This window comes from Vibrio sp. JZG120, from assembly GCF_053890955.1.
The window spans coordinates 1-115,343 of the sequence record NZ_JBSRRK010000004.1; the positions used below are offsets into that span (position 1 = coordinate 1).

Here is a 115,343-nt window from a genome sequence, read left to right on the forward strand (position 1 = left end):
AAGATTTCAGTGTTACGGTAACGGGCATTGGTGCGGTGCAAGGCAGCGATACGGGCACGGCAACGATTGTGGATGACGGCAGTGGCCCTGGAGCTGATCCCGATGATGACCGCCCAAGTGTGACTATTACCGATGCTGGCATTATTAATGAAGGTGATACGGCGAACTTCAAAGTGACGCTGTCGAATGCCTCCGAGTCCACTGTTCAAGTCGAGCTAGGCCTCAACTTGAGTAATACCGAAGTCGGTGACTTGGGCACCTTAGAATACAACACGGGAAGTGGTTGGGTTGCAGTGCCAAATGATGGCGTGGTGACGGTGCCTGCCGGGCAGAGTGAGTTTGATGTGCGTATCGCTTCCATTGATGATGCGGTGTACGAAGGTCCGGAAGATTTCAGTGTTACGGTAACGGGCATTGGCGCAGTACAAGGCAGTGATACGGGCACGGCGACGATTGTGGATGACGGCAGTGGTCCAGGTCCCGATCCAGATGATGACCGTCCGAATGTCTACATCGTTGAAGATAGCGTGGGTGTTAACGAAGGTACCGATGCTGTGTATACCGTTAGATTGTCGGCGGCGGCCGATATCGATGTGACCGTCAGGTTGAACACCTCAACCGACGGCAGCAACACGGCGGAAGCGGACGATATAGGTAGCTTTGTGGTGACCCTTGCTGATGGTGTGACAGTGGTGAATGCCAACAGTGACGGTACGTATACCATTCCCGCCGGTGAGAACGAGCTGAAAGTCACTGTGCCAACCACAGATGATGGCGTCTACGAAGGGGATGAAACCTTCACTGTGGCGGTACAAGGTGACACGGGCGTCCTAGGCAGTGACAGTGCGCTGGGCATTATTTACGACGGTGGTAACGGCCCTGGTCCCGATCCAGACGATGACCGTCCAAGTGTCTATATTGTCGAAGATAGCGTGGGTGTTAACGAAGGTACCGATGCTGTGTATACCGTTAGATTGTCGGCGGCAGCCGATATCGATGTGACCGTCAGGTTGAACACCTCAACCGACGGCAGCAACACGGCGGAAGCGGACGATATAGGTAGCTTTGTGGTGACCCTTGCTGATGGTGTGACAGTGGTGAATGCCAACAGTGACGGTACGTATACCATTCCCGCCGGTGAGAACGAGCTGAAAGTCACTGTGCCAACCACAGATGATGGCGTCTACGAAGGGGATGAAACCTTTACTGTGGCGGTACAAGGTGACACGGGCGTCCTAGGCAGTGACAGTGCGCTGGGCATTATTTACGACGGTGGTAACGGCCCTGGTCCTGACCCGGATGATGATCGCCCGACCGTATCTATCTCAGATGCGGGTATCGTAGATGAGGGTGATATCGCGACGTTTACCGTGTCATTGAGTAATGCTTCGGAAGGTACAGTCCAGGTGCAGTTGACCTTAAACCCAGACGAAACAGAAGTGGATGATCTTGGCTCGCTAGAATATAACACCGGAGCAGGTTGGGTTGCTGTGCCTGTCGATGGCATCGTAACAGTTCCAGCAATGCTTACCGAATTTGATGTGCGCATTGCGACCATTGATGATGAAGTTTATGAAGGTCCGGAAGACTTCAGCGTGACCGTGACGGGTTTGGGCGCAGTTCAGGGCACCGATACTGGTTTGGCGACCATTGTGGATGATGGCACTAAAACGGACGACGATCGACCAACGGTGTCTATCTCGGATGCGGGTACCATTGATGAAGGTAGTTTCGCTACATTTACCGTGTCATTGAGTAATGCCTCAGAAGCAGCGGTCGAGGTTCAATTAACGCTTAATCTGGATGAAACAGAAGTAGGTGACCTTGGCACTCTAGAGTACAACACCGGTTCAGGTTGGGTAAGTGTACCTGTAAGTGGCATTGTGACGGTGCCGGCAGGTATGACGGAATTTGATCTACGCATCGAATCAATTGATGACGGTGTGTACGAAGGCCCTGAAGATTTCAGCGTTACAGTAACTGGCTTGGGAGCAGTGCAAGGCAGCGATACTGGTCTGGCGACCATCGTGGATAACTCACCACCTACAGCCCGTGATTTCATCATTTCGCTCGATGTTCAAAATGGTATTTTCCCGGTTCAGGATGTTGAGTTTGATGGATTAACGACGTCTGGGGAACAGCGTGTTGAAGATCTCGAAGATGACGCAGTTACTGCAAATGATGATGATATTTTAATTCAGGTCGTTAGCCTTCCTGAACACGGTGAACTGTATTATGTGGATGGAAATGGACAGGAAGTCATTATAGACGAAACCACACAGTTCCCTGAAAACACAGAGGTTAAGTATCGTCTGACTGAAGATTTCTTTGAGGAGCAGAGCTTTGACTCAGCCGACCTTCTTGAAGAACAAGGGAAAGATATTTTGGTTGGTTCTTACACTCCTCCTAACTCGAACTTAACGTTCACTGGAGGCCAGATCATCACCATTGGCAACAGCATCATCTTTGATTCCGACGCTCAGATTTCAGTCGATTTTGCGAATCAACAGGTCGGATTGGTTGTCGTTTCGCCAAATGAAACGGGTCAGGGTGATGAAATCAGTACTGGTGAATATATTACGTTAGAACTGGATGAGGATTTATCAGCTAACGAAGCGAAACTGAACTTAGCCAGTCTGAATGACCGCTTCAACAGTGGTGGTGCATGGTTAACGGCATACATCTTCCTAAATGGTGCACTTGTTGATGTTCAGCAGTTTTACTCAACGGATATTACTTATACCAGCAACCACGAAGGTTCTATTACCGTTGCGTTAGCAAATGGTAGCTTTGATGAAATTCGACTTACTCCAGAAACCGATAGCGCGAGTGATAAAGCAGGCTTTACCTTGGTGGGAACTGAAATCACCAGTTTTACTGATGTGAACGATGACTTTACTTATCAGGCAATCGACACTGATGGTGCGGTAAGTAACGAAGCTACGGTAGCGGTTGATTTCGAGAACGTCACGGTAGAGGCTGTTACGGCGCTTGGTTATCAAACCATGGCCTTAAATTCGGATCTGAATCTGGTTATGGGGACAGATGGCGATGATATTCTGGTTGGTACTGAAGGCAATGACCTGATCATCGGTGGTTTAGGTAATGATATCTTGACTGGCGGTGAAGGTGATGACGTATTCAAATGGACAGAAATGCAATCCGCAACTGATACCGTGACAGATTTCAGTGACGGGGATCAGCTTGATTTTACCGATGTATTTGACGATATGAGTGGTACGGATATCTCCGCCTTGCTTGATGATCTTGGTTCGGGTGACTATCGCGGCAGTGTGGATGACATTTCCGTTGAAGTGACTGAAAGTGGAGGTAACTCGACGTTGACCATCAACAAAGATGGACAACAGCTAGAGGTTAACTTTGATGGTGCCTCTGCAGCCGATATTGCCAATAGTCTGATTTCTAATCTCGAGCAATTACGAGAATAGATGGCCAAAAATAAAAAACGGAGCGTTTTTTCGCTCCGTTTTTTATTTAATAATACGGTAAACTAACACTGTGATTACAGAACTTTACATGCAAAACCTTTCAGGTAGAAACCTTCCGGGTATGCTGTATCGGTTGGGTGGTCAGCAGCTTGTTCAAAGCGCTCCACAAACTTTACTTGGCGGTTAGCATCTAAGGCTGCGTCAGCAATGATTTTTTGGAACAAAACTTGATCCATTAAGCCAGAGCACGAATAGGTCAGTAGCGTACCGCCAGGTTTTAGGATTTGCATTGCTAGCATGTTGATGTCTTTGTAACCACGACATGCGCCGTTTAGTTGGGCTTTACTGTCTGCAAACTTAGGTGGATCCATGATAACTACATCGAACTGAGTTCCTTGGTCACGATACTCACGAAGCAGTTTAAACACGTCTGCGTTTAGGAACACGGCGCGCTTCTTCGAGATATCAAATTCATTCAGTTCTGCGTTGAACTTCGCAGTGTCTAGAGCAGGTTGTGATACGTCAGCGTTTATCACACGCTTTGCATCACCTTTCAGAGCGTAAAGTCCGAAGCCACCTGTGTAAGAGAAGCAGTTAAGAACTTCCTTGCCTTTCACATATTTCATCGCTTGCTGGCGACTATCACGTTGATCTAGGTAGAAACCTGTTTTATGACCGCCAACGATATCTACACTAATCTTTACGCCATTTTCTTCGATGACGACCGATTTAGGTGGCTCTTCGCCGTGCAAGACGCCCGTGGTTTCTTTCAAACCCTCTTTCTTACGTACCGCGACGTCAGAACGCTCGTACACATTACAATCAGGGAAGCACTCAACTAGAGCATCAACAATGGCCTGTTTATTGTGTTCTGCGCCAGCACTGAGAAGTTGACACACAAAGAAGTTTTGGTAACGGTCAATCGTAACGCCTGGCATGCCATCAGACTCTGCCGCGATAAGGCGGTAACCCGTAAGGCCATCACGTTCGATAATGTCTTCACGAAGAAGTTGTGCGTCTTTTAATCGTTTTACGAAAAACGCGGTGTCGATTTCTTCTTTATCAAAACTCCAAATACGAGCACGAATTTGTGAAGCTGGCGAATATGCCGCTTTAGCTAGCCATTTACCGTCGTGAGTGAATACATCAACCGTTTCGCCAAGAGCGGGTTCGCCCTCAACTTTGTTGATGCCTCGAGAGAAGATCCAAGGGTGCTTGCGCTTGACCGATTTCTCACGACCTTTTACCAAATAGATAGCAGCTGTCATTTCATTAGCTCTTGTTGAATTTTGAAAGGGGCGTATTGTCCGGGATGTGAATGGTAAAAGCAATATCCCTCGGCAATCCAGTACATTGTAGTGACTTTTAAATACAAAAAAGGGTCACTAAAGTAACCCTTTTATTTGAACTGGTCGTAACAGATTACGTTGCTACGCTTTAAGTCCAGTAAGGAGCGACTCCATGGTGTCGCTTTGCTTACGCAGTTGATCCACGTTTTGTGAAGTCGTGCTGATCATATTGCACACGTTATCTGCTTGAACTCGAATCTCTTCAACGCTTGAAGCGATATTGTCCGCGACTACACCTTGTTCTTCAGCCGCTGTTGCAATTTGAATGCTACTGTCGGAGATAGTTTGATTTTTATCTGCCAAAGAGCCGATTTCGTGATTCACTTCCGTCATGAGGTTTTGTCCCTCATTTGCATTGTTGACAGTCACTTCCATCAGTTTAGTAAGTGATTGACTGTTACGCTGTAATGATTCGATCATCGCTTGGATTTCAACGGTCGCTTGCTGAGTGCGTCCCGCAAGAGCGCGAACCTCATCCGCAACGACCGCAAATCCACGACCTTGCTCACCAGCACGTGCTGCTTCAATGGCTGCGTTCAATGCAAGTAGGTTAGTTTGCTCGGAAATCCCATTAATGGTTGTCACGACTTCATCAATTTGTGCGGCATTGGCATCTAACTCCGCTACTGCCTGAGACGCAGATTGAATCTCATTAGAGAGGTTCGAAATCGAGTGAAGCGTATTCTCTACTTTTACTTGTCCAGACTGAGCCACGCTGCGCGCATCATCGGTTTGCGCGCTTGAATCGTGAGCTAATGTCGCGACTTCTCGAATCGTTGATGCCATCTGTTCCGTTGCACTCGCAAGAGAGTTGAGGTGCTCTTGTTGCGTCGCAGAAATATCTGAACTGTGATGAATTGATTGATTCAGGTCTGAGCTAATTTGTTGCATTAACGCCACAGACTCTTGAATCGACAGCACCATTTGTTGCTCTCGTTCTGCAACTTTGTCTATAGTAATAGCAATTTCACTAAACTCGTCGCGAACTGGGAAGAAGTTCATTCTCGCGGTTAGGTCACCATCCGCTAGGGTGTTTAATGCTTTATTCATCGTGAACATTGCGCCGCCGATAAACGTCATGATGTAGTAAACGCCAAGCGCGAGAATAAACAAGCTCATACAGATGATGCTCACTTGAGTCGTTGATAGGGCAGTCCATAGAGAAAGTTCATGGTTTGCAACCAAGCTGTACGCACCATTTAGAACAGACACGGATTGCGGACCAGAGCCAAGAGAAACGGTTTCTGAACCAGCTATGAGGTTTGCTACTTGCGATTGAGAAAGGTTGCCTGCCTCTATCAGACCTTTCATAAGCATGAGCTCTTCTTGGTACATACTTGAGATCAACGTATTAGCCGCGCTATTAAGGACGAGAGTGAGAATGACTAAAGCAAGAAGAGGGAGAACGAAGAGCAAATAGAACTTTTCTTGAATCTTTAAGTGAATGAGATACTTATCAATCCAGCGGAATGGAATTTCTTTCATAATTATAATAACCGTGCAAAAACCCACTATCCTTAGTGGGGTGAATAGACGAAAAGAATATATCACTCAGTAAAAAGAAGCGGTACAAAGATGAACGTAAAGTGTGAGAGATTTATAGTAAAAGGTCACGTTCAAGGCGTCGGCTTTCGTTACCATACTTCCCATCAAGGATTGAAACTGGGTTTGACGGGTTACGCGAAGAACCTAAACGATGGTGATGTTGAAGTTATGGCGTGTGGAACAGATGCACAAATAGCTGCGTTTTCCGAGTGGTTGAAAGAAGGCCCGCGAACGGCAATAGTAGAGAGTGTGATACAGGAGTCTGCGTCATATAAGCCGTTGCGCGGTTTTAAGATTTTGTAAATTCTACAAGCATTTAGCTGGCTTTGGTAGGCCGGCTAATTTAGTCGCTTGTTTGGCTGGCCCCTTTTTAAACAGCTTGAATAGATACTTACTGTTACCTTTTTCTGGGCCGTGCGCTTTTTCCATTGCTTTGACAAGCATACGCACAGCAGGGGAAGTATTAAACTCTTCATAAAAATCTCGCACAAAGTGCACAACTTCCAAATGAGCATCCGTAAGCTCGATGTCTTCTTCTTTTGCTAAAAGCTCAATCATACCTTCTTCCCATTGAGTATGATCCAGTAAGTAGCCTTGAGCATCAGTTTCAATTTCTTTGCCGTTGTAAACGAACATAACGTTTCATCCGCTAAGTGAACATGGATGTTTATAGATTAGCGACAGGTGAGGATGTTCTCAACAAAAGAATCTCGAAGTAGTGCCGAGCGAAGCAAAAGCGTACAAAATGATGAGTGCTTTTTGACTGAGCCAGGTGCTTTGATACAAATGCTCTTTTATTCAAATATATAGGAAACTATTCAGTTTGTTAGAAATTTTTCGGGGTGAGTACTCGGGAGTTTGCATAGATATACACAAACGTCTCAATTTATGATTGGTTTGTCAGTTAAATTGGCCGTTTTAGATAGGTCAATCACAACGAGCGTAAACAAGGTTAAAATCAAGAGAATAAATTTTAAAGAATCGTTATGTTTTTGAGGGTTTAATAATGACTGGGAGCTATTAAACTGGATATGGAATGGTCGGATCTTTTAGTTTCAATTGGATGGGCGTTGTTGCAAGCCAGCTTTACGATATTCTCTTTTCTCTGTTTGATGGGAGCTGTACAACATAAACCTTTAAAAAAGAAATATGCTTGGCTGCGTTACTTTTACGGACCACTCCTTTTTGTGAGTTGGGGAGCCATGCTACTGACGCCAGCAATATCAGCATATAGGCTATTTAGTGTCGCTGAGGAATCACTCGTCTGGTTACCTGCGCTCAAGATGTTCAGTTACTGGTGGGTTGCGTTTGGAGTATTTTGCATTTTGTTATCAGTTGATGAGCGACTACGAGCTTAAGATCAGTATTCCTTAAATAAAACACCTAAATACAAAATTGCCAGTTGGGCTTACTAACTGGATATAAATGGCAGAGCAGTACGGTTTTATCGAAGAATTTGTTTGAATTAGATGTCTAATAAGTGCAATTTTATATGCGAGTGAATAGCTTACGACGTTGTGTTTGTTCTTATAGACCGATATTCTCTTGGTTGATAAGCAACCTACATTCTGGTTGTAAACAATAACGATGACAAGGAGTTAGTCATGTCGAAACAACGTTACATTGAAATAAATGACAACGTCAAATCCATTTGGTCTATTGAGCGTATTTGGGAGCTCGCGGAGTCCCTACCTGTAGAGGAAATTGCTATTGATGATATCAAAGGCCCTAATGAAGTGACCTGGTTTAGTGATGATGGACCACAGCCAACCTGTCGTGAGATCGCGAAGCATTGCCAACGCATCAACAATGCCGATTTGTCGTATCCCGTAATTTTAACCAATGATTACCGCGTTTTTGATGGTATGCATCGAATCGCCAAGCAAATCATGTTGGGTGAAGATACGATTAAAGTGAGACGTTTTAGAGAAAACCCTGAGGCTGATGAAGTTATCGAGTTAGCAGTCGAACAGGCGTAATATACGTAACCACTGACAAAGAAAAAGCCCGAAGGAATTACCTTCGGGCTTTTAGTATTCACCTTAGAGCGAACGATTAATCGTCGTTCATAATACCTAGAATGCTTAGTAGGCTAGTGAACAAGTTAAGGATGTTTAGGTACATCGAAATTGTCGCACTAATGTAGTTAGTTTCTTCGCCGCGAACGATACGGCTTGTATCAAACAAGATGAAACCAGAGAACACTAGTGCAGAGACGCTGCTTATTACTAGTTGGGCCATTGTTGAACCAACGAAAATGTTAATCAGCATCGCCACGATAACAATGATCAAACCTGCCATCAGGAAGTTACGCATGAAAGAGAAATCTTTCTTGCTCGAAATGGTGTAAGCCGATAGGCCTAGAAACACCATGCCAGTCAACCCTAGAGCTTGAGCAATGATCGTTGGACCGTTTGGAATCGATGCGTAGTAGTTAAGCATTGGACCTAAAGCACCACCCATTAGAGTTGTGAAAACAAATGTCCAAACGATACCAGATGATGAGTTGATTGCTTTTGGCATGACAAAGAACAAAATACCAATCGCTGCAATTTGCATCACGATCGCCATGATTGGTGAAATTTGCATTGCCATTGTTGCCACTGCTGCGATCGCACTGGTCATCAGTGTCATCGACAGTAGGAAGTAAGTGTTTTTCAGTACTTTGTTAGTTTCAAGTGTGTTGGGAACACTTGTTGAACGAGTAAACATTGGACTGTTCATAATTATCCTCAGTAAGGGAGTTTACTATTGGTACATTTATGGGATTGAAAGTTCAAAAAATCAAGCCCTAACCATGCATAACTTAGATAAAATAATAATAGAAATAAGATGTTATGTATTTGACAACTTGTAACACAATATTACTGCAGAGCAAAGTCATAGTGATTGTCACACAGAATTTTGAATTTAGTAACAAAAAGCACCGACTTCATTGAAATCAGTGCTTTTATTATGCCAGTTGGAAAAGATCTTAGTGATGTAAGATTTGCGCTAGGAAATTTTGAGTTCGATCTGATTGAGGGTTTTCAAAGAAATCAACAGGGTTGTTCTCTTCGATGATCTCTCCTGCGTCCATAAATATCACGCGATCGGCAACCTCTTTCGCAAACCCCATTTCATGTGTCACACAGAGCATGGTCATGCCTTCCTCTGCTAGTTCGACCATTACATCCAACACTTCGCGAACCATCTCCGGATCAAGTGCTGATGTTGGTTCATCAAAAAGCATGACTTTAGGGTTCATACACAAAGAGCGAGCAATCGCCACGCGTTGTTGCTGACCACCAGACAACTGGCCAGGATATTTCTCTGCTTGGTCCGGAATTTTAACGCGTTCCAGATATTTCATCGCGACCGCTTCTGCCTCATCTTTAGGCATCTTCTTCACCCAAATAGGCGCGAGCGTACAGTTTTCCAGTACGGTTAAATGAGGGAAGAGATTAAAGTGCTGAAAGCACATGCCCACTTCACGGCGCACAGCTTCAATATTTTTCAAATCTTCAGTTAATTCCGTACCGGAAACATAGATGCTACCAGCTTGGTGCTCTTCGAGGCGGTTAATACAGCGAATCATCGTTGATTTTCCTGACCCTGATGGGCCACAGATTACGATCTTTTCTCCGCGCTTAACATCGAGGTTAATATTCTTTAGTACGTGAAACTCACCATACCATTTATTCATGTCCTTCAATTGGATCATATAGTCTTGTTGTTGCGTCATAATACGTCCTTGAGCTTGATGAGTTATCGTTTGTGACCGGTATGAAGTTTGTTTTCAAGCCATATCGAATAACGCGACATGCCAAAACAAAATACCCAAAACACTAACGCGACAAATACATAACTTTCAGTAGCAAAGCCTAGCCAGTCAGGGTCGGTGTTTGCTGCTTGTCCTATACCTAGTACGTCAAACATACCAATGATAAGAACCAAACTGGTGTCTTTAAACAATCCGATAAACGTGTTCACGATAGAAGGGATCGTAATCTTCAGCGCTTGTGGCAAGATAATAAGCCCTGTTTTTTTCCAGTAACTTAACCCAAGTGCGTCGGCAGCCTCATATTGGCCTTTTGGAATCGCTTGCAAGCCGCCCCGTACCACTTCTGCCATATAAGCCGAGGCAAACATCACCACACCAATAAGCGCGCGAATAAGTTTGTCTGTCTCTGACCCTTCGGACATAAACAAAGGCAGCATAACGGAAGCCATGAACAGAACGGTAATCAGTGGCACACCACGCCAAACTTCAATATAGACGGTACAAATACTGCGAATGATGGGCATCTCTGAACGTCTACCGAGCGCGAGTACCACACCAATAGGTAATGAAACGACAATACCGACTAGCGCAATGATGAGCGTAACGAGTAATCCGCCCCATTTGTGTGTATCGACCACTTCTAGCCCAAATATCCCACCGTATAACAGCCCAGCGATAATGAATGGGTAGATGTTTACGAAGAAAAGCCAAATCCAAATCCGTTTCGGTGTCTTTTCATACGCTAGCAACACAGTAAATATAGCCAATGTGATGTAGAAAAGGCGAGGGCGCCACAGTTCAGACTCAGGATAGAAACCGTACATGAACTGCTCCCAGCGCACGCTGATAAATACCCAGCAAGCACCTTCTCGGCTGCAGTCGTCACGCGTCGAACCAATCCAGTCTGCGTTGATAAACGCCCAATCAACGATATGCCAAACTGCACTAAAGACAAGATAAGCAAGAATTACGGTAACAATGGAGTTGACAGGTCCATTAAATAGGTTTTTCCGCATCCAACCAACGAAGCCGACGGTATTGGCTGGTGGCGGGAGATCCGGTTGAAATTGATGAGTACTCATATTATCTCTCCACCAGCGCGACTTTACGGTTATACAAGTTCATTAATGCAGACGTAATCAAACTTAAGGTTAAGTACACGCCCATCGTCATCGCAATGATCTCAATCGCTTGCCCAGTTTGGTTCAGGGTAGTACCAGCAAAGACAGAGACAAGATCTGGGTAACCAATCGCCATCGCTAACGATGAGTTTTTGGTGAGGTTGAGATATTGACTGGTTAAAGGTGGAATAATAATTCGTAACGCTTGCGGAATGACAACAAGCTTTAAAGTTTTCGCGCGTGGTAAGCCCAGCGACATCGCCGCTTCCGTTTGACCATGGCTAACCGCATTAATACCAGAACGTACAATTTCGGCAATGAAGGAGGCGGTATAAACGCTCAGTGCCAAAAGTAGTGCAGCAAGTTCAGGAATAATGCTAATACCACCTTGGAAGTTAAACCCTTTCAGTTCAGGATAATTTAGTGAAATTGGCATACCAGCAAGGAAGTAGACAATCAGCGGAAGGCCAACGACTAAGCCTAAAGCTATTCTTCCCATTGGCGTTTGTTGCCCAGTTAGGCGTTGCTTGTTATTCGCCCATACATTGATCAGCAAGCTGGCGATCACCCCGAAGATTAATGCAGCAATAACAAAGCCACTGCCTGGCTCCATTTCTGGTGCTGGAAAATATAAACCACGAACATTCAAGAAGATGGCTTCGCCAAGGCTCAAGCTTTGACGAGGTGAGGGTAATGCTTGAAGAACAGCGAAATACCAGAAAAATATTTGTAGAAGAAGTGGGATATTTCGGAACGTTTCGATATAAACAGCAGCCAAGCGACTCACTAACCAGTTAGAAGAAAGGCGAGCGACCCCCATGGTAAAACCAATCACGGTAGCCAGAATAATACCTAATACGGAGACCAGCGCCGTATTTAGAAGGCCAATAATAAACGTTCTGCCGTAAGAGTACGTTTCATCGTATTCAATTAGCGTCAGCCCGATACCAAACCCGGCTTCTTGATTTAAAAAACCGAAACCCGTAGCGATCCCACGAGCATCTAAGTTGTTCAGTGCGTTATTTATAATCGTGTAAAAGAAAAATACCAGTGCAGCTATGGCAATGATCTGGAAAATAGCAGAACGAAAGGCGGGATTATAAATCAAGCTCTTGCTTCCGCTCGGTTTGGACATCGTACTTGGCGATGCATCTTTTGTCGGTTTCATACAGCGATAACCTCAAACCTTAGTTATAGATATCTGCCTGTATAAATAGTCACGTCCTTGCTGGTCGAAGCATGTTTTCACCAGAGCTAAACGGCGATATTCGAGTTGAAATAGCCTATCTAAGCGAATACTTCTTGCCATTCAATGAGCGGTCCTTACTCATACAGATGGATAAAATCAAGAAAAAGGGCGGCATGAACCGCCCTGATTAACTCGTTCTATCGGATTGGTGGCGCGTACATAAAGCCGCCTGCATTCCATAGCGCATTAACGCCACGAGAAATTTCTAACGGCGAACCAGTACCGACTGTGCGTTCGAAGCTTTCACCATAGTTACCGACTTGCTTGATAACTTGGTAGCCCCAATCATCACGAATACCCAAACCTTTGCCTTTCGGACCGTCAACACCAAGAATACGTTTGATGTTTGGATCTTTCGATTTCAGCATTTCATCCGCATTTTTCGAACTAATACCATACTCTTCGGCGTTAATCATTGCTGATAATGTCCACTTCGCAATGTTGAACCATTGGTCATCACCTTGACGAACGACGGGACCTAGTGGTTCTTTAGAAATGATTTCCGGAAGAACGGCTGCAGAAGAGGGATCTTTCAGGTTCAGGCGCAATGCATAAAGACCAGATTGGTCAGTCGTTAACACATCACAACGTCCTGCATCGAAACCTTTTGACGTTTGGGCTGCCGTATCAAATACGACCGGCTTGTATGACATACCGCTGTTACGGAAGTAGTCAGCAAGGTTCAGCTCAGTTGTTGTACCGGACTGTACGCAAACTGATGCACCATCAAGCTCTTTTGCGCTTGAGATGCCAAGATCTTTCTTCACCATGAAGCCTTGACCATCGTAGTAGTTTACCCCTACGAAGTTGAGGCCAAGTGCAGTATCACGATGCAGTGTCCAGGTGGTGTTACGAGAAAGCACATCAATCTCACCTGATTGAAGCGCAGTGAAACGTTCTTTCGCGGTTAGGGGTACATATTTAACTTTCGTTTTATCCCCAAGAACGGCTGCAGCCAGTGCTTGGCAATATTCTACGTCGATACCTTCCCATTCACCTTTTGAGTTAGGGTTAGAGAAACCAGGTAGACCGGTACTTACGCCACAAGTAAGAAAACCTTGTTTTGTGACTTTGTCCAGAGTAGTGTCTGCTGCTTGAGCTGATGTTGCCATCATCGCAGTAGAAGCCGCTACGACGGAAGCAAGAACTGTGAGTTTATTTGCCATTTGTATCCTTCCTGTATGATCCATGTTTAATCAGGAGTGACCTGAAATAACGTGTCCAATTCGTTAGAGTTATCGTCCTACGTGATTGATTTTCGAAGAAACGGTATTCGATAGATCAACCAGTTATAAGCGTAGGAAAGGATCTGTTAATTCTCAAATATATAATTTAAATGAAGTTTTGAGAGAACTTACAAAGCGCCTTGAGATTTAGAATGACGAAATGTTAATTGTTTGTAAATAGTGCAAATCATGGACAATTTGGTGCATCAGAACAATCAATAGAAGAGTGAACAATACAAGAGAATAAAAAGTTGTTATTAAAACTGTCATTAGCTGAGCTTGGTGAAGTTCAGTAAAAATTCGAACAAAAATTATTTGTGATACCGAAACAGGGTGATGAGCTTGCCCCATTTTTGGTAGCATGGTCTGCAACAGCTAATTAGAGTAATCATGGATTGAAATGCGATATTTTCCTCTGTTCTTAGATTTAATCAATAAACCCGTTCTTGTCGTGGGCGGCGGTGAAGTGGCAAGCAGAAAGGTGGAAGCTTTGCTAAAAGCAGGGGCGGATGTCACTATCGTTTCTCCAACGTTGGTCGATTTTCTGTCTAAGCTTGCTGCAGAGCATCAAGTGCGCTGGGTGCAACGTTTCTATTCAAGTGACATTGTCACTAAAAGCTTTGTTCAAGTGTGGGCCACGACAGATAATCCAGAGCTAAATCACCAAGTGTATAAAGATGCGAAAGAATTAGGCATCCTAGTGAACGTTGTGGATGATAAGCCTTATTGTGACTTCATTACGCCCTCTATGATCAATCGTGGCCGCATACAAATTGCTATTTCTAGTGGCGGTGCCTCACCAGTTTTAATTCGAAACATCCGTGAAAAGCTTGAATCGATACTGCCACAAAACATGGGGTTGATGGCGGACTTTGCTAACTCAAAGCGTAATTCGATTAAAGAAGCACTACCTAGCGTCGATTTACGTCGTAAGTTTTGGGAGCAATTCTTCTCGAATCCTGAGGTTGAAAACGCGCGGGATAATAGAGAGTTAGAAACGATTTACCAAGCGATCATGGCAACACCTTTGGATGAAAAAGGAAGTTGTACTTGGATACAGGTAGGGAAAGACGTTGAGATGTTGCCAATTAAGGCTGTGCGCTACATGCAACAAGCCGAGCTAGCACTTTACTCAACTCGATGCGAAGCGAACGTGTTAGAGCTAATACGAAGAGATGCAGAGCGAGAAGCTTTCTCCAGCGCAGCTGAACTCTCTGATATGTTGACCAAGGCTAAATCTGAAAAGCTTCGAGTTTGCGTGTTTATCCCTAAAGGGACGAGCGAGTTCTTATTGCTGCAAGGGCAGGGCTTAGTGATATAACCACGTTAAAAAGTGGGCACTTGGCTTCTCGATTAAAAGGCCAACAAAAACGCCAGCGAACTATGCGCTGGCGTTTTTAAACTAAGTTACTTCTCAGACTGATTAATCACGGAAGTTGTTAAACTGGAATGGTATGCCCATCTCTGCTTCACGAATCGCTGCCATTGTCGCTTGCAGGTCATCACGTTTCTTACCAGTAACACGTACCTTGTCGCCTTGAATAGAGGCTTGTACTTTTAACTTTGCGTCTTTGATAAGTTTCACTACTTTTTTGGCTGTTGGTGTATCGATACCTTGACGAAAAAGCAGAGTTTGGTGCCAGTTCTTACCAGTTACATCTGGGGCCTGTGCATCCATTGCGTTTGCATCAATATTACGCTTTGCCAAATGGCCACGTAAAATATCGCGCATTTGCTTAAGTTGGAAGTCACCTTCCGCAGACATTTTTACGTTTTCTTCTACTAGCTCAAAGCTCGCATTAACGTTGCGGAAATCGAAACGAGTAGACAATTCACGGTTAGCATTATCAACGGCGTTACGTAGTTCAACCGTATCGATTTCAGAAACAATATCAAACGATGGCATGAAGATTCCTTGATTATTTTGTTATAGGGACTTTCGGGATTTAACGGCGTTTGCCAGCATATCTAGCATTGTAGCAGTATCTTCCCAGCCTAGGCATGGGTCTGTAATAGATTGACCATACGTTAGGTTGTTGATGTCAGTCATTGGCTGATTGCCTTCAAGAATAAAGCTTTCAGCCATGATACCCGCAATACGAGTACTGCCTGACTTAATTTGATTACAAATGTCTTGAGCAACGTCGATTTGTTTTCTGTGCTGCTTCTGACAGTTTGCGTGGCTGAAATCCACAACCAAACGTTGTGGCAAGCCAAACTCGGCTAGAGCATCACACGCTTGTTTTACTGACGCTTCATCAAAGTTAGGGCCTTTCTCTCCGCCGCGTAAAATAATATGACCATATGGGTTACCACTTGTACGGTAAACCGTCATGCGGCCATTCTTATCTGGAGAGTAGAAGTAATGCGAGGCTTTCGATGCGCGAATTGCATCAATTGCAATTTTTACGTTGCCATTTGTGCCATTTTTGAAACCAACTGGGCAAGACAGCGCCGATGCCATTTCACGGTGAATTTGCGATTCTGTTGTACGAGCACCGATCGCGCCCCACGTGATCAAATCCGCGATGTATTGACCCGTAATCATATCAAGAAACTCAGTAGCAGTCGCAAGACCAAGCTTGTTGATATCCAGTAGTAGTTTACGTGCTTTATGGAGACCAGCTTCAAGCGCGTAAGAGCCATCTAGGTTAGGGTCGGTAATTAAACCTTTCCAACCAACTACTGTACGAGGCTTTTCAAAGTAAGTACGCATCACGATAAACAGTTCGTCTTTGTACTTGTCTTGGATTTCACTCAGGCGAGTGGCGTAATCAATGGCAGCTTCAGTGTCGTGAACAGAACACGGACCTACAATCGCAAGAAGGCGATCGTCTTCACCCGATAAAATGTTTTCAATCTGACGACGAGATTGAGCGATACGGTCTGCAACGTCATCCGTAATAGGATGTACACTACCTAGCTCTGCTGGGGTAGGCATTGGACCCAAAGGTTGGGTTCTCAATTCATCTGTTTTTATAGGCATGTTATAGCTTTATTCTCTATTGCGAAGGGGTAAAGATAACGGAATTACAGGCAGGAATAAACCGTTTCACGGGAATCTTCGCCAGGAAATACCGAATTGTATACAAAGGTGTAGGTATTCATTTAAATGACTTATGTATAAATGACAAAACTTGATCATTAAATCAATATATATACATTTGAATTTATAACCATTTCATCTATCTCACCGTTAGGCAATCAAGATAACTGCGGCAAACCTCATGTTTATCTGTGTGACAATGTCACTAAATTAGTGGCTAAATAACTCGTGAGATCGAGCTTTTGTTAACATTTCTTTGACATCTATTTCTTTCGTTGATTAACTGGTCTGACTAGATTGGTAAGGAGACCAAAATGTTATCAGCTGTACGTCGTGCAAATTTGTACCTAAATCTATTTGGCTTTTCTAAAGTGCCTCTGATTTGGCTTTGTCATCCTAAGATCATTGCGATAGATAGCGAGCACGTTGAGGTTCGAATCCCTTTGCGAAGAAGAACAAAGAACCATTTGAATAGCATGTATTTCGGCGCTTTAGCGGTTGGGGCGGATGTAGCTGGTGGTTTTCTTGCTATGAGCAAGGCGCAAGAAAAAGGAGAAGCGATCTCTTTAGCATTTAAAGGCGTCAAAGCCGAGTTTTTAAAACGTCCGGAAGCGGATGTACACTTTGTGTGTAACGATGGTCATGTCATTGATGAGATGCTCGATCATACGTTGGCAACGGGTGAACGAGTGAATCGCGATGTAAAAATCGTCGCGTTGTGTCCTAGCTTACATGGTGACGAACCTATGGCTGAATTCTCGTTGACTCTTTCGATAAAAAAAGCAGCCCAACAAAGAAAAGAGGCTGCTTAGTGGTTTGCTGTTTTTAAAGAATATCGCTTTAATTGAGTTCAATCTGCTCAATCGAGACGATTTTGGAGCGGTTTAAGACCACTTTCCAACGATAATAAACAGGCTCATCGGTGTGGTTGTCCTCTTTGACAATCACATTGAGCAAATGACGTTTCTCTACTGACTCTTTGGTCACTTGCCCTTCATTTAAACGATAAACTCGGTTTGAGCTTTTATCCATCAAGCGGATGATAGGGCGCAAACTGATGTTCAGTGTTTCTCTTGTTTGCTCATAACCACTCAAGAATAGAGAGGTCGCCATTTCGGTTTTCTCGTGATAATGAAGTATCTGCTCTTCGCGCTGCACGACGCGCTTCTTACGTATTCTTTGAATCTTATCTGGCAAGCTACTTAACGTACGATAATCGAGCCACTCTAATTTTCTGCCGACCACTTTTTTCGTTGTTGGATCAACATACTTCTTACGCCACTTTGGCTTGCCTTTACGGATCCATCGCCACATCGCGTCGCGCAAATCATCTTTAAAGATTTCTCGTAGAGCATAAATAAATGACATCGCGATAATGAAGGACGCGGAAATTTCCCCAAGATAATCGCGAGCGAGAATCACGGTTGAGGTCACGACAACCATCACCAAGCCAGTAGCAATACCTTTGATAGCACGCTTGATGTTGTTACCCATTGATATGGTTTCTTCACGAAGCACGATAGGGTGTTCAATCAAGCGTCTTAGCAAGCGCATTTTGTTAGATAGGCGAGTCACGTCTTCAACGACTCTTGGAGAGTTGTACTTGTTGAGTTTTCGATGGGCTTGCTCTTTTTCACAGAGCGTGATCAAGCGTTTCTTAATCGTGCCATAATCGCCTTCACGCGGGAGATGAGCCACTAGAGATAAAAACTTTTGCTCGGTATACCAAGACAGATAGTTATCGATGTTAATGTAGTACCGTTTTAAGTTCTCTTCATAAGGAATAGAACGTCGCAAGCGCTTTAAGATCTCAAGCGTGAGCTCGATAACTTCGTCAACTTCATCTTCCGTTACGGAGTTGTTCTGATGCTTGTTTAAACTTGCCACCGCTTTGTCTAGCGCGATAACGTATTGGTAAGCGAACAAGCTCAAACTTACTCGGTATTGCTGATTCGACAGGCGTCCACGCTTGGCAAGTCGACTGTGTACTAGCGGTAGAAGGATTTCAGTACTGTAATAAGAGCGTTGCTGTGTGATTGAAGTGTAATAAAATTCGGATTCACTGATGATATCGGCGTTTAAACCAAGCTCACCAGGTATAAAAAAGTAAATATCTAGGTCGACACTTTTGCTCTTTGCGAGTGCATGACTGATTTTTAATGTTATTGAGTCTTGTTTATCGACGGTGACCAAAGAAAGCTCCTGACTTTGTTAAAGCATTCTTAACTTATGCGTACTGTTGAGCAGGTAAGCATAAAAGTGCTAAAAGAGTGACTGGGGCATATAGCTGAACGACAACAGCATAACAGAGCACTATGCTTTTCTCTCTGATTTTCTTGTTAGTTTAGGTATAATTCCACGTAAATTTAAAAAGAGACAAAATCAATGATTAAAATTGGTCAAATTAACAGCTTAGAAGTCATTAAAAAGGCTGATTTTGGCGTATTTCTGGATGGTGATGATTACGGTTCTGTTCTACTGCCTAATAAGTATGTACCAGAGGGTACTGAAATTGGTGATCATGTAGACGTATTTTTGTACTTCGATTCAGAAAGCCAGCTTGCTGCGACCATTGAAAGACCTATTGCCCAAGTGGGTGAATGGGGCTTAATGAAGATTGAGGGCGTCAACGCGACAGGTGCTTTTGTAAATTGGGGCATCAAAGAAAAGGATCTACTTATTCCTTTTAGTGAGCAACGCACTCGCTTCTCTGCGGGACAAACTATTCTTGTCTATGTTTACACTGACAAAGCGTCAGGCCGCATTGTTGGTACGACTAAGTTCAACAAATGGTTAGACAAAACTCCTGCGAATTATGAAGTTAACGAACAAGTTGATTTGATCATCGCAGAGCGTAGTCAACTTGGTTATAAAGCTATCGTTAACGGTAAGCATTGGGGCATGATTTTCCCATCAGATGTGTTTGGTAAGCTTTACATCGGTAAGAAACTGAAAGGCTTTATTAAGCAAATTCGTGAAGATGGTAAAATCGATCTCGCGCTACAAAAAGTCGGCGTGGCAAAAATGGACGATCTTTCTAGCAAGATTCTTGATTTGTTAGAGAAGAAAGGAGGCTTTTTACCTTTGAACGATAAGTCTTCTCCTGAAGCGATTTTTGACGCTTTCCGTACAAGTAAAGGTACTTACAAAAAGACCATTGGTGGATTGTACAAGCAGGGCAAGATTGTTATCGAGAAAGACGGCATTCGTCTGGCGTAGCCCAAGCTCACGTATAGCGGATCTGCAGCCAAAAAAACGGCCCAAACTTTTCCTTTTTTTGGGCCTAGGGGAAACGGCTCCGCAGAGCCTGCGCTAAACTTTTCCAACAATAATTTTGTTGGTGAACATAGAGAGAAATGCCATATCAAAGCATTACTTTGATACAACTAGTTTAGTACAGCGTATCCGGATCGCTAGCGAGCCCAGTTGCTTTCATACTTACGAATTAAAAAGCCATCGCAAATACGATGGCTTTTCATTTATTTATGATTCGTTACTTCTTTAAAATAAGTTCTTATCTCGTACTAATTCGCGAGGAAGACCATTCTTTATTCTGTTGCTTACCCACTTTCCAAGGCCAATGACTGCGCCTTGATAGGTGACAAGTACTTCGCCTTTACCTGTTTTCATTCCCTCAGGAATCGTTTGTGGGCGAACATCACGCCCCATGTACCATTCGCGCGCTTCTTCAATGGTTAGCTCGATGGCGTTTGCCTCAGAGCCCGTCGCTAATGCCGTTGCCACCTGATGCTGCCAACGGTAGCCATTTTTATGGGCTTCCGCGATCTTTATACCCATCCGGGAGAAGCGTAATTCGCCGATCATTGGCTCTAAAGCATTAGGGAACAACCAGACATCTTTATCGCGAAGCCATACAGAACTGTCATTCGGAAGTTCAATACCTAACGCACTTTGCAGCTGTTGGGCAATTTCAACCGATTCTTTTTTCGATGCTTTGGTAAACGGGAACTTGCCCATGCGCTTTTTGACCTTTGGTGGTTCAACAGCTGCCAGTTTACGAATTCTTGCGACAAAGAATCCTTCGCAGTCGTAGACCTGTGGAAATATATGCAAAAAACCTTCTTCAGTTAGAGCAGCATTTGCGTTTTCAAACAAGGTCTCAAGGCTTTCAAACTCAACGGCATCACCAAAGGTTTCTTTCAAGTGATGACAAACTTGTTGGTTTTCTTCGGTACTGAGTGTGCACGTTGAGTAAACTATCACACCACCGGGCTTTAGTGCATGGAAGGCACTTTCAATAAGATCTTTCTGTGTGTCAGCTATGTCGAGCACGGAAGCTTGCGTCCAGTTTTTCATTGCATCTTCGTCTTTGCGAACGGTGCCTTCGCCGGAGCAGGGCGCGTCGAGCAGAACCGCATCAAATTGTTCTGGTAGCCAACCGCCAAAAACGCGCCCATCGAAGTTACTTAGTGCGGCGTTACGTACACCACAACGTTCCACGTTGGCATGCAGCACTTTTACACGACTTGCGGCGTATTCATTGGCCACGAGAACGCCTTCATTGTTCATTAAAGCCGCGATTTGAGTGGTCTTTGATCCTGGTGCAGCTGCTGTATCTAACACGGCATCGTAAGATTCGTCATTCATAAACAGCGCAGATACTGGCATCATTGAACTGGCTTCTTGAATGTAGAGTAAGCCTGACATGTGCTCTGCAGTGTTGCCTAATGGTACAACTGACTCGTCCGCTTCAATCCAAAACCCTGTGTCACACCAAGGCACAGGAGAAAGCTTCCAGCCTTTTGCGTCTGCACGTTCTAGAAACGCTTCAACACTGATCTTCAACGTATTAACACGAATACTTTTGCGCAGTGGCTTTTGGCACGATGCGATAAAGTCTTCCATGTTGAGGTGAGCAGGAAGGATAGTTTGGATTTTTTCCAGAAACGCGTCTGGGATGTAAACATTAGGATGCAATGTGGGATCTCGTTTGCAGAATTTGTGGCAAATAATATACGAAAGCGAAGCAGAAACGAATAGTGACAAGGGCCGAGCAATAAAAAAGAGCAGCGATTGCTGCTCTTTTAAGGTACTCAAACTTCAATTGTATGTGAATTGAGCTTTATTCTACGGCTTAGGAATCGCAGTACGCCATTGAGTCCAACCTTCTTCAGCTTGTGGATACAAAAAGAAAGATTGCCCACTTTTTGCTGCTGGTGGAATAGTCGATTGCTCTGGCGTTGAAAACGCAATTCCTCCGCGAACTAAACTATCAAATGTGCCCGCTTTGATGTTCGCACCAGTAATTCCGATGGAGACATCTACTCCTGAAACATTCCAAAATACACTGTTTTGACGAACGAGGTAAGCATATTCAGGCTGTATCTTGATGGTCGTGACGACGCGATCGGCAAATTCTCCTAGGCTCACGTCGGTTACTTGGCCGACTTCCATCTGGCGGTAAAGAATAGGCGTTCCGACTTGTACTGAGCCTCGTTGTTCACTTTGTAAAGTAAACATCATGCCCTGAACACGTTCTGAACCGTTTTCCAACTGAAAATCAAATTTAGCTTTACCTTTACCTGGCTCAACACTGATGGATTTCGACACCAATGCGCCAAGGTTTTTCACGCCCCCTAAGCCAATCTCTGGCTCAGTTAGCCAAAAATGTGAGCCTTCCACCGCAATATTTTCTACGTATTCAGGTAGAACTCTTGCGGTAATTTCAACCATATTGCGACGAAAATTCGGTACAACCAGTGTGACTTCACCAACTTTGACGCCTTGATACTCAATCGGCATTCCTTTAGCAATCTCTTGCGAACCGTCGGTTTCTAAAGCAATGACGCGTCCAAACTTGCGAGCGGTTTTTTGATCTGTATATAACTTCCAGTTGTCTCCAATTTTGTTTTCAACGCCAGGAACAGAGTCAAAAGCGATGCCACCTTCGATTAATGATTTTAAAGGGTGAGCTTTCACACTCACGCCAGCTAACGATGCATCTATCTCGATCCCTGAACGGTTCCAAAAGACGGTTTGCGGTGTTACGAGGTAAGCAAAGCGGTTTTCGATGGTTGCTTTAATTAACACACCGCCATCAACCAATTGGAAATCGGAGACGTTACCAACAGGAAGATTACGATAGAGTAGAGGGCTGCCTTTGGAAATCGGCGGCAATTCAGAAGCAAACAGTGTGAGTGCTCTAGAGCCACTTTGGTTGTACTGTGCTAGTTCTGCCAATGATTCGTTTTGGAATAGTTGATACTCTTTTTGAATATCTTGCTTGCCTTCGCTTACAAAGCTAATGGACCCAGTTAACAACTGTTTTGCCGGAGGAACGGTAACGCTGAGGCCCGATTCCGTTAACTCTGCAGAGGCACTTCCGGTTACATAAAAACGGTTGTTTGATTTGATCAGGTGTTTGTATTCATGATCAATCAATACGTCCATAAATACTGCATGTTGCGATTTTTTACCTTCTTCAACTAAGCCTACGTTGATAATTGAACCGACAACGATGCCTTTGTAAAGCACGTTGGCACCGCTATCTAGGCCAAACGAGTTGTCAGACACTAAACGAATAGCGATGGACTTTTCTTGCTGTTGGTTAAAAACGTTTTTACGAATGGCAGTAAAGCGGCGAGAGCGATCACCGGCACCTGGCACAATGGTTAAGAAGTTTCCTCTCACGAGATTGGCAATGTTTTCAACACCAGAGAGGGACACTTTTGCTTCTTCTAAGACGAATCGGGTACCTGTCGTCAGCATGTCACTGAAAGCTGGTTGAATTGCCGCTGACGCTAATATCACTTCTCGCCCTTCGGATAGGTTTAAGTCTGTAACTTGGCCAATCTCGATTCCGCGATACATAATGGGTGCGCCTTCGCCACTGATTTTACTGTCATCAGGGAGGACGATTTTAACAGCGATACCTCGACCTGCAGTTTTCAAATCTTTATACAGACGGAATTCAGTATTCTCTTCTACAGGCTCACCGTCATCCGGAGAATCGACGGCGATCGCGCCTCCGAGTAGAGCACTCATGCTTTCTAGCCTTACATCGACGCCTTCAAAACCTATGCTGGCACCGATTCCACTTACGTTCCAGAACCGACTGCGGTTGTTAATGATATGTCGGTATTGATCCTGGATGTTGGCTTGAATCGTTATAGATTTTGCGTCTTCATCCAGCTGGTAGCTGTAGACTTCACCGATTGGAATTTTCTTATAAACAATTTGAGATCCAATCGACACACCACCTAAATCGCGGCTTTTGAGTTTAATGTTCAAACCTTGTGAAACGCGCAAATCTGTTGGTGCAGAGTCTAACGCATGGAACGTTGTTTCAAACTCTTGACCATCTCCAGGTTGAATCGAAATGTAATTACCCGACACGAGCGCATCGAGCCCAGAAACTCCTGTTAGGCTTGCTGTTGGTTTTACCAGCCAAAAGCGAGTTTTATCGTTCAGCAATTTTGCCGCTTCAGGGTAGATATCGGCATCAACATAAATACTGCCGAGATCTTCAGTGAGGTTAATGTCTCTCACCATACCGACTTCTAGCCCTTGGTAACGGATAGTGGTTCGCCCGGCAACCAAGCCAGCAGCGTCAGAAAAATAGATTTGCACCCGTTGTCCTGCATCGTGTATCGACTTCACCACAAGCCAGCCAGCTAAGACCATGGTCAAAATTGGCAAAAGCCAAAGAGGAGATATGCCTTTGCTCCGCTTTACATCTGGTACGTATGACGTTTGAGAACTGTTCTGATCACTCATTCATTGACTCTTTTTCTGATTGTGTTGGGCCTGTTTGGTCCCAGATTAGCCTTGGATCAATACTTTCCGCTGCAAGCATGGTCAATACCACGACAACACCAAAGGCCACGGCGCCATATCCTGGTGTGAAATCAAGTATCTGACCACGATCGACTAAGGTCATCATGATAGAAATAACAAACAAGTCCATCACAGACCATTTGCCGATCCATTTAACAACAAAGTAAACCATCATTCGTTGTCTCTTAAACACCGAACGTTTGAATTGAATGCAAAGCATGATGTAGGCAAGACCAAGTATTTTTACAACTGGCACAACAATACTGGCCACAAAAATGATCACTGCGATGCCATACATACCGCTTTTTACCAACCCAGCTACGCCTGAGAAAATAGTATCTTCCAAACGTTTGCCATTGGTCAGCAAGATGGAAATAGGAATCAAGTTGGCTGGGAAAATTGCTATCGTTGCCGCAATGAGGTAAGCCCACGTCTTTTGAATGGAGTTGGGCTTGCGATGATATAACTCGTGGTGACAACGCCGACAATGGTCACCTTCAGGTTGAGACAGGTGGCACTCATGGCAATGCACGTCTTTGTGTTCAAAGGAATAAAGGCTTTCTGGTTTCCAGGCTTCCCAGTAACGACGCACACTGATTCGAGAAACTAACAAAACGGTAAATATCTGCAAAAGAACCAGACCAATTAGCCCTGGGCCTACAAAAATGTCGGAATAATCTTGGAGTTTGAAGCAGGAAATGGCGATGCTAACTAAGAACACATCCAGCATTACCCAATGTTTCAAATGTTGAATTAGCCACAGTGAAACACGAAGCCCTCGAAACCACCGTTGATGCAGCGAGATATGTGCCGTAACCACTGAAACACAAACCGTCAGCGGCGCTAGAGAGCTACAAAATAGAATAAGCAGTGAAAGAAGAACAAAGCCTTCTTCCATCAATGTGATCATCCCTGAAGGTAGGGTTGCCGGAATCATCACACCAAAGAGTCGGATACTAATAAAGTTAAAAAAGTGTGATGGAATAAATAGCAGGATACAGGTTATCGCGACGGCTAGATTACCTGAGAGGCTAGGGCTACCGCCTCGATACAACTGTGTGCCACAACGAGGACAGTGTGCATTTTTTCCATTGGGTAAGTCGACGATATCGACAGGCAATTCGCAACCTTGGCACAAGCGCACATTATTTGGCTGCATGGCGTGCTTAGACAGAGAGGTCATAACGACCTCTCTAACTTGAACGATTTAAGCGTGGGACTGTATGCCCCCATATAAGGTTTGATATAAGCCTTCTTGCTCAACTAACTCACCATGAGTACCTGTTTGCGTCACTTTTCCATCTTCAAGCACGTAGATCAAATCGGCTTGTTTTACGGCTGATAGACGGTGCGCAACGATTAATGTTGTTCTACCACGTAAGAATTCAGTCAATGCTTTGTGCAATGCCGCTTCAGTAGCGGTATCAAGCGCAGACGTGGCTTCATCTAAAATAACAAATTGAGGATCACTCAGCACCATTCTTGCGATGGCAAGGCGTTGTCGTTGACCACCTGACAAACGAATGCCGTTACGGCCAACTTGAGTATCCAAACCGTGGTTCAGTTGAGAAATAACATCTTGCAGCTGAGCAACTTCGAGTGCTCGCCAAAGTGACATTTCGTCAAAATTCCCACCGAGCGTTAGATTATGCCTCAAGGTGTCGTTAAATAGTATAGGTTGCTGTAATACCACGGCAATTTTGTCGCGAATTACTTCAAAACCAATATCTTCTGTTAATTCATCATTAAAGCGAATGCTACCGGAGTTTTGACGATAAACCCCAATAAGTAGTTGTATTAAGGTCGACTTACCGCCTCCGCTCGCACCAACTAGCGCCACTTTCTTTCCTGCCGGTATATGTAAAGAAAGGTTATCTAGAACTTTGTTTTCATTATTATAAGAGAAGTCTACGTTTTCTACTTTAACATCGACTTCTCTGTCTTCTTTGAAAGGATTTACCTTAGGTACTGGTCTTTGTTCTTCTTCTAATACTAATAAGTCGTTGATGCGTTTTAACGCAGCTTTCGCGCTGTACCAAGAAAACTGAATGCCGAGCAGCTCTTGAACAGGAGACAACATAAACCATAGGTAACCAAAAACAGCAAAGATTTGACCAATAGTGAGGTCACTAAACATGACCATCAGCATGGCGACGGCTCTGAATAACTCAAAACCGATTAAGAAGAGTAGGAAAGAGACGCGACCTGCCGCCTCTGATTGCCACGCATACTTGTCTGCATCCACACGAACTTGGTTCGCACTGTCTTTGAGTTGTTGGAGAAATTCTCGCTCTTTATTGGCTGCGCGCAGCTGGTAAATGCCATCTAATGTTTCAACTAAACGGTTTTGGAAAATTTCAAAAGAATGATTTTCCTTCCGTTTCAGATGTTTAACCATACTTCCTAGTTTACGTGAGAAGTAAATGACAATAGGGTTAACTAGCAGAATAAATAGACCAAGTCGCCAGTCGAGCCAAAGCAGAACGATGGCAGTACCAATGACCGTTAAAAAACTGATAACGAATTTTGCTAACGTAGAACCAATAAATTTATCGATGGTTTCAATGTCAGTGATAAGGTGGGCGTTGATGCCTCCGCTGCCTTTGGTTTCGTATTGGCGGATGCTGATACGACCAAGCTTGTCGATCATTTTACTGCGCATCTCAAACGTGATCGTTTTAGAAACAAGTGTAAATTGTCGGCTTTGAAGGATATTTAACCCCTGACTTGCAGCTCGCATCAGGACGACCAAGAAAAGAGTGAAAAATATATAACCCGTCGGAGTGTGCCACGCTTCAGGGAGAATGGCATTCATAGCAGCTAAGCCTTTTGCTGGTTGGTCCAATAAAACCTCATCAACCATCAACGGCATGAGAAGGGGGATTGGAACACTAATCAAGGTTGCAAGCACCGCTATCAAGTTCGCTATGATAAGCTTGGACTTGTGCTTTTTTACTTGTGTTATCAACCAAGAACGGCTAATAGTGTCATTTTTCAGAAGCATTGTAATTGAGAATAAGTCCTATTATAAAGTAGGGCTGCATTTTAGCGCCATACAGTGAGAATGGAAGCTTTTATAGTAAGTAGGAAGTTAATATGAACATAGAACAATACCATAGACTAACCAAACAAGCCGTTGCTCTAATTGAGTCTGAGCCAGACTTTATTGCTAACCTAGCAAACTTGAGCTCACTGCTTTTCATGGAATTGGACGATCTTAACTGGGCTGGCTTTTACCTAGCAAAAGGTGAAGAGCTCGTTCTTGGTCCGTTCCAAGGAAAACCAGCTTGTGTCCGCATTCCTATGGGTCGCGGTGTCTGTGGTACTGCTGCAAAAACTAACACCATACAAAGAGTATACGACGTTCATGAATTTGAGGGACATATAGCATGCGATGCAGCGAGCAATTCAGAAATTGTGATTCCATTTTCTATTAATGGAAAGGTGGTTGGTGTCCTTGATATTGACAGCCCAAGTATTGGTCGATTCAATGAAACAGACGAAGAAGGTCTCACTCATTTCATGGCTGAAGTAGAAAAGCTGCTTAATTCACACGCGAACGACGCATAAATTAGCCTTCGAGTGTGGTTTTTCCTTGGCATGTCACTATAATACGAGAATATTTTTTCTTAATGCTCGCGGAAATCCGCTCAAATCAGGACCCCTCATGACTGAAAAGTTAAAAAACAGCAAAGAAGTTATTGCATATATTGCTGAATGTTTCCCTAAGTGCTTTACTTTAGAAGGTGAAGCAAAACCTCTGAAAATTGGTATTTTTCAAGATCTTGCGGAACGTCTAAGTGAAGACGAAAAAGTAAGCAAAACACAGCTTCGTGCAGCGTTAAGACAGTACACTTCATCATGGCGTTACCTACATGGTGTAAAACCAGGTGCAGTACGTGTAGACCTAGACGGCAACCCTTGTGGTGAGCTAGAAGAAGAGCACGTTGAACACGCGAAAGCGACACTTGCAGAAAGCAAGGCAAAAGTTCAAGCTCGTCGTAAAGAACAAGCACAAAAAGCTCGTGAAGAGGGTAAGGCGAAAGCGAAACCAGCGGCTAAAAAGCCTCAACAGCCTCGTCGTACTAACAAACCAAAAGTACAAAAAACAACTAAGCCTGTAGAAACGCGCGCTCTAAATGCTGACGAAATCACAGTAGGTAACGCAGTTAACGTGAACATGGGCAAAGGAAACATGGCAGCGACCATTGTTGAGATCAATAAGGATGATGTACGTGTTCAACTTGCTAACGGCCTACAAATGGTTGTGAAAGCGGAGCACTTGCGCGCATAAAGGAGATACTCCTACGCATGAATTGCCGTTCAAAAGTGACACTGATTGCTGCTAGCTTATGGCTAGCAGCATCAGCTCAGGCTCTCGAAGCCAAACTACATAAAGATGACTTGCCGGTTCTCGCTCCTGAAGTTCAGCACGAAACAGCTAGCAAACGAGTCACCTCTCGATTTACCCGCTCTCATTATAAGCATTTCAGCCTCAATGATGATTTCTCCAAAGCGATCTTTGAACGCTATGTAGAATTGCTTGATTATAATAGAAATATTTTTACTCAAGCGGACATCGACTCTTTTAAAGACTGGTCAATTGAGCTTGATGATCAGCTAAAAGCTGGTAACAACCAAATTGCTTTTGATGTTTATAACCTCTCAATGCAAAAGCGTTTCGAGCGCTTTGCTTATGCGTTAACGCTACTCGACGAAGAGATCAAGTTTGATACTGATGACGAGATAGAGTTAGACCGTTCTGAAGCTGCATGGCCAAAAGACGAAGTGGAGCTCAACGAGTTATGGCGTAAGCGCGTGAAATATGACGCGTTAAATCTGAAACTGACTGGCAAAGAATGGCCAGAGATTAAAGAAGTTTTAGAGAAGCGTTATAACAACGCGATGAAGCGGATCACACAGACTAATAACGAAGATGCATTCCAGTTATATATGAATGCCTTCGCCCGACAAGTCGACCCTCATACTAGCTACCTTTCTCCACGTAATGCTGAGCAATTCCAATCGGAAATGAACCTATCTCTGGAAGGCATTGGTGCTGTTTTACAAATGACTGACGATTACACAGTAATTCGTTCACTTGTTGTTGGTGGCCCTGCGTCGAAGAGCAAGCAGCTTGGCGAAGGGGATCGAATCATCGGTGTTGGACAAGACGGTGAAGAGATTGTCGACGTGATCGGTTGGCGTCTGGATGATGTAGTTCAATTAATCAAAGGCCCAAAAGGCACAAAGGTTAATCTACAGATCTTGCCAGAAGGTAACGATGCGAAGAGTTACATTGTCACAATTGTTCGTGACAAAGTTCGCCTAGAAGATCGCGCAGTTAAGTCGGAGATCATCGAAAAAGATGGTAAGAAGATTGGTATTTTAGAAGTGCCAAGTTTCTACGTCGGTTTGTCGAAAGATACCGATAAACTGCTTGCTGAGTTAAAAACCAAAAACGTTGACGGCGTAATCGTTGATCTACGTAACAACGGTGGTGGTGCATTAACGGAAGCGACAGCATTAACAGGATTATTCATTAAAGAAGGTCCTGTTGTTCAAGTTCGTGACAGCTATGGTCGTATTAAGGTGAACGCCGATACTGACGGAAAAGTGAGCTACGATGGTCCACTGACGGTGTTGATTAACCGCTACAGTGCTTCGGCGTCTGAAATTTTCGCCGCAGCGATGCAAGATTATAATCGTGCCATTATTTTAGGTGAAAATTCTTTCGGCAAAGGTACGGTTCAACAGCATCGTTCACTGAATCATATCTACGATCTTTTCGATAAAGAGCTAGGCTACGTTCAGTACACGATTCAGAAGTTCTACCGTATTGACGGTGGAAGTACGCAAAATCGTGGTGTTGCACCCGATATTTCGTACCCAACACCAATTGAAGCTTCTGAAACGGGTGAAAGTGTAGAAGACAATGCACTACCTTGGGATCAGATTGATAAAGCAAAATATCAAACCTTCCCAAGCAACGAAGCACTAGTTGAAAAACTCACCGCTCTTCATAACAAGCGTATTTCTGATGAGATGGAATTCCGTTTCATCAATGAAGACATAGAGAAGTATCGTAAAGAAAAAGACGATAATATGTTGTCTTTGAACGAGAAAGTTCGTAAGGCTGAATCGGATAAAGCGGAAGCACTTCGTTTGCAACGCATCAATGAGCGTCAAGCTGCTTTAGGTAAGGAAGCATTCAAAACATTGGATGATATACCTAAAGATTATGAAGCGCCTGATGTTTATTTAGATGAGTCTGTCGCGATTATGGTTGATCTGCTCAAGCAGAAAAATCAGTCATAATAACTGGCAATTCAAAGTAAAAAGAGTGAGTCTTTCAGGCTCACTCTTTTTTTATGTCTTTTCATCTTTGTTTGTATTGAGTATCAAGTAAGATATTCGCTTATTTTTTCCCAATAATTTACGTGATCTACATCTAAAATTTCGCGAAAGTGAGGACTACTGCCTAAGCTAAAAGAAAACGATAAGGATGCCGATATGAAATGGTTCTTTATTTTACTTAGCTTTTGCTGCTTTAGTGTGTTTAGCGGAGAAAACACCAGAGAAGATGAATTAAGTCACTTTGACACGCCGTTTCTCATCGGAGACTGGTATTTAATGAACCCAAACCCCGAAGAGTCGGCTGAAAATTTTCGTGCGATAAAACTGTCACTGGGTTCCGACTACAGCTTTTCTATTGATATTCAAAAGAAAGATTATTCTGTCGATCATTGGGAAGGATTGTATAACGCCAATGAAGACACCATCGTTCTTGGCTTAAACACAGATGAGCCGCAAATTTATGCCTATCGCAATAATCACAATACACTTGATCTTAATGGTGTGACTTTTACTAAAGGGTTGTCTAACTCGCTAGCGGGCATATGGTCTAGCTCTTATGTATCCGGAGATGGCCTTGTGGCAAACAACATCAACCATATGGATTTGATACTTCAACCTGACTTCGTGTTTATGTTTCGGGTATCCAACGAAGAAGGGGATGAATCAATCAAGCAAGGTGTTTTCTACACAGAAGATGAATATTTAGTCTTGCTCTATGAAAATGGCGAGCACGGGACCACCTATAAGCTCAACAAAAATGAATTAACGATTGAAGATTCAAATGGCGATATGTACGCGGTACTTAATCGGGTAACGCCTTGATAGCTTATCTTGCTACGACAAATTACGCGAGCATACGGTAAATTGTCAATGTTGTTTAAATGTTAATCAAAAAACGGAGCTAGAGCACTAAAAGCTCCGTTTTTTGATGGAAAGACTTGTATTCTGATACCACAACCCCTACAAATAGCTTATATAGTGATACCAGAACTGCATTTTTGATCATGCAGTCTGGTATTTTTGTTGTTCGACATACAAGGATTTATGCTCATGTCCCAAGCTCCCCAGGCCAAATATCGTAAAGATTATCAAGAGCCATCTCACGCGATTACCGATATCGATCTTACGTTTGATCTTTATGACAATGACACCATCGTTACGGCGATATCAAAGGTTGTTCAAAAAGGCGATATAACAACGCTAGAACTCGATGGCGAAGGGCTTGAGCTACGCGCTGTAAAAGTAAATGGTGAGGATTGGGCTCATCACGAAGTGAAAGAATCATCGCTTGTACTGACCGATCTTCCATCCGAGTTTGAACTTGAAATCGTCACCAAAATTGATCCTGAAGCGAATACAGCACTCGAAGGTTTGTACAAATCAGGCGGCGCATTTTGTACTCAGTGTGAGGCCGAGGGCTTCCGTCGTATTACTTATTATTTAGATCGTCCTGATGTTCTGGCAAAGTACACGACAAAAGTGATCGCAGATAAAGCCGCTTATCCATATTTGCTGAGCAATGGTAACCGAATTGCAGAAGGCGATGCAGAGAACGGTCGTCATTGGGTTCAATGGCAGGACCCGCATCCAAAGCCAGCTTACTTGTTTGCTCTTGTCGCAGGGGACTTTGACGTACTGCGTGACAAATACATAACGATGTCAGGTCGCAGTGTTAATTTAGAAATCTTTGTTGATAAAGGTAACTTAGATCGTGCAGGCCATGCGATGACATCGCTGATCAACTCGATGAAGTGGGATGAAGAACGCTTTGGCCTTGAATATGATCTGGATATTTACATGATCGTTGCCGTTGATTTCTTCAATATGGGCGCAATGGAAAACAAAGGCCTAAACATCTTTAACTCAAAGTATGTTCTGGCGAATAACCAAACGGCGACGGATCGTGACTACTTAGGTATCGAAGCTGTAATCGGTCATGAGTACTTCCACAACTGGACTGGCAACCGTGTCACTTGCCGTGACTGGTTCCAACTAAGTCTAAAAGAAGGCTTAACCGTATTCCGTGACCAAGAATTCTCTTCTGACTTAGGCTCTCGCGCAGATAATCGCATCGATAACGTACGTATCATCCGTGGCCCTCAGTTTGCAGAAGATGCAAGCCCAATGTCTCACCCGATTCGTCCTGACAAAGTCATTGAGATGAATAACTTCTACACGCTAACAGTGTATGAAAAGGGCAGCGAAGTTATTCGCATGTACCATACACTCCTTGGCGAAGAGGGCTTCCAAAAAGGGATGAAACTTTACTTTGAGCGTCACGATGGTACTGCTGCCACATGTGAAGACTTTGTTTCTGCAATGGAAGATGCCACCGGTGTCGATTTAAAACAATTCCGTCTATGGTACAGCCAGTCTGGTACACCGACGCTGCGCGTAAATAGCGAATACAATGCCAATGCAAAAACTTACGCACTAACGGTAGAGCAATTTACGGAGCCAACGCAAGACCAGGCTGAGAAGCAAGCGCTGCACATTCCGTTTGATATCGAGCTGTACGATTCGAAAGGTCACGTTATCCCGTTGCTGATTAACGGTGAATCTGTTCATAACGTATTAGATATTAAACAAGATAAGCAAACGTTCGTATTCGAGAATGTTGAAGAACAACCAGTGCCATCTTTGTTGCGTGAATTTTCGGCACCAGTAAAACTAGAGTACGACTACAGTGATGATGAATTAGTCTTCTTGATGAAACACGCGACGAATGACTTTGCTCGTTGGGATGCAAGCCAAATGCTATTGGCTAAGTACATTCGTCAGAACGTGAAAAACGTTCAAGCCGGACAAGAAGTATCGCTTTCTGAAGGCGTGATAGATGCGTTTCGTGGTGTGCTATTGGATGAGACGCTTGAGCCAGCTTTCATTGCTCAAGTTTTCTCTTTGCCTTCAATTAATGAGATTACTGGCTGGTACCAGCAAATTGACATCGATGCCGTAGACAAAGTTCTAAACAGCATTACAGTGTCACTTTCTCAAGAGTTAGAAGATGAGCTAAGTGCAACTTATCATACACTGAAGCAAACAGAGTACACGATCGATCATGCTGCGATTGGCAAGCGTGCATTGCGAAACCGTTGTCTGCAATACCTAGCACATACGGAAAAAGGTAATGATATAGTGAAAGCACAATACGCATCTGCAAATAACATGACAGATACGATTGCAGCGATGAGTGCGGCAAATAGTGCACAGCTTGAGTGTCGTGAAGTTCTAATGGCAGATTATAGCGATAAATGGAAGCACGATGGTTTGGTTATGGACAAGTGGTTTGCACTTCAAGGTAGCAATCCTGCAGAGGATGCACTTGAAAAAGTGAAAGCTACCATGAACCACGAAGCATTTAGTTTGAAGAACCCGAACCGTACGCGCAGTTTGATTGGCTCGTTCTTAAGTGCTAACCCTGTGCGTTTCCATGATAAATCCGGTGCAGGTTACCAATTTGCAGGAGAAATCCTTCGCCAACTTAATGATTCGAACCCACAAGTCGCATCTAGAATGATTGATCCTTTGCTTAAGTTCCGTAAATACGATGAAGGTCGCCAAGCTTTGATCAAAGCAGAACTTGAAAAGCTTAAAGCAATGGATAATCTTGCTAAAGACTTATTCGAAAAAGTGACTAAAGCACTAGACGAATAGTAAACAACACAATAGGGTGGTCATTAAGGCCACCTTATTGTTTATGTCACTTAGTTTTTACTTCATGAACTATTACTACTTCAACCTCAACATTTCATATCAAACGTTTTTATCCCATTATTCTGGCGCGGCAAGTGTTGTTCAAGTCGTCACACATAACGGTTTACGTTTGCAGTTACCCGCCGCACGATTCAGACCATTTCTTAGTCAATTAGGCATTAAAGGCCAGTTTAGACTAACAACTGACCAAAATAATAAGTTTCTTAAGTTAGAAACTCTGTGATGCATTGTATTTGCAGAGAGTTAAATAGGAATCTTAGTCACAGAATCGGACATTTCACCTCTTACCACCACGATTAGTTGTTAAACATTTGTAATTATGCTTTTACAATGGGCACATGCATTACCTATGCTTAGTTTCTAAGGTAACAACCTAGCTACTAAGTCCCCCTACAAAACAACAATTCTAATGTGGAGTGTGAATATGACCGCGCGTGAAAATGTAGTGCCGGTTCTGCTTGAAAAAGTTTACCAACTGATTCAAGACAAACTCGAGCTTTCTCACCAAACGCTTGTAACTAAACTTGCTCAACACTTATTCAGTAACATTGCTGATGATGACCTGATTCAGCGAAACGAATCCGATCTTTATGGTGCTGTCGTCAGCCTTTGGCACCATATCAATGAAAAAAAACCAGAAGAGATTTCGGTACGAGTATTTAACCCGACCGTAAGTCGTCAAGGCTGGCAATCCACACACACAATCGTAGAAATTGTTGTTCCAGATAGTCCATTCTTAGTGGACTCAGTCAAAATGGCTTTAGCGCGTTTGGACCTTGTTTGCCACCTAATGTTAAACAACCCAACACAGATACAGCGTGATAAAAAAGGCCAAGTTACCGACGTAAACGGTGAGGGTGGTGTTCTTCAATCACTGTTCCATATCGAGGTAGACCGCCTTACTAGTAAAGAAGAGATGCAAGCGCTTAAAGAAGAGCTGTTAAAAATTCTATCTGACACTCGTTTAGTCGTTGATGACTGGAAGCAAATGGTTGATAAGCTTAAGCTTGTGACTGATGAACTTGAGAAAAATAAAGATCGTGTTTCTATCCAAACGGATCGTATGGACGAAACGATCGCATTTCTTCGTTGGCTAGAAGATCATAATTTTACCTTTATGGGTTACAAAGATTATGACTTAGAAGAAGTCAATGGTGATACCGAGCTTGTTCCTGCTAAAGAAAAAGGACTTGGTCTATTTGCTGATGACAAGCGTGTGCGTAGCGTCAAGCTATCTGAGCTTTCAGATTCAGCGCGGTTAGAAGCGAAAAAGCCATACGCTCTGATCATCACAAAAGGTAACAAAGCATCTCGTATTCACCGTCCAGCTTATACTGATTACATCGGTATTAAGAAGTTTGATGAAAACGGTAAAGTAATAGGTGAGCATCGCTTTACTGGTCTATATACCTCTGCCGTGTATAACCAAGCGGTACAAAGCATCCCTCTGATCCGTGAAAAAGTGGACCGTATCCTTGAAGCGAGCGGATATCGTCACGGATCGTATTCATACAAAGCATTGCACAATATCTTAGAAAACTACCCACGCGATGAACTACTTCAAGCAAATGAAGAAGAGCTGCTTGAGGTGGGTATGGGTGTTGTACAAATGCAAGATCGTGACCTACTGCGTTTATTTGTTCGTAAGGACCCATTTGGTCGTTTCTTTAGCTGCATGGTTTATGTCACTAAAGATCGTTACAACACAGAGTTACGTCGTCAAACTCAACGCATTCTTAAGCAGTACTTTGGTTGCGAGCAAGAGGTTGAATTTACAACGTTCTTCTCAGAAAGCCCACTAGCGAGAACACATTACATTGTTCGTGTAGACAATAACAACATTGACGTAGACGTGAAAAAGATCGAGCAAAACCTAATGGAAGTTTCTACCTCTTGGGATGACAGACTAAAAGAATCCATCATTGCTAACTTTGGTGAAAGCAAAGGCCTTCCTCTTTCAAAAGAATACATGAGTGCGTTCCCTCGCTCATATAAAGAGGACATGATGCCAGGTTCTGCGGTTGCAGATATTGAACGCTTAGAAGCGTTAAGTGATGATAATAAACTTGGCATGTTGTTCTACCGACCTCAAGAAGAGGGGGCGGATTCAAAAGCTGTTCGCTTGAAGTTATACCACCGCGATGAGCCAATCCATCTTTCTGACGTAATGCCAATGCTTGAAAACCTTGGCTTACGAGTGATCGGTGAATCACCGTATGAGATCGAGAAAAATAACGGACAGACATTCTGGATCCTTGATTTCTCTATGCTGCATAAGAGCGAGAAAACGGTTGATCTTCGTGAGGCTCGTGATCGTTTCCAACAAGCATTTGCCGCAATTTGGGCGGGCAACCTTGAAAGTGATGGTTTTAACCGATTGGTACTAGGTGCGTCGCTATCTGGGCGTGAGATTTCCATTCTTCGTGCTTATGCTCGATACATGCGCCAAGTCGGTTTCCCATTCAGTCAACAATACATCGAAGACACGCTAAGCCACTACCCAGACTTAGCAACAGGTCTAGTCAAGCTGTTCACCAAGCGATTCGATCCGAAACACAAAGGCAGTGAAAAAGGCCAAAACGATCTGATTAAAAAGCTAACAGAGCAGTTGGATCGTGTAGAGAGCTTGGATGATGATCGTATTATTCGTCGTTACATCGACATGATCATGGCGACACTTCGTACTAACTACTATCAATTAGACGAAAGCAAGCAACCTAAGCCTTGGTTATCTTTGAAAATGAAACCGAGCGATATTCCAGAGATTCCGCAGCCTGTACCCGCGTTCGAGATCTTTGTGTACGCACCAGATATTGAGGGTGTTCACCTTCGTGGCGGAAAAGTGGCTCGTGGTGGTTTACGTTGGTCAGATCGTCAAGAAGATTTCCGTACAGAGATTCTTGGTCTCGTAAAAGCTCAGCAAGTTAAGAACACCGTTATCGTACCTGTGGGTGCAAAAGGCGGCTTTGTTTGTAAACGCCAGCCATCTCTCACAACCCGTGATGAGATCTTTGCTGAAGGCCAACGTTGTTACAAACGATTTATTCGTGCGCTACTTGATGTTTCAGATAACATCATTGAAGGTGAAGTCGTGCCACCACAAAACGTTGTGCGCCATGACGAAGATGACCCATACCTAGTAGTGGCTGCAGATAAAGGCACAGCAACATTCTCAGATCTAGCGAACTCTGTTTCTGCAGAGTACAACTTCTGGTTAGGTGACGCATTTGCTTCAGGTGGTTCAAATGGTTACGACCACAAAGCGATGGGTATCACTGCAAAAGGTGGTTGGGAATCTGTTAAGCGTCACTTCCGTGAAATGGGCATCAACTGCCAGACCACTGACTTTACCGCAATCGGTGTAGGTGATATGGCAGGTGACGTGTTCGGTAACGGTATGCTGTTATCGAAGCACATTCGATTGCAAGCTGCCTTTAACCACATGCACATCTTTATTGATCCAAATCCAGATTCAGCCACCAGCTGGGAAGAGCGTAACCGCTTGTTTAATCTGCCAAGATCAAGCTGGGAAGATTACAATAAAGATTTGATCTCTCAAGGTGGTGGCATCTTCTCTCGTCGATCAAAATCGATCCAGTTGACACCAGAAATTCAGAAAATGTTAGGTACTAAGAAAGCATCTTTAGCGCCTAATGATCTGATTAAGATGATCTTGAAAATGAAAGTCGATCTGCTTTGGAATGGTGGTATCGGCACTTACGTTAAAGCCTCGACAGAAACTCATACGGATGTTGGTGACCGCGCTAACGACATGCTGCGCATTGACGGCCGTGACTTAAGAGCAAAAGTAGTTGGCGAAGGCGGTAACTTGGGTATGACTCAGCTTGGTCGTATTGAATACGCACTGACTGGCGGCCGAGTGAACACAGACTTCGTTGATAACGTGGGTGGCGTTGACTGTTCGGATAATGAAGTCAACATCAAGATCTTCCTTAATGGACTGGTTTCAAATGGCGATCTTACGGTTAAGCAACGTAACCAAATTCTAGAGTCTATGGAAGACGAAGTGGGTGAAATTGTATTAGATGATGCTTACCGTCAGTCGGAGTCGATCTCCGTGACTGAACAGCAAGGTGTTGGCATTGTTAAGGAACAAATTCGATTCATCCATACCATGGAAAAAGCAGGGTACTTGGATCGTGCTCTCGAATACATCCCTGATGATGAAACGCTAATCGAGCGTGAAAAACAGGGACTAGGTCTGACTCGCCCTGAGCTATCAGTGTTAGTTGCCTACGGTAAAATGGTACTTAAACAGCAACTTGTTACGGATGAAATCGCGAATGATGAATTCCATGCGAAACAGCTTGTTGAATATTTCCCAAGTGCGTTACGACGTAACTATAAAGATCAAATGGTTAATCACCCACTGCGAGCTGAAATTATCGCTACAGCATTGGCTAACCAGATGGTTAATGAAATGGGCTGTAATTTCGTCACTCGTTTGCAAGAAGAAACCGGTGCAAGTGTTGTCGATGTTGCTAACGCATACAGTGCGGCTCGTGAAATTTTCGATCTAGAAGCAATTCTTAAGCAGACTCGTGAACTCGATAATATCGCCACAGCTCAAGCTCAGTACGAAATCATGTTTTATGTTCGTCGAGCACTACGTCGAATTGCACGTTGGTTGCTTCGCAACCGCAGTGGTAAATGCACAGTTGGTGAGCTGATTGCTATCTACAAGCAAGATGTCAATGTTATCACTGAAACCTTAGACACTATGCTGGTTGAGTCTGAAGTAGAAGAACACAATGAACTTGCTCAAGGGTGGATTGAGAAAGGGGTAGAAGAGAAACTTGCACATCAAGTCGCTCGTTTATCCAGCTTACAATCTGCACTGGATATCTCATCAGTGGCGAGTGAAACAGGTAAAACGGTTGAGCAAGCATCGAAGCTCTACTTTAACTTAGGTGACCGTTTGTCGTTACACTGGTTCTTGAAGCAAATTAACAGCCAAGCCGTTGATAATAACTGGCAGGCACTGGCAAGAGCTGCATTCCGAGAAGATCTGGACTGGCAACAACGTCAACTTACGGCTCAGGTATTAAATTGCGGCTGTGCAACGGAAGAGCTAGACGTGATGAAAGCGTTAGAAGATTGGATGGAAACTAACGAGCAATCACTGCACCGTTGGGAAAGCATCTTGAATGAGTTCAAAGTTGGCTCTGTCCACGAATTTGCTAAGTTTTCTGTAGCACTTCGAGAATTAGTACTCTTGAATCTCAACTGTTCGTCGAAAGAGTAGATGAGTTAGTCAAATTGTAAGTAAAAGCCTCGTTATTTAGCGAGGCTTTTTTGTTGCTCATCTTTTCTATTATAGCGCCGAGTGAGTTACAGCGTAACGGAGCGGGGAAGTTAAAATAGGCTGAAATCGATTGCTTTAGGGTGGTTAGTTATAAATTTTATTGTTGAAATCTTACTCTAATTGTTTGTTTTATATTTGAAAATATTAGAAAGATATAGGTTTTTACTTAATACATTCATTTTCATTGAATTACGATGAAAAACAGTAAATAATATTGTCCCGTTTATACGGGGCTTTTTTCTTTCGGAGGCACAATGCTTTACCGTCTAGCCAGAACTGGCTTTTTCCAACTCGATGCCGAGAAGGCACACGATCTTGCAATCAAGAACTTCCAACGCTTTAACGGCACACCACTTGATCTCTTCTACCGCCAACAATTACCAACTCGTCCAGTTGAGTGTATGGGACTAACATTCCGTAACCCAGTAGGTCTTGCGGCTGGCTTAGATAAAAACGGTGAATGCATTGAAGCATTTGATGCCATGGGCTTTGGCTTTGTCGAAGTTGGCACAGTAACACCTCGTCCGCAACCAGGGAATGATAAACCACGCTTATTTCGCTTAGTCGAAGCTGAAGGTATCATCAATCGCATGGGCTTTAACAACCTAGGCGTTGATAATTTGGTCGAGAATGTAAAGCAAGCAAAGTTCAACTGTGTTCTCGGAATTAATATTGGTAAAAACAAAGACACACCAATTGAGAAAGGGGCAGAGGACTACCTGATTTGTATGGAGAAAGTGTATGAGTACGCAGGCTACATTGCGGTTAATATCTCATCACCAAACACTCCGGGTCTTCGTTCACTTCAATATGGTGAAGCGCTTGATGAACTACTTTCTGAATTAAAAGCGAAACAAGCGGAACTTTCAGAGAAATACAACAAATACGTCCCGCTAGCATTAAAAATTGCGCCTGATTTGAGTGACGAAGAAATCTGCCAAATCTGCGATTCTTTATTGAAAAACAATATAGATGGTGTGATCGCGACTAACACAACTCTGGATCGCACGATCGTAGAAGGAATGAAACACGCCAATGAGGCAGGTGGTTTAAGTGGTCGCCCTGTGCAATCACGCTCTACGGAAGTCGTACGTAAGCTTCATGAAGAGCTAGGAGACAAACTTCCAATTATCGGTGTTGGTGGTGTGGATTCCTATGTTGCAGCCAAAGAAAAGCTGATGGCAGGCGCTAAACTTGTTCAAGTCTACACCGGCTTTATTTACCACGGCCCAGGCCTAGTACGTGATATTGTTAAGAATCTTTAACATACACATCAAAAACCACTGAAAAATCAGTAGCTATTACATAAAAAAGAGGACTTTGTTTCCTCTTTTTTTTTATCCGTTCGTTTGTAAAATTTAAAAATCACGAGTAGGTAATTAAGCGTCTTACCTCTTTACCACTGATTTAACTAGTCAAGAGAGAACGGAATAATGCTTAAACCCAGCGACAAATGGAATTGGTATTTTGACGAGCAAAAAGCTTGCTTAATGCTGGATCTGGGGGAGGAAATGATTTTCCAAACCAATTTATCCCGAAAATTGTTGGTTAACTGTGCCTTCTCAAACAATGAATTTACCGTTGATGACGCCAGTGCATTCCAAACGTTTAATGAACGTATTCGATGCCTCGACATCAGTGAATACCGCCAAGCTGAGTTAACACTGTATTGTGTTGCGGCAAAGCGCTTTCATAAACCTGTACAGCCTAAAAGCTGGTTCTTTGACGCACAGTCCTCAGGTTACGAGCCTGAAGAAGGGGACATGGTCTTTCTAACAAACCAATATTCTGATGGCATGTTCATCGTGTTAGAACCAGGCGAGACGTCGAGCTTATGTGCTTATGTTAACCAAGAAGCGTTTGTGCTTGATGGCAATAAGGCGCTTCAGTTTGGGCAGCCGATTAAAGTAATGCATGACCGCATGGCTTGTGCAAATCACCTCTTTGCAATAACCCCTATGGCAATGGTGGGGTAAACCTGTTTAATTTTTTCTTTATTTCGTTCCTTTGTTTGCATTAGTCGACCTCGTTAGGTCGATTTTTTTTGTCCTTTCCTTTGATACTAGATCCCCATCAGCCATGAAACTGTATGTTTTCTATGCATGCAAACATGAAGCTGGTCACTTTTATTTTACTTATTTCAATCTGATGACTCCCTTAACTAGGCAACCTAGCGCTTAAAATGACCCCATTTATTCCCCTATAAGGCAAAAATGTAAGTAACTTACATCAATAATCATTGCCTGGTATATACCAAAGTTTATGTAAATAAGTATTCACTTCTTTCCAAGGGAACAAAATTTCGATCGTGAATAAAAAATACTCAAATTGAAGATGTTGAAAGTTTCAGATCATTTTGTTGGTGATGATTTGAACTAACAGGTGGGGAAATTCCTTTAAAAACGAGGCATTGATCGTAAAGTCAGGTATAATTGAAGCCATTTTTTATCAGCGAAAGAACACTATGAATCAATATCTCGCGGTAACTTCAAATGGCATGGAAAATTTGCTTGTTGAAGAACTGACTAAACTAGGCATTGAAAATGCGAAACCAGTACAGGCAGGCGTAAAATTTAAAGCGACAAACGAACAGGTTTATCGCTGTTGTTTGTGGAGCCGTTTAGCGTCTCGATTTGTACGTGTTTTATCTGAGTTCACGTGTAACAACGACATGGACTTGTATTTATCTACATCTGCTATTAACTGGGTTAACCAATTTCATAGCTCTAAACGTTTTGTTGTGGACTTTAACGGCACAAACCGTGAGATCAGAAATAGCCAATACGGTGCGATGAAAGTCAAAGATGGCATCGTAGATTGCTTTGAAAATAAAGGTTTGCCGCGTCCCAACATCAGTAAAGAACGCCCAGATGTTCGTATTCACGTTCGTTTGCATAAAGATAAAGCGTTGCTTGGGATCGATATGGTAGGCAGTGGTTTGCATCAACGTGGCTACCGACCAGAATCGGGTCGTGCCCCGTTACGTGAAACGCTTGCTTCTGCGATTATCATGCGTTGTGGCTGGGATGGGCATCAACCATTACTCGATCCAATGTGCGGTTCTGGTACTTTGCTTATTGAAGCTGCGATGATGGCTGCCAACATGGCTCCTGGCGTTAAGCGAAAGCAATGGGGTTTCGAAGTGTTGGAAGACTTTGAACCAGAGACTTGGGCAGAGATTAAATCAGAGGCTAATGTTCAAGCTAGACGAGGTGTCAAGAAAGTTGACGCTAAGTTTTTTGGCTTCGATAACGACCCTAAAGTATTAAAAGTTGCTCAAGAAAACGCGCGCAGAGCAGGCGTTGAAGAATTGATTGAGTTCGCACAAGGTGATGCTGCAACCATTACTCGTCCTGCAGGATTCGAACACGGTGTTATCGTTTCAAACCCACCTTACGGTGAACGTCTAGGAACTGAGCCGGGGCTAATTGCGCTCTACACCGCATTTGGTGGACAGCTAAAATCTGAGTTTGGTGGATGTAAAGCCTCTATCTTCTCGAGTTCAGACGAGCTGCTGAGCTGTCTTCGTATGCGTGCTGATAAACAATTTAAATTGAATAATGGTGCGTTACCTTGTCACCAAAAGAACTACAGTATTGCAGAGCGCAGTGCTGATGAAGTGAAGGGTGCTGATACTAATGTTCAAATCGCACCAGACTTTTCAAATCGTTTAAAGAAAAACATTGGCAAGATTGGCAAGTGGGCCCGTAAAGAGAAGCTTGATTGCTACCGAATCTATGACGCTGATCTTCCTGAATACAATGTGGCGATAGACGTATACGGCGATCAAATCGTAATTCAAGAGTATGCTGCGCCAAAAAACATTCCAGAAGAAAAAGCAAAACGTCGCCTAACGGATATCATTCGTGCAACGATTCAGGTGACAGGTGTAGAGGCGAACAAAGTAGTACTTAAAGTTCGTGAAAAGCAGAAGGGTCGCAGCCAATACCAAAAATTAGGTCAGGTATCAGAGACGCTTGAAGTAAACGAGTACGGTGTGAAGCTGATCGTAAACCTTCATGACTATCTAGACACTGGCTTGTTCTTGGATCATAAGATCACTCGTCGTCGCTTAGGTGAAATGGCGCAAGGTAAAGATTTCTTAAACTTGTTTGCATATACTGGGAGTGCGACGGTTCACGCAGCGGTTGGTGGCGCTCGTTCCACAACGACTATTGATATGTCAAATACCTACTTGAACTGGGCGAAAGACAATATGGAGCTTAACGGCTGTGTAGGACGTCAGCATCGCTATGAACAAGCAGACTGCTTGCAATGGCTAGAAAACGCGAAAGGTGAGTACGACTTGATCTTTATTGATCCACCTACGTTCTCTAACTCTAAGCGTATGGAAACATCATTCGATGTACAACGTGATCACATTAAACTGATGAAGAATCTTAAACGTTTACTAAGAAGTGAAGGCACTATCGTATTCTCGAATAACAAGCGCCACTTCAAGATGGATGAAGAGTCGCTGGCTGAACTTGGTTTGAAGGCTCAGAATATTTCTTCTCAAACGTTACCATTAGATTTTGCGCGTAATAAACAGATTCATAACTGTTGGCTAGTAACGCATGCGTAGTATAAACAAAAGGATTAATACGTGCTGATATTGTATAGCACGGAGGGATGCCATCTTTGTGAGATGGCATTTGCTCTAGTAGACCAAATTGGTTTGGCCGAGCAAACAGATATCATTGATATTGCGTTCGATGATGTACTGTTCTCTCGTTACGGCGTCACAATACCCGTATTAAAGTATCAAGATTCTGAGTTGAACTGGCCGTTTGACTTAGAACAACTCACACATTGGTTGGATAATAATGGCATTACTTACCATTCATAACGCACAACTTGCATTTGGTGACCACCCATTACTGGACAAAGCGGAGTTCGCTCTTCAAGAAAACGAACGCGTATGTTTAGTGGGTCGCAACGGAGCAGGTAAGTCCACGTTAATGAAAGTGCTTGCCGGCGACATTTTGTTGGACGACGGCAAGATTCAAATCACTCAAGACGTCGTTGTTTCTCGACTTGAACAAGATCCACCGCGTAATCAAGAGGGTACGGTTTACGAATACGTATCTGGCGGTTTGGCTGAAATCGGCGAACAACTGAAGATCTATCACGATCTTCTCGATCTTGTTGCTCAAGACCCGAGTGAGAAAAACATCCACCGTTTAGCCAAGGTTCAAGAGCAGCTTGACCATTCTAATGCTTGGCGTTTTGATGACCGTGTTAAGAACGTACTTGGTGCTTTAAAACTAAGTCGAGAAACTAAACTGACCGATTTATCCGGTGGTTGGCAACGTAAAGCCGCTTTAGCTCGCGCGCTGGTTTGTGACCCTGATGTATTACTTCTTGATGAGCCAACAAACCATCTTGATGTAACAACTATCGAATGGTTAGAGAACTTCTTAAAAGACTTCAAAGGCTCGATCATCTTTATTTCTCACGACCGTGCGTTCATCAAATCAATGGCAACACGCATTGTTGATTTAGATCGCGGGCAATTAGCTTCTTTCCCTGGTGATTACGACAACTACCTAGAAGAAAAAGAAGAGATGCTCCGCGTTGAAGAAATGCAGAATGCTGAATTCGACAAAAAACTTGCTCAAGAGGAAGTTTGGATTCGGCAGGGCATTAAAGCACGCCGAACTCGAAATGAAGGTCGTGTACGCGCATTGAAGAAACTGCGTGAAGAGCGTCGCGATCGCCGGGATGTCCAAGGCAAAGTTAACCTTAATATCGATGATGCTTCACGTTCAGGGAAAATTGTATTTGAAGCAGAAAACATATCTTTTGCTTACGAAGGCAAGACAATCGTCGACAACTTTAGCTTTAACATTATGCGCGGTGACCGTATTGCACTTATCGGACCAAATGGCTGCGGTAAGAGTACGGTACTTAAATTGCTATTAGGGCAATTGGAATCGCAGTCTGGTCGTTTACACTGCGGAACAAAATTAGAAGTCGCGTACTTTGATCAGTACCGAGAGATTTTGGATCCAGAAAAGACAGTGATCGATAACTTAGCGGATGGGAAACAAGAAGTAATGGTTGGGGGACGTCAGCGTCATGCGCTGAGTTATCTTCAAGACTTCTTATTTGCACCTAAGCGCGCAAGAACTCCGGTTAAGGCGCTCTCTGGTGGTGAGAAAAACCGATTACTGCTAGCTCGTATCTTGTTGAAACCAAACAACTTACTTATTCTTGATGAACCAACCAACGATTTGGATATCGAAACGTTGGAACTTTTAGAAGAAATGCTTGCCAACTATCAGGGCACGTTGCTTTTAGTTAGCCACGACCGAGAGTTTGTTGATAATACCGTTACCACAAGCTGGATCTTCGAAGGGAACGGAGTGATTGAAGAGTTTGTTGGTGGTTATCACGATGCAAGACAGCAGCGTGAACAGGTATTGGCGGTTCGTCAAGCGGTTGAAAAGCCAGCGAAAAGAGAAAAAGTGGTTGAAGAAACTCCCAAAACAACTCAACCTAAGAACAACTCGAAGAAGTTATCGTATAAGCTGCAAAGAGAATTAGAAGCTCTACCAGCTAAACTAGAACAATTAGAGTCGGATATCGAGGGCCTTCAGGAGCAAGTGAACGATCCAGAGTTCTTTGCTAAACCTGTAGAGCAAACTCAGCCGGTATTGGAACAGCTTGCTGCGCTAGAGCAGGAGTTGGAAAACGCATTCGAGAGATGGGAAGAACTCGAAGCAATGCAACAGGATAGTTAAGAATTCAATGAATTGTAGTAATAAATTCAAATTGACCGCCATTGCGATGATGGTTGGTACCACAATGAACGCACAGGCGGCATTGTATCAAGTGGTTGAGGTTTCACCTCAGGATCATGGTTCAAACGGTGACTACCAAACGGCTTACGGTGTTGCAATTCAGCAAGGTGATGCGGGTACAGATCCTTCAACAGGTTCCCCTTTCGCTTTGGGCTGTTTTGATGCGGCAGCAAACTGTACACCAGACCAATTTAAGCTTGCGATGGAAACTCGCACAACACCTATTTCAGCAACACAAGCCGTGGATGGAAATAGCTATCGTGAGGAAATTCCATTTGGATTGGACGCGGGCTTTTATTACATCCAAGAACTCAAAGATTTTGAACGTTACTGTTATAACCAGCTTCGCTATTCTACTTGTGACTCTTGGGCTTCTGTAAACTGGACCCCATGGAACAAAGAGCGTAGTAAAGACTTTACTTCTAATGCGTTAGCATTTGTAGAAGGCGATTCTGCTGCTTATAAAAATGAATATAACAATGTTATCAATCAGCTTACCGAAGATGGTGCCGCTGTCGGTAATCAAAGTAAAGTCAACAGTGAAAACAAGTCGACACTGGAAACAAGAAATACCGTCGTAGCACCTGTTGAACCAAATTTTGTTACAGGTGATAACGACGCAAGCGTTGTGCAAAGCCACGCTTGGAAAACCGATGGCACTTTTACCGTTGGTAGTGTATCTCGAACAGCAAGTAATACCAATGGCGCTCACCACACATCGAAAGCAGCTATTTGGGATCAAAGTGGAACCGTCAGTGAATTGGCTTGGCCAAGTGGCACATCTAAAGATGGAGAAAGACTGGCTCAAGGAAGCATGCGTGACCTTGTCACAGATGGAACAACGGTTTACGGCGTGGGTTACAACACATACAGTGATGATAACTATCTGAATGCTACTGTTTTTGTCGGAACACTAGAGGCAGAAGGTAGCGTTGAAAACGCAACTTGGAAAAACAAAGTTGTTGTAGGAGCTAGACAGCGTGAAGGTGATGATACGGTTCATACAAACTCACGATTAACCGATGTTAACTCAAATTTTGTTGCTATTGGTGAAGCAAAACGTTCCGGCGGATATCTAATGCCAACGGGCTCTGCTCCAAATCGTCTCTTTATCGTAAATGATGTTCGTAAGGATTCTATTAACGCTTTTTACCCAAGTACCGGAATTTTCTTCAGCGGTGCGGGCGGTAAGATGGGCGGGATCAACTCTTACAATGAAATTGTCGGACAACTTGATGCGGAAACGACTCGTGAAGACGATGGTAAGCCACGTCGTAAGCGCGGTTTTATCTACCCATATAGCCTAGGTGGCGAGACTAGTGAACGTGCTTCAACACTATTTAATGGAAAAGCTTGGTTCCTAGATAGTTTGACTAATGGCGGTGACTACTCTGAACAAAACAACCAGTTCCGTATCATTGACGCAACCGATATCAACGATGCAGGTGTGATTTCTGGTACCGCGATGAAATGTGCTGGCGGTTACAGTACAACAGCAAACAATGCGACATGTAGTTCTGATGAGCAAATCGTAGCAGTAAAATTGGTGCCTATTGCAGGTGCGACTGAGAAGGACATTGTGTCTCGAAGCGTTGACTCAACGACAACAGAGCGTCAAGGTGCAGGCCTTGGTTGGTTAGCTTTGACCATGCTTGGATTGTTTGGGTTCCGTAGAAAATAGTCAAAAATCGTCAGTAATTTTTAAATCAAGCAGAGGCTCACACATTTGAGCCTCTGCTTTTTTTATGCCTTGAGAAATCACTCAACTTGATCGATTCTTATAAGTGGAGTCATAAAAACTCCATCAAAGTTTCACAATAACAGCTGTACGTTAGTAAATGGACCTGTATGAGGAATTAACTATGAAGAGACAAAAGCGTGATCGCCTAGAACGAGCTCAATCTCAAGGCTATAAAGCTGGGTTGAATGGAAGGTCTCAAGAGGCTTGCCCATATCAACAAGTTGATGCTCGGTCGTATTGGTTAGGTGGTTGGCGTGATGCCAGAGATGAAAGACAATCTGGTCTCTACAAATAAACTCTCCACATACAAAAAGAAGGATTCGAAAGGGCTCTACGGAGCCTTTTCTACATTTATAGACTAGGCAAACAAAAAGGCCCCTAAATAGGAGCCTTTATAAATCGATTAAAGTCGTGATTAGAAGTTTGAAGTGTCTTGGAACAAACCAACTTTCAAATCTTTCGCAACGTAGATTTCTTTGCCATCTACGCATACACGACCGTCAGCCAAACCCATTACTAGTTTACGATTTACGACGCGTTTCATATGGATTTCGTAGGTTACTTTTTTCGCCGTCGGTAGGATTTGGCCTGTAAACTTCACTTCACCAACACCTAGAGCGCGACCTTTACCTTTACCGCCAACCCAGCCAAGGAAGAAGCCAACAAGTTGCCACATCGCGTCAAGGCCAAGGCAGCCAGGCATTACTGGATCACCAGGGAAGTGGCAATCAAAGAACCACAAATCTGGAGTAATATCCAATTCCGCCAAGATCAAACCTTTACCAAAATCGCCCTCTGTCTCAGACATTTTAGTAATACGATCCATCATTAGCATGTTTGGCGCAGGAAGCTGAGGGTAACCAGGCCCAAACAGTTCCCCTTGGCTAGAAGCAAGTAGATCGTCACGGTTATAAGAATCACGTTTGTTTTGCATTATCAATTACTCCAATTTTTGATAGCTGCATCTTAGTGAACACGTGTACGCTAAACAACTCCGATCAGTACTAGACAAACCAGTTTTTGATGCGCTGCACAATTCCTTCTGGATGCTCATGTCTTTCAAAGTTTTCAATACGTTCCGCTATTTTGCCAATAATGCTCTCGTCTTCGCCTCTAAAAGGTTTATTCATAACAATCGGAATAGCTTCATCTACCGTAGAGACGGACCAAATATGGAACTCACCATTTTTAATGCTTTCTATTACATCTTTATGTAATGCAAGGTGTTTAAGGTTTGATTTCGGCATGACAACGCCTTGATTTCCCGTAAAACCCTGATGTTTACAAACCTGATAAAAACCTTCAATTTTCTCGTTCAAGCCACCGACTGCTTGCACTCGACCAAACTGATCGACGGCTCCTGTAACCGCAATTTGTTGATTAATTGGAGATTCAGATAACGCACTCACCAAACAACAAAGTTCTGCGAGAGATGCGCTGTCACCGTCAACTTCACTATAAGACTGTTCAAATACAATCGAGGCAGAGTAAGGCAGAGGTTCATCCAGTTTTAGAGCAGAGCTTAAGAAAGCTTGCATAATCATCATGCCTTTCGCATGTAGATTGCCGCCAAGTTCAGCTTTGCGCTCAACATCGGAAACATCGCCATCACCAAAGTGAATTACACACGATATTCTAGCAGGCTCACCATAGCTGACAGGGTGTCCAGCCATATCGATGACGGTTAGGCCATTGATTTGACCAACTTGCTTCCCAGTTGTCTCAATGATGACTTGGCCATCTAAAATATCGTACACGGCACGCTGAGGAAGATAGGATTCGCGGTAATACTTGTCGTCAATCGCTTTATCTAATGACTCGTAATCTAATGTTTGGCCATCACTGAACTGGCTGGCAAGTGTTAGAAGTTGAGAATGCCACATTACACCTAACGGCAAATAATGTTGATCTTCAGTAAATCTCATACCAGCTAGCAATAGTCTTCTAAAGCCACATTCCGTTAAGTGAGGCAGCTGATATTGAGAACATATCCAGTTCACCAAACCAAAGTAATCTGTCAAATTCTGCTCTGACAAATGAATATCTTCTTCAACTTCGGTATACATGGCAAAGCCTGAACAAAAGTCCTCGTCGATATATTCTAGCTCTGCTAACTGACTTCTTTCCCCAGTTACAATCAGTTTTACATCATAAGCTTTAGATGACGGTACTGAAGTAGGTAAGCGAGTAGGGCTTAGGTTCAGTGGCTCGATAAGGTTTTGTTGAATTGCAGACTTTATATTTGGCCAAAGTCCCGGGTTAGCCAGAATGAGATTAGCAGGTACAATCAAATAACCGTCGTCAGCTTGTGAAATCAAGCCAGGTTGGAAGGCAATATCACCACTTACATCAACACTGTAACGGTCAAATAAACGTTTGGCATCAAGTGATTCCGACAAAACAATCGCAGCGTTAGAATGACTCTGAAGAGCTTTACTGATGAACTCTCTATAGACAGAATTATCGACGCAGTTAATGAGTAGCACGCGTGTCAATCCCGACATTTTGGAAAAGCGAGATATCGTTGCCGACATCCTCGGTTGAAGATCAGTAAAAGACTTCTTTGGTAACGAAGGTGCAGACTTTAAAAGTGCTTCGTACTGCTCAAGTGAAGGTGTTACGTCTTGCCAATTAAGTTGGTTCATTAAAATTCATCGTAATTCAATCTTGCCGACATTATAACGAAATGGACTATAACACCCTAGCACCAATTTGGTTCGCTCAAGGCATTCAACACTCAATGAACAATACTTAGACAAATGAGTGATCAACATCGATACTTCTAAGAGTTTTATTTGCCCAAGTAAATTATCTGGGTTACGCTGTCACTAGGTTATGTTTATGGGTCGGAATAAATGAAATATCAGCAGCTTGAGAATCTAGAGTGTGGGTGGAAATGGAAGTATCTCATCAAGAAATGGAAAGATGGTGAAGCGATTACCCGACATATTGATACAAGTGAAGCAGATGCCGCGGTTGCAGAGCTAAAACGGCTTGAACACGAACCTACGCTTGTATTAGCTTGGATAGAAAACCACATGTCAGAAGAGTTGGACAACAAACTCAAGCAGGCTATCCGAGCGAAAAGGAAGCGTCATTTCAATGCAGAGCAAGTCCATACAAAGAAAAAGTCCATTGATTTAGATTATCGAGTTTGGGAAAAGCTTTCTAGCAGAGCAAACGAGCTCGGTTGTACGTTATCTGACGCAATTGAATATCTACTTTCTGAAGCATCGAGAAGTGAAAAAGCGAGTCAAAAAGTTACCTCAATCAAAGAGGATTTGAGTAAATTGCTATCTAGCTAGGATAGGGAGTGCCAAATGTTATATGTAATCTTAATTGCTGCCATCGTGATCTTTTGGTTGATCGCAGTTGATAGACCAGTGCTAAAAGTAAAGTTTGATAACGGCCATATCAGTAACGTAAAAGGGCATCTACCACCTTCTTTCAAACATAACTTACAAGATATTAGTGAACACAATCCGTTTAGTGGTGAAATGAAGGTATATAGCCAACGAACCGGCATGCGTTTGAGCTTCTCCAAGGACGTTCCCAAAAAAATCCAACAGCGGATTCGCAACGTTTTTCCGCATCAAGGTTTCAAAGCGAGCAAAGGCAAGAAGCGAGCTTAATTACATATCAGTTACTTAATCGTGTTAAATGGGACGCAATATAGCGTCCCATTTTCGTATCTATAGAAAAATTATTTATCATTGATTAATCAATAAGATAAACGGACTTAAACTATGCGATACGTTGTAACTTTAATGATCTTTCTCTTTGTAAGTGCTTCAGCTTTGTCTGACGACTCGGAAACGAATCCATTGGCTAAAAAGATTAAAACTAAGATTCAAAGGAAAGCAGACAATAAATTTGATGACTACCAAGGTTATTGTGATGTCATGATAGAGATGGAACACAAAGGTAAAAAAGCAGTAATAAAAAGAGTAACCAGTAGTGGTGACAAAAAAGTTTGTCGGTATGTGAAATCCAACTTGAGGAAAGGAAAACGCTATCGTTATAAATATCCAGAAAAGTATATTCGGCTTCATATAGCCACAGGTTCGTGATTGCAATGTTGATTAGAAGCATCGGGCAGCAAGAGCGCAAAGCTTTCAGACCCGATGAACTAAATGAAAATGAAGTGGCTCTCGTGTAATTGGTTGGGAATGCAGGCTAGGTGAGATAAACCAATCAACTCGAAATGATAATCTGCAGATAAAAGCAGTATGGGAAGGAATTGCAAAAAAGTTTAATGGGCTTGGATTGTCAGGAATCTCAATGGCTTGCACTGGATTAGCCTTAGTGATTGCAAGTCCACAGGAACCCCTATATCAGTGCGCATTATATGTGTTATGTTAAATTGAATGTGCTCGTACGCCAAATGTTGCCAATGAGCACTCCTATTCCCCTGTGAATTTGAAATTTAAAGACTTTAATGTGAGTATTAAACATAATGGCTATTTACCATAAAATACTTAATATAGATCTTAATAATCTATCGATTGTTAAGATCTATATTAATGCTTTTTCTACTTACAGAAATGGCTGTATAGCTTCAAAGATATCTTGTCTTCGAACTGGTTTGGAAATGAATCCATCCATACCTGCGTCAAGGCATTTATCTCTATCACTTTCTAGCGCATGAGCGGTTAATGCGATGATTGGAGTCTTGAAGCCTTTATCTCGGAGAAGCCTTGTTGCAGTAATCCCATCCATCACTGGCATCGAGACATCCATAAGAATCAGGTCGATTAAATCCTCATTTTCCTCTAAGAACGTTAATGCTTCTGCTCCATGACTTGCGATATGAACATTATGACCAAGCTTATTTAAAATAAGCTTTATTACAAACTGATTCGACTCGGTATCTTCGACTACGAGAAGATCCATCGCTTTTATTGGTTGGTTGTTTTCTATTTTAACTGGACGATTTTGATTGCACCGAGTTAAAACGGGAATCTTAATAGTAAATGTTGAGCCGACATGCTCGTCACTTTTAACGATAATCTTGCCGCGCATCATTTCAACTAAATGCTTGGTTATTGCTAGCCCTAGTCCTGTACCACCAAAGCGTCTCGTGATGGAACGATCACCTTGATGAAATGCCGTAAATAGATGTTCTTGCTTGGCTTTAGATATACCAATTCCGGTGTCTGATATTGAAATTACAAGCTCGGAGTCTTGCTCAGATACTGAAACTTTTACTTCTCCTTCATCAGTAAACTTTATTGCATTCCCAATAAGATTAAACAGGATTTGAGATAATCGCGTAGAGTCAATCCAAAACTGTTTGTCGGTAGTTACCATGCAATTGAGTTTAAATTGAAGGCTCTTCTTCTTAGCTATTTGTTTTTGTTGAGAAATAACAAAAGTGACAGTGTCTCTTAAATTAACCCACTGCTCATTGAGTTGAAAGCGACCTGATTCAATTTTTGAGAGGTCAAGGATGTCGCTGATAATCGCGAGAAGCAACTCCGCTGAGCATTCCATTTGGCTCAGGGCATCGATTTGCTCTTCTGATAAGGTGGATTGTTTCAGAATATCGAGCATTCCAAGGACGGAATTTAGAGGGGTTCTAATTTCATGACTCATCATCGCTAAGAATTCTGACTTTGAGCGATTTGCAAGCTCTGCTTCTTCTCTTGCTTTAGCAAGCTGAGTTGTTCGCACTTCAACAATACGTTGTAACTTCTCTTTGGTCTCAATATCGATGACAGCCCTCTCAATTAAAGGCCGAAAGCGTCTTAAGGTTTCCTTATTTTCTATGCTAAAGTGCCCTTTCTTAGCACCAATAAGTAAGATGACCGTTTGTGTTACTTCTGAACGTATGCCCGTTAGGACTACCGAGTTTACATGGCTTTTTATAAAGCTGTTCAGGTTAATAAACTCCGCAAGCCTATCTGGTTCGAACAGCAGAATACATTCGCCATTCAGCGCCCTCTCAGATGCGTTACCGTGTAACCAAGATATGTTATCAAATACACTATTTGTCGATATCAACGTTTTGAAGGGGTACCTCTCATCATCACGAGTTAGAACGATAAAATCATCAAAGTTGATGTACTTCTTAAGGACATTATTTAATCCCGTAAATATCTCGTGCCGGTTTTTTGCTTCACTCATCGCGGATATCGCTGAAAGAATAGCTTTATTCTCATCGGCGAGCAGTCGCTCTCTTTGCCTAGCCTGTTTTAGTTCGACTAACGCTTCTTGCAGCGCTTCCTGTTGGTATATGTCTAAGTATTTATCTTTCATAAGGTTTATGGAATATCGCTGATGAAATCATCAGGTTTCCATGTCCATTCTCACCACCAATAAATCTACCTTGCTCACCAAAAGTAAAAGGGCAAATAAAAGGTAACTGTTCTAGTTCTTGGTTAATTTGTTCACAAACGCTATTCATGTCTTGCATTAAGTGCAACATAGGACCTGCGCAAAAGATGTTTATCACCCCAATTTTTCGAGATTCTTCTAATTTTTGATTAAAGGCTGCATTTACAACTTTAGCGGCGCGTGCAACGAGGTGTTCTCTGCTTCCTTTCATTAAAGTGAGTTCATCACCCTCTTCTATTCGTGTAAATAGCTCAATTCCTCCATCTCGCGTCTCACGAATTGGATGGGACAATTTGTAATATGGACGCTCATAGAGGTGGCCAGCGACACGCCCTAGTGGATAAGCACTCGAGTTTGTAAATAGCAGGTTGTTTTTACCTACTTGGTTATCTTGATGGTTTGTCCACTTTCTATAAACATTGAGGGCCGGTTCGTCATCAATTTCTAGCAAGCACCTATCGTTAGTTTTGGTTGCAACCCCTTTGATATTGGTTGGAGTGTGCCCAGCACTAAAAGCAATATCAACAGGCTGTGAGGAGTAAAATAGTGTCAGACTTAAACCTGCAGTTTGAGATCCTTGGGTGGTAATGACAGACCATTTTCCCGCGATATGATTATCAGCGGCTGAACCACCAATAATTGGGATCAGCGTACCAAACCTTTCATCTATAGATGCAATGATTGATTCCTCTTGCCCTGGAGTTGCATGAAGCAGTATTAAGTTTGGCACTTCTCCTACGCGGTTAGCGTTCTCAAGAGCCATATCTAAGGCTCTAGTTACACTGTCACCTGAATCATAGTTAGAAATACCAGTGCCATAAGCATGAGGGCCTGAGTCATAAATTGCGAGCGCCGCAATCACTGGGCCCGTATGAAACCCCTGGTCTGTCATTACTGCTTGGCATGAACTGGCGCCATGAAAAGGCACTCCAGGAAAATGTTCAAGAAAAGCTTCTCGAATTAACTCGAAGTCGTACTCTTCCGTGTAGTAGCACATCACGTAAGACAAGTTCTGTTGTGTCAGCTCGGACCTAAGCGTTTCTATCGCTGAGTCTTCATCTTTAATATGAGTAAAAACTGATTGGCAATGCATACGATTTTATAATTGGGTATCACTCTGCTGTTATACCATTCCAACCAATTTTCTCTAGGTAAGAAGGTGAAAATTTCATTAAGAAGTTGCGATTATCTCGTGACAGATCGTATTTATAATTGAACTACAACAATGTTTTCGCCTTTTTTAAAGGTAATTTTTCTTGATTCAGGCATGGTGTCCCATTCCATGTTCTTATGTTCCCGATCGAGATTGATAAATTCGCCAGATTGATTTAGATCAATTTTTAGAGTGCTACTTTTCATCGTTTCGAGCGAAATTCCCGCCGAGTCACGATTAATTGTGATTATTTCACCTTCAATTGTTACATCACATCGTTCTTTTTGTGAACAGTCAATGCTGGTAACGCTCTCGTGTGTAAAGGTACGCCAGAAAAATGCGCCTATTAACACACTGAGCATGATTAAGATTTGTGCAAGTCGCGCCTTTGTTAACTTTTGTGCAGGCATAATTACTAATATCCTTGTTACAAACTTCAAACTTTTTAAATAAAAAATGATTTCCAGGGGGCCAGTAAGGTTACTACCCTGTCATTGAATTGTTAATTCAAGTATAGTGTCACGCTGAAAATGCCACTTTTTATTAAAGTCAGCAATGGAAATAAGGTGATGATAACACTTGAATTCTAGAGTTTACTTGGGTGGTGTTACGACGCAAGTCGTGTTGGAAGTAAAAGTGTAGTTAATTAGAAATTGGAAGCATGCAAATGAGCCAAGTAAAGCAGCTTGAACAAAACTACAACTATACAGTCGTTCGCCAATTTACCCTTGTGACCATTTTATGGGGCATAGTTGGTATGGCTGTTGGTGTTTTGATTGCCGCTCAATTAGTTTGGCCACAGCTAAACTTTGATACGCCGTGGTTGACGTACAGTCGCTTACGTCCACTGCATACTAATGCGGTAATTTTTGCGTTTGGTACAAGTGCTCTGTTCGCAACGTCTTATTATGTTGTACAGCGCACATGTCAAACACGTCTTTTTGGTGGCCCACTCGTTGCCTTCACCTTTTGGGGTTGGCAAGCAATCATCCTGGCAGCAGCCATTACTTTGCCTCTCGGTTTAACATCGGGTAAAGAGTATGCTGAGCTAGAATGGCCTATTGATATCGCAATTGCGCTAGTATGGGTATCATATGCGGTGGTGTTCTTCGGCACACTGGTGAAGCGAAACACGTCACATATTTATGTGGCAAACTGGTTCTTCGGTGCCTTTATTATCACAGTAGCAGTACTTCACATCGTGAACAGCATGGCTATTCCTGTGTCACTTGGTAAATCTTACTCGATTTACTCAGGCGCAGTGGATGCGATGGTTCAGTGGTGGTATGGACACAATGCGGTAGGTTTCCTACTCACCGCTGGTTTCCTAGGCATGATGTACTACTTCGTTCCTAAACAAGCTGAACGTCCTGTTTATTCTTACCGTCTATCTATCGTTCACTTCTGGGCGCTTATTTCTCTATATATTTGGGCAGGCCCTCACCACCTTCACTATACAGCGCTACCGGACTGGACTCAGTCTCTAGGTATGGTGATGTCGCTGGTTCTATTTGCTCCTTCTTGGGGTGGTATGATCAACGGTATTATGACGTTATCTGGTGCATGGCATAAGCTTCGTTATGACCCTATCCTACGTTTCCTAATCGTTTCTTTGTCATTCTACGGTATGTCTACCTTTGAAGGTCCAATGATGTCGATTAAGACAGTTAACGCACTTTCTCACTACACAGACTGGACCATTGGTCACGTTCACTCTGGTGCGTTAGGTTGGGTTGCGATGGTTTCTATCGGCTCTGTATATCACTTAGTACCTCGCCTATTTGGCCAAGAGCGTATGTACTCGGTCGGTCTAGTGAATGTGCATTTCTGGCTAGCGACAATCGGTACCGTTCTTTACATCGTTGCGATGTGGATCTCTGGTGTAATGCAAGGTCTGATGTGGCGCGCGGTTAACTCTGACGGTACGCTAACCTACAGCTTTGTTGAGTCTGTAGAAGCGTCTTACCCGTTCTACTTTGTACGTTTCCTAGGTGGATTTATCTTCCTATCTGGTATGTTCCTAATGGCATACAACACGTACAAAACGGTAAGTGCACCAAAAGAAAGCCTAAAAGCTATCCCACATCCGGCATAAGGAGATTTAAGAATGAGTAATAATTCTAATAATCGCCACGAAATCTTAGAACGTAATGTCGGTTTGTTGGCTATTTTTATCGTGTTTGCTATCAGCTGGGGTGCTCTTGTAGAGATCACTCCTCTGATTTTCCAAAAGCAAACGACTGAACCTGTAGAGAATCTACGTGCTTACACTCCTCTGGAGATGGAAGGTCGTGACATCTACATCCGTGAAGGTTGTAACGTTTGTCACAGCCAGATGGTTCGTCCTTTCCGCTCAGAGACTGAACGTTACGGTCACTACTCTGTCGCCGGTGAGAGTGTTTGGGAACACCCATTCCTTTGGGGCTCTAAGCGTACGGGTCCGGATTTAGCTCGTGTTGGTGGTCGTTATTCTGATGAATGGCACCGCGTTCACCTACTAGATCCTCGTGAGCTTGTGCCTGAGTCAAACATGCCAGGTTTCCCGTGGTTAGCTGAAAACGTTTTAGACGGTAAGCTAACGCAGAAGAAACTTGAGCTATTTCGTGATCAGTTCGGTGTTCCATACACTGATGAAGAGATCGCGAATTCGGCTAAAGAAGTAGAAGGTAAAACAGAGATGGATGCAATCATCGCTTACCTTCAGTCTCTTGGTCATGCAATGAAGTAAGGGGATCATATGGATTTCGGTACAATTCATAGTATTTATACCGTTGTACTCTTCGCTAGTTTTATCGGCATCGTATGGTGGGCATTTAGTAAAAAGCGTAAAGCACGCTTTGAAGAAGATGCCAACTTGGTGTTTGCTGACGAAGAACAAACGACCCCAAATAACCAAGGAGTGAAGAAGTAATGACTACATTCTGGAGTCTCTGGATTATCGTGATTACTGTCGGTACGCTGGTAGGCTGTGCGATTCTCCTGACTTGGTGCGCTAAAGATAAAATGGGCGTCGAGGAAGGGGAAGACATGGGCCACGAGTACGATGGTATTCGCGAGCTAAACAACCCTCTACCAAAGTGGTGGACTTATCTGTTTGTAAGTACATTTGTGTTCGCAGCAGTTTACCTTGCCCTATTCCCAGGTCTAGGTAGCTTCAAGGGCTTTTTAAACTGGCAGAGTTCGGCTCAAACCGTTCGCTCACTAGAAGAGTCAAAAGAAGCCATCGCTGCAGCACAAGAGAACAAGCAACTAAACCAATATGCAAAAGAACTGGATGATGCCGACGCTTACTTCGGCGAAGCATTCCGTAAACTCGCGCACAATGACAGTGGTCTACGCCCAATTCCTGAAATTGCGCAAGATCCTGAAGCATTAAAAGTTGGCCAACGTTTGTTTTTGCAAAACTGTTCTCAATGTCACGGCTCTGATGCTCGTGGTCAGAAAGGTTTCCCTAACCTAACTGATGATGCATGGCTATACGGCGGTGAACCAGCTGCAATCGTAACAACCATCATGCATGGCCGTATTGGTCAAATGCCAGCATGGAAAGATGCGCTTGGTGAGCAAGGTGTGCAAGAAGTTGTAAGCTACACACTTAGCCTATCTGGTCGTAAAGTGAATGCTCGTGAAGCAGCGGCAGGTAAAGCACGTTTCGTCGTGTGTGCAGCTTGTCACGGTACTGATGGTAAGGGTAACCCTGCAGTCGGTGCACCTGATCTTACAGACCAAGATTGGCTATTTGGCGACTCTCGTGCAGCTGTAACCGAAACCGTAATGAACGGCCGCTCAGGTGTAATGCCCGCGTGGAAAGACATTTTGGGTGAAGATAAAGTTCAGCTCGTTGCCTCTTATGTCTGGAGCTTAAGTAACTCAGAGAGTAAGTAACTGAGATATTAAGTAACATTGCAATAACAGCCCCTTTCATAGGGGCTGTCTTTCCTTTAAATTTAACGCCTTACATTTTTTCATTTAGCTGTTGAGAACTTTTTTATGGTAAAGCCTTGGTATAAACAATTTTGGCCGTGGTTCCTAATCATCCTTCCTCTTACTGTCGTAGTTTGGACTGTGATTACTGTGGTCGTTTTCTCGAACAACTCTGTTTCTTTAGTCGCCGAGGATTACTATAAAAAAGGCAAAGGCATTAACATCGACATTAGTAAAATGAATGTCGCTCGTGACCTAGGTCTTAACGCAGAGATTTCTTCTGAAAATAACAATGTTGTGATTGTTTTCGCTAAAGGGAAGCTATCTCATTACCCTGCTCTAACGGCCACTTTCACTCATCGTACTCTTCCTGATCGTGACTTTACAAAGCTCGTAACGGCGGATGCATCTGGTAATTACCGCCTAACGGCAGAAGAATCTATTCAAGGTCCTTGGTTTATCGAACTACAACCACATGACCAACAATGGATGATCCAAGGTAAAGTTGAATTTCCTGCCTCGTCAACACCGTTAATGAAGTAAGCATATGTGTGAATCCTGTTATCACTGTGGTGAAGATGTACCAGCCAACACGGATTTTAAAGTTGATATACTCGGTGAATCCCGCAAGATGTGTTGTCCTGGCTGCGAGACGGTTGCTCAAACCATCGTAGACAGCGGCTTAGTATCCTACTATCAATATAGAACTGCGCCTGCGGAAAAAGCAGATTTAGTACCAGAGCAACTCCAAGCTTTAATTCATTATGATAATGAAGATGTACAATCAGAATTTGTGCGAAATCGTGAAAATGTCTCTGAAGTAACTCTTTCTTTAGAAGGCGTTTCATGTGCAGCTTGTGCGTGGTTAATCGAAAAGCAAGTCTCTAATACGGCTGGGTTAGTGTCTATCCGCGTGAATACAACCACTAACCGCGCATTACTAGCCTGGGACAAAACTCAGGTGCGATTAAGTGAGCTCCTATCTGTCATTCATAAATTGGGTTATAAAGCCGCACCATTTGAAGCTGATAAGCAAGAAGCCTCTTATCATAGAATGATGAAGCAATACTTATACAGATTAGGTATTGCTGGTTTAGCTACCATGCAAGTTATGATGCTAGCCGTCGCATTGTACCTAGAAGTTTTTGGTGACCTAGAACCGGAGTTTAAAAATTACTTTCGTTGGGTAAGTTTGATCTTTGCTACGCCAGTCCTACTCTACTCTGCTCTTCCGTTTTACTTAAATGCGTGGCGAAGCATCAAAGGCCGAACCCTCGGTATGGATGTGCCTGTCTCGATTGCACTTATTTTTGCCTATGTAGCCAGCTTAATAGCAACCGTTACAGAACAGGGCGAAGTCTTCTTCGAATCGATTTCAATGTTCACTTTCTTCCTATTGGTTGGACGATTTTTAGAGATGCGAGCGCGTCGCAAAGCCGCAGCGGCGAGTGGTAACCTATTAAAGTTGATCCCAGCGATCGCCACGACGCTGGATGGCGAGCAAATACCAGTGAAAACTCTAAAAGTTGGTGATCGTATTCGCGTCCTTCCTGGTGAACATATCCCAGCTGACGGCAAAGTTATTTCGGGTCGTATTCATATTGATGAATCCATGCTAACGGGTGAATCCGTACATGTTGTGAAACGAGAAGGCGATGCGGTTTATGCAGGAACACTAAACGGTGATGAGTCATTTGAGCTAGAGGTCATGAGTTCCAAAGCCGACTCAATGATTTCCAATATCGTGCGTTTACAAGATGAAGCTCAACACTCCAAACCTAAAATCGCAGAAATTGCAGACGTTGTTGCTCGTTACTTTGTTGGAGCAATTCTTATTATTTCTGCTGGTACTTGGTTTTACTGGCATCAAACAAAACCAGATGATGCGTTTTGGATCATGCTATCCGTATTGGTAGCCACCTGTCCATGTGCCCTATCTCTTGCGACTCCAACTGCTCTAACTTGTGCTACCTCTCGTATGGGAAACTTTGGCATTTTGCTTCGTAAAGGTCATGTGTTCGAGACGCTATGTAAGATCAACCACTTAGTTGTAGATAAAACAGGTACTCTGACGAAAGGCGATATTGAGATCTGTGATACAAAAGTGTTGAGTGATCTTCCAAAAGAAGATTGTCTCTCTCTAGCCGCAGCATTAGAAGCTCATGCAAACCATCCTATCGCTCGCTCTTTTGCAAGTTACGCCAATGACGACTTTGTTGTGTATGAAGTGCAAAACGTGATTGGTTCAGGGATTGAGGGGATCTGGAATGGCAAAATCGTTAAGATAGGCAGTGCGGTTTTTGTTCAAGGCAAGGAAAGCGATGAAAGCCATGCGGTCTATCTTTCAGTTGATGGCGAGCATGTCGCTAGCTTTTACTACCGCGACCCTATCCGAAAAGAAAGCAAAGCCTTTGTTCAACGTTTTGCTGACGCTGGAATTAAGACAACGCTGCTAACAGGTGACTCTCTCTCAAACGCTCGACCTGTAGCGAATGAAATTGGTATCGATCACGTCGTTGCGTCAGCAAAACCAGAAGACAAACTCGCGTACCTTAAGAGTCTTGATGAAGACAGTATCACAATGATGGTTGGCGATGGCATCAATGACGCACCTACTCTCGCCGGAGCTCATCTTTCTGTTGCAATGGGCGGTGGTACGGATGTCGCTAAAGCATCTGCAGATATGACGTTACTTGGGGATAATCTCGAAAAGCTACTAGAGGCACGTTTGCTTGCACTGCGTACAAGAAAGATTATTCGAGAAAACTTGGCTTGGTCTTTGAGTTACAACCTGTTAATTTTGCCTTTAGCTGTCGCTGGTTTAGTGGCTCCCTACATTGCAGTAGTTGGCATGTCTGCAAGCTCAATTATCGTTGTATCTAACTCTTTGCGCCTGCTCAAAGAGAAATAAGTAGAGAAAGCAAACATGGAAAGTCTTTATATATTGATTCCCATCGCTATCGTTCTCGTTTGTATTGCTGTTGCCGTTTTTCTTTGGGCAGTAAGAAGTGATCAGTTTGAAGATCTAGAACGACAAGGACATAACATTCTTCTTGATGAAGAAGACAAATCTAATAGTGATAAAAAATAGCAACCTTTATGACTCCTGACTTTATTGGTGCTTTGATGATCGGCCTCGTCGGGGCCGGTCATTGCATGGGAATGTGTGGTGGTATCGCGTCTCTGCTTACCATGGGCTCTTCTACAAGTAAAAGCTCCCCCCTTATTCCACTCTTCTACAACCTAGGGCGATTGAGCAGCTATGCCGTAATCGGTGCATTAGTAGGCGGAGCAATATCAGGTTTATCTGAGCTAAGTGGATTAACGCATTCTCTTGCTTGGTTAAGGCTGATTGCCGCACTGTTCATGATTCTGGTTGCGCTTTATATTGCTAGATGGTGGCAAGGTTTACTGTTAATAGAAAAGTTAGGACAGCACATTTGGCGCTTTATCTCACCTGCTGGTAAGCGTTTGTTGCCATTAAAGCACCCTCTTCATGCTTTACCATTTGGCTTCATTTGGGGCTGGTTACCATGCGGCTTGGTTTATTCTGCGCTAACTTGGTCGGCGGTTTCAGGCAGCGCAATAAACGGTGGTCTTATTATGCTCGCGTTTGGCCTCGGAACACTTCCGGCAATGCTGATTATTGGATATGGTGCCAACCATTTTCAGAAATTACAAAAATCGTTAATATTTAGAAATATTTCAGCATTAATCCTTATTGGGTATGGTTCGTACACTGCTGTAGGAGCCATGGAGTTACTCGGTTTCATATAACGTTAAACTCTATTGAGGTGACATTTTTGCTACCCTTTAGGATTAAGCGATGCTAAAATATTGATGTATATCAAATAGTGAAAGGTTGTTATGATTTCTGAAAAACCTGCAACAAAGCGTATCCAATCAGGCGGTTGCGCCATTCATTGCCAAGATTGTAGCATTAGTCAGCTGTGTATCCCGTTCACTCTGAATGAGGCAGAACTTGATCAGCTTGACCAAATCATCGAACGTAAGAAGCCTATCCAAAAAGGACAAGAGCTTTTTAAGGCTGGTGACGAGCTAAAATCTCTGTACGCTATCCGCTCTGGTACCATCAAGAGCTATACGATCACAGAGCAAGGTGATGAGCAAATCACAGCGTTTCACTTGGCCGGAGACCTAGTTGGTTTCGATGCCATTACAGGTGACTCCCACCCTAGCTTTGCTCAAGCGCTTGAAACGTCGATGGTATGTGAAATCCCATACGAAATTTTAGACGACCTATCAGGTAAAATGCCTAAGCTTCGCCAGCAAATTATGCGTTTGATGAGTAACGAAATTAAAGGTGATCAGGAAATGATTTTGCTTCTTTCTAAAAAGAATGCAGAAGAACGTCTAGCGGCTTTCCTATACAACCTATCAACTCGTTTTTCTCAACGTGGCTTCAGCCCTAGAGAGTTTCGTTTAACGATGACTCGTGGTGATATTGGTAACTATCTTGGTCTTACAGTGGAAACAATCAGTCGCTTGTTGGGTCGTTTCCAGAAATCCGAGATCCTAAGTGTAAAAGGTAAATATATCACTATCTTAGACCACGATGCATTGATGGAACTTGCTGGTGTAACTAAAGAATAATACACCCCAATTATTGATGTAGCTCGAAAATGAGCTACATCATGTTTCTCATAAATTCCTTTCGAAAGTCCTCAAAAAGTTACCCAAACTAAGCTACAGTAAAAATGTACGGTGAGTACTCCAAAATACTGATTTAATTTATATTCAGTATCTGGTTTTGCAATAGAAGTGGGCTTAGTTATGAGTATATACAGTAAGATCCTTGTTGTAGCTGACATCAATAATGATGAGCAGCCCGCACTTGCAAGAGCTGTTCAATTAGCTCAAAAAAGTGTATCTAGAAGCCGAATCACTTTCTTTTTATCCATTTACGATTTCTCTTATGACATGACGTCAATGCTATCAGTGGATGAAAGAGATGCTATGCGTCGAGGTGTTATCCATCAACGTGAGCAGTGGATGCGTAAAATTGCTCAACCTTATCTAAACGATGGCTTCGACTTTGATGTATGTGTCGTCTGGCACAACCGTCCTTACGAAGCAATTATCGCTGAGGTCTATGCAGGCAGCCATGACCTAGTCATTAAAGGCACACGTAAGCACGACGTGTTAGAATCTGTGATTTTCACTCCGACCGATTGGCACTTGTTACGTAAATGCCCTATCCCAGTACTTCTGATTAAAAATGCAGATTGGCCAGAACAAGCAAGCATTCTTGCCTCGGTGCACGTAGGCTCTGAAAATCCAACTCATATTGATCTCAACGATGCCATGGTCGAGCGACTAAAAGAAGTCACCACCCGACTGGATGCCAAACCATACCTTGTTAATGCGTATCCCGTTACACCGGCGAACATTACCATTGAACTTCCTGAGTTTGATCCAACGACTTATACCGATGCCGTTCGAGGTCATCACTTAACTGCGATGAAAGCATTACGCCAAAAACACGGCCTTGATGAAGAGCAAACGATTGTTGAGCAAGGCTTACCTGAAGATGTCATTCCAGCAGCAGCAGAGCGCTTGAATACTGCAATGGTTATTTTAGGCACCACAGGGCGAACCGGGCTTTCTGCTGTCTTTATTGGTAATACAGCTGAGCACGTGATCGATAAAATAAATTGCGATGTATTGGCTCTAAAACCAAAAGGCTACATTAGCCCTCTCGATCCAAATACAGCAACCTAATCTCTCTTTAGCATTGCTATATTGAGCGCTTTCAAACAGACGCTAATAAATCCCCCTAATAAAAGGGGGATTTTTGTTTGGGGACAGTTAAAGCGTTGAATACAAAAAAGGAGGTCTAGTTGACCTCCTTTTTTACGAGTTAGATGTTCGTAACATCGATGAACATTGATTCATCAATATTCGTCGAAGAAACGACAGCCTCATTAAATTCATATTCTTCGCGGTTACCTTCACGATCTAGCGGTAAGTTAACAAAGTCGAACAATTCGCGGTCTGCTAGTTGGCTTGGGCTTACGTTTTGAATTGATTTAAAAATCGCTTCCACACGCCCTGGCGTCTTCTTATCCCATTCAATCAACATTGCTTTTATAGATTGACGCTGAAGGTTCTCTTGAGAGCCACAAAGGTTACACGGAATAATTGGGAAATCCTTGTGCTCAGCGTATTTGATCAGATCTTTTTCACGACAGTAAGTTAATGGACGAATGACCACGTTACGACCATCATCAGAGCGTAGTTTTGGTGGCATCGCTTTAAGGCGAGAGCCGTGGAACATATTCAAGAACATTGTTTCGACGATGTCATCCATGTGATGACCTAGCGCAAGCTTAGTTGCACCAATCTTCTCTGCAAATGAATACAGCGTACCACGTCGCAGGCGCGAACACAGACCACAAGTGGTTTTGCCTTCTGGCACTTTCTCTTTTACGACTGAATACGTGTCCTTATCTACGATGTAGTAAGGGATATTCAGTGTTTCGAAATACTCAGGCAGAATATGCTCAGGGAAGCCCGGTTGTTTTTGGTCTAGGTTTACCGCAACCACTTCAAATTTGATTGGCGCAGCTTTTTGAAGATTCAGCAGGATATCAAGCATCGCGAATGAATCTTTACCACCGCTAATACATGCCATCACAACATCGCCTTCTTCGATCATGTTGTAATCAGTAATGGCATTTCCAACATGTCTTCTCAGGCGTTTCTGAAGCTTGTTGAATTCTAGGGTTTCTTTTCTTGTATCTATTTGGTTCATTGCGGGCTCTCACATCGCCGATAAATCGACTAGGACTTCCTAACATGGGTTTCTTTGGGGCGTGGATTATACGAGCTTTTTACGCAGGATTAAATGCTTGTCTTATTGAGACATTAAGAAAAGGACACGAAAGGTAGCTTAGTTACCGTCACAAATAAAAAAAGAGCCGCAATTGCAGCCCTTTCTAAACTCTCAGTGTTCACTTCTTTGCGTTAGGCAGATAAGGTAGCACTCGCATCGTCGGTTCTGGTAGTGTCATTGTGCCACCTTGCCCTATTTCACTTAGTGCGACTTGTATCTTGCCATTGACAATTGGCTTTTCGGTTCCGTTTGAGAAAATCACTTTATCATTCAGTTGATTTGCAAACTCCATGGTCACACCTTGAACTTCAGGTGTAAACCAACCCGCAAACATACCGCCTAAATCTTCCAGCATCGTCTGCATTTGAGGTAGAAGAGGCTTAAGTTGCTCGTAAGAAACGTTACCCTGTAATGGTTCTTTGGTCATCACGACAAGTGAGTAATCGCAACGAGTATCTTTTGGAGTATCGACAAAAACCAACGGATTCGCTGACTTTAAGTTTTTATCGACTGGCAGAGGGAACTCTTGTGAAGCAGGGATAACAAACTCTTCATAGTGCTCTTCTTTTTCCATCCAAGCTTTTTCTATTGTACAAATTTGCTTAGTTTTTGCGTCCACAAAGAAGACGCCAACTTTCACGTTGTCATGCCCTTCTTTATTGTTGTTTTTGAGTTGGGTGTATAACTTTGAGTACGTGAACATGTACTCTTGAGCTTGGGTTATTGGCGATACAAGAATTAGCGCCGCACTTCCCAATAGACTTAGGCTTAACTTTTTCATTTTATCCGTTATTTTATTGTGTCCAGTAGGCGTTATTATGACGAATCATAGCGCGAAGATCGTGTACATAAGCAATGCCACGTTCAGAATATGCTATCAATCCATGAGTTAACTCTGAAGCCGTTGCGACCGATAACAGGTCTTTGTTCTTTTCGGCTAGAGAAGCCCTGATTTCACGCAGTTCAGCATACGCTGGGTTTCGATTGACATTCATAAAGTAGCCATGAACCGACTGCTGTACAGAATCGAATTTTTCAACTTCATGAGCTTTGCCTGCGCCACGTTGCGCAGGAACAATTCCACAGCCCTTTTTATAACACCATTGGCCGAACAAGTTGTTCGCTTGAGTGGCAAAACGAGAAGTGCCCCACGCAGATTCATTTGCTGCTTGAGTTAGAACCAGCGCTTCTGGTAAGACATTCACTCGCACAAGCATTTCTCCCAACCACGTGTGATCGACTTTGTTGTCGCTCAAAGGCAAAGAATACAGAGCCGCTAGTCGCTGAGCGTACTCTTCTTGCTCTTGAGTGATTTGTCCCACCTTTAAAGAAGTAAGAAACGCTCGTTCATGACGAATTCGTTGATTCTCAAGTGCTATTTTAGGCCTTAAGAAATCAAAAAACGCCGCTTTTTTCTCTTTGGTGTCTTTTATTGCGTTGAAGTCAGGGATATCACCAATGTGTGGCAAATGAGACAAATCGACATGCTTAATTGTCCCGGACAGCACATCAGGATTCTCAACATATTTAAACTGTTGCTCGTAGTGTAAATACGGTCCAATGGAAATGAAAGTGGCGGCTATACAGGTAGCCGCCACTCGTAAACTTATTGATTTTAAAGAATTAGGCATCAAACACCTGTGAGTTACCATCGTGATCATTGTCGTTTTTCTGTGTTGCAACGATCTTGAGCTTAATTCCAAACATTTCGCGGTAGAGTATGCCTTTCAAATGGAAGAAGAATGGCAACACAAAAATCAAGCCAATACCGTAGAACATCGCTGCGACAATAAACATCAACATCACGCCTAAGTAAAGCCCTGCGACGACAAAAATCTTCTTGTTAATAGCGCGAAGTGATAACAATAGCGCCTGCATTGGTGGCACTCTTTTTTCACAAATCAACAAGATAGAGTGACTAAACGCTAAAGAAAGATACAGGGACAGTAGAGGGAAGATCATACCAACTACGCCTTGCAGCATTAGGCTCATCAGCGTTGCTAGGATCACGGGAATCGTAAACTGCAGCCCTTTGCCTACATGGCGCAACTTAGTCTTTAGGCCCGCGATATGGCTCATGGCCATCAAGCTGATCCCTGCATAAATTGGGGCGCTGATCACCTCATAACTAAAGTTCGCGACATAAATAGAAGACACAATATCGTTACTGAATGATTCTGGATTCTCAAATGCATCAAGAATAACGGTCAGATCACCCAACTGTAGTTGTAACGCGATATAGAAAATACCTAACTGGACAAAAAGCAATACAATAATAGCGGGAGAAAAGGATAAAAAGTGCTGGATGGTTGCTCGCCAAGCTTCATTGAAAACAGCCCCAGCTTTAAGCTCGTAGTTGCCAGACAAAGCTCGCTCTACACTCCCCCCAAGATTGAAATCTTTCTCAAAATCGTCGTTCATAGTTTATCCAAGATTAACTTGTAAAATTTTCACTGGAATTCCAGTCAATTAATGTGGCCGTTATTATAAAGAAATCTTTCCACATCTAACATCACAACTCACGTACTATCCTTGCAATCTCAACTGTATGGTTGATAATTAACCACTCTCAAAGTTATGAAATTGAAAACAATTATTGAACAGAGCTTAGTGCTATCAAACTGTGTTTAAATGCCAATTAATCTTATAAAAACAGTATGGTAAGGAATGATGACTTTTGCCTGCAAAATTTTTTCTGTTTCAAGATAAGAAAATGCTTTAATTTCACAATTTTGGTGATTATGATGCGCGCCTCAAAAGTGAATGGCTAGTGTCACATCAGCTGGGATTATCCCAGCTTGAACGTGGGGGAAATACAGACGTTGAACGCAAAACCGCAAGCAGGAAAGCCAGTTATTCGTTTATCTGGTATTAGTAAAAGTTTCGATGGTAAGGAAATCATCGGTAATTTAAATCTGGATGTTAATCATGGTGAGTTTCTGACGATTCTTGGGCCTTCTGGTTGTGGTAAAACGACAGTTTTACGAATGATCGCTGGTTTTGAAGCGGCGGATAACGGTCAAATCATTTTGGATGACCAAGATGTAACACAGGTTCCTGCTGAGCAGAGACACGTCAACACGGTATTTCAAAGTTACGCACTGTTTCCACACATGACCGTTTTTGACAATGTCGCTTTTGGTCTTCGTATGCAGAAAACGCCTGCAGCAGAGATTGAACCAAGAGTAATGGAAGCATTACGCATGGTTCGTCTAGAAAAAATGGCACAGCGTAAACCGCACCAACTTTCTGGTGGCCAGCAACAGCGTATCGCAATTGCTCGTGCAGTTGTTAATAAACCAAAAGTACTTCTGCTCGATGAATCGCTATCGGCGCTGGACTACAAGTTGCGTAAACAAATGCAGATCGAGTTGAAGCAGCTTCAGCGTCAACTTGGTATTACCTTTATCTTTGTAACACACGACCAGGAAGAAGCCCTATCGATGTCAGACCGCATTATCGTGATGCGTGATGGCGTTATCGAACAAGATGGCTCTCCGCGTGAGATTTACGAAGAGCCTAAGAACCTGTTTGTTGCTCGCTTTATTGGTGAGATCAACGTATTCAATGCAACCATGCTAGAGCGCATCGATGACAAACGCATCCGCGCAGAAATTGAAGGTGTTGAATCCGTCGTTTACTACGATAAGGAAGCACAGAAAGGCGACAAACTACAAGTACTACTTCGCCCTGAAGACTTACGTATCGAAGAAATCAAAGAGTCTGAAGAAAAAGGCATTGTAGGTCACGTCACTGAGCGTACTTATAAAGGTATGACGTTAGATTCTGTTATCCAATTGGATTCAGGTATGCGTGTAATGGTAAGCGAGTTCTTTAACGAAGATGATCCTGATGTGGACCACTCACTTGGCCAGAAAGTCGCTATCACTTGGGTTGAGAGCTGGGAGGTAGTACTCAATGATAAGCAAGAAGATTAATCTTCAGAACGCGATCATTGCCTTAATCGTAGGCTGGCTAACACTGTTTGTGTTGGTACCAAACGTGATGATTATTGGTACCAGTTTCTTAACGCGTGATGAAGCAAACTTAATCGAAATGACATTCACTTTCGACAACTACTTGCGTCTGCTGGACCCACTGTATGCGAAAGTGCTGATGCACTCGTTCTACATGGCAATTGTGGCAACGTTGTTGTGTTTAGTCATTGGATACCCGTTTGCTTATATCGTAGCGAAAATGCCTGAAAAATGGCGTCCGTTTATGCTGTTTTTGGTGATCGTACCATTTTGGACGAACTCTTTGATTCGAACTTACGGACTGAAGATTGTTCTCGGTACACAGGGCATTTTGAACAAGTCGCTGATGGCAATGGAAATCATCGACAAGCCGTTGCGTATTATGTATACCGAAACGGCTGTAATGATTGGTCTTGTATACATCCTACTTCCTTTCATGATTCTGCCGCTTTACTCGGCAATCGAGAAGTTGGACAACACTTACATCGAGGCAGCAAAAGACCTCGGTGCGAACAAGCTCCAAACCATTACTAAAGTAATTCTACCTCTGACAATGCCTGGCATTATCGGTGGCTGTTTGTTGGTTCTACTACCTGCGCTGGGTATGTTCTACATCTCAGATCTTCTAGGCGGTGCGAAGAACCTACTGATTGGTAACGTAATTAAGAGTCAGGTATTGAACGCTCGTGATTGGCCATTTGGTGCTGCGACCAGTATCGCCCTCACCTTCGCAATGGCGGTCATGCTTTACGCTTACTACCGAGCAGGAAAATTATTGAATAAGAAAGTGGAGCTAGACTAATGGGACGCACAGTTAGATTTAGCTTTATGGCGTTGGTTTATGCATTTTTGTATCTGCCAATCGTTGTACTAATCGTAAACTCATTTAACGCCAATAAATTTGGTATGAAATGGGGTGGTTTCACCACGAAATGGTATGAAACCCTAGTCAACAACGACAGCCTAATGCAGGCTGCATGGCACTCATTGAACGTGGCGGTATTTTCTGCAACAGCGGCTACTATTATTGGGAGCTTAACAGCTGTTGCCCTATTCCGTTACTCTTTCAAAGGCAAAGGTGCTGTAAACGGCATGCTGTTTGTCGTAATGATGTCTCCAGATATTGTCATGGCGATTTCATTACTTGCTCTGTTCCTAGTATTAGGCGCACAGCTGGGCTTCTTTACTCTATTGATTGCCCACATCACCTTCTGTTTGCCATTTGTGGTGGTAACCGTATACAGCCGCTTAAATGGCTTCGATGTGAAGATGTTGGAAGCAGCAAAAGATCTTGGCGCAAGTGAATGGGTTATCTTAAAGCAGATCATCCTTCCTCTTGCAAAACCAGCAGTTGCGGCAGGCTGGCTGCTTAGCTTTACCCTGTCTCTGGACGACGTAATTATTAGTTCGTTCGTAACAGGTCCAACGTATGAAATCCTACCATTGAAAATTTACTCGATGGTTAAGGTGGGTATTTCACCGGAAGTGAATGCTCTTGCAACGGTCATGTTGGTGGTTTCTTTAATTCTTGTCGTAATTTCTCAGTTGCTCGCAAGAGAAAAAGTAAAGTAAAATCCACAGCCGTTAACATCACGAAACAGAATGGTTACATGCCATTCTGTTTTTCTATCTACCGTCCAAAATGATTTGGACAACGTTTGGTTTGGAGCTAACGTCAATGAAAAAATGGGCTACTCTATTAGCTGGTAGTGCATGTGCGCTTTCTCTGTTCTCAGGTTCAGCGGCAGCGGACGATAAAGAATTGGTATTTATGAACTGGGGGCCTTACATCAACAGTAATATCCTAGAGAAATTTACCAAAGAAACTGGTATCAAAGTGATCTACTCGACTTACGAGTCGAATGAAACTTTGTACGCAAAGCTAAAAACTCATAACCAAGGTTATGACCTAGTGGTACCTTCAACGTACTTCGTAGCAAAAATGCGCGATGAAGGTATGCTACAAAAGATCGATAAGACTAAGCTGAAAAACTTCGGCAACCTAGATAAGAACTATCTAGACAAGCCTTACGATCCAAATAACGACTACTCTATTCCACACGTTGTTGCGATTACAGGTCTAGCGGTTAACGCAGATATGTACGATCCAAACGACTTCCAAAGCTGGGCAGATCTATGGAAGCCTGAGCTTGAAGGTCAAGTAATGCTGATGGACGACACTCGTGAAGTCTTCCACATCGCACTTCGTAAACTCGGCTATTCAGGTAACTCAAAAGACCCTAAACAAATCGATGAAGCGTACGCTGAGCTACAAAAGTTGATGCCAAACGTTCTAGTTTTCAACTCTGACAACCCAGGCGCACCTTACATGTCTGGTGAAGTGGGCGTTGGTATGCTTTGGAACGGCAGCGCTGCAGCTGCTCAAAATGAAGGCCTAAACCTTAAACTCGTATTTCCTAAAGAAGGCGGTATCGGTTGGGTTGACAACTTCGCTATCTCTTCCGGTGCGAAGAACGTAGAAGCAGCTCACAAGATGATCGACTTCCTACTACGTCCAGAAATCGCAGAGCAAATCTCACGTGATACTGGTTACTTAACAGCGGTAGAGGAATCGAACGCTAAGTTTAAAGATGTTGCACCGCTATTTCCTTCTCAAGAAGATCTTGATCGAGTGGAATGGCAAGATGCGGTTGGTGATCTAACCGTTAAGTACGAAGATTACTTCCTAAAGCTGAAAGCGGGACAGTAATCGAGCTTGTGTAACAAGTCATCGACTAAAAGAAAATAGGCAGCAATACGCTGCCTATTTTTGTAATTGACTGATATAATTATGCGTTGCTAGGTTTATCTGGCTCGATGTCTAGTTTTATCTTCTCGCAAAGCGGAGATACAGCCCTCGAGCTAAATAAACAGATTTGTGCTTACTGCGATTTGGCTCAACTTGATAACTCCAGCTAGTATTGACTTGTCCAATCGCGAAACAAAACGGAAAACAAATGAAAAGTAAATTCTACGCAAGCGCTCTATGTGCAGCGACGCTCATCGCTACCCCTGCAATGGCTGCTGATCAAGAACTGTATTTCTACAACTGGTCGGAATACATTCCAAACGAAGTTCTTGAAGACTTTACAAAAGAAACTGGAATCAAAGTTATTTACTCTACATATGAATCTAACGAGAGTATGTACGCAAAACTTAAAACCCAAGGTTCTGGTTACGACTTGGTAGTACCGTCTACCTATTTCGTCTCTAAAATGCGTAAAGAAAGCATGCTGCAACAGATCGACAAAGAGAAATTGTCTCATTTTGCCGATCTTGATACTAACTTCCTTAACAAACCGTTCGATCCGAACAACAATTACTCTATCCCTTACATTTGGGGTGCGACTGGTATTGGTATCAATGCTGACATGCTAGACAAATCGTCCGTTACTAAGTGGGATGATTTTTGGGATAGCAAGTGGGAAGGTCAACTAATGCTAATGGATGATTCTCGCGAAGTATTCCATATTGCATTGACTAAACTTGGTTACTCACCGAACACCACTAACCCGGATGAAATCAAAGCGGCTTATGAAGAGTTGAAGAAACTAATGCCAAACGTATTAGTATTTAACTCAGACTTTCCTGCAAACCCTTACCTAGCGGGTGAAGTTTCACTTGGTATGCTTTGGAATGGTTCTGCTTACATGGCTCGTCAAGAAGGCGCGAACATCGACATTATCTGGCCAGAAAAAGGAACGATCTTCTGGATGGACAGCCTGGCAATTCCAGCTGGCGCGAAGAACGTTGATGCGGCTCATAAGATGATTGACTTCTTACTGCGCCCAGAAAACGCAGCTAAGATCGCACTAGAGATTGGTTACCCTACTCCAGTGAAAACGGCACACGAACTGCTACCGAAAGAATTTGCTAACGATCCAAGCATCTTCCCACCACAAGAAGTGATGGACAGCGGTACTTGGCAAGATGAAGTTGGCGAAGCGAGCGTAATGTACGATGAGTACTTCCAAAAACTAAAAGTGAACAACTAATTCGCTAGTTTTAAAGATATGAAAAAGCGGCTCATGAGCCGCTTTTTTTGTTCTTAGTTACAAGGTGAGCGCTCTCGTGGATGGGGCTGTTACGCCCTCTCTTTTCCTTCTAGAGCCAGTATCTCGTCAACTAATTTTGGAACCTCGACGCTTGCTTTTCCGTAGCGTTTTTCCTCAAATTCACTTTCTACCGCACTAGGCTCGAGGTTAATTTCGATGGTGTGCGCGCCATGCATTTTTGCATCATGAACAAAACCTGCTGCGGGATATACGACGCCAGAAGTCCCGATAGAAATAAATAAATCTGCTTCTTCTAATGCTGCGTAGATATCCCCCATTCGTAGTGGCATTTCACCAAACCAAACAATATGTGGTCGCATTTGTGAAGGGATCTGACAGCAATGACAAAGCTCACCAGTCTTAATGTCTTCACTATGTTCTATAACTTGGTTTGATTCACTGCATCTCGCTTTTAAAAGCTCACCGTGCATATGGATGACGTTATGGCTGCCGCCTCTTTCGTGAAGGTTGTCTATATTTTGAGTGATGACCGTCACTTTACCTTCTAACTCGGTTTCTAGGCGGCCCAGTGCCTTATGCGCGGCATTCGGCTGTATCGCATTGTCTTGAAGTTTCTTGCGGCGTTGATTGTAAAAATCTTGAACAAGGTCCGGATCGCGAGCAAACCCTTCAGGTGTTGCTACATCTTCAATACGGTGATTCTCCCAAAGGCCATCTTGCGCACGAAATGTTTGAATACCAGATTCGGCCGAGATACCTGCACCAGTAAGTACTACAATATTTCTATAAGGGAAATTCATAACTCATCCTTGCTGTTTTTTCATTAGCTTAACACTGAAAGAATAGCAACAGTAGTAATATGGATTAGACCATGGTCGTAATGGTCACTATTAGAATTACAATTTAAGAGGAACAGCAATGAGACAAGTATCTCTAGCGCTTATATTACTTACGACTTTAGCAGGTTGCCAACTAACCAATGTTGAAGGCGAAGTGGACGACGTAAAAGTAAGAGTCAGCACCAATGACGATAACCATCGTGGTAATGGAGATTTCTGTCCCCCTGGCCAAGCAAAAAAAGGCAATTGCTAAAAGAGCGGCTTTACGCCGCTCCCACATTGGCCTCAATCCTCGTTGGTAGAAGATATTTTATGAATGGCTAGGTCAGCGCCATTGAATTCGTCTTCTTCCGAAAGCCTTAGTCCCATACTGACATTGATCGCGCCGTAGACTGCAAGCGCCCCAATCACTGCGATAGAAATGCCCAAAAGCGTTCCTAGAAGCTGAACGATAATGCTCACGCCACCTAGCCCACCCAACGCGCTTTGACCAAAGATCCCCGCAGCAATACCCCCCCAAGCGCCACATAAACCGTGTAAAGGCCAGACACCCAACACATCATCAATCTTGGTTTTGTTTTGTAGGTAGGTAAAAAGATAAACAAATAGCACGCCAGCAATCGCACCTGTCACTAAAGCACCGATAGGATGCATTAAGTCTGAGCCCGCACATACAGCAACCAAGCCAGCTAGTGGGCCGTTATGAATAAAGCCGGGGTCATTCTTACCAGCCAACAATGACGCGACAATGCCTCCGACCATTGCCATCAATGAGTTCATAGCCACCAAGCCACTTATGCCTGACACGGTTTGAGCTGACATGACGTTGAAGCCAAACCACCCCACACATAAGATCCAAGCTCCCAAAGCCAAAAACGGAATATTCGAAGGTGCAAAGTTGGTATGCTTTCCTGCTCGAACTCTGCCTTTTCTCATGCCCAAAAACACAACGGCAACCAACGCTATCCAGCCGCCAACACCATGTACAACGACTGAACCTGCAAAGTCGTGAAAGCCATAACCAAAGGTACTTTCAAACCAAGCTTGAACACCAAAGTTTCCGTTCCAGATCATTCCCTCAAATAACGGGTATACGATGCCGACAGTAAAAAATGTTGCGATTAGAATCGGATAAAAACGAGCTCGTTCTGCGATACCACCTGAAACAATAGCAGGAATCGCTGCAGCGAAGGTCAGCAAGAAAAAGAACTTCACCAACTCGTAACCATTGCCTTGAGATAATGTCTCTGCATCAGCAAAGAAGGTGCCGCCATAAGCGACCCAGTATCCAATGAAAAAATACGCAATGGCGGAAATACCGAAATCGGCCAAGATTTTAACTAAAGCATTAACTTGGTTCTTTTGGCGCACGGTTCCTACTTCAAGAAAAGCAAAACCAGCATGCATCAAAAAAACCATGATTGCGCCAAGTAGTAAGAAAAGTGTGTCGGAACTTTGCGTGAGAGTTTGTACAGCGCCGTGTACCTGATTGGCAGTTACACTCATTATGATTGTCTCCGTTGATCTGTAGCGCACTTATCCTGTGCATCAAAGTTAGGCTCATCACCAATTTGGTGAACTTAATTTATAGAGCGTCTAACAGAGCAATTCTCATTCCATAATTTATATTTCTAACACTTACGCTTTAATTTATTGTTTTGTATGAACTTTAATAAAATTACGTATTCTTGAAATGGTGTTTAACATGCTAATAAATGCACCAATATGGTTTTAGTGCACCAACACAATGCGCACTATATGGTTCAACAAACAGCAAACTCTCTACCATAAACCTAAAAGCCACCCCATGAGAGGTGGCTTATATACGGAATTGCTAACTAAAGGGGTTTATCGAGTGATCTTCCCTGCTTTTACATCTTCTAACCAACGTCCTTCGACAAGATAGGGAGGAAGCCAACCAGTTTCAACAGATAGACGGTTGCCTTTGTCGTACCATATTAACTTCTACTAAGCGTGCCTATTGTGCTCTTTAATCATTTCTGCGATTTCCTTGCGTCCCCACTCATAAGCAAACGCTATAGCGTCCATGTCTTTCATAGAGTTACCAGTATATTTAACCGTTGTATCTATACCAGCTTTTAGTAATAACTCCACAATATTTTTATGACCTGCATGGATCGCAGCAAACAATGGGTTGCGGTCTGGTTCAGATATATCCATCACTGCACTTCTTTCTAGAAAATAGATAAGTAAGTCTAAATTACCTTCATATGCAGCTGTATTTAAGGGAGTTACACCTGAAGGCCCCCCCTTGACATTTACATCAATACCTAGATTCACCAGAAGCTCTACAATTTTATCTTGCCCTTGCTCCGTTGCGATGTGCAACCACGAACCCAATGGCGTAATTAGATGAAGTAATTTGTCATCTCCTGAGAGAATTTTTTCAACCTCACTTACATCACCCGATTTAATCGCGGCCATTACATCTTTTGCGCTATGCTCACCTGCCATCTTTATCTCCTCACAGCTGCTGTTTTACCCAGTGATTTTAAAGCGTTGATCATCTCATCACGCGTACCAAACATTTCATCGGTCATTTTAAGAAAATCAATAACTTGTTGTAACGCCTTAATATCATGTTGACCTTCAATGCGATTTGGAGCCCACACTAAATTCTCAGGGCCAAATATTGGATCAATGCCATATTTCCTCAAAAGAATTTGGCCCTCAGTAACGAGAGCTTGTTGCTCTGCCCCCAAGCCCTTCTTAAAGAGTATGTGGTGAGCATGTGGATCAGGCATATCTTTAGGAGGAGGCCCCACGACAGACCTTAAATATGCTCCAAAATCAAAGGTTTCATCAGAGTTCTTCGTCTCCAATAACAATCCTTGTAAAATTCGCAAACTTCCACTTTTATCCAAAGATGTGTTCGCAATACCAGATCCTTCATTTCTGTCGATAACGTGTGCATTTACAAAATCTTCTATCTTGACAACGCAATGAACTTCATGTTTTCTGCCGTCAGAATAATTTATGTGGCGATAGAAGGTAATCTCGTTTTTCTGCGAATCAATGCGCTCTAAATCATATTCATAGCGAATATGGTTTTGGCCATCCGGTCTTCGGATTTTGACCTGTGAACGGACGCCATCTTCTCCGACGGATGACTCTTTTGCTGCCTCTAAAATCTGATCACAAACCTCTTGGGGAACGTTGTTTTGCGCCTGATACTCAGCCAGCATTTGTTGTAAGCGTTTTAGCCCTTCTTCACACAAGAAGCCTGTTGGGTCAATCCACTGGATAGGGTTAACTGCATATTGGTAATGATTAATACCACCAGCAATAGATATCGGATCTTGTTGGATGAAACGTCCTAGCTTAGGGTCGTAATACCGAGCGAGGTTGTAGTGTAAGTTGGTTTCTTGATCGAAATACTGTCCTTGAAAACGCAATGGATTTACTACTTTTTCAATATGTACATGAGCAAAGCCGTGAGCATCGTAACTGGCACTCCATACAACATTCCCCTCGCAATCGATCAGTCGCTCTGGTTTACCAACTTGATCGCACTGGTACCAATAAATAGCGTCATTTTCTAGCAGTGCCACTGGCGTGTAGGTTTCTGGTTGATATAGGTACCAACGGAAAGCACCTGAAGAGCGTTCACCAATTAAACGTTCACCTTCCCACAGGAACTCCGTAACGCCTTGTTGTGTAATTTTCTTCGTTCTGCGCCCTAATGCATCATATTCATATTGACTGATACCATCGTCGGTGTGAACTTCAATGAGCTGATTTAACGCATCAAATACGCGAGTCTGAACGTGTCCTTGCCCCTCACGTTTTGTCTGATTTCCTTGCGCGTCATATTTGAACCGGACATCATCGTGTACTTCAATACGATCCGCGAATACCTCTGAAGATGGCAAAGTAGGATTGCCAAAACTATCGTATTCAAATTTAGTCACTTCTCCGGAAGCATTGACTCGTTTCAGTTGCCCTAAGGCATCGTACTGATAGTGCGTTGCTCCTGCCGTATTATCAATGATTGATGAAATACGGTTTTGCGCATTGTAAACGTACTTTTTCTCTCTATCTGGCCAATGTTGTTCAACCAAACGACCAACACCATCATAAATGATGCGCTCATTAAAATGTGCCGTTTCAATTTGGGAAACTCGTCCCATTTCATCGTAATGAAATTTGATTTGAGGTAAATCTAGGTTTCCAAACCGAATCGCTGAAAAACGCCCATATCGATCGTAAGAGAAGTTCAGCTCCGTATTATCTGGCAGTACCTGAGATACGCGTTGGCCAACTCTGTTAAACTCCTGCGCTATCTCAAACTGACCTTGAATGCGCTTTGTTAAATGCCCGAATGAAGAGTATTGGTATTGCAATGTTTGATGGCGATTGGATGCGAAAGTAAGTCGCCCACCAAACGTATAATTGAAGTGGTTCTCTACAATACTGCTACCATTTCCTGCTTTGACGTGCTTGAGATAACCCGCAGCGTCATAGCGGTACAGCACGGTCCTATCGGCGACTTGCTTACGATGGATCCGCCCCATATCGTCATAATCAAATTGGCTTTGTAGGTTATCAAACCCAACTGTTCCTGATAGCTGGCCTTCATCGTCATACAGAAATTCGAATTTTAAGCCGTCACTCCGAACTAATTTAGTCAGGTTACGTTGTTGATCGTATTCATAAGATATATGACTGCCATCGGGGAAGATGACTGCTTCTTGTTGCGCGAGTGCTCCCCACTGATACGAGGTAATGCCTGCTGGCGTTCGAATCTGAGCAACACGGCTGTGCTCATCGTAAGAATATTCTTCGCTATAACCGACTTTGTCTTCGTCGTTAAAATAACGAACTGATGTACGCCTGCCAAATTGATCATAAGCGAGTTGAGCAATACACCCATCGGGATAAGCGACGCCATTCACTAGATCTTCTTCGTTATAGCTGTAACGAAGTAATGTACCGTCTATTTCATTCGCGATAAGTCTTTGTTGTTCATCCCACCACCACTGACTTTTCTTACCATCTTCAGACTCTTTTTTGACGACTTGACCGTGTTTATCGTAATCATATTCCGTGACACAGCCGAACTGATCGGTATCCCAAACTCTTTGACCGAGGCTATTGTAGTAAGCCTTCTCGATATCCCCGTCAGGTGAAACCGTTTTAACTAACTTACCTAAGCCGTCATAACCATATTGAATTTCTTTGCCAGAGGAATGAAACTTAGAAACTAATTGACCATGCTGATTATATTGATAATTGACCGTTGACTGATCAGGATAGATAGCTTGTGCTTTTCGTCCTAATTCATCATATTCCCATCGCCAAGTTTTACCTGTGGGGCTTATTTTCTCGAGTAAGTTACCCTGCTCGTCATGCAAGAAAGACCATTGATGATCTAACGAGTCAGAATAAGAAGAGTGATTTCCTTGATAATGGAAGCGATAGTCATAAATTCCTGCGTCCCCAACGTTCCTGATGCATTTTGCGTTAGCACTTTCGCCATCCCATTCAAAATAATGAGTAAAGCCAGTTGGTCGTACACGCTTAACAATTAAATGGCCGCGATACTGATACTGTTCCTTTAAGCCCAAATGATTAGTTGCACTGACCAAATCATCGTGCTCATCATAGGTATAAGTTGTCAGAACTTTTTGGGACTTTGCATTAAGCAGCTCTACAAGGCGTCCTTGCTTATCATATTGACATTCAAGAACCGGACGCTTGTTATATGCAATCTCGATCAATCGATGGTTTCGAGAATACTGCAGTTGAAACGTTGAAAACGTGCCATTTCTGACTTGTTTAACAAGCCAACGATCATCTTTCTGTTCAAATCGATATTGATGCCCATTAGCGAGCGTCACGATCCGAGTTGCTGAATTTAGGAAATAACAGCTCGCACCAGCGTATATCTGGTAACTTGTTGCTCCAGTATCTACTGGCTCAAATTCTGTGATATCTGCCTTATCGTCAACAAACTCCCAAGCGATAACGTTGTCTTTCTCGTCCGTCTTCTCGTGCAATTCAAACTGAAATGCATGTCTCCAACCAAAGCCCATTCCATGATTTACATCCGACTGCGAAGAGCGATAAGTACGCTGCCAAGTAGTACCTTGTTGTAGCGCGATATCATAGAGTTCGAGAATTTCTTCACCCGTCACAAGTGATACAGGATCACCGGCTTTCTCATGTTTTTCGCTACTTTGTTGTTGAGGCTTAGCAGATGCGGCACTTCTTCCACTCTTTTTATTCGACTTCCCCTTTCCCTTCGATGGCTTTGCATTGACGGTACTTTGAGTCGGTGGAGGCGTAACCGCAGAGGAGAGTGCGTAGTTTTCTCCGGTCGGCAAAATTCGAGCGACATGCAAGTCACCGTTCACCAAAGCATTGGCAAACGTTGAATTATAGTGTTGGGAAGTAAGCTCACCGTCAGGTATGTTTGGCTTGAATTGACCAATCGCATAGAACAAGTCCTCGACAGAGCGAAGGTCAAGCTCACCAAAGCTCTCAAGAAACTCTATTGCCTCTTGTTTGGTCACGAATGTTTTAGGTTCGCCGCTAGTAAGTAACTGACCTGAGAAGTGATAGCTTTCGCCAAAGCGATTCGTGATAGGAATGACGAATTGAGGGATCATAGCCGTAACGTGTTTGTCCTTTTCTTACCTTGCCGCATCATTTAGTGCTCGTTTCGCTCTTCTTATTTGTGAGAGCAAGATGCCTTAATCAAACATCCTCCGATAGAGATTCATCTGTATGCGTAGACTGAATGTATTGATGGCAATTTTCACGTATGCAACTCTTTGAATTTCTGAGCGCAGCGTACTTTAACGGGACGATGAATCCTGAGTAAATGAACAATAGCGTGAGTGAGACTAATGTCTCATCGCGACGCGATTTTTTTACATATTTCTTACTTAACTATGATTTCCTGCCCAGTTACGTAAATTCACTCAATAAGTTGCATCAAGTATCACCCCTGCGACTCAACGCTTCATATTTGAGACATGACAGCAACAAAAAAACCGCCTTAACAGGCGGTTTTGCTTAAAGAGTGCTGATTAAAGGTTTGGACCTGTCGATGGTCTATGTGGTTGGTTATTCCGCAGCTGCTGCATGCCTTGAAACATTCGCATAAACCACACCAAAATGGCTAACGCAGCAAACACCATCCCTATCCAAGGAATAAAGTAAGCGATGGTTTCAAGCAAAGTACTATGCAACCAATAATCACTCACGCCAACGAGTACACCGTTAGAAGTCGCGACGGTGACGATCAACACAACAAAAAACGTCAGGTAGAGGAAGAAGGTACGAATTAAACCGTAGTAATGAGAAATCACTACGTCGCTGTCTTCTCCCTTATCTAATCGATAACCCGCATAGATAATTGCGATAACGCCTGAGATCAGAAACGTAAACGGGGTCAAACAGCTCAGGATGTACGCAACCCAAATCCCGTTATGAGGTTTGTTCATTCGCTTTCGCTCCTTTTGATTCCGTTTGTGCCGTATCTGTTTCGCCCATTGCTTCTTTGGACTTCACTTCTTCATACCAAAGATCGTGGTGTTCTTTCGCCCATGTTTCATCGACTTCACCAGTTACCATGCCTTCTAACGCACCTTCCATACCGAATAGACCAATATAGATGTGGAAGATAAAGCCACAGATTAGAATCAGTGCCGAAATCGCGTGAACTAAGTTAGAAAGCTCCATGTCACGGCGAGTTTGGCCAAAGATAGGAAAATCTAGAACTAAGCCACTCACTGCCGCGATAGCACCAAAGAAGATCAATAACCAATAGATTGCCTTCTCGCCACCGTTTGAGAAACCAGCTGACGGATGTGTGCCTTTGTGTTTACCAACCATACCGCCCATTTTCATGAACCAACGAACATCAGTCATGTTTGGAATCGACTTGCGCCACCATTTAAAGAGCACGAGCATCAGCAAAATGAAGAACAATGGTCCCATGTAATTGTGGTACTGCTTCGCCAACATGACGATAAAGCCCCAGAACTCAGTAGGAACGTACGGTTTTAAGAAGTGCTTACCGTAAATCAGCATCAAACCACTGAATGCCAACGTTAAGAATGTAAACGCCATACTCCAGTGAAGCGCGCGGTCTAAACGAGACCAACGTTTCATCTTTCTGCCAGTACGCGGCTTGCTAAGCATTAAAGGGCCAACGAGTACGTAAGCCATGATTACCATTGCAATACTGCCGAAAATCGCGACAGCACCAGCGGGAGACATCCATTTCTCTTTTAGAATGTACCAAGTCTCACCAGGTTTACTGATCAATACGCCATGTTCTGGCGATTGAGACGTGGTGTAGCCTTCTTGCCCCTCTCTGACTTCGCGCCAATAGTCTGCCCCGGCGAGTTGCGTGATCTCCTGTTGAATAACTTTAGAAGATTGTTCCTCTGCTGAAGCAGGCATTGCGAAAGTCAGCAGCAATGCCGTCATCATTGACAGCATTGCTAGAGACGCACGTTTAAGCGTGTTTAACATGTGCCTCTCCTTACTTAGCTTTTCGTCGCATCGTAAGAAAGATCGTTTCCGTCTGTCCAACCTGCGTTTTTCGCGCCGCGTTCTACCACACGTTGACGGAAAATGTCAGAGACTTTCTCTGCGTCACCCGCAAGCAGCGCTTTTGTTGAACAAAGCGATGCACACATTGGTAACTTGCCTTCTGCGATACGGTTCGCACCGTATTTTTGGCGCTCTTCCTCAGAGCCAGGCTCTGTTTCTGGGCCGCCCGCACAGAAAGTACATTTATCCATTTTGCCACGTTCACCAAACGCTTCTTGTTTAGGGAACTGAGGTGCGCCAAACGGACAAGCAAACAAACAGTAACCACAACCGATACACAGATCTTTATTGTGAAGAACGATGCCGTCTTCGGTATGTTCAAAACAGTCTGCTGGACAAACTGCCATACAAGGCGCATCGGTACAGTGCATACAAGCAACAGAGATGGAGTTTTCACCAGCTTCACCGTCGTTCAGTGTTACCACGCGGCGACGTTGAATGCCCCATTCAAGAGCATCATCGTTTTCGTTCTTACATGCAGTAACACAGCCGTTACACTCGATACAGCGTTTGGTGTCACATAGAAATTTCATTCGTGCCATTGTCAGACTCCTTACGCTTTACGAATGTTACATAGGGTTACTTTGGTTTCCTGCATCAAGGTAACCGGGTCGTAACCGTAAGTGGTTGCCGTGTTAGCCGATTCGCCAACAACGTAAGGCTGTGTACCTTCTGGGTATTTAGGACGTAGGTCTTCACCTTCGAACTTACCGCCAAAGTGGAACGGAATGAACGCCAAACCAGGTTTCACACGACGTGTTACCATCGCTTTCACCTTGATTCGTCCCTTCTCTGCACCTTCAACCCAAACATCATCACCATCTCTGAAACCAAGGTCGTTCGCGTCTTTCGGATTTACTTCGACAAACATTTCTTGTTGAAGCTCGGCAAGCCATGGGTTTGAACGCGTCTCTTCACCACCACCTTCGTATTCAACCAGACGGCCCGAAGTCAGAACGATTGGGTACTCGCCCGATTTGTCTTGCTCTTGAATGGATTTATACAACGTAGGAACACGGAAGATCGCATCTTTGTCGTCCCAAGTTGGGTAATCCGTTACAAGGTCACGACGTGGTGTGTACAGTGGTTCACGATGCAGTGGTACGCGGTCTGGGAACGTCCAAACAATCGCACGCGCTTTCGCGTTACCAAATGGGATACAACCGTGCTTGATCGCGACACGCTGAATACCGCCAGAAAGGTCAGTCTTCCAGTTTTTACCCTCTGCTGCCGCTTTCTCTTCAGCAGTTAGATCGTCCCACCAACCAAGTTGTTTCAATAACTTGTCAGTGAACTCTGGGTAACCATCTTTGATTTCACAGCCTTTCGAGTAGCTGTCTTCTGCAAGAAGGCTCTTGCCTTCGAATTCCACACCAAAGCGCGTACGGAAGTTACCGCCGCCTTCTGCAACCGTCTTAGACGTATCGTACAGAATGTGTGTACCTGGGTGTTTCATTTCCGGTGTACCCCAACATGGCCAAGGTAGACCGTAGGTTTCACCGTTTACAGGGCCACCTTCCGCTTCCAATGTGGTTTTGTGGAACGTATGCCAGTTTTGTTGGTGCGCTTTCAAACGCTCTGGGCTTTGGCCTGTGTAACCAATCGTCCACATGCCTTTGTTGAATTCACGCGTTAGGTCTTCAATCACCGGCTGGTTGTTTTCAACACGGATGTTTTTGAACAGAAGATCGGAATAGCCCAGTTTCTTCGAAAGCAAGTACATGATTTCATGGTCTGGTTTTGATTCGAACAAAGGTTCAATCACCTGATCACGCCATTGTAGAGAGCGGTTAGAAGCGGTAACACTGCCGTATGTTTCAAACTGTGTTGTTGCAGGAAGCAGGTAAACGCCGTCGGTACGGTCGTTCATTACCGCAGCAACCGTTGGGTATGGGTCCACAATCACCATCATGTCCAACTTCTGCATCGCTTTTTTCATCTCAACACCACGTGTTTGAGAGTTCACTGCGTGTCCCCAGTAGAACATTGCACGGATGTTTTCGCGTTGACGAATGTTGTCTTTGTTTTCCAGTACACCATCGACCCAACGAGATACTGGGATACCTGCACTGTGCATTGGTTTCTGACCGCTATAAGCGTTGTCATCGAAACGACCTTTGATCCATTCGTAATCGATTTCCCACACTTTTGACCAGTGACGCCAAGCACCTTCAGAAAGGCCGTAGTAGCCCGGTAGCGTGTCAGAAAGTACGCCAAGGTCGGTTGCGCCTTGTACGTTATCGTGACCACGGAAGATGTTTGCGCCGCCGCCTGATTTACCAATGTTACCAAGCGCTAGCTCAAGCACACAGTAAGCACGTGTGTTGTTGTTACCGGTAGTATGCTGAGTACCACCCATACACCAAACGATACAGCCTGGGCGATTTTCAGAAAGCAGTTTTGCTGTTTGGTAAACGTCTTCTTCGCTTACGCCTGTTACACGCTCAACTTCTGCTGGCGTCCACTTCGCTACTTCAGCACGGATTTCATCCATACCGAATACACGTTGACGGATGAAATCTTTATCTTCCCATTGGTTTTCGAAGATGTGCCACAACACACCCCAAATGAATGCTACGTCAGAACCAGGACGAAGTGATACATAGTGATCAGATTTCGCCGCCGTACGAGTACGACGAGGATCCGCTACGACAATCTTACAGTTGTTCTTCTCTTTCGCGATCAGAATGTGCTGCATCGCTACTGGGTGAGCTTCAGCTGGGTTTGAACCAATGAACAACATCGACTTACAGTTGTGCATGTCATTGAAAGAGTTGGTCATCGCACCGTAACCCCAAGTGTTCGCTACACCCGCCACTGTTGTTGAGTGACAAATACGCGCTTGGTGGTCAACGTTGTTAGTGCCCCAAAGTGATGCCATTTTGCGGAACAAGTACGCTTGTTCGTTGCTGTGCTTTGCGCTTCCCAAGAAGTAAACCGAATCAGGGCCGGACTCTTTACGGATGTCCATCACCTTGTTACCGATTTCTTCGATCGCTTGATCCCAAGAAAGCTTTTTCCACTTACCGTTTTCAAGCTTCATTGGGTATTTAAGACGGCGCTCACCGTGGCCATGTTCACGTAGTGCTGCGCCTTTTGCACAGTGACCACCAGCGTTAAATGGGTGATCGAATGCAGGCTCTTGCCCCGTCCAAACACCATTTTGAACTTCTGCATAAATACCACAACCCACTGAACAGTGAGAACAGATAGTACGTTTCACTTCTGTTTTCGCTTCTGGATCGACTGATTTTGCTTGCGCTTTTTTCATCATTCCCGGTGCGAATAGACTAGCACCAACCACTGCGCCACCAGCGGCAAGCGAAGTGTTTTTCATGAATGCACGACGAGATACGCCAAGCTGGTTCGTTTCTTTGCTCACACTGTCGGAGCGTTTGACAAGTTTCATCCGTTATCTCCTAAAGTGTGTCGTAGTAATCGCGAATGTGTTGAGTTTCACGATACCCTTTCTTCTTCACGTCTTTTTCAGAAGGCTCAACCGTTTCTGAAGCAACGGCCACTTTCGTGGTTCCCGCAACAACAGCACCAGCAACGGCAGCGGTTGTGAAGCCTTTTAGGAGATCCCTACGGCTTGTGTTTATTTCTTTATTATCTTTCATCATTGCTTCCTTACCTTACGGTAGATCTTTGGAGACTCATGCCTCTCTATCGATATGACTAAGTACTGCTCGATTACTCGTAATCAGTGACGTTTTTCACATCAATTTTTAATTTGCTCTTACTGCTTTTGGTGTTCACGCTAAAGCGCACTTGCTCTAACGTTAAAAATGCATCGCAAAGCTGTGCAGCTGGCTTGTAGAAGTTCACGCTTTCTGCGTTCTCTAGTTGGCGCGTAAAAGATTGGAACCAAGGGGCGATGTGTTTGTTAAACACCGCTTGTTGAAGTTCTTCCTCTTCACCTGTCAGCATTGCCATCACTTCGCACAGTGCAGAAATATGGTCTTCAGGCTCTTTCACGTTCTCTTCTCGTTCGATGCCTAAAAGATCCAAATCGCGACGAATTTCCGCTAACGGTTTTTCCATCATCGAGCCAGTGCGATGCCAAGATCCGAATGGCACAACTTCACCACGTCCAATGCCAATAAACAGATCTTGATATTCTTCTTCTAACGCTTCTCGTTGCGCTTCGTTCGAGGCTTGTTGCAGTGCGAGCCAAGCTTTTTGCATCGCGCTCTCAGACGGTTCAATTTCTAGCGATTTCAGGAACGCCAGCATTTCCTCACTTGGCGCACTACGAAAAAGCGCGGATAGAACGAGATAAATGTCCGTTCTCAGTGTTTGTTCTTGTTGTGTATCCACTGCGAGCTCCTAGTATTTCAATTGATTCATTGGATCAGCAGCCATCGACTCAAACATGTCGATCACACGACAGTCTTCACACATGGCGATGCGATTAATGGCGGCTTCATCAGAGAAATGAGAATGACCACGAAGCTTGTTTTGCAGCATGTCGATCATCGATTGCGGAGCAAAAGGCTTGTGACAGCGAATGCACTCGGCTGCCTTTTCTTCATGAATCACAACCGCTTTCTGGCGTTCTTCTTTCACCCAGTTCATACGAGGAGTAAGCGTCAGCACTTTCTCTGGACACGCTTTCTCGCACAGCCCACATTGAATGCAGTCTTGCTCGACGAATTTAAGTGACGGAGATTGGCCGTCCGTATGCAATGCACGTGTTGGACACACCGCCACACAGCTCATGCACAACGTACAATCTTTACTTTCACAAGAGACTGTGCCGTAAGGTGCGTTCGCTGGCAGTTCAACAATGTTCTCAACTGGAATACGTGATGCTGACAACGCATCCAACGCCGTAAATAGACGCTGACGTTTGTTACCTTGCAAGTCTCCTAATGCCAAATCAAAAGACTCGGTACAAAGTGTCGGAGCACCTTCACGTAGTGATTCTAGATACAGAATGTCGATGGTTTCTTTGGCGATACCAAGCTGGTCGAGCAGCTCTTGAGCAATACCTACTTCGCTATTAAGCACACGAATAATGGTTTGAGGCATAAAACGCGAAGCCGCAAATAGCACCTGAGTGGCACCGTTCACAAGCGCGGCTAACCAAGTATCTATACCAACCGAAGGCAGTTCTTCCACCACAATTGGAATCACATTATCTGGCAGTGCTTTTAGTGCCATCACGTTGTAACTCTCGTGGCGAGAACTACAAATCAATACGATAGGATCTAAACCACCCGCTTGCTCATAGTTGGCTAGCGTACGTTCAATAAACTTTTGCGTATCTTCGGGGTTTGGCAATGCGTAATGAATAGCTTCTGTCGGACACGCTGTAGCACAAGTACCCACGCCTTGACATAGGTATGGGTTGATCTCGATGCGATGGCCCGTTTTGTCGCTGCCTTCACTCGATAGTGCCCCTGCCGGACAAGCATCCACACAACGTTCGCAACCTTTTACGCCACGAGAGCTGTGTGCACATAGATCGGTATCTAAACGGAAGAATTTCGGTTTATCGAACGTCCCCATCAAGGTTGGAATTTCTTCCAACGCTTCAGCCAGTTTCGGATAGCCACGACCAACTGGGTAGTAGCCCGGTACTGGTACTTCTTCCGACATGCAGCTGTTTAGGCAAAGATCGAGTACGATATCGAAACAATCGCTATTGATCGCGACCTTGGCAAGATTGTTGGTCGAACCATGATTTTCAATCAGAACTTCAAACGTACCTAAGAACCCTGAAACCTGAACCGAATTGGCGTAGTAAAGCTCGGGATTTGTTCCCTTTTCGCCATCGGTAGAAAGCAGCGTTAGGCTGTTCATTTGCGACAATTGCGCTGCCGCACTTTCGATGATTGCCGTTGGACCCACAATCAAAGTATTACCGCCGCTTTCATAGCTTACGGTTGGTGGAATAAGATTGGTCAACTCTACGGTATTTTCGAAAGCGTACAGCCTCGCTTTACCGTTATTGGAAGTTGCTTGTTCTAATAATTGTTTCAGCATTGCTCAATTCCATTTATGAACATGGATAGTCTTTTCCATCTCTTAGTGTAGTTAGCGCCGGAGATTCTGCTGATTAACTTATCAATGAGCATTCTTATTCCGCCATCTATAGGCGATGAATACTACGCAGTGCGTCCGTGCTAACTTCAACCAGATTGGTATTGAGCAACAAATAGCAAATGTCATGCCAATAAAATATCAATTAAAATTCAATCACTTAGATATTTTACCGACAAATAGTAGGGATAAAAAAACCGATTGAGACATTTTGTCCCAGCCGGTTCATTGAGTGTTTAGTCAAAATGTACCTATTCTTTGTGTGGTATATTTTGTCTCACCTCGTTAGGCGGTGATTCCTCAGCAAAAGTATCACTTTCACCAGGTACTGTATTTATATACAGTTCATTTTCATCTTGGGTAATTCCGGCACTTTTTTCGGCGTTTAGTTCTGAGTCTTCAACCACCTCAGATGCGATATCGTCAGCGTTAAGTTCAGATCCTTGCGCCGTTTCAGCGTCTGGTTCTTCTTCCACTTTTTCTTTAACCCAATCACGCAGCGTCTCTGCGACGTCTTTAGAAAGTGACTTTAAGTTACTGTAATCATCATCGTAATCGTCTAGGCCATCACGCACGTTAAATTCTTCGGACAAGAACATTTTGCGCAGCGCGGCTTTCTTAACGCTTTCTGAAGCTTCAGAAACCAGCAGTTGCGCCACAGACATTTCTTCGGGCTTTTCAGTCTCTACACTCGCGGTAATGTCTGGTGACTGACTAACCTCGTTGACGTTCAAAGCGTCTGAGCTTTCGTCAGCGTTTGAAAGCGCTGTGACACAATCTTCGGATTGCTCCGTCTCTGCTATCGGCGTGATCTCTTCATCCTGTTGGGAAGATTCTTCTAACTTACGTTTCGACCAACGGCTTAAAAAACTAGTTGCCATTTGCTCTGCCCGCTCCTTTGCGTCTCTTACGTCTTACTTCTAACAACTCACCGTGGCGACCAATAAAGGCTTCCATCCAAGCCTGAACGGCTAACGGCATATCGTTGGATAGTACAAGGTTGTCGCCATCCATATATTGCGCCGCGACAGATTGTGAAGCCGTTAGTAGCTGTATCGCTGGTTTTTCACCAGACTCGACGTTATCCATCACTAAAAAAAGTTTAGGTTGCTGAGAGCTTAAGTTAAAGCGGTAGTCTGTACGTTCGTCTTTGTGCAATTGCAACAGACAAACATCGGGAGTCTCTTCCGTCGGATTTAGCGCAAATCCCGTCAACTGCCATTGGGTTGTTACCCAAATCCCTGTACTGATCTCATGCTCAACAAGCTCTACGCCAATTGGCCATGCGTCTTCGGTCTTCTCGTAATTGTTCTCGAAATCTTTCTTATCCGACATAACTCACCCAGTTTTTCTATTTTGGTCTGAAAGCAATCAGGACACTTTGACCTTACTTTCGACCATTTTATTGACTTATAAGCAATAAACGAGCCACACTGATAAAGCTTAGCCTATTCATGTCCTCTGGCTATAAGTACCAAACTAGCCGAAACTCAAATGTACTGATGTGTCATTACTGCGAACTCGCAGTTTTAATGCATTGTTGACATAAAACCTCGCAATTTTTGTGGGAACCGCTATTTTGGAACGAGATTTGCTTTGCTAACCACTTAGCAAGCTAAATGCGTAGCAACCTAACGCTCTTAATCACTAGGACACGACTGTGCTGAAACCAAATATTATTAAAACCAGTGAAAATCCCCTGCAAACCATTGAAGTCGACGTGTACGACGAGTACGGCGAAAAACTGACAAAGCAAATCGCGTGCGAGCGCCCTCTTACGGTCATGCTGAACTGGAAAGAAGTAGTCACGCTCATGACGCTAGGTTCGCGTCCAGAAGCGTTAGTACTAGGTTATTTGAAAAACCAAAGCTTCCTGTCCGATCCAGCAGCGATTGAATCCGTCATTATTGACTGGGAAACGCATTCCGCAGCAGTGATTACTAAAGAAAATACCGAACATTTAGAAGGAGCTCTGAAAAAGAAAACCGTCACATCTGGCTGTGGTCAAGGCACCATGTATGGCAATGTGATGAAACAACTTGAGAACTACCAAGTGCCTCAAGTTCCGCTTAAACAATCAGAAATCTATTCCGCACTAGAAGCGTTGACTCATTACAACGACACCTACAAAAAAGCAGGTGCGGTGCATGGCTGTGCGGTTTGCAAAGGCAATGAGGTATTGTCATTTGTGGAAGATGTCGGTCGCCACAATGCTGTGGATACGCTTGCAGGTGAGATGTGGCTCAAAGAAGAAACAGGTGAAGATAAAATTTTCTACACAACTGGTCGCCTTACTTCAGAGATGGTGATTAAAGTGGCCCAAATGGGCATTCCTGTTCTGCTTTCTCGCTCTGGCGTTACTCAAATGGGGTTAGATCTTGCGAAACAATTTGGCATTACGACGATTGCGCGAGCAAAAGGTTTACGCTTCCAAGTATTTACCGGAGCCGACAAGATTGAGTTTGATGTGAAAGGCGAAAGTGCATCTCGTTAACGAGAAAATAATACAAAACCGTCGATTCGTGTAAACTTATAACAATTGGGATAAGTAAATCATCACGTTATGAAGGCTTAATTAAACGATATAAGTCAGAAATAGCAACATGTGTTGTAGCAATACAACGCTTGCTTTAATTGATGCTAACTACAGCTCATTCACAAAGGATGTGAACTATGGACAATGACCAACTGTGGAATTTTTTGCTCACGCCCAGTGGCATCATGCTCTCAATGATCATTACATTTGGTGTCGTCGGCATATATGCGTATATAACCGGTCAATTTAAGGATTAAGACCAATATAAAAAGCCTCGCTAAATAGCGAGGCTTTTGCTTTTTAAACGCTTCGCGAGTAATTACGCGTCAACGCCACGAGATTTTAGGAACTCAGAGTACGTGCCTTTGAAGTCCGTGATCTTGCCATCGCGGATTTCGATAATACGCGTTGCTAGCGAGTCTACGAATACACGGTCGTGAGATACGAAGAACAACGTGCCTTTGTATTGCTCAAGCGCGGTGTTCAAAGATTCAATCGATTCCATATCCATGTGGTTGGTAGGTTCGTCCATTAGCAGCATGTTTGGCTTGTGCATCATCAGCTTACCAAGCAGCATACGACCTTGCTCACCACCAGACAGTACTTTTACTGACTTTTTAATGTCGTCTTGACCAAACAGCATACGACCAAGGAAACCACGAACGACTTGCTCGTCATCACCTTCTTGACGCCATTGACCCATCCAATCCGTTAGGTTCATGTCTTCTGCAAAGTCATGCGCGTGGTCTTGCGCGTAGTAACCGATGTTTGAGTTTTCAGACCATTTGTACTCACCCGCACGCGGTTCAAGCACACCAGCAAGCGTGTTTAGAAGTGTTGTTTTACCCACACCGTTCTCACCGATGATCGCCACGCGCTCACCCACTTCAAAAATTGCATTGAAGTCTGAGAACAAGTCCTCTTCGAAACCTTGGCTTAGGTTTTCAACAATCAGAGCGTTACGGAACAGCTCTTTCGACTGTTCGAAACGAATGAATGGGTTTTGACGGCTAGACGCTTTAACTTCATCCAGTTTGATCTTGTCGATTTGCTTAGCACGAGATGTCGCTTGTTTTGCTTTCGATGCGTTTGCTGAGAAACGTGCAACGAACGTTTGTAGCTCAGCAATTTGTGCTTTCTTCTTCGCGTTGTCGTTTAATAGACGTTCACGAGCTTGAGAAGCTGCTGTCATGTACTCATCATAGTTACCTGGGTAAATGCGCAGTTCACCGTAATCCAAGTCCGCCATGTGCGTACATACTGAGTTTAGGAAGTGGCGGTCGTGCGAGATGATGATCATGGTGCAGTTACGCGCATTTAGCGTGTCTTCCAACCAACGGATCGTATCCATGTCCAAGTTGTTGGTAGGTTCGTCAAGCAGCATAACGTCTGGGTCTGCGAATAGAACTTGCGCTAGAAGCACACGAAGTTTCCAGCCCGGCGCCACTTCACTCATTAGGCCGAAGTGCTGCTCCATTGGAATACCCACCGCAAGAAGAAGCTCGCCCGCTTTGGCTTCTGCCATGTAGCCGTCCATTTCCGCAAACTGAACTTCTAGGTCAGCCACTTTCATGCCGTCTTCTTCACTCATTTCAGCAAGTGAGTAGATACGGTCACGCTCTTTCTTCACTTCCCATAGCTCTTTATGACCCATGATAACGGTATCGATTACCGTAAATTCTTCGTAAGCGAACTGGTCCTGGTTTAGTTTTGCAACGCGCTCGTTTGGATCGTAACTCACGTTACCGCTGGTTTGCTCAAGCTCGCCGCTGAGGATCTTCATAAAGGTTGATTTACCACAACCGTTAGCTCCAATTAAGCCGTAGCGATTACCTTCGCCGAACTTAACTGAAATGTTTTCGAATAGCGGCTTAGCGCCGAATTGTTGAGTAATATTCGCTGTGGAGATCAAAACCTTTACCTTAGCAATTGGGGTGTATTTAGAAAAACCGGGCAACGGTACTTGTTCATGCTACATACTGCAAGTGTTGTTTTTATTAATTCATCGCTAGTGAAACCATCGCAGTGCTTCTTCAAAGCAAAAAGCTCAAGCACAAATGCGTCATTGAATACAAAAAAGAGCCAGTATTATAACTGGCTCTTTCTTCCGTAATGCTTACAACAAGTGACTAAGCGATATTCGTCACCTCTAGGATCAGCTCGGCTTTTTTAGGTAAATAAATACTGAATTTACTGCCCTTTCCCCATTCCGACTCGGCTTTTAGCTCACCACCCGTTTGGCTGAGGATACTTTGAGAGACCGACAGTCCCAATCCAGTACCCTCTCGCTTCGTCGTGTAAAATGGTGAGAAGATTCGATTCAAGTTTTCTGGCTTAATACCGCAACCCTCGTCAATAACATGAATCGCGGCTCCTTTCACTTCGCCCTCGTCAATCCAGTCTTCACTGACTACGGTTAACGTGCCTTTGCCGTTCATTGCGTGAATGGCATTCATTTGCAAATTAACTAAGATTTGTAGCAAGTGGTGACGGTTTATCTCAACGGACGTTTGCGCTTGTAGATCAGTCACAAACTCGACGTCGCGTTTCTTGGTGCCCGTTTTAACCAAGGTGATGCTTTCATCAATGATAGGATTGACATGTTGCCAAGTGATTTCATCTTGAACACCACCTTGGCGACTGTATTGCAATAAACTGCGCGTGATATTGCGAATACGGTCGATTTGCGCGTGAATCGCATCAATCTCTTCTTGTACTCGACTTGCATCGTCACCCAACTCAAAGTGGATCAACTCCACGTTGCCAAGGATCACGGCGGTTGGGTTATTGATTTCGTGAGCAATCCCCGCGGTGAGTTCTCCCAGTGCTGCCAGTTTTTCATGAACAACGAGTTTGTCGCGGGTTTGGTTAAGCAATTGAATATGCAGCTCTAGATCTTGGGTTTTTTCTCTAAGGCTTGCCGTACGCTCTTGAACTTTGCATTCAAGTTGCGCTGCGGAGTTCTTCAGTTCAATTTTGCGCTCTTCTAGCGCGTCTAACATATCATCAAACTGTCTGGCTAACTGCGCAAGTTCATGATCGGCATCCAATCCCAACGGACCAATCCGTTTTTCTTTTCCTTGTTGGACCTGCTTCACCACTTTATGGATGCGTTCGATCGGTCGAAACAGATCATAAGAACCGCGATATACCATCACGCCGGAAACCAGCAATAACATAACCGTAATCAAGCTAATTTCTGCAATGTTGGTCATGTAGGCTTTAACGAATGGCCACATTAGGTAACCGGTATAAAGCATACCAATGACGTTGTCGTATTGGTCTTTGATCGGTTGATACGCCGTAATATACCAAGCGTCATACACATAGGCTCGGTCAACCCACTGCTCACCTTTTGAAAGTACTTGGTTATACACTTCTGCGCTCACGCGAGTGCCTATGGCGCGCCCTAACCTATGCTCGCTGTCTAGAGGAACGTTGGTGCTCACACGCAAATCATCAAGAAATACGGTCAATGTGCCAACCGGACGAAGGCGATCATTATCGCTGAGATAGATTAAGTCGCGAATTTGATCTACCAATACAGTGCTGTTATTGAGAAGCAAACCACCATCAAGAAAGCCGATCAAATCATTCGTTTGGCTATGCACAGGAATCACGGTTCGACTGACTAGCCCACGTGCTTCCATGCCCCCATCGGCAAGAATAGGCACTTCCGCTCGTTTAGCGAGTTCAGGATCGAGGCGTTCGAGTTCTTCTTTATTGAGTACATCAAAAAACGATTCTCGCTTAGTGAGATCCATAAAGCGGAATTTGTTTTCCATCGAGTTGACGCGTTGGAAAGAGAGAAAATCTAAAGCATATCTTTTCTTCTGCTCAGTGACCCACTTTTGCAGCTCATCTTGCGGTATCCCTTGATTGATGCGAATACGAAAATCGTATGAGTCAGCAAACGCACGTACGTAATTCGATTGCTTTTGCTGTAACAACGTTACGCTGTTATTCGCAACACCAAGACGTTCAGAGACATCCAGCAGTGCATTCTGCCACGTATAATGGATGGACCAATAAATGGTAATCCCGATCAGGGCTATCAAAGTGAGGAAGATAGGTGCGGAGGTTAAAAATAATAAGCGATAACGCACCATGGTTTTAAAACGGTGCGTCCATTTCGACAATCCTTTGTGCTGTGGGCCGTTAGTCGGCATATTCCTCATCCTCAGAATCCCATTCTTTATACTTACGTTCTAAGGTCTTACGCGCAACGCCTAAGTCACGAGCAGCGGCTGATTTGTTGCCTTCGTGCAAATTAACGACCTGTTTTATATGCGCTTTTTCGACTTCTTTCAGTGTCCAGTTGTTTGGATACCCCTCACCTGTGAACTCTCTACCTTCTTTAAACGTCGGTAGTTCAGCAGAATGAGAAACAGTAATCGACACATTAGGCAATGAGTGTCCACCATTTAGCTCCCGCCAATAATGCGCAGGCGGTTTGCCAAGCAAAATGCATCGCTCAATCAAGTTTTTCAGTTCACGAATATTGCCTGGCCAATCGTACTCGCTCATCGCTTCCATATCTTCGTGCGCCCATTTTGGCGCAGGCATACCAAGCTCCCGCGTCAGCATATTGCTGAAAAATGGCACGAGCTCAAACAAATCGGTTTTGCGCTCACGCAGCGGACACACTTCAATTTTCAGAACGTTTAAACGGTAATACAGGTCACTGCGGAAGTTGCCTTGGTTGACCTCTTCTTGCAGGTTTCGGTTGGTGGCGGCAACAATACGGACATCAATGCTGATTTCTCTTTCTGAACCAACAGGACGGATAGTACGCTGCTCTAACACACGCAATAATGATGCCTGCATTGCAAGTGGCATTTCCCCAATTTCATCGAGGAACAAGGTGCCGCCATTTGCTACGCGGAACAAACCTTCACGAGATTTTTTTGCACCGGTAAACGCGCCCGATGTATGACCAAATAACTCACTTTCAAGTAGCTCTGGCGCAATGGCGCCACAGTTGATTGGCACAAATGGGCCCGTTCGCCCACTCGCTTGGTGAATACCTCGCGCAACCAGCTCTTTACCCGTACCCGACTCACCTTCGACCAACACAGAAGCACGCGACGGTGCAAACTGGTTAATAAGCTGCTTAAGCTGACGCGTTTTCTCTGAACCACCGATGATCTCGGAGGTATTGTGACGTTGGTAATCGCGCTTCATGGCGTACTGCATGCGCTCGTTTAGACGTCGGTCCATGCAGCGACTGACCGCTTTTAGCATTTGTTCTAGGTTGAAGGGCTTGAGGATAAAGTCAGAAGCACCAAGTTGAAGTGCGCGAATAGCAATCTCTAAATCCGCATAGCCCGTCATGAAGATCACATCGGCACGTTTGTCGTCATCTTCAAACGCTTCTTCCCACTCAATCCCAGAGCGCCCCGGCAGATTAATATCCAGTAAAATCAGATCATAATGTCGAGAATTACGCAGTTGCTCTGCTTCTTCGATGCTGCCAGCAGTGTCGACATGTGAGAAAAGCTTCCCCAATGCCTTTTTCAAAATGGCTTGCATGCCCAATTCATCATCAACGACCAGTACGGAAAAGGCGTTATATTGTTGGTTTGTACTAATATGGGATTGAGTAGACATATTTACCCCAGATGGCTTCGGATGGGACAGAGTGTACCAAGTTTAAACAGAGATACCCTACAAAAAGTGCGACATTTTGTACCAACGCAAACTTTTGTGCAAATAACCCCATGATTTAGTGCATAAATCGAGCACTTTTCGCTTGTAAAAGGTTGGCATCTTGTTTGCTATAAGGTGGCTACAGGGCGTATTCAAGTGACCTCAGGATGTTGGTGTTTGTTATTCCAACACCCTAAGACAACTTGCACTTTGAACTAATCGCTCTCGCCCAAGAGGCCTCTCCCAATGCATCGGGAGAAAAGCCAAAGAATCATTGGAAAGGAACACATAAAAATGAAAAAAATTGCGCTAACTCTGGCTGCGACGTCAATCACGCTTGTAAGTTACTCTGCGTTTTCCGCTCAAGATGGCGAGCACGTTCGCCTAGCAACCACTACCAGTACTTACCATTCAGGGTTACTTGATTACCTGCTTCCACAATTTGAGAAAGACACGGGCTACAAAGTCGATGTTATCGCTGCGGGTACTGGCAAGGCCTTAAAAATGGGCGAAAACGGTGACGTAGATTTGGTGATGACACACGCACCAAAAGCCGAAGGCGCATTCGTTGAGAAAGGCTACGGCGTTCTACCTCGTAAACTGATGTATAACGACTTTGTAATTGTTGGCCCGAAAGCTGACCCAGCAAAAATCAAAAATGACGAAAGCGTGTTAGATGTATTCAAAGAGATCGCAAACAAAAACGCAACGTTCATCTCTCGCGGCGATGATTCTGGTACGCACAAAAAAGAAATGGGCTTCTGGGCTCAAACTAAAATCGAACCAAACTTTGGCGGTTACCGCAGCGTAGGTCAAGGTATGGGCCCAACTCTGAACATGGCGTCTGAAATGCAAGGCTACACCATGACAGACCGCGGCACATGGTTGGCTTATCAAAACAAATTGGATCTAGAAATTCTGTTCCAAGGCGATGAAAAACTGTTTAACCCGTACCAAGTTATTCTTGTTAATCCTGAGCGTTACCCAACAATCAACTACCAAGGCGCGAAAGCATTCAGTGATTGGTTGGTGAACCCTCGCGGACAGGAACTTATCAATGGTTTCCGCCTAAACGGTAAACAACTGTTTGTTGCGAATGCTGAGAGCAAATAACGCAATATGAATCTTGCTGATACAACACTGGAAGCGCTTCGCTTACTGGTGAATTTTGATGCAGACTTATGGGAGATCGTTGCGGTCTCCTTTAGTGTTTCTATCACGGCAATATCCTTAGTGGTATTGCCGGCTATTTTGATGTCATTTGTACTGGCGTATACCGACTTTCGCGGTAAATGGTTTTTGCTGTCGATCGTGAATACGCTGCAAGCGGTCCCTACCGTCGTGATTGGCCTGTTGCTGTACATGTTGCTATCACGCGCTGGCCCTTGGGGAGACTGGCAAATGCTGTTCACTCAGAAGGCGATGATCTTCGGCCAAATGGTGATCTGTTTCCCTGTTTTGGTATCGATGATGCATGGTGCATTGCAATCTAGCGACCGTCGTGCAGTGGAAACCGCCATCACCCTAGGCGTCTCCATTCCGCGCGTGGCCGCTACGATGATTTGGGAAACCCGCTTTCCTCTACTTGCAGCTATCATTGCAGGGTTCTCACGTATCGTAACCGAGGTGGGCTGCTCAATGATGGTAGGCGGAAACATTATGGGCGTAACGCGCAATATTCCGACCGCTATCGCAATGGAAAGCAGCAAAGGTGCTTTTGCGCAAGGAGTTGCATTAGGAATTGTATTACTATCTTTAGCGTTGGCACTAAACTTCTTCTTATCAAGCATGAGAGGCAAAGGCTACCTCAGAACATAGAACATGAAGCAAACAAACGACTCCCCATTAACCCCATGTAGAGGCGCATTATGACTATAAAAATCACCGCCGAGCAGTTATCCATGCGCTTTAAAGAGCGTGTGCTTTTCCACATCCCTGAGTTAGCCATCGGCCCAAATGATGCCATTTATCTCAAGGGTGACAATGGTGTGGGCAAAACTACCCTACTCAAAATCCTTGCTGGCTTGCTCAAACCCTCTACTGGCGACGTTGTTGCGCCAAAAGATACGTGGCTGAAAAGACTGACGCGTCGCAATGGTCGTGTCGATGTGATTTATCTCCATCAATCTCCTTACCTTTTTGACGGCACTGTTTATGAGAACGTAGTCTATGGCGTGAAATATCAACAAGACACACCAAAAGATAAGCGAGCTCAAGTTATTCACGCACTACGCATGGTAGGTTTGGAAACCTTAGCGGACGAACATATCTCCGTGTTGTCCGGCGGTGAAAAACAGCGTGTTGCCATGGCAAGAGCTTGGATCTTAAAACCGTCGATTTTATTGATGGATGAGCCAAGTGCGTCTTTAGACCAAGAGTCCATTGAACGATTAGTTGTGATGGCGAAAGATCTTTTGGATCGTGGTTCCAGCATTGTGGTGACAAGCCATCAAACCAACGCACTGACTGACTTATGTAAAAAACAGTGGTGGATTAAAGACAAGACTTTGATAGAGTCCCCTCTGTTGTATGTCATACCAAAAGAAATACCCCAAGAGAATGCATATGCTTCAACCAACACAAACTAGTTGGGTCATTTTGGCTGGTGGCCAAGCCAGCCGTATGGGTGGAAAAGATAAAGGTCTGATTGAATTAAATCAGAAGCCACTCATCGAACACGTTATTGAACGTTTATCTCCACAAACACCACGCATTTTAATTAATGCCAACCGAAACCAAGATGCGTACAGAAAATTTGGTTTCGTATTTAGTGATCAATTCAAAGATTTCCCTGGGCCTATGGGCGGTATTCACGCGGGTTTGATGCATGCTGAAACTGACTGGGTTGGATTTGTACCTTGCGATAGCCCACAAATTAACACCGACCTTGTCGAGCGTTTCTGCCAAGCAGTCAAAGAAGACAGCGATATTTTGGTCGCTCATGATGGTGACCATCAGCAACCTGTTTTCACGCTCTACCACAAACGCGTACTGCCAAAACTCACCGCATTTTTAGAACGTGGCGACCGCAAAATCATTCTGCTCTACAAAGAGTGCAACACCAGTTACGTTGACTTTAGCGACTCACCAAACTGTTTCGTCAACTTGAACACTCCGGAAGAACTGGCGCAATTTGGACAATTAGAATCATGAAACACACGCTAAACATCCCTATTCTTGGTTTTGCTGCCTACTCTGGCACGGGCAAAACTACGCTACTTGAAGCATTGCTACCAAAGTTGACCGAAGCAGGTTTACGCATCGGTATGCTAAAGCACGCACACCATAACTTCGATGTCGATAAGCCGGGTAAAGACAGCTACCGTTTACGCAAAGCTGGCGCGTCGCAAATGCTGATCGCGTCGCGTAACCGTTTTGCATTGATGACAGAAACGCCAGAAGCCGAAGCAGAGTTTGAATACCTATTAACCCGCTTTGATGAAGACAAGCTCGATGTGGTTTTAGTTGAAGGCTGCAAAAACATCGCGTTTCCTAAAATTGAATTGCATCGTGAAGAAGTGGGTAAACCTTGGCTTTATCCAAACGATGAAAACATCATTGCTATCGCTTCCGACAGTGCGGAGTTAGATTCTGAGCTCCCTCAAATGAACATCAATGATTTGGATGCCATCGCTCAATTTGTTCTTCAATACGTTCAAGATGCAAAAGCACCAAAATCTAAAGAGAAAGACGCCGCATGTTGCGACACACTTTCTCCGGCTTTCCTTTCTGTGGTTCAAGGTCAAGAAAAGATCCTTTCTTTGGTGAGCACGGTTTCAGAAATCGAACCATGCAAAATTGAAAACACCTACGGCCGCGTGCTTGCGGATCATATCGTCTCACCAGTGAACGTGCCGCAATACACCAACTCAGCGATGGACGGTTATGCCATCCGCAGTGATGATGTTGGACGCGATATCTACCAAATCGTCGCAGAGGTGATGGCTGGCTATGCCTATGACCAACCTTTGGAAGTCGGCCAAGCGGTGAAGATCATGACTGGGGCTCCAACACCACGTAACGGCGACACAGTTGTCATGCGTGAGCAAGCTACGCAAGAAGGTGACAAGGTAACCTTTAACGGTGCGAGCATCAAAGCAGGTCAAAACGTTCGCCAAGCCGGTGAAGACCTCGCTATCGGCAACGAGGTATTTACCGCAGGTACTCGCCTAGCCTCTCCAGAAATGGGCATGATCGCTTCGCTTGGTTTTGGTGAAGCGAATGTGTTCCGCAAATTGAAAGTTGCCGTGTTCTCCACCGGTGACGAAGTACAAGCGCCGGGAACAGAGCAAAAAGCGAATTCTATCTACGATTCCAACCGTTTTACCATCATGGGCATGCTTGAAAAGCTCGGCTGCGAGATCTTGGATTTCGGTATTCTGGAAGACAACGAACAATTAATGATTGAAGCGTTGGAAAACGCATCGGCGCAAGCGGACGTGGTTATGACTTCTGGTGGCGTATCCGTTGGTGATGCGGATTACATCAAACTTGCCTTGGATAAACTTGGTCAAATCGATTTTTGGCGAATCAACATGCGTCCGGGACGTCCACTAGCGTTTGGTCAAATCAACAACAAGCCGTTCTTTGGTCTGCCGGGCAACCCTGTTGCCGTGATGGTCTCTTTCATTAACTTTGTCGAGCCTGCACTGCGCAAGATGCAAGGCGAACAAGGCTGGAAGCCTCTGAAAGTGAATGCCATCGCGACTGAGAATCTTCGCTCTCGCCAAGGTCGTACCGAGTTTAGTCGAGGAATCTATGAACTGGATAACACTGGCCGTTTAACCGTTCGTACAACAGGCAAGCAAGGCTCTGGTATTTTGCGTTCAATGAGTGAGGCGAACTGTTTGATCGAAATCTCCCCAGCTATTGATACAGTAAAAGCGGGAGAAAGCGTGACAATTATCCCACTTCAAGGCAGAATCTAGCCCAAACTAGAAATTCAAAGGTCAGCGAGTCTGGCCTTTTTGTTTAATACAGAAACCTTTTCAGAGAGACAGCTATGGCTCGCACCATTCTTTACACTTACAAAGACCAAGACAAAGAACTGACGTTCTCATACCAGCAGCACCGCAACATTCAAGAAGCGGTTGCCGAAGCAGAAGGTATCGATATCACTGAGTTCCTAAAGATGGAGCAACAAATCGAAGCAGTGTCTGACACTAAAGCGGTGCGCAACTACCGCGATAACTACTTCAGAAAATTAGGCTTTAGCAAAATTACCCTAGCTCAAAAAGAAAACCTAGGCGTAGGCAAAAAGAACAAATAAGCTTAGCTGTAAACAGAAAACTCGCGATTCGTCGCGAGTTTTTTTATGCATGCTATTTTTGTTCGTGCTCTATACCCAAGCATATAGAAGTTACTTGGGGATATGAGTTACTTCTATATAAGTAAAAAGCCCCGTTTTTACCTTGATGGTCTAAACGGGGCGTAGATTTCTTCTTACTTTATATCGAGTAACGTTTCAGTCACTACTTGATGTTTAGGAACGCAGCACCGCGTACACCGCCTGAATCACCGTGTTTTGCTTTGATGATCTTAGGACACTTAGCCACAGACAATAAGTGTTTAGGGATGCGTTTTGGCATCTCTTCATAAATCAATTCGAAGTTTGAAAGACCACCACCCAGCACAACAACATGTGGGTCAGTCGCTGTAAAGATGTTTGCAAAACAGATAGCCAGCAACTCCATAAAACGCTCAACGTGCTCGACGGCTTTCGCCTCACCTTCTGCGTGCGCTTTGATGATGTCGATCGCTTTCTTCTCTTCACCGTAGTAATGGGCATAAAGAAGCTCGAAGCCTCGACCAGAAAGGTAACTGTCTAAACACCCCTTCTTGTCACAACCACACCCCAACAGAGGTGCATTTTCGCCGAAGTGGAACCAAGCATCGATAGGTAAACGAGTATGGCCCACCTCACCTGCTACGTGGTTACGGCCAGAGAAAACTTTACCATCGTAGATAAAACCGCCACCAAAGCCAGTACCTAGGATCAAACCAAGTACGGAAGGCTCATCTTGAAGCTCTTCGTCCCATGCTTCTGATAGCGCAAAACAGTTTGCATCGTTTTCAATTTTTACGCTGCGACCGATTTTAGCTTCCAGATCAGCACGAAGTGGTTTGCCTTTTGCCGCAGGAACGTTAACTGTTAGTACAGTTGCATCATCGGCGTCTTCCATACCTGGTAGGCCAAGACCAATCGTACCTTCGCAGCCAAACTCTGCATCGTATTTGTTAACCAATTCCGCAATGGTATCAACCAGCAGCTCGTAGTTGTCTGTTGGTGTAGGTACACGTTCCGTCGCTACACGCTCAAGCTTCTCGTTAAATGCACCAAATTCAATTTTAGTGCCACCGACATCAAAGCCGTAATACATGTATTTCTCTCCTAAAAAATGCTTAAACGACTCCAAAAATGGCTGGAGTCAAAAGTATAAACTAGTGGCATTATCCATATCTGTACGCCTGCAAACCGTGACCGAATGCAGATTTATCCCCTCACCGCAGCCAGTTGAACAACATGCCATCAACAAAAGTTCATTCCTTAGAGTCAGCTCTCGGTTTTCACCCACTCTTTGAAACGTTTTAAATGCGGTCGGTTGGGATCGTTTTTGACTCGGGTCTTGGTCAACATGTAGGTTTCTCTAAAGGCTTCAAACCACAACTGAAGGCATTCCGATGCTTTATTCTCACCGGCTTGTTTCAAAACTAAAGTCGCGACTTCGGCGGTTGAAAGATGCTGCTCATTCTCGGAGCGGCGCATAATGTATTCAGACAGAGATTCTGGCTCAATAGAAAGCACAGGCAAAGATTTAAGAAAGTCAGAGCGACGGAAAATTTTTCGTGCCTCACGCCAGCTACCATCAATAAAGATCAGCAACCATTTTTTGTTCTGAGCCTCTTCGTTTATTAATCGCGCAGGCTCCAGATCTTCAATTAAACGAGATGGGTCATCCACATAGTCTGCAGGAAATACAATCACTGGTTGGTAGTTGTCATCCTGTAATAGCTCCAGCATCTCCTCAGACGGTTCTGTTCGGTTCCATTGATACACGTAAGTCTCTTGAATCGTATCAGCTATTAGACGACCGGTATTACTTGGCTTAAATACTTCGTTTTCAGAAACAATCAACATACATGCAATATTAGCCTTGATGTTTGGCTGAAGATCGCACAAACAGTGTTGCTCAGAAACCTGGCAATATTGACAACGAACCACTTTACATCCACGCGCGTTGAAAGGCTTGGTTGAGATAGATTGTCGGTACTGATATAAACGGTGGAAAGCGTGAATTCTCATGGTAAGTAATGTCAAGTAAAAAGTAGAGCGCGATTCTACTGACATTATGGTTTCGCCTCAAGATAAGCCCTTCAACGCACCTTACTGTTTGTTGAAATAATTTCACCCTTATCTCGGTCATAGGTAAAGTAATAAATAAGGAAATGACAGTGACAGAAACGACGTTTCAAGATCCCTCGTGGATAAGATTAGGCTTTTTTCTCGGCGTATTATTACTTTGTGCCCTTTGGGAAAACAAACTACCGAGAAAAACACTTACCGCTTCACGTGGGTTTCGCTGGGTCAATAACTTATCACTGGTTGCTGTGAATAGCTTGATTGTTGCGTTAGTCATGCCTATCGCCGCCTTTCAAGCTGCAATTATCGCTCAGGAGCAACAATGGGGACTATTTAATTTGCTCTCCCTGCCCGCTTGGTTAAACGTGCTTCTAGCGGTTATTCTGCTTGATTTCGTCATTTACGTTCAGCATGTGGTCTTTCACTATGTAAAGCCACTGTGGAAGCTTCATCGAATGCACCATGCCGATCTCGACATTGATGTCACTACTGGCGCACGTTTTCATCCCATCGAAATCATCATCTCGATGGGTGTCAAAATTGCCACCGTATTTATCTTAGGCGTTTCTCCTATCGCTATCGTGGTATTCGAAATAGTGCTCAATGCCAGTGCGATGTTTAATCACAGCAATGCAAAACTGGCTTTATCAGCGGATCAGAAACTGCGAAACGTCATAGTGACGCCAGACATGCATCGCGTTCATCACTCCGTGATAGCAAAAGAAACCAACTCGAATTTCGGTTTCTTCCTTTCTGTTTGGGATCGACTTTTTGGGACATATCGAGCTCAGCCTGAGCTTGGCCATGATGATGTCGTAATTGGTATACCGGAAATTAGGAATGAAGCAGAACAACGATTAGACAAGCTGTTAACGCAACCTTTTCGCTATAACCGAAGAAAACGCAACAGTTGAAGAAAAGTTTTTGTGGATGAAGTGCGTAAACAAAGCGAATAGACTAAACCTAAACACCAACCAGTTAAACACCACTTCATCCTTACGATGCTAGCTAATGGATTCACTCTCCGTTAGTTGACGTTTTTTGTTTAACTGAGTAATACCAACAAATAAACCAACCACACCAAGCACCGTGCACACCAAAGCATTAGTATTCATTACTTGTTGTGCTTCTATTGAGCTGTATAGAAAAGCCAGACTGAAGAAAGTGGTACCAAAGCTTAAACCTGTCAGTACGCTGAAACCAGCGAAACTGGCCAGGTCTTTAAAATCGTTCATAACGAATCCCTGTTTACTATCCTTAATTGAGTGATGAAAAGTGAAAGTTAACGAAATATCTGGCGTGATTGTCGATGTTTACGCGCGTTCCATAACCAGATAGATACGCCGAATGAAAAACCTAAAAAGAGTGTTTTCATTTGAAGTGCGGCATTGTTGTCCAATATTTCTAATGCATAGTGAGCGTGCGAGCTAAAAATAACATTGGTCGTCAGAATCAATAGCATAATTACTAATCCGGAACGACGGTGCTTCACCAACAGATACACCGCTAGTAAGTCTAACAGCCCCAATGCGCTCCAATAAATATTCAACCAGCGTGGCGCAAAATCATAAGGCAAAAAACCGTTAGCAATGTTGTCATAAAGATGAACCACACCGCCAACTGTCATAAAAAGGCATAAGAGAAACACGACGAATTTATCCATTATCGTTTCCTTATCTGAATGAATGCGCAAAGCATATAGAAGTCAGTTAAACATTTGTAATCTCATAGCCATTTTTGAGATCGACAGTGCCTTTAAACCGTACACGAGGCGTGCGAAAGAAGAGTAACGGATGCTCTTCCTTATCTATTCGCTTCTGATAGAAGCATAGTGTTTGCTTTGGCACTTCGCTCAAATCCGCTAGTTTTCCCTCGAGATTAGGTGAGAAAGGTTGTCGGGCTCGCGATGATAAAGATATGTCACACTCAACACTCCTTCGCGATCTCAGACACAAAAACAAATTTTTTCGACGGCGGAAAGATACAATCTTCCGAACATCTAAAGCCTCGTAGCCAGAATCCGTCGTCGAGATCCCGTAGATACAAACCACGTGGATAAGCTTTGTCATTCGAAAGCGGGGAAGACACCACAGTAAGGTACTCTCCCTTCGCCAAGTCAATTTCTTGTAAACGGAGGTATGGCGCAACAACTAAAGGGCAAGGTGATAGATTTTGTGTCGACGCCGCTTCAATCATTTCTCCAAGGGTCGCGCCAAAATAAAGTCCGAAGTCAAACGGTGTTTTTATCGTTAAAAAGAACGATTGAATCTCATCTGAGCACTCGACTTTGTCATCATCGAATAGTTGTTGGGCGAAGGCATTCAATTGAACACCTTTTTTACTCAGGTGCTTTAACAAGTTCTTCTTTGTTAAACCTCCAACTTGCAACCTCACTTACACCACCCCTTGGTCTATCAGTTTTCGAACTTTTTCCAGCGCGTTCTGAAAAACGGTATGCGCTTGTGAGGAAATATCGCTCCCTATATCGTGCCAAAAGAACGCAAAATCATGTCCGCCATCGTCTTGCGTATGAAACGTCCATGAATCCGCTAGGTCAGCACACTCGCACGAAACAAAGTGCCATACTTGATTTTGAAAGCCACTGTCCCATGAGCATAAATATCGTGCGGAACGAACATGTGTGATACCAGACTCCTCAGCGAGCTCCCGCTTCGCGGCTGTGATGTAACTTTCATCAAACACTTCAACAGTACCCTTAACGAACTGAATACCCGCCAACGGATGTTTAAAAAGCAGGAGCTCTTGGTTTTGCTTACGCAGAACGACGGGACAAACTTTATCGATCACAAAACCACTCCTCGTTGTTTAAGCAGAAAGCTTTGGCTTGTTCTGGATATAAAGGAATCGCATGAAGTTGCTCTACACGCACCCACTTTAAATGGTACTGATTAACATCTGATTTTCTGATTTGCTCTGGCCCAGCCCCCAGTTTCACTTTTGAGTTCCCGACATAAGAGAGAAAATAGGTTTCTAAGCGCCCTTGATTTTCGAGTTCAAAAGCCTTCTCAACCCAATTGAGTTTCAATGAGGTTTCTTCCAGCGCTTCTCTTTTCGCGGCTTCAACAGGCTGCTCTCCTACCTCAACACTGCCACCGGGGAAACCCAATAGTGTCTATCGCTTTGAAAACGCTGAATAAGCAAAAGTTCTTGCTGATGATTAACCAGTATAAGGCTAGCTCTTTGTAATAATTGCATGATTCATTCCTTTGAATTCGGACAACATTCTAGTCATCTTGTTTCACCGAGATACCATTAACACCACGTAGTGATAACTCAGCCCTTAAGAAATGAGCAAGATGCGATATAACTCACTTTTGCGATTTGAATAGCAATCAGAGGGGGCGTAGAAGCAACAAAAAAGCAGAACCGAAGTTCTGCTTTTAGAAGATGAAAACATGTCACTTATGCGGACTGATGTAGCTCGTATTTATGCAACATCGCTTGTTGATGCCCTGCAATTTCCGCCACTTGCTCAGAACTCTCAACCATAGACTCAAGCTGCAGCTTTGTACGTTCGCCAAGGTCAGAAATATGGGTAATGGATTGAGATACATCTGCCGTCGCACGTTCTTGCTCTTCCGTGGCAACAGAGATCTGCTCAACACGCTCTTGAATGTGCTTAACCGCGAGGTTGATATCAGAGAATGTCGATTTCACTTCATTGCTGGACTGCAGTGCGTGGGCCATTTCTTCTCTTGAATCATTGACTGCTTGGCGCGAACGCTCTGCGGCAGTAATAAGCTCGCTCATCATTGCTCGGATGTTCGTTGTTTGTTGAGAAGTATCACTTGCTAGTTTGCGAACTTCATCCGCGACAACTGCAAACCCACGCCCTTGTTCACCAGCTCGAGCGGCTTCTATTGCTGCGTTGAGAGCAAGCAAGTTTGTGTTGTCAGCAATACCACTGATCATATCGACCATTTCACGAATCTGCTTAACACGCTGGTTTAGCTCTAACATAGATTGCTCATTCATGTCCAAAGAGCTTTCAAGTGATTCCAAACGTTCACGGTTTTGTTCCACAACTTGAACGCCTTTTTCAGTGTGCTTGGTAGCAAGCATCGAGTCCTGTGACGAGGCATTTGTCACTGTTGCTATTTCACGAATGGAGGCTTCAAGTTGCGTAATGGTCGTGATCATGCTCGCCAACGCTTCATTTTGTGTCGTCAACCCATCGCTCGTTTGTTCAGCTGCACTGTGGCTTACTTCGGCCGTCTGATAAAGCGTCTCACAGTTACGTGTAACTGTTTGGATAGAGTTGTTTGTTGAATCAATCACTTGGTTTAGTTTTCGTGCCACTTCTTTTAGTTCATAAGGACCAACCTCTTGTGCATTGTCACGGAAGTCATGCTCGGTAAGTGCTGAAAGACGCGTTAGTACATTTCTTAACCCTCGGTTTGTCCATGACTTCAGACTGAACCAAGTGATCAGAATAATGAAAGAAATCACACACGCAGCAAAAACGATCATAACACTCACTGACTCAATGGTCTCATTGACCACCCGCTCTTTTTCATCGATCAACTGACCAGCGGTTTGGGAGATTTGATCAAGTAACTGCATGGTTTCATCCGCAAGAATCGAAGCCTGTTTAAACTCTGAACGTTGCAGTTCCCCTTGTTCTAGTTTGGCGAGGATCAAACGCAGCACGCCCTTTTCACTAAAGCCTTGCTTCACCATCTCGTACGGTGCCGTTAGGCTTGCGTATTCGCTTACTTCTGGATGTAAAGACTGGAAATCTTCATAGGCGAGATTAATACCTGCAATACGGTTACGCATTTCTCGGTATTCTTTTTCGGCTTTGCTCAGCTCAGAATGCATCATCATTACTAAGAACGTGCTTTCCATTGAGCTCGCTGAGGCAATAAATCGGTTGGCGGCATCACTCGATTCAGGATTTTCGGCACTAAGAAACGAGCTGATTCGATTCATTTCCGGGCCGATAGAGCTGAGTCCATAGCGGAACCCACCAACTCCTGCATCAATATCCATTTGAATTTTTATCACTGAAGATTGCTTCAGTAAAATGGACTGCGTGATGTTATGTAAACGCGCTAAATTTGTATCTAACTCCTCAGAGAGTTGCTCAGCAACACCAGAAGCTTCTCCAACCAAACTTTTACTTTGAGTCGCAAGTGAATCGATTTGCTCTTTTATTAGAGGCAACTCTTTTGGCTCAGCAATTTGCATACCATGGTTGAGTAGCTTAACCATCTCCAATACATTCCTGGTTAACTTTGCGTTCGCCATCGCGATTGGTAACGCTTTTTGCGACAAGTCTTCAAATTGCTCTCCTACCTGTTCCATTCCTTTGAAACTTGAGACAGAAAGGGCTATAACAAGAGCTATGATAGTTAAAAATGTTGCACTAACAGCCTGAATCAGTGAAAGTGATGTGCGTGAGCGTTTTCGCTTTGCCATAATCAATTTTTATTCTTTCTTAAGGTTGAATCGGTTTTGCAGTGATTCCGTCACATTTGTGAGACAAAACCGTGATTTGCAGCCCATACTATGGATTGGTTATGACACTAATATTTCAGTTGTGAGTCGTAGAGATGACAGGTGGTGATTTGCGTCGAGTATATTTTCCTTTGATAATCAGTGTGCTACTAAGCGCCTGCTCTTCTGGGCCTGAACCTAGCGAGCAAGTGCAAGTGACAACACCTACAAATCAGTTATTGGACAATAACCCTGACTTGTTCCAGTTTTATACAGAATGGCATGGCACACCTTATCGCTTAGGCGGCACACAAAAATCTGGTATTGATTGCTCGGCATTTGTGCAAAAAGCCTTTGTTGAGGCTTATCAGCTATCGTTACCCAGGACAACGAGACAACAATCGAAACAAGGTGTGGAATTACATTGGACGGACGCCAAACAAGGAGATTTGGTGTTTTTTAAGACAAGACGGACGACCTATCATGTAGGGATTTACTTGGGTAACAAGCAGTTCATGCATGCGTCAACGTCTAAAGGTGTGATCATTTCAAGAATCGACAACCCATACTGGGCATCTAAGTTTTGGCAAGTAAGAAGAGTTACAATGTAACTCTTCTTGCTTTTAGAATTGGAGATGACTGGTATCAAACAATATCAATCGTAAGTAGCAACGGCAGTATCGAATAGGTTTTTAACCAAAGCGATGTATTCATCAAGGAACGTGATCTGTTCATTAGTCGCTTTTTTATGCCATACACCAGCCAATATCTCGCCAAGATCTTCAACAACCGCATCCGCCTCTTTTAGTAATTTGAAGCGTACGCTTGAGTGAAGCTCTGGGTTTTGCTCAAAGATCGCCATGATGTTTGAAGCCACCATATCGGTGACGACATCTTCGATGCTTTCGGATCCAGTGTCGCCAATTTCAGTCGTGAAAATATCTAGATTTAGCGACAAGTGCTCGATAAGAGCGAGATATCCATCGGTTTCTAAAACCACTGTTTTTCTCCGTTTATTGCAAGCCTTCGAAGCTGAAAGCGGAATAGTTTCAATAGTAAGACATGCCGAGAAAATTTCATTAACTTATTTCATATTAACAAACATTCACGAACCAACTGGATGTTTTTCAAACAATTGCGCTTTGCCTCACTGCGTTCGGATACAGGGTTTCTTCAAACCTTTTTGTATTTCAGTCATTTTCATGCAAACAAGTTTGGTTACGACCGTTTTCTTTTGCACGATACAACGCAGCATCGGCACTCTTTAACCATTGAGTGTGAGTTTCAAAATAAGGTTTATACTCGCAAACACCAATACTTATCGTGTAATTAATCAAAAAATCTTCCACTTTCACGATCTCTTGCTCAATTCTTTTACGTAAACGCTCCGCGAAATAGCAAGCTTGTTCTTGATTCGTATGAGGAAGCAATACCGTAAACTCTTCTCCACCAAAACGACCGCACACATCACTGCTTCTTGCTGTCTTTCTTAATAACGAAGAAGTACGACGAATGACTTCATCTCCCGTCGGGTGACCATAGGTATCATTCACTTTTTTAAAGTGGTCGATATCAAATATTACTAATGAGCATGGTCCGTCGATAACTTTTAGGTGAGCAAACTCTTCTTTCAGCGATTGCTCCCAATAAGCACGATTAAATAAACCTGTTAAACCATCTTTGCGACTGATTTCAGACAAATGTTGATTTGTTTCTTTCAAATGAATGCGATTTCTTGCCGTTTCAGAGACATCATTCACTTGAATAGCAATGTGGCTGACCTCTCCTGAGAGCCCGATTAACGGGGTGATTACGATGTCTTGATACATGAAATCACTGCTGTTTGAAACCGGAGAAAAATTGTTGAATTTAAAAAGGTACGGTCGGTTTTCCCAGCTAGAGAAGGAACGAGTTTCCAGATCGGCGGCGGTTTTTATCTTGGTTTCTAGCCAAGTTTTTGGCAATTCTTCAAAATGATCAAATAAACATTGGCCAAGGATTTCTTGTGACAGAACGCCACTGTATGACTGCATAAAACTGTTCCACACACAGACCTTATACTCTTGATCCAACACGATAAGCCCTGAATCCATCGTATCGAGAATTTGTGTGACCCAATGAAAGTCTGCTATGTCCAGCGTAATATCGGACATTAGATTAGCTCCATGATTTCATAAATAATTTCTACGGATGGTTTATCAATTAAAAACAGTACCTCACACTCAAAATCGAGCGCTTCTGCCATGTAGGTGTATTCGATAGTAAACAGCTCACCTAATTCACCCTGCTCTTCACAGTAAGGCGTTAACGTATCCACAATGCCTGGCTGACGAAGTGAGAATTGCTTGTCGAGCTGATCCCCTAACGATGTGAGAAATGAAGAAACCAGTAAGTTCGAGATATTCAAAATGATTTCATTATGAGGTGTAAACTCAAGCAGATAGCCTAACTTCTCACCAATTTGATTGATGTCTCTACCACGTAAACACACCAGAGCTTCACCATGAATACCGCCACCAACAAACCTCTGCGCAACCGCGACGGAGCCATCACGCCCAACAACGTCGACAAGCGTCATATGAAGTTCGCCATAGGATAACGGACCAACATGTGGAACAGGAAGTTGGATGAACTCGTGTAAGTGGTCTGCCATAATCGCAGCCCCTTTACCAAGGGCAATGTTTGCAATCTCGCGGAATTTGGCTAATGAGGAGAACTCCTCGCAAATCTGGATTTTAGGATCAATCGAATAGCTAGGCTTGAACGCATAGTGCAGCCCCAATTGTTCATAGAGCGGTATCACCTGCTCTTCTGTCAGAGGCTTAGCGATAAAAGCTTGAGCACCTAGCTCTATGCAGCGCTGTTTTGCCTCTTGTTGAACATCTCCAGAAATAATGACGATTTTAGTCTGGTAGTGACTAACAGGTAATGACTCGAGGACTTCAAAACCGTCCATGATCGGCATCGTTAAATCGAGAAACAAAATATCGATATTTTGCTCCGCAAGAATATTTAGCGCCTCATACCCATCTTGAGCTTCGATCAGGTGCAATGATGTATCTTGTACGATGGAGCGCGCAATGAGCTTTCTTGCAACCGCTGAGTCATCACATATCAGTATTTTCATGTCACCAATGGAACTAACGTCAAAAAAATAATAATACCTGTTGTATACGTTCATCTCCATATGCTATGCCGATAAATCAGAGGCTTATAAGCGATTTGATTCACATTTATACAAATTGACTACACTGAGAGGAAGGTTTCTTTACGAAGTATGCTCAACGTAGCGCCAACACCTTGCTTTTTATCCTAAACTGTTGGTGGTCAAATAGATTCGCGAGGTTTTGTATGTGGCAAGCAATATCGCAACAGCTTTCTGATACTTTATTATTCGAGTACCAGATCACGGAAAAAGTAAGACTGTCTGGTGGGGATATCAGTGAAAGCTACATGATCAATGACGGCGAACAGCGCTATTTCGTGAAAATTAACGATCGCGAGTTTTTGTCTAAGTTTGAAGTTGAGGCAGAAAGTCTGCATCTTTTGCGCGAGACATCTACCCTATTTGTTCCAGAGGTTGTATTGGTTGGTAAAACCAAAAACGCCTCATTCCTAATTCTTAACTACCTTCCAACAAAGCCATTAGAAGATGGCCCAAACAGCTTTAAATTAGGACAGCAATTAGCTCACCTTCATCAATGGGGCGAGCAAAAGGAATTTGGTTTTGATACGGATAACTATCTCGGATCCACTCTACAACCCAATAAGTGGCACAAGAAGTGGTGTGTCTTCTTTGCTGAACAACGCATAGGATGGCAATTACAACTTCTTAAAGAAAAAGGCGTCACTTTAGTTGATATCGACGACTTTATAGATGTCGTAAAACAACTGCTAGCAAACCATGCTCCAGAGCCTTCCTTGCTGCATGGCGATTTATGGAATGGGAATGCGGCTCTCACGGCATGTGGCCCTATCTGTTACGACCCCGCCTGCTACTGGGGTGACAGGGAGTGTGATATTGCGATGACTGAGCTTTTTGGTGGATTTCAACCGGAATTTTATCAAGGTTATGAATCTGTTATGCCACTTTCTGCTGGTTATCAAG

101 protein-coding genes and 3 pseudogenes (1 of these 104 running past the window's edge) are annotated in these 115,343 nt (G+C 43.8%); 52 read left to right on the forward strand and 52 right to left on the reverse strand.

Features of this window, described 5'->3' with window-relative positions:
• Nucleotides 1–3,449, forward strand: a 3,449-nt coding sequence (locus tag ACWPOD_RS08485) for a Calx-beta domain-containing protein (RefSeq protein WP_456231780.1), incomplete at its 5' end; no start/stop codon positions are given.
• A gap of 74 nt (nt 3,450–3,523) precedes the next feature.
• Here ACWPOD_RS08485 and ACWPOD_RS08490 read toward each other — a convergent pair.
• Nucleotides 3,524–4,717: a class I SAM-dependent methyltransferase gene (locus tag ACWPOD_RS08490; RefSeq protein WP_046876203.1), complete on the reverse strand. Its 1,194-nt coding sequence runs from the start codon at nt 4,715–4,717 to the stop codon at nt 3,524–3,526.
• Between the two features lie 162 nt (nt 4,718–4,879).
• Nucleotides 4,880–6,283: a methyl-accepting chemotaxis protein gene (locus tag ACWPOD_RS08495; protein ID WP_456231781.1), complete on the reverse strand. Its 1,404-nt coding sequence runs from the start codon at nt 6,281–6,283 to the stop codon at nt 4,880–4,882.
• A 90-nt stretch (nt 6,284–6,373) separates the two neighbouring features.
• On the opposite strand from ACWPOD_RS08495, the gene yccX reads away from it, so the two are divergent.
• Nucleotides 6,374–6,646 carry an acylphosphatase gene (gene yccX, locus ACWPOD_RS08500; protein ID WP_456231782.1) on the forward strand — a complete coding sequence of 91 codons (273 nt, stop codon included), beginning with the start codon at nt 6,374–6,376 and terminating at the stop codon, nt 6,644–6,646.
• A gap of 3 nt (nt 6,647–6,649) precedes the next feature.
• On the opposite strand, the gene ACWPOD_RS08505 is transcribed toward yccX, so the two are convergent.
• Nucleotides 6,650–6,979, reverse strand: a complete 330-nt coding sequence (locus ACWPOD_RS08505) for a TusE/DsrC/DsvC family sulfur relay protein (protein WP_005377396.1) — start codon at nt 6,977–6,979, stop codon at nt 6,650–6,652.
• 395 nt (nt 6,980–7,374) lie between these two features.
• On the opposite strand from ACWPOD_RS08505, the gene ACWPOD_RS08510 reads away from it, so the two are divergent.
• Nucleotides 7,375–7,701, forward strand: coding sequence for a hypothetical protein (locus tag ACWPOD_RS08510; protein WP_046876206.1), 327 nt, complete (start codon nt 7,375–7,377; stop codon nt 7,699–7,701).
• A gap of 246 nt (nt 7,702–7,947) precedes the next feature.
• On the forward strand, nt 7,948–8,322 hold the full coding sequence (locus tag ACWPOD_RS08515) for a hypothetical protein (protein ID WP_005396572.1): 375 nt from the start codon (nt 7,948–7,950) through the stop codon (nt 8,320–8,322).
• Nucleotides 8,323–8,398: 76 nt separating this feature from the next.
• On the opposite strand, the gene ACWPOD_RS08520 is transcribed toward ACWPOD_RS08515, so the two are convergent.
• The 4 genes from ACWPOD_RS08520 to ACWPOD_RS08535 all read right to left on the reverse strand — a co-directional run bounded on the left by ACWPOD_RS08520 (nt 8,399) and on the right by ACWPOD_RS08535 (nt 12,395).
• Entirely contained in the window at nt 8,399–9,067 is a 669-nt protein-coding gene (locus ACWPOD_RS08520; protein ID WP_046876207.1) for a Bax inhibitor-1/YccA family protein, read from the reverse strand.
• 250 nt (nt 9,068–9,317) lie between these two features.
• Nucleotides 9,318–10,067, reverse strand: coding sequence for an amino acid ABC transporter ATP-binding protein (locus ACWPOD_RS08525; RefSeq protein ID WP_005377400.1), 750 nt, complete (start codon nt 10,065–10,067; stop codon nt 9,318–9,320).
• 23 nt (nt 10,068–10,090) lie between these two features.
• Nucleotides 10,091–11,188 carry an amino acid ABC transporter permease gene (locus ACWPOD_RS08530; protein WP_046876208.1) on the reverse strand — a complete coding sequence of 366 codons (1,098 nt, stop codon included), beginning with the start codon at nt 11,186–11,188 and terminating at the stop codon, nt 10,091–10,093.
• A gap of 1 nt (nt 11,189) precedes the next feature.
• Nucleotides 11,190–12,395, reverse strand: coding sequence for an amino acid ABC transporter permease (locus ACWPOD_RS08535; RefSeq protein WP_006743259.1), 1,206 nt, complete (start codon nt 12,393–12,395; stop codon nt 11,190–11,192).
• A gap of 71 nt (nt 12,396–12,466) precedes the next feature.
• On the opposite strand from ACWPOD_RS08535, the gene ACWPOD_RS08540 reads away from it, so the two are divergent.
• Complete coding sequence (locus ACWPOD_RS08540) at nt 12,467–12,607, forward strand: hypothetical protein (protein WP_005396568.1); 141 nt, start codon at nt 12,467–12,469, stop codon at nt 12,605–12,607.
• 6 nt (nt 12,608–12,613) lie between these two features.
• On the opposite strand, the gene ACWPOD_RS08545 is transcribed toward ACWPOD_RS08540, so the two are convergent.
• Nucleotides 12,614–13,642, reverse strand: coding sequence for an amino acid ABC transporter substrate-binding protein (locus ACWPOD_RS08545; protein ID WP_005396567.1), 1,029 nt, complete (start codon nt 13,640–13,642; stop codon nt 12,614–12,616).
• Between the two features lie 460 nt (nt 13,643–14,102).
• On the opposite strand from ACWPOD_RS08545, the gene ACWPOD_RS08550 reads away from it, so the two are divergent.
• Nucleotides 14,103–15,023, forward strand: a complete 921-nt coding sequence (locus ACWPOD_RS08550) for a precorrin-2 dehydrogenase/sirohydrochlorin ferrochelatase family protein (RefSeq protein ID WP_456231783.1) — start codon at nt 14,103–14,105, stop codon at nt 15,021–15,023.
• Between the two features lie 102 nt (nt 15,024–15,125).
• Here the strand turns inward: ACWPOD_RS08550 and ACWPOD_RS08555 are convergent, their stop codons facing one another.
• Nucleotides 15,126–15,608 (reverse strand): YajQ family cyclic di-GMP-binding protein, encoded by a 483-nt coding sequence (locus ACWPOD_RS08555; RefSeq protein WP_282149501.1) that lies wholly within the window; start codon nt 15,606–15,608, stop codon nt 15,126–15,128.
• Between the two features lie 21 nt (nt 15,609–15,629).
• Complete coding sequence (locus ACWPOD_RS08560; protein ID WP_006743262.1) at nt 15,630–16,688, reverse strand: 3-deoxy-7-phosphoheptulonate synthase; 1,059 nt, start codon at nt 16,686–16,688, stop codon at nt 15,630–15,632.
• 374 nt (nt 16,689–17,062) lie between these two features.
• Between ACWPOD_RS08560 and ACWPOD_RS08565 the strand changes: the two genes are divergently transcribed.
• Nucleotides 17,063–17,560 carry a DUF4442 domain-containing protein gene (locus tag ACWPOD_RS08565; protein WP_005396564.1) on the forward strand — a complete coding sequence of 166 codons (498 nt, stop codon included), beginning with the start codon at nt 17,063–17,065 and terminating at the stop codon, nt 17,558–17,560.
• Between the two features lie 28 nt (nt 17,561–17,588).
• Here the strand turns inward: ACWPOD_RS08565 and ACWPOD_RS08570 are convergent, their stop codons facing one another.
• Nucleotides 17,589–18,941: a hypothetical protein gene (locus tag ACWPOD_RS08570; protein ID WP_456231784.1), complete on the reverse strand. Its 1,353-nt coding sequence runs from the start codon at nt 18,939–18,941 to the stop codon at nt 17,589–17,591.
• A 192-nt stretch (nt 18,942–19,133) separates the two neighbouring features.
• On the opposite strand from ACWPOD_RS08570, the gene ACWPOD_RS08575 reads away from it, so the two are divergent.
• Entirely contained in the window at nt 19,134–19,967 is an 834-nt protein-coding gene (locus ACWPOD_RS08575) for a CvfB family protein (protein ID WP_005396561.1), read from the forward strand.
• Between the two features lie 282 nt (nt 19,968–20,249).
• Here the strand turns inward: ACWPOD_RS08575 and rsmF are convergent, their stop codons facing one another.
• The 4 genes from rsmF to ACWPOD_RS08595 all read right to left on the reverse strand — a co-directional run bounded on the left by rsmF (nt 20,250) and on the right by ACWPOD_RS08595 (nt 27,549).
• Nucleotides 20,250–21,686: a 16S rRNA (cytosine(1407)-C(5))-methyltransferase RsmF gene (gene rsmF, locus ACWPOD_RS08580; protein ID WP_167426559.1), complete on the reverse strand. Its 1,437-nt coding sequence runs from the start codon at nt 21,684–21,686 to the stop codon at nt 20,250–20,252.
• A 150-nt stretch (nt 21,687–21,836) separates the two neighbouring features.
• Entirely contained in the window at nt 21,837–24,485 is a 2,649-nt protein-coding gene (locus tag ACWPOD_RS08585; protein ID WP_167426560.1) for a PqiB family protein, read from the reverse strand.
• The gene (locus tag ACWPOD_RS08590) at nt 24,478–25,728 is read right to left on the reverse strand and encodes a paraquat-inducible protein A (protein ID WP_109168316.1); all 1,251 of its coding nucleotides are present in this window, start codon (nt 25,726–25,728) and stop codon (nt 24,478–24,480) included. Before ACWPOD_RS08590 ends, ACWPOD_RS08585 begins: the two co-directional genes overlap by 8 nt.
• A gap of 24 nt (nt 25,729–25,752) precedes the next feature.
• Nucleotides 25,753–27,549 carry an ABC transporter ATP-binding protein gene (locus ACWPOD_RS08595; protein WP_053807440.1) on the reverse strand — a complete coding sequence of 599 codons (1,797 nt, stop codon included), beginning with the start codon at nt 27,547–27,549 and terminating at the stop codon, nt 25,753–25,755.
• Between the two features lie 92 nt (nt 27,550–27,641).
• On the opposite strand from ACWPOD_RS08595, the gene ACWPOD_RS08600 reads away from it, so the two are divergent.
• The 14 genes from ACWPOD_RS08600 to rmf all read left to right on the forward strand — a co-directional run bounded on the left by ACWPOD_RS08600 (nt 27,642) and on the right by rmf (nt 48,787).
• Nucleotides 27,642–28,115: a GAF domain-containing protein gene (locus tag ACWPOD_RS08600; protein WP_046876215.1), complete on the forward strand. Its 474-nt coding sequence runs from the start codon at nt 27,642–27,644 to the stop codon at nt 28,113–28,115.
• Between the two features lie 97 nt (nt 28,116–28,212).
• Nucleotides 28,213–28,839, forward strand: a complete 627-nt coding sequence (gene proQ, locus ACWPOD_RS08605) for an RNA chaperone ProQ (protein ID WP_046876216.1) — start codon at nt 28,213–28,215, stop codon at nt 28,837–28,839.
• Between the two features lie 17 nt (nt 28,840–28,856).
• On the forward strand, nt 28,857–30,863 hold the full coding sequence (gene prc / locus ACWPOD_RS08610; RefSeq protein ID WP_225461688.1) for a carboxy terminal-processing peptidase: 2,007 nt from the start codon (nt 28,857–28,859) through the stop codon (nt 30,861–30,863).
• 195 nt (nt 30,864–31,058) lie between these two features.
• On the forward strand, nt 31,059–31,724 hold the full coding sequence (locus tag ACWPOD_RS08615; protein ID WP_005396553.1) for a hypothetical protein: 666 nt from the start codon (nt 31,059–31,061) through the stop codon (nt 31,722–31,724).
• A gap of 228 nt (nt 31,725–31,952) precedes the next feature.
• On the forward strand, nt 31,953–34,559 hold the full coding sequence (gene pepN, locus ACWPOD_RS08620; RefSeq protein ID WP_456231785.1) for an aminopeptidase N: 2,607 nt from the start codon (nt 31,953–31,955) through the stop codon (nt 34,557–34,559).
• A 64-nt stretch (nt 34,560–34,623) separates the two neighbouring features.
• Nucleotides 34,624–34,842: a DUF2835 domain-containing protein gene (locus tag ACWPOD_RS08625; protein ID WP_046876238.1), complete on the forward strand. Its 219-nt coding sequence runs from the start codon at nt 34,624–34,626 to the stop codon at nt 34,840–34,842.
• Between the two features lie 201 nt (nt 34,843–35,043).
• Nucleotides 35,044–39,885: an NAD-glutamate dehydrogenase gene (locus ACWPOD_RS08630; protein ID WP_104974092.1), complete on the forward strand. Its 4,842-nt coding sequence runs from the start codon at nt 35,044–35,046 to the stop codon at nt 39,883–39,885.
• Nucleotides 39,886–40,199: 314 nt separating this feature from the next.
• Nucleotides 40,200–41,210 carry a quinone-dependent dihydroorotate dehydrogenase gene (gene pyrD, locus ACWPOD_RS08635; protein WP_006743218.1) on the forward strand — a complete coding sequence of 337 codons (1,011 nt, stop codon included), beginning with the start codon at nt 40,200–40,202 and terminating at the stop codon, nt 41,208–41,210.
• A gap of 168 nt (nt 41,211–41,378) precedes the next feature.
• On the forward strand, nt 41,379–41,921 hold the full coding sequence (locus ACWPOD_RS08640) for a cell division protein ZapC (RefSeq protein ID WP_005396505.1): 543 nt from the start codon (nt 41,379–41,381) through the stop codon (nt 41,919–41,921).
• Between the two features lie 488 nt (nt 41,922–42,409).
• Nucleotides 42,410–44,530, forward strand: coding sequence for a bifunctional 23S rRNA (guanine(2069)-N(7))-methyltransferase RlmK/23S rRNA (guanine(2445)-N(2))-methyltransferase RlmL (gene rlmKL / locus ACWPOD_RS08645; RefSeq protein WP_456231786.1), 2,121 nt, complete (start codon nt 42,410–42,412; stop codon nt 44,528–44,530).
• Nucleotides 44,531–44,551: 21 nt separating this feature from the next.
• Nucleotides 44,552–44,794 carry a glutaredoxin family protein gene (locus ACWPOD_RS08650; RefSeq protein ID WP_456231787.1) on the forward strand — a complete coding sequence of 81 codons (243 nt, stop codon included), beginning with the start codon at nt 44,552–44,554 and terminating at the stop codon, nt 44,792–44,794.
• Nucleotides 44,772–46,691: an ABC transporter ATP-binding protein gene (locus tag ACWPOD_RS08655; protein WP_456231788.1), complete on the forward strand. Its 1,920-nt coding sequence runs from the start codon at nt 44,772–44,774 to the stop codon at nt 46,689–46,691. The genes ACWPOD_RS08650 and ACWPOD_RS08655 overlap by 23 nt, the downstream gene beginning before the upstream one ends.
• Nucleotides 46,692–46,698: 7 nt before the next feature.
• Nucleotides 46,699–48,432: a DUF3466 family protein gene (locus ACWPOD_RS08660; RefSeq protein ID WP_167426566.1), complete on the forward strand. Its 1,734-nt coding sequence runs from the start codon at nt 46,699–46,701 to the stop codon at nt 48,430–48,432.
• 181 nt (nt 48,433–48,613) lie between these two features.
• Nucleotides 48,614–48,787 carry a ribosome modulation factor gene (rmf, locus tag ACWPOD_RS08665; protein ID WP_005377453.1) on the forward strand — a complete coding sequence of 58 codons (174 nt, stop codon included), beginning with the start codon at nt 48,614–48,616 and terminating at the stop codon, nt 48,785–48,787.
• A 120-nt stretch (nt 48,788–48,907) separates the two neighbouring features.
• Here rmf and fabA read toward each other — a convergent pair whose 3' ends face one another.
• Together fabA and ACWPOD_RS08675 are read right to left on the reverse strand one after the other, a co-directional pair.
• Entirely contained in the window at nt 48,908–49,426 is a 519-nt protein-coding gene (fabA, locus tag ACWPOD_RS08670) for a bifunctional 3-hydroxydecanoyl-ACP dehydratase/trans-2-decenoyl-ACP isomerase (protein ID WP_005396499.1), read from the reverse strand.
• Between the two features lie 70 nt (nt 49,427–49,496).
• Entirely contained in the window at nt 49,497–51,137 is a 1,641-nt protein-coding gene (locus tag ACWPOD_RS08675; protein WP_167426567.1) for a S16 family serine protease, read from the reverse strand.
• 210 nt (nt 51,138–51,347) lie between these two features.
• On the opposite strand from ACWPOD_RS08675, the gene matP reads away from it, so the two are divergent.
• The 4 genes and pseudogenes from matP to ACWPOD_RS08695 form a co-directional block, all read left to right on the forward strand.
• The gene (gene matP / locus ACWPOD_RS08680; protein ID WP_005396497.1) at nt 51,348–51,797 is read left to right on the forward strand and encodes a macrodomain Ter protein MatP; all 450 of its coding nucleotides are present in this window, start codon (nt 51,348–51,350) and stop codon (nt 51,795–51,797) included.
• A gap of 15 nt (nt 51,798–51,812) precedes the next feature.
• The gene (locus ACWPOD_RS08685) at nt 51,813–52,124 is read left to right on the forward strand and encodes a DUF3634 family protein (RefSeq protein WP_005396496.1); all 312 of its coding nucleotides are present in this window, start codon (nt 51,813–51,815) and stop codon (nt 52,122–52,124) included.
• A gap of 114 nt (nt 52,125–52,238) precedes the next feature.
• Complete coding sequence (locus ACWPOD_RS08690) at nt 52,239–52,562, forward strand: hypothetical protein (protein ID WP_104971713.1); 324 nt, start codon at nt 52,239–52,241, stop codon at nt 52,560–52,562.
• A 130-nt stretch (nt 52,563–52,692) separates the two neighbouring features.
• Nucleotides 52,693–52,854, forward strand: a pseudogene (locus tag ACWPOD_RS08695) (DUF3693 domain-containing protein); the annotation flags it as partial.
• Nucleotides 52,855–53,028: 174 nt separating this feature from the next.
• On the opposite strand, the gene ACWPOD_RS08700 reads toward ACWPOD_RS08695, so the two are convergent.
• From ACWPOD_RS08700 to ACWPOD_RS08710, 3 genes are all read right to left on the reverse strand, one after another.
• Nucleotides 53,029–54,750, reverse strand: a complete 1,722-nt coding sequence (locus ACWPOD_RS08700; RefSeq protein WP_048626397.1) for an ATP-binding protein — start codon at nt 54,748–54,750, stop codon at nt 53,029–53,031.
• On the reverse strand, nt 54,740–55,921 hold the full coding sequence (locus ACWPOD_RS08705) for an FIST signal transduction protein (RefSeq protein ID WP_053807426.1): 1,182 nt from the start codon (nt 55,919–55,921) through the stop codon (nt 54,740–54,742). Before ACWPOD_RS08705 ends, ACWPOD_RS08700 begins: the two co-directional genes overlap by 11 nt.
• A 113-nt stretch (nt 55,922–56,034) precedes the next feature.
• Nucleotides 56,035–56,391 carry a hypothetical protein gene (locus ACWPOD_RS08710; RefSeq protein ID WP_258632382.1) on the reverse strand — a complete coding sequence of 119 codons (357 nt, stop codon included), beginning with the start codon at nt 56,389–56,391 and terminating at the stop codon, nt 56,035–56,037.
• A gap of 257 nt (nt 56,392–56,648) precedes the next feature.
• Between ACWPOD_RS08710 and ccoN the strand changes: the two genes are divergently transcribed.
• From ccoN to uspE, 10 genes are all read left to right on the forward strand, one after another.
• Nucleotides 56,649–58,076, forward strand: a complete 1,428-nt coding sequence (gene ccoN, locus ACWPOD_RS08715) for a cytochrome-c oxidase, cbb3-type subunit I (RefSeq protein ID WP_005396488.1) — start codon at nt 56,649–56,651, stop codon at nt 58,074–58,076.
• A 12-nt stretch (nt 58,077–58,088) separates the two neighbouring features.
• A complete protein-coding gene (ccoO, locus tag ACWPOD_RS08720) occupies nt 58,089–58,709 on the forward strand; it encodes a cytochrome-c oxidase, cbb3-type subunit II (RefSeq protein WP_005377475.1) in 621 nt (206 codons plus the stop codon).
• A gap of 9 nt (nt 58,710–58,718) precedes the next feature.
• Complete coding sequence (locus tag ACWPOD_RS08725; RefSeq protein WP_005396487.1) at nt 58,719–58,892, forward strand: cbb3-type cytochrome oxidase subunit 3; 174 nt, start codon at nt 58,719–58,721, stop codon at nt 58,890–58,892.
• Nucleotides 58,892–59,866 carry a cytochrome-c oxidase, cbb3-type subunit III gene (gene ccoP / locus ACWPOD_RS08730; RefSeq protein WP_005377487.1) on the forward strand — a complete coding sequence of 325 codons (975 nt, stop codon included), beginning with the start codon at nt 58,892–58,894 and terminating at the stop codon, nt 59,864–59,866. The genes ACWPOD_RS08725 and ccoP overlap by 1 nt, the downstream gene beginning before the upstream one ends.
• Nucleotides 59,867–59,971: 105 nt before the next feature.
• The gene (locus ACWPOD_RS08735) at nt 59,972–60,448 is read left to right on the forward strand and encodes a FixH family protein (RefSeq protein WP_046875302.1); all 477 of its coding nucleotides are present in this window, start codon (nt 59,972–59,974) and stop codon (nt 60,446–60,448) included.
• Between the two features lie 4 nt (nt 60,449–60,452).
• Nucleotides 60,453–62,816, forward strand: a complete 2,364-nt coding sequence (locus tag ACWPOD_RS08740; RefSeq protein WP_167426570.1) for a heavy metal translocating P-type ATPase — start codon at nt 60,453–60,455, stop codon at nt 62,814–62,816.
• Between the two features lie 15 nt (nt 62,817–62,831).
• Complete coding sequence (gene ccoS / locus ACWPOD_RS08745) at nt 62,832–62,996, forward strand: cbb3-type cytochrome oxidase assembly protein CcoS (RefSeq protein ID WP_167426571.1); 165 nt, start codon at nt 62,832–62,834, stop codon at nt 62,994–62,996.
• A gap of 8 nt (nt 62,997–63,004) precedes the next feature.
• Nucleotides 63,005–63,682, forward strand: a complete 678-nt coding sequence (locus ACWPOD_RS08750) for a sulfite exporter TauE/SafE family protein (RefSeq protein WP_006742590.1) — start codon at nt 63,005–63,007, stop codon at nt 63,680–63,682.
• A gap of 90 nt (nt 63,683–63,772) precedes the next feature.
• Nucleotides 63,773–64,519, forward strand: coding sequence for an FNR family transcription factor (locus tag ACWPOD_RS08755; protein ID WP_005377497.1), 747 nt, complete (start codon nt 63,773–63,775; stop codon nt 64,517–64,519).
• 180 nt (nt 64,520–64,699) lie between these two features.
• Nucleotides 64,700–65,647 (forward strand): universal stress protein UspE, encoded by a 948-nt coding sequence (gene uspE / locus ACWPOD_RS08760; RefSeq protein WP_006742588.1) that lies wholly within the window; start codon nt 64,700–64,702, stop codon nt 65,645–65,647.
• Between the two features lie 139 nt (nt 65,648–65,786).
• Here the strand turns inward: uspE and ttcA are convergent, their stop codons facing one another.
• The 4 genes from ttcA to ACWPOD_RS08780 form a co-directional block, all read right to left on the reverse strand.
• Nucleotides 65,787–66,680, reverse strand: a complete 894-nt coding sequence (gene ttcA / locus ACWPOD_RS08765) for a tRNA 2-thiocytidine(32) synthetase TtcA (RefSeq protein ID WP_005377502.1) — start codon at nt 66,678–66,680, stop codon at nt 65,787–65,789.
• Between the two features lie 199 nt (nt 66,681–66,879).
• Nucleotides 66,880–67,542 carry a DUF2987 domain-containing protein gene (locus tag ACWPOD_RS08770; protein WP_456231789.1) on the reverse strand — a complete coding sequence of 221 codons (663 nt, stop codon included), beginning with the start codon at nt 67,540–67,542 and terminating at the stop codon, nt 66,880–66,882.
• A 13-nt stretch (nt 67,543–67,555) separates the two neighbouring features.
• Nucleotides 67,556–68,392: a glucosaminidase domain-containing protein gene (locus tag ACWPOD_RS08775; protein ID WP_456231790.1), complete on the reverse strand. Its 837-nt coding sequence runs from the start codon at nt 68,390–68,392 to the stop codon at nt 67,556–67,558.
• Entirely contained in the window at nt 68,385–69,182 is a 798-nt protein-coding gene (locus ACWPOD_RS08780) for a hypothetical protein (RefSeq protein WP_456231791.1), read from the reverse strand. The genes ACWPOD_RS08775 and ACWPOD_RS08780 overlap by 8 nt, the downstream gene beginning before the upstream one ends.
• 401 nt (nt 69,183–69,583) lie before the next feature.
• On the opposite strand from ACWPOD_RS08780, the gene potA reads away from it, so the two are divergent.
• The 5 genes from potA to ACWPOD_RS08805 all read left to right on the forward strand — a co-directional run bounded on the left by potA (nt 69,584) and on the right by ACWPOD_RS08805 (nt 74,733).
• A complete protein-coding gene (gene potA, locus ACWPOD_RS08785; protein ID WP_005396475.1) occupies nt 69,584–70,699 on the forward strand; it encodes a spermidine/putrescine ABC transporter ATP-binding protein PotA in 1,116 nt (371 codons plus the stop codon).
• On the forward strand, nt 70,680–71,540 hold the full coding sequence (gene potB / locus ACWPOD_RS08790) for a spermidine/putrescine ABC transporter permease PotB (protein WP_012841831.1): 861 nt from the start codon (nt 70,680–70,682) through the stop codon (nt 71,538–71,540). The genes potA and potB overlap by 20 nt, the downstream gene beginning before the upstream one ends.
• Nucleotides 71,540–72,310: a spermidine/putrescine ABC transporter permease PotC gene (potC, locus tag ACWPOD_RS08795; RefSeq protein WP_005396472.1), complete on the forward strand. Its 771-nt coding sequence runs from the start codon at nt 71,540–71,542 to the stop codon at nt 72,308–72,310. The genes potB and potC overlap by 1 nt, the downstream gene beginning before the upstream one ends.
• A 106-nt stretch (nt 72,311–72,416) precedes the next feature.
• Entirely contained in the window at nt 72,417–73,448 is a 1,032-nt protein-coding gene (locus tag ACWPOD_RS08800) for an extracellular solute-binding protein (RefSeq protein ID WP_047008782.1), read from the forward strand.
• 247 nt (nt 73,449–73,695) lie between these two features.
• Complete coding sequence (locus tag ACWPOD_RS08805; protein ID WP_046875295.1) at nt 73,696–74,733, forward strand: extracellular solute-binding protein; 1,038 nt, start codon at nt 73,696–73,698, stop codon at nt 74,731–74,733.
• Nucleotides 74,734–74,822: 89 nt separating this feature from the next.
• Here ACWPOD_RS08805 and cobB read toward each other — a convergent pair whose 3' ends face one another.
• Nucleotides 74,823–75,554 (reverse strand): Sir2 family NAD+-dependent deacetylase, encoded by a 732-nt coding sequence (gene cobB, locus ACWPOD_RS08810; protein ID WP_005396469.1) that lies wholly within the window; start codon nt 75,552–75,554, stop codon nt 74,823–74,825.
• A 118-nt stretch (nt 75,555–75,672) separates the two neighbouring features.
• On the opposite strand from cobB, the gene ACWPOD_RS08815 reads away from it, so the two are divergent.
• Nucleotides 75,673–75,846 (forward strand): hypothetical protein, encoded by a 174-nt coding sequence (locus tag ACWPOD_RS08815; protein ID WP_012841833.1) that lies wholly within the window; start codon nt 75,673–75,675, stop codon nt 75,844–75,846.
• Nucleotides 75,847–75,878: 32 nt separating this feature from the next.
• Here the strand turns inward: ACWPOD_RS08815 and ACWPOD_RS08820 are convergent, their stop codons facing one another.
• From ACWPOD_RS08820 to ACWPOD_RS08880, 13 genes and pseudogenes are all read right to left on the reverse strand, one after another.
• Entirely contained in the window at nt 75,879–77,099 is a 1,221-nt protein-coding gene (locus tag ACWPOD_RS08820; protein WP_167426573.1) for an ammonium transporter, read from the reverse strand.
• Nucleotides 77,100–77,441: 342 nt separating this feature from the next.
• Nucleotides 77,442–77,552, reverse strand: a pseudogene (locus ACWPOD_RS08825) (immunity 49 family protein); the annotation flags it as partial.
• 9 nt (nt 77,553–77,561) lie between these two features.
• Nucleotides 77,562–78,068: an ankyrin repeat domain-containing protein gene (locus ACWPOD_RS08830; RefSeq protein ID WP_012841835.1), complete on the reverse strand. Its 507-nt coding sequence runs from the start codon at nt 78,066–78,068 to the stop codon at nt 77,562–77,564.
• Between the two features lie 2 nt (nt 78,069–78,070).
• On the reverse strand, nt 78,071–82,225 hold the full coding sequence (locus tag ACWPOD_RS08835; RefSeq protein WP_456231792.1) for an RHS repeat-associated core domain-containing protein: 4,155 nt from the start codon (nt 82,223–82,225) through the stop codon (nt 78,071–78,073).
• A gap of 423 nt (nt 82,226–82,648) precedes the next feature.
• Entirely contained in the window at nt 82,649–83,065 is a 417-nt protein-coding gene (locus ACWPOD_RS08840; RefSeq protein WP_005396167.1) for a hypothetical protein, read from the reverse strand.
• Complete coding sequence (locus ACWPOD_RS08845) at nt 83,049–84,101, reverse strand: formate dehydrogenase subunit gamma (RefSeq protein ID WP_456231793.1); 1,053 nt, start codon at nt 84,099–84,101, stop codon at nt 83,049–83,051. The genes ACWPOD_RS08840 and ACWPOD_RS08845 overlap by 17 nt, the downstream gene beginning before the upstream one ends.
• A gap of 14 nt (nt 84,102–84,115) precedes the next feature.
• On the reverse strand, nt 84,116–84,724 hold the full coding sequence (fdh3B, locus tag ACWPOD_RS08850; protein ID WP_005377536.1) for a formate dehydrogenase FDH3 subunit beta: 609 nt from the start codon (nt 84,722–84,724) through the stop codon (nt 84,116–84,118).
• Between the two features lie 11 nt (nt 84,725–84,735).
• The gene (locus ACWPOD_RS08855; protein WP_456231794.1) at nt 84,736–87,591 is read right to left on the reverse strand and encodes a formate dehydrogenase subunit alpha; all 2,856 of its coding nucleotides are present in this window, start codon (nt 87,589–87,591) and stop codon (nt 84,736–84,738) included.
• A gap of 10 nt (nt 87,592–87,601) precedes the next feature.
• On the reverse strand, nt 87,602–87,802 hold the full coding sequence (locus ACWPOD_RS08860) for a twin-arginine translocation signal domain-containing protein (RefSeq protein WP_005396171.1): 201 nt from the start codon (nt 87,800–87,802) through the stop codon (nt 87,602–87,604).
• Between the two features lie 73 nt (nt 87,803–87,875).
• Nucleotides 87,876–88,502, reverse strand: a complete 627-nt coding sequence (locus ACWPOD_RS08865; RefSeq protein WP_140058478.1) for a TorD/DmsD family molecular chaperone — start codon at nt 88,500–88,502, stop codon at nt 87,876–87,878.
• A gap of 9 nt (nt 88,503–88,511) precedes the next feature.
• Nucleotides 88,512–90,173 (reverse strand): 4Fe-4S dicluster domain-containing protein, encoded by a 1,662-nt coding sequence (locus ACWPOD_RS08870; RefSeq protein ID WP_456231795.1) that lies wholly within the window; start codon nt 90,171–90,173, stop codon nt 88,512–88,514.
• A 308-nt stretch (nt 90,174–90,481) separates the two neighbouring features.
• Nucleotides 90,482–91,111 carry a DUF3306 domain-containing protein gene (locus ACWPOD_RS08875; RefSeq protein ID WP_203490323.1) on the reverse strand — a complete coding sequence of 210 codons (630 nt, stop codon included), beginning with the start codon at nt 91,109–91,111 and terminating at the stop codon, nt 90,482–90,484.
• The gene (locus ACWPOD_RS08880) at nt 91,101–91,565 is read right to left on the reverse strand and encodes a DUF3305 domain-containing protein (RefSeq protein WP_456231796.1); all 465 of its coding nucleotides are present in this window, start codon (nt 91,563–91,565) and stop codon (nt 91,101–91,103) included. The genes ACWPOD_RS08875 and ACWPOD_RS08880 overlap by 11 nt, the downstream gene beginning before the upstream one ends.
• 325 nt (nt 91,566–91,890) lie before the next feature.
• Between ACWPOD_RS08880 and ACWPOD_RS08885 the strand changes: the two genes are divergently transcribed.
• Nucleotides 91,891–92,724 (forward strand): formate dehydrogenase accessory sulfurtransferase FdhD, encoded by an 834-nt coding sequence (locus ACWPOD_RS08885; RefSeq protein WP_005396179.1) that lies wholly within the window; start codon nt 91,891–91,893, stop codon nt 92,722–92,724.
• Between the two features lie 361 nt (nt 92,725–93,085).
• Here ACWPOD_RS08885 and ACWPOD_RS08890 read toward each other — a convergent pair whose 3' ends face one another.
• The 3 genes from ACWPOD_RS08890 to ACWPOD_RS08900 all read right to left on the reverse strand — a co-directional run bounded on the left by ACWPOD_RS08890 (nt 93,086) and on the right by ACWPOD_RS08900 (nt 98,376).
• Complete coding sequence (locus ACWPOD_RS08890) at nt 93,086–94,678, reverse strand: ABC-F family ATPase (RefSeq protein WP_012841837.1); 1,593 nt, start codon at nt 94,676–94,678, stop codon at nt 93,086–93,088.
• A 217-nt stretch (nt 94,679–94,895) separates the two neighbouring features.
• On the reverse strand, nt 94,896–96,935 hold the full coding sequence (locus tag ACWPOD_RS08895) for a sensor histidine kinase (RefSeq protein WP_167426580.1): 2,040 nt from the start codon (nt 96,933–96,935) through the stop codon (nt 94,896–94,898).
• Nucleotides 96,925–98,376 carry a sigma-54-dependent transcriptional regulator gene (locus ACWPOD_RS08900; protein ID WP_167426581.1) on the reverse strand — a complete coding sequence of 484 codons (1,452 nt, stop codon included), beginning with the start codon at nt 98,374–98,376 and terminating at the stop codon, nt 96,925–96,927. The genes ACWPOD_RS08895 and ACWPOD_RS08900 overlap by 11 nt, the downstream gene beginning before the upstream one ends.
• Before the next feature lie 333 nt (nt 98,377–98,709).
• Here ACWPOD_RS08900 and ACWPOD_RS08905 point away from each other — a divergent pair, with 333 nt between their 5' ends.
• From ACWPOD_RS08905 to ACWPOD_RS08930, 6 genes are all read left to right on the forward strand, one after another.
• On the forward strand, nt 98,710–99,528 hold the full coding sequence (locus ACWPOD_RS08905; RefSeq protein ID WP_167426582.1) for a substrate-binding domain-containing protein: 819 nt from the start codon (nt 98,710–98,712) through the stop codon (nt 99,526–99,528).
• A 6-nt stretch (nt 99,529–99,534) separates the two neighbouring features.
• Complete coding sequence (locus ACWPOD_RS08910) at nt 99,535–100,233, forward strand: ABC transporter permease (RefSeq protein WP_005396188.1); 699 nt, start codon at nt 99,535–99,537, stop codon at nt 100,231–100,233.
• A 50-nt stretch (nt 100,234–100,283) separates the two neighbouring features.
• A complete protein-coding gene (locus tag ACWPOD_RS08915; protein ID WP_456231797.1) occupies nt 100,284–101,003 on the forward strand; it encodes an energy-coupling factor ABC transporter ATP-binding protein in 720 nt (239 codons plus the stop codon).
• Nucleotides 100,981–101,568: a molybdenum cofactor guanylyltransferase MobA gene (gene mobA / locus ACWPOD_RS08920; RefSeq protein WP_301568031.1), complete on the forward strand. Its 588-nt coding sequence runs from the start codon at nt 100,981–100,983 to the stop codon at nt 101,566–101,568. The genes ACWPOD_RS08915 and mobA overlap by 23 nt, the downstream gene beginning before the upstream one ends.
• On the forward strand, nt 101,565–103,343 hold the full coding sequence (locus tag ACWPOD_RS08925) for a bifunctional molybdopterin-guanine dinucleotide biosynthesis adaptor protein MobB/molybdopterin molybdotransferase MoeA (RefSeq protein WP_456231798.1): 1,779 nt from the start codon (nt 101,565–101,567) through the stop codon (nt 103,341–103,343). Before mobA ends, ACWPOD_RS08925 begins: the two co-directional genes overlap by 4 nt.
• 74 nt (nt 103,344–103,417) lie before the next feature.
• On the forward strand, nt 103,418–103,684 hold the full coding sequence (locus ACWPOD_RS08930; protein WP_005377584.1) for a DUF2960 domain-containing protein: 267 nt from the start codon (nt 103,418–103,420) through the stop codon (nt 103,682–103,684).
• A gap of 202 nt (nt 103,685–103,886) precedes the next feature.
• On the opposite strand, the gene nagK is transcribed toward ACWPOD_RS08930, so the two are convergent.
• Nucleotides 103,887–104,795, reverse strand: coding sequence for an N-acetylglucosamine kinase (gene nagK / locus ACWPOD_RS08935; protein ID WP_456231799.1), 909 nt, complete (start codon nt 104,793–104,795; stop codon nt 103,887–103,889).
• Between the two features lie 173 nt (nt 104,796–104,968).
• The gene (locus ACWPOD_RS08940) at nt 104,969–105,718 is read right to left on the reverse strand and encodes a tRNA-uridine aminocarboxypropyltransferase (RefSeq protein WP_054867106.1); all 750 of its coding nucleotides are present in this window, start codon (nt 105,716–105,718) and stop codon (nt 104,969–104,971) included.
• Between the two features lie 149 nt (nt 105,719–105,867).
• On the opposite strand from ACWPOD_RS08940, the gene ACWPOD_RS08945 reads away from it, so the two are divergent.
• On the forward strand, nt 105,868–106,689 hold the full coding sequence (locus ACWPOD_RS08945; protein WP_395197733.1) for a sterol desaturase family protein: 822 nt from the start codon (nt 105,868–105,870) through the stop codon (nt 106,687–106,689).
• Nucleotides 106,690–106,779: 90 nt separating this feature from the next.
• Here ACWPOD_RS08945 and ACWPOD_RS08950 read toward each other — a convergent pair whose 3' ends face one another.
• The 6 genes and pseudogenes from ACWPOD_RS08950 to ACWPOD_RS08975 form a co-directional block, all read right to left on the reverse strand.
• Nucleotides 106,780–107,010 carry a hypothetical protein gene (locus ACWPOD_RS08950; protein ID WP_104974115.1) on the reverse strand — a complete coding sequence of 77 codons (231 nt, stop codon included), beginning with the start codon at nt 107,008–107,010 and terminating at the stop codon, nt 106,780–106,782.
• A 47-nt stretch (nt 107,011–107,057) separates the two neighbouring features.
• On the reverse strand, nt 107,058–107,438 hold the full coding sequence (locus ACWPOD_RS08955; RefSeq protein ID WP_395197732.1) for a hypothetical protein: 381 nt from the start codon (nt 107,436–107,438) through the stop codon (nt 107,058–107,060).
• A 263-nt stretch (nt 107,439–107,701) separates the two neighbouring features.
• Nucleotides 107,702–108,133, reverse strand: a complete 432-nt coding sequence (locus ACWPOD_RS08960) for a hypothetical protein (protein WP_253652181.1) — start codon at nt 108,131–108,133, stop codon at nt 107,702–107,704.
• A gap of 36 nt (nt 108,134–108,169) precedes the next feature.
• Nucleotides 108,170–108,583 carry an NUDIX hydrolase gene (locus tag ACWPOD_RS08965; RefSeq protein ID WP_395197730.1) on the reverse strand — a complete coding sequence of 138 codons (414 nt, stop codon included), beginning with the start codon at nt 108,581–108,583 and terminating at the stop codon, nt 108,170–108,172.
• Nucleotides 108,573–108,991: pseudogene (locus ACWPOD_RS08970) on the reverse strand (NUDIX domain-containing protein). The gene ACWPOD_RS08965 and the pseudogene ACWPOD_RS08970 overlap by 11 nt, the downstream one beginning before the upstream one ends.
• Before the next feature lie 207 nt (nt 108,992–109,198).
• On the reverse strand, nt 109,199–111,217 hold the full coding sequence (locus ACWPOD_RS08975; protein ID WP_456231800.1) for a methyl-accepting chemotaxis protein: 2,019 nt from the start codon (nt 111,215–111,217) through the stop codon (nt 109,199–109,201).
• A gap of 134 nt (nt 111,218–111,351) precedes the next feature.
• On the opposite strand from ACWPOD_RS08975, the gene ACWPOD_RS08980 reads away from it, so the two are divergent.
• Nucleotides 111,352–111,846: an NlpC/P60 family protein gene (locus tag ACWPOD_RS08980; RefSeq protein WP_065646735.1), complete on the forward strand. Its 495-nt coding sequence runs from the start codon at nt 111,352–111,354 to the stop codon at nt 111,844–111,846.
• Between the two features lie 44 nt (nt 111,847–111,890).
• Here ACWPOD_RS08980 and ACWPOD_RS08985 read toward each other — a convergent pair whose 3' ends face one another.
• The 3 genes from ACWPOD_RS08985 to ACWPOD_RS08995 form a co-directional block, all read right to left on the reverse strand.
• Complete coding sequence (locus ACWPOD_RS08985; protein ID WP_005396212.1) at nt 111,891–112,235, reverse strand: DUF3802 family protein; 345 nt, start codon at nt 112,233–112,235, stop codon at nt 111,891–111,893.
• Between the two features lie 190 nt (nt 112,236–112,425).
• Nucleotides 112,426–113,388 carry a GGDEF domain-containing protein gene (locus tag ACWPOD_RS08990; protein ID WP_005396213.1) on the reverse strand — a complete coding sequence of 321 codons (963 nt, stop codon included), beginning with the start codon at nt 113,386–113,388 and terminating at the stop codon, nt 112,426–112,428.
• On the reverse strand, nt 113,388–114,362 hold the full coding sequence (locus ACWPOD_RS08995) for a response regulator (protein WP_243327263.1): 975 nt from the start codon (nt 114,360–114,362) through the stop codon (nt 113,388–113,390). The genes ACWPOD_RS08990 and ACWPOD_RS08995 overlap by 1 nt, the downstream gene beginning before the upstream one ends.
• 224 nt (nt 114,363–114,586) lie before the next feature.
• Here ACWPOD_RS08995 and ACWPOD_RS09000 point away from each other — a divergent pair, with 224 nt between their 5' ends.
• Nucleotides 114,587–115,343, forward strand: the 5' portion of a protein-coding gene (locus ACWPOD_RS09000; protein WP_005396217.1) for a fructosamine kinase family protein. The gene runs 110 nt beyond the window's last position; only the first 757 of its 867 coding nucleotides appear in the window; its start codon is at nt 114,587–114,589; its stop codon lies off the right edge, out of view.

What these genes read in the sequence shown, in the direction of transcription:
- ACWPOD_RS08490 (WP_046876203.1), bottom strand. Translation starts at nt 4,717, where the DNA reads ATGACAGCTGCTATCTATTTGGTAAAAGGTCGTGAGAAATCGGTCAAG.
- ACWPOD_RS08495 (WP_456231781.1), bottom strand. Translation starts at nt 6,283, where the DNA reads ATGAAAGAAATTCCATTCCGCTGGATTGATAAGTATCTCATTCACTTA.
- yccX (WP_456231782.1), top strand. Translation starts at nt 6,374, where the DNA reads ATGAACGTAAAGTGTGAGAGATTTATAGTAAAAGGTCACGTTCAAGGC.
- ACWPOD_RS08505 (WP_005377396.1), bottom strand. Translation starts at nt 6,979, where the DNA reads ATGTTCGTTTACAACGGCAAAGAAATTGAAACTGATGCTCAAGGCTAC.
- ACWPOD_RS08510 (WP_046876206.1), top strand. Translation starts at nt 7,375, where the DNA reads ATGGAATGGTCGGATCTTTTAGTTTCAATTGGATGGGCGTTGTTGCAA.
- ACWPOD_RS08515 (WP_005396572.1), top strand. Translation starts at nt 7,948, where the DNA reads ATGTCGAAACAACGTTACATTGAAATAAATGACAACGTCAAATCCATT.
- ACWPOD_RS08520 (WP_046876207.1), bottom strand. Translation starts at nt 9,067, where the DNA reads ATGAACAGTCCAATGTTTACTCGTTCAACAAGTGTTCCCAACACACTT.
- ACWPOD_RS08525 (WP_005377400.1), bottom strand. Translation starts at nt 10,067, where the DNA reads ATGACGCAACAACAAGACTATATGATCCAATTGAAGGACATGAATAAA.
- ACWPOD_RS08530 (WP_046876208.1), bottom strand. Translation starts at nt 11,188, where the DNA reads ATGAGTACTCATCAATTTCAACCGGATCTCCCGCCACCAGCCAATACC.
- ACWPOD_RS08535 (WP_006743259.1), bottom strand. Translation starts at nt 12,395, where the DNA reads ATGAAACCGACAAAAGATGCATCGCCAAGTACGATGTCCAAACCGAGC.
- ACWPOD_RS08540 (WP_005396568.1), top strand. Translation starts at nt 12,467, where the DNA reads ATGTTTTCACCAGAGCTAAACGGCGATATTCGAGTTGAAATAGCCTAT.
- ACWPOD_RS08545 (WP_005396567.1), bottom strand. Translation starts at nt 13,642, where the DNA reads ATGGCAAATAAACTCACAGTTCTTGCTTCCGTCGTAGCGGCTTCTACT.
- ACWPOD_RS08550 (WP_456231783.1), top strand. Translation starts at nt 14,103, where the DNA reads ATGCGATATTTTCCTCTGTTCTTAGATTTAATCAATAAACCCGTTCTT.
- ACWPOD_RS08555 (WP_282149501.1), bottom strand. Translation starts at nt 15,608, where the DNA reads ATGCCATCGTTTGATATTGTTTCTGAAATCGATACGGTTGAACTACGT.
- ACWPOD_RS08560 (WP_006743262.1), bottom strand. Translation starts at nt 16,688, where the DNA reads ATGCCTATAAAAACAGATGAATTGAGAACCCAACCTTTGGGTCCAATG.
- ACWPOD_RS08565 (WP_005396564.1), top strand. Translation starts at nt 17,063, where the DNA reads ATGTTATCAGCTGTACGTCGTGCAAATTTGTACCTAAATCTATTTGGC.
- ACWPOD_RS08575 (WP_005396561.1), top strand. Translation starts at nt 19,134, where the DNA reads ATGATTAAAATTGGTCAAATTAACAGCTTAGAAGTCATTAAAAAGGCT.
- ACWPOD_RS08585 (WP_167426560.1), bottom strand. Translation starts at nt 24,485, where the DNA reads ATGAGTGATCAGAACAGTTCTCAAACGTCATACGTACCAGATGTAAAG.
- ACWPOD_RS08590 (WP_109168316.1), bottom strand. Translation starts at nt 25,728, where the DNA reads ATGACCTCTCTGTCTAAGCACGCCATGCAGCCAAATAATGTGCGCTTG.
- ACWPOD_RS08595 (WP_053807440.1), bottom strand. Translation starts at nt 27,549, where the DNA reads ATGCTTCTGAAAAATGACACTATTAGCCGTTCTTGGTTGATAACACAA.
- ACWPOD_RS08600 (WP_046876215.1), top strand. Translation starts at nt 27,642, where the DNA reads ATGAACATAGAACAATACCATAGACTAACCAAACAAGCCGTTGCTCTA.
- proQ (WP_046876216.1), top strand. Translation starts at nt 28,213, where the DNA reads ATGACTGAAAAGTTAAAAAACAGCAAAGAAGTTATTGCATATATTGCT.
- prc (WP_225461688.1), top strand. Translation starts at nt 28,857, where the DNA reads ATGAATTGCCGTTCAAAAGTGACACTGATTGCTGCTAGCTTATGGCTA.
- ACWPOD_RS08615 (WP_005396553.1), top strand. Translation starts at nt 31,059, where the DNA reads ATGAAATGGTTCTTTATTTTACTTAGCTTTTGCTGCTTTAGTGTGTTT.
- pepN (WP_456231785.1), top strand. Translation starts at nt 31,953, where the DNA reads ATGTCCCAAGCTCCCCAGGCCAAATATCGTAAAGATTATCAAGAGCCA.
- ACWPOD_RS08625 (WP_046876238.1), top strand. Translation starts at nt 34,624, where the DNA reads ATGAACTATTACTACTTCAACCTCAACATTTCATATCAAACGTTTTTA.
- ACWPOD_RS08630 (WP_104974092.1), top strand. Translation starts at nt 35,044, where the DNA reads ATGACCGCGCGTGAAAATGTAGTGCCGGTTCTGCTTGAAAAAGTTTAC.
- pyrD (WP_006743218.1), top strand. Translation starts at nt 40,200, where the DNA reads ATGCTTTACCGTCTAGCCAGAACTGGCTTTTTCCAACTCGATGCCGAG.
- ACWPOD_RS08640 (WP_005396505.1), top strand. Translation starts at nt 41,379, where the DNA reads ATGCTTAAACCCAGCGACAAATGGAATTGGTATTTTGACGAGCAAAAA.
- rlmKL (WP_456231786.1), top strand. Translation starts at nt 42,410, where the DNA reads ATGAATCAATATCTCGCGGTAACTTCAAATGGCATGGAAAATTTGCTT.
- ACWPOD_RS08655 (WP_456231788.1), top strand. Translation starts at nt 44,772, where the DNA reads ATGGCATTACTTACCATTCATAACGCACAACTTGCATTTGGTGACCAC.
- ACWPOD_RS08660 (WP_167426566.1), top strand. Translation starts at nt 46,699, where the DNA reads ATGAATTGTAGTAATAAATTCAAATTGACCGCCATTGCGATGATGGTT.
- rmf (WP_005377453.1), top strand. Translation starts at nt 48,614, where the DNA reads ATGAAGAGACAAAAGCGTGATCGCCTAGAACGAGCTCAATCTCAAGGC.
- fabA (WP_005396499.1), bottom strand. Translation starts at nt 49,426, where the DNA reads ATGCAAAACAAACGTGATTCTTATAACCGTGACGATCTACTTGCTTCT.
- ACWPOD_RS08675 (WP_167426567.1), bottom strand. Translation starts at nt 51,137, where the DNA reads ATGAACCAACTTAATTGGCAAGACGTAACACCTTCACTTGAGCAGTAC.
- matP (WP_005396497.1), top strand. Translation starts at nt 51,348, where the DNA reads ATGAAATATCAGCAGCTTGAGAATCTAGAGTGTGGGTGGAAATGGAAG.
- ACWPOD_RS08685 (WP_005396496.1), top strand. Translation starts at nt 51,813, where the DNA reads ATGTTATATGTAATCTTAATTGCTGCCATCGTGATCTTTTGGTTGATC.
- ACWPOD_RS08690 (WP_104971713.1), top strand. Translation starts at nt 52,239, where the DNA reads ATGCGATACGTTGTAACTTTAATGATCTTTCTCTTTGTAAGTGCTTCA.
- ACWPOD_RS08700 (WP_048626397.1), bottom strand. Translation starts at nt 54,750, where the DNA reads ATGAAAGATAAATACTTAGACATATACCAACAGGAAGCGCTGCAAGAA.
- ACWPOD_RS08705 (WP_053807426.1), bottom strand. Translation starts at nt 55,921, where the DNA reads ATGCATTGCCAATCAGTTTTTACTCATATTAAAGATGAAGACTCAGCG.
- ACWPOD_RS08710 (WP_258632382.1), bottom strand. Translation starts at nt 56,391, where the DNA reads ATGCCTGCACAAAAGTTAACAAAGGCGCGACTTGCACAAATCTTAATC.
- ccoN (WP_005396488.1), top strand. Translation starts at nt 56,649, where the DNA reads ATGAGCCAAGTAAAGCAGCTTGAACAAAACTACAACTATACAGTCGTT.
- ccoO (WP_005377475.1), top strand. Translation starts at nt 58,089, where the DNA reads ATGAGTAATAATTCTAATAATCGCCACGAAATCTTAGAACGTAATGTC.
- ACWPOD_RS08725 (WP_005396487.1), top strand. Translation starts at nt 58,719, where the DNA reads ATGGATTTCGGTACAATTCATAGTATTTATACCGTTGTACTCTTCGCT.
- ccoP (WP_005377487.1), top strand. Translation starts at nt 58,892, where the DNA reads ATGACTACATTCTGGAGTCTCTGGATTATCGTGATTACTGTCGGTACG.
- ACWPOD_RS08735 (WP_046875302.1), top strand. Translation starts at nt 59,972, where the DNA reads ATGGTAAAGCCTTGGTATAAACAATTTTGGCCGTGGTTCCTAATCATC.
- ACWPOD_RS08740 (WP_167426570.1), top strand. Translation starts at nt 60,453, where the DNA reads ATGTGTGAATCCTGTTATCACTGTGGTGAAGATGTACCAGCCAACACG.
- ccoS (WP_167426571.1), top strand. Translation starts at nt 62,832, where the DNA reads ATGGAAAGTCTTTATATATTGATTCCCATCGCTATCGTTCTCGTTTGT.
- ACWPOD_RS08750 (WP_006742590.1), top strand. Translation starts at nt 63,005, where the DNA reads ATGACTCCTGACTTTATTGGTGCTTTGATGATCGGCCTCGTCGGGGCC.
- ACWPOD_RS08755 (WP_005377497.1), top strand. Translation starts at nt 63,773, where the DNA reads ATGATTTCTGAAAAACCTGCAACAAAGCGTATCCAATCAGGCGGTTGC.
- uspE (WP_006742588.1), top strand. Translation starts at nt 64,700, where the DNA reads ATGAGTATATACAGTAAGATCCTTGTTGTAGCTGACATCAATAATGAT.
- ttcA (WP_005377502.1), bottom strand. Translation starts at nt 66,680, where the DNA reads ATGAACCAAATAGATACAAGAAAAGAAACCCTAGAATTCAACAAGCTT.
- ACWPOD_RS08770 (WP_456231789.1), bottom strand. Translation starts at nt 67,542, where the DNA reads ATGAAAAAGTTAAGCCTAAGTCTATTGGGAAGTGCGGCGCTAATTCTT.
- ACWPOD_RS08775 (WP_456231790.1), bottom strand. Translation starts at nt 68,392, where the DNA reads ATGCCTAATTCTTTAAAATCAATAAGTTTACGAGTGGCGGCTACCTGT.
- ACWPOD_RS08780 (WP_456231791.1), bottom strand. Translation starts at nt 69,182, where the DNA reads ATGAACGACGATTTTGAGAAAGATTTCAATCTTGGGGGGAGTGTAGAG.
- potB (WP_012841831.1), top strand. Translation starts at nt 70,680, where the DNA reads ATGATAAGCAAGAAGATTAATCTTCAGAACGCGATCATTGCCTTAATC.
- potC (WP_005396472.1), top strand. Translation starts at nt 71,540, where the DNA reads ATGGGACGCACAGTTAGATTTAGCTTTATGGCGTTGGTTTATGCATTT.
- ACWPOD_RS08800 (WP_047008782.1), top strand. Translation starts at nt 72,417, where the DNA reads ATGAAAAAATGGGCTACTCTATTAGCTGGTAGTGCATGTGCGCTTTCT.
- ACWPOD_RS08805 (WP_046875295.1), top strand. Translation starts at nt 73,696, where the DNA reads ATGAAAAGTAAATTCTACGCAAGCGCTCTATGTGCAGCGACGCTCATC.
- cobB (WP_005396469.1), bottom strand. Translation starts at nt 75,554, where the DNA reads ATGAATTTCCCTTATAGAAATATTGTAGTACTTACTGGTGCAGGTATC.
- ACWPOD_RS08815 (WP_012841833.1), top strand. Translation starts at nt 75,673, where the DNA reads ATGAGACAAGTATCTCTAGCGCTTATATTACTTACGACTTTAGCAGGT.
- ACWPOD_RS08820 (WP_167426573.1), bottom strand. Translation starts at nt 77,099, where the DNA reads ATGAGTGTAACTGCCAATCAGGTACACGGCGCTGTACAAACTCTCACG.
- ACWPOD_RS08830 (WP_012841835.1), bottom strand. Translation starts at nt 78,068, where the DNA reads ATGGCAGGTGAGCATAGCGCAAAAGATGTAATGGCCGCGATTAAATCG.
- ACWPOD_RS08835 (WP_456231792.1), bottom strand. Translation starts at nt 82,225, where the DNA reads ATGATCCCTCAATTCGTCATTCCTATCACGAATCGCTTTGGCGAAAGC.
- ACWPOD_RS08840 (WP_005396167.1), bottom strand. Translation starts at nt 83,065, where the DNA reads ATGAACAAACCTCATAACGGGATTTGGGTTGCGTACATCCTGAGCTGT.
- ACWPOD_RS08845 (WP_456231793.1), bottom strand. Translation starts at nt 84,101, where the DNA reads ATGTTAAACACGCTTAAACGTGCGTCTCTAGCAATGCTGTCAATGATG.
- fdh3B (WP_005377536.1), bottom strand. Translation starts at nt 84,724, where the DNA reads ATGGCACGAATGAAATTTCTATGTGACACCAAACGCTGTATCGAGTGT.
- ACWPOD_RS08855 (WP_456231794.1), bottom strand. Translation starts at nt 87,591, where the DNA reads ATGAAACTTGTCAAACGCTCCGACAGTGTGAGCAAAGAAACGAACCAG.
- ACWPOD_RS08860 (WP_005396171.1), bottom strand. Translation starts at nt 87,802, where the DNA reads ATGAAAGATAATAAAGAAATAAACACAAGCCGTAGGGATCTCCTAAAA.
- ACWPOD_RS08870 (WP_456231795.1), bottom strand. Translation starts at nt 90,173, where the DNA reads ATGCTGAAACAATTATTAGAACAAGCAACTTCCAATAACGGTAAAGCG.
- ACWPOD_RS08875 (WP_203490323.1), bottom strand. Translation starts at nt 91,111, where the DNA reads ATGGCAACTAGTTTTTTAAGCCGTTGGTCGAAACGTAAGTTAGAAGAA.
- ACWPOD_RS08880 (WP_456231796.1), bottom strand. Translation starts at nt 91,565, where the DNA reads ATGTCGGATAAGAAAGATTTCGAGAACAATTACGAGAAGACCGAAGAC.
- ACWPOD_RS08895 (WP_167426580.1), bottom strand. Translation starts at nt 96,935, where the DNA reads ATGCCGACTAACGGCCCACAGCACAAAGGATTGTCGAAATGGACGCAC.
- ACWPOD_RS08900 (WP_167426581.1), bottom strand. Translation starts at nt 98,376, where the DNA reads ATGTCTACTCAATCCCATATTAGTACAAACCAACAATATAACGCCTTT.
- ACWPOD_RS08905 (WP_167426582.1), top strand. Translation starts at nt 98,710, where the DNA reads ATGAAAAAAATTGCGCTAACTCTGGCTGCGACGTCAATCACGCTTGTA.
- ACWPOD_RS08910 (WP_005396188.1), top strand. Translation starts at nt 99,535, where the DNA reads ATGAATCTTGCTGATACAACACTGGAAGCGCTTCGCTTACTGGTGAAT.
- ACWPOD_RS08915 (WP_456231797.1), top strand. Translation starts at nt 100,284, where the DNA reads ATGACTATAAAAATCACCGCCGAGCAGTTATCCATGCGCTTTAAAGAG.
- mobA (WP_301568031.1), top strand. Translation starts at nt 100,981, where the DNA reads ATGCTTCAACCAACACAAACTAGTTGGGTCATTTTGGCTGGTGGCCAA.
- ACWPOD_RS08925 (WP_456231798.1), top strand. Translation starts at nt 101,565, where the DNA reads ATGAAACACACGCTAAACATCCCTATTCTTGGTTTTGCTGCCTACTCT.
- ACWPOD_RS08930 (WP_005377584.1), top strand. Translation starts at nt 103,418, where the DNA reads ATGGCTCGCACCATTCTTTACACTTACAAAGACCAAGACAAAGAACTG.
- nagK (WP_456231799.1), bottom strand. Translation starts at nt 104,795, where the DNA reads ATGTATTACGGCTTTGATGTCGGTGGCACTAAAATTGAATTTGGTGCA.
- ACWPOD_RS08940 (WP_054867106.1), bottom strand. Translation starts at nt 105,718, where the DNA reads ATGAGAATTCACGCTTTCCACCGTTTATATCAGTACCGACAATCTATC.
- ACWPOD_RS08950 (WP_104974115.1), bottom strand. Translation starts at nt 107,010, where the DNA reads ATGAACGATTTTAAAGACCTGGCCAGTTTCGCTGGTTTCAGCGTACTG.
- ACWPOD_RS08955 (WP_395197732.1), bottom strand. Translation starts at nt 107,438, where the DNA reads ATGGATAAATTCGTCGTGTTTCTCTTATGCCTTTTTATGACAGTTGGC.
- ACWPOD_RS08975 (WP_456231800.1), bottom strand. Translation starts at nt 111,217, where the DNA reads ATGGCAAAGCGAAAACGCTCACGCACATCACTTTCACTGATTCAGGCT.
- ACWPOD_RS08980 (WP_065646735.1), top strand. Translation starts at nt 111,352, where the DNA reads ATGACAGGTGGTGATTTGCGTCGAGTATATTTTCCTTTGATAATCAGT.
- ACWPOD_RS08990 (WP_005396213.1), bottom strand. Translation starts at nt 113,388, where the DNA reads ATGTCCGATATTACGCTGGACATAGCAGACTTTCATTGGGTCACACAA.
- ACWPOD_RS08995 (WP_243327263.1), bottom strand. Translation starts at nt 114,362, where the DNA reads ATGAAAATACTGATATGTGATGACTCAGCGGTTGCAAGAAAGCTCATT.